Below are 89,770 nucleotides of genomic sequence, written 5' to 3'. Positions count from 1 at the left end.
GGAAACGAGAATCGAAAAGCCCGCCGTTCTCGAACGCAGCCCGACCAGGATGACCATCACCGTCGGAATAAACAGAAGGACCAGGGCGGTTCCCAAATCCGGCTGTTTCAGCACCAGAAGCAGGGGCACGCCCACCCACAGGACGGGCACGAGGAACTCAAAGAGGCTCAGGCCCCGGGAAGGGGTTCGATTGGAGAAATATCTCGCCAGGACGATAATGACGATCAGCTTGATCCACTCCGACGGTTGCACGTCAAAAAAGCCCAGCGATATCCAGCGGCGGGCGCCCATGCCGGTTCGTCCGACCAGGAGAACCAGGAATAGCAGAAGGACGCCGGCCGCATAGAGAAAGGTGCCGTAGCGCGCGATCTCGTGGTAGTCGATCCAGGCCGCGATGAAAAAGACGACCAGCCCGAGCAGGATCCAGATCACCTGTTTGGTATAGATCGCCCCGTGGGCCTTGGGGGCGACGGAGTAGGTCACGGTGTAGATCGACAGGACTCCCAGACTCAGGATCAGGAGCACCACGACGACAAACCACGCGTCAAAGCTGTTGATGATTCTCCGGCCGATCATTTTTCAGGTACTCCTCAATCACCCGCTTGGCGGGGGGCGCGGCGGTTTCGCCGCCGTGGCCTCCGTGCTCGACCAAAACCGCCACCGCGATCCGGGGGTCTTCGACCGGCGCGAAGGCGATAAACCAGGCATGGTCCTGCAGCTCCTTGGGCAGGGACTTGGTTTCGACGCCCGCTTTTTCCTCAACCACCTGGGCGGTCCCGGTCTTACCCGCGATGGTGACGAATTGCGACCGGGCGGAAGCGCCGGTGCCGTGCGGTTCCGAGACCACGCCGCTCAGGGCCTGGCGGAGGGCGGTGTAAGTTTTCTTGGCCAGATCCACCCGGCCAAGTTCCACCGGTGGAAATTCATAAAGCCGTCCGGTGGCCCGGTCCCGGATCGCTTTGATCAGGTGGGGCTGGAAGCGGGCGCCCGACATGGCCACGGTTCCGATGAGATCGGCCAGTTGAATCGGCGTCACGGTGACGAACCCTTGTCCGATGGCGGCCGACAGGGTTTCCCCCGGATACCAGGGTTCCCCCTTGGCGCGGAGCTTCCATTGAGAGGTGGGGATCACGCCCGATTTTTCGGAGGCCAGCTCGACCCCGGTCGGCTGGCCCAATCCGTAGCGAAAGGCATAATCGGCCAGGCGGTCGATGCCCAGCCGCCGACCCATTTCGTAAAAATAAACGTCGCAGGACTGGACGATGGCGGAATGCAGATCGATTATGCCGTGGCCGCCCCGTTTCCAATCCTTGTAGACCCGTCGGCCGAAGGGCATGCCCCCCGTACAGAGGATCGGCTCCTCCGGCGTGACCTCCTTGGTTTCCAGCGCGGCGGAGGAGACGACCAGTTTGAATGTGGAGCCCGGAGGATACTGGCCCTGGATGGCCCGATTGGTCAGGGGATGGCCCGGGTCGGAGGACAGCGCCTCCCAGTCGGCGGTCGACAGGCTCTGCGAAAGTTGATTCGGGTCAAAGGCGGGGTGACTGACCATGGCCAGGATCTCGCCGTTACGGGGATCGATCGCCACGATCGTTCCGGCGTTTTTTCCCAGGGCCTCCTCGGCCGCCTTTTGGACGTTCAGATCGATGGTTAAATAGACGTCGTCGCCCGAAGCGGGTTCCTGGACGCGGAGGACCTTCATTTCATGGCCCACGGCGTCCACCTCGATGATTTTCTCCCCGACCTCTCCGCGAATTTGTGTGTCGTAGGTCTTTTCAATGCCGCTCTGTCCCACGGAGGTTCCGGGGAGGGTATCCTCGTTTCCGGACTCCTGGAGCTGCGCCGGGGAAATCTCTCCCACATAGCCCAGCAGATGGGCCGCCAGGGGTCCGTACAAATAGTTGCGTTGGGGTTCGGGGACCAGGATCGTTCCGGCCAGATCCAGACGGTGGGATTCGATCAGCGCCACTTCTCTCAATGACAGCCCCTCTTTGACCTTCGTCGGCATGTAGGGAACGTTGTTCTTGCGCGAAGTGATCCGCCGTTCCAGCTCGCTGCGGTCCACCTGAATGAAGCGGGCCAACTGGTCCAGCACCCCTTTCTTGTCCGAAATGTCCTCGGACACCAGATAGAGATTAAAACTCGGCACGTTATTGGCGAGCAGCTCGCCGTGTCGGTCGAATATCAAACCGCGGGGAGGTTGAATGTAAACCACCCGGACGCGGTTGTTCTCGGACTGTTCCTTGTAATAACTCCCCTTGGTGATCTGCAGGTACCAGGCCCGCAGGAGCAGGGCCGCAAAGATCGCGACGATCCCGACCATCAAATAGACGAGTCGGTTCTGAATTTCCCGGGGATTATCGGAAGAGGTATCAAGATCCATGGCTTAAATTTCAATCGACATTGGGTAGGAACGGGGGACTTTCCGACCACGGCTGCCGGACCGGCAGCCGCCGGATGACCACCCAGAACACCGCGCCCCCTAAAACACCATTATACAACGCCTCGGGCAGCAACGTCCAACGAAAGGCCTCCATGAAATGGATCTCGCCCACCACGAGTTGATGAAACCAAAAGCCGATGATGCCGGTGATCAGGGACAACAAGACCACCAGTCCCATGGTCAACGCGCCCGTCGCGTTGAGAAAAAACCTTCCCAGCAGTCCGGACAACAAGCCCGCCGCCGCTTTCGAGGCGATTTGGAGACCGAAGGGCCCCCCCGAAAAGAAATCCATCAAGGCCCCCATGATCCATCCGATCATCAGACCCTTCATCTCTCCGGCATAGAAACCCGTGAAGTAGATCAAAAGCAATACCAGATCCGGCCGGATGGCATGCATGCCGACGGCCGTAAGCCAGGTGGTTTGGACCGGGATCAACACCAGGGCGATGAGCGTGTAAGTCCATCGGTTCATTTCTTGTTTTGCGAGCCCTCCGACGCAGGTGAACCCGGCCGGCCGGCGGGCGGGATACGGTCCTCCAGGGCGGTGACCACCAGGACCTCTTCCAATTTTGAGAAGTCCACGCTGGGAATCACCTCGGCTTGCTGGAAAAGGTCCAGTTCCTTCTTCGTGGCGCGGCCCAGGGTGCCGATCAGGAGCCCTTTCGGAAAATATCCCGTCAGGCCGGACGTCAGAACGAGGTCGCCTTCCTTGAGGTCCGCCAGCAGGGACAGGTATTTGATGCGGGCGAGGCCTCTTTCCGTGCCCTCCACCAACCCCTCGTCCCGTGTGCGTTGAATCAGAGCCGCGACGGCGCTGTTTCGATCGGTGACCAGGAGGACCTGCGACACGGTCGGGTCGGCTTTGATCACACGGCCCACGACCCCGACCGGGGTGATGACCCCCATGTCGATCGCGACGCCCTCGCGGGTCCCCTTATCGATCATCAGCGTCCGGTACCAGTTGGACGGATCGCGTCCGATCACGGCGGCCACCAGGGTATGGAAGGCATTCGTCCGTCTGAAATTTAGGAGTTGTTCCAATCGCTCGTTGGCCTGGGCGGCTTCTTGGAGTTGAAGGGTTTCGTTTTGCAGCCGGGCCAGGTCGCGTTTTAAAGTTTCGTTTTCCCGTTGCACCGAGATCAGGTTGATGTAGCCGTTCCAGAGGCCCCCGATGCCGTGGGCCGTCCACGTCAGGCCTTTCTGCAGACCGGAGATCAGGAACACCACGGGACGGCCCAAAAAATAAACGGGGCGTCTTTGCAACTCCGGAAATAGGAGCACGGCGACCAGAAGGACCGTCAGGAAAAGAATGATGAACCGTCTGTAATTTATAATTTGCCGAAGCATGACCTCATAAACGGCATCCTTGTTGGAGGAGTCGTCTCGACTGGGCGGGACCTTACAAATCCTTCCGTTTCATACCAACCCTTGATTTTTTCAGGCGGCTCGAAAAGCTCCAGATGCCCCCTCCGGGGACTTCCAGCATTTTCATGACTGGAAGGGGGTCGCCATGCCGCAGGGACCGTGGAGACCGGAGCGTACTTGAGCCGTACGTGAGGATCTCCGAGGGACCGAGAACAAAGCAGATGGACTTTTTCAGCAGCCTGTTACTGGGACATGATGGTTACTTTTTTCAGCAGGTCGAGTTCGTCCAGCACCTTGCCCGTCCCCAACACGACCGTCGTGAGGGGGTTTTCAACCGTGATGACCGGAAGGTTCGTCTCTTCGCGAAGACGGATGTCCATGCCCCGGAGCAGCGATCCCCCGCCGGTCAGCACGATTCCGCGGTCGATGATGTCCCCCGCCAATTCGGGCGGCGTGTTCTCCAGCGCCACCTTGATGGCGTTCACGATGGCGCTGATCGGCTCGGACAAGGCCTCGCGGATCTCGCTGTCGTCCATCACCAGCGTTTTTGGAATTCCCGAGATCAGATCCCGTCCCTTGATCGTGATCGTCTTTCGTTCCTCCAGCGGGAAGGCCGATCCGATCTCGAACTTGATCTGCTCCGCCATCGGCTCGCCGATGAGCAGGTTGTATTTCCGTTTGATGTAATTCATGATCGCCTCGTCCATCTTGTCCCCCGCGACCTTGACGGACTCGCTGTAGACGATCCCGGCCAGGGAGATGACGGCCACGTCGGTCGTTCCCCCGCCGATATCCACCACCATGTTTCCGGAAGGCTCGGCGATCGGCAGTCCGGCTCCGATGGCGGCCGCGACGGGCTGTTCGATCAAATAGACCTCCCGCGCGCCGGCCAGCTGCGCCGAGTCCCGAACGGCGCGCTTTTCAACTTGCGTGATCCTTGAGGGAACGCCGATCACGATTCGGGGACGGACAAAGGTGCTGCGGTTGTGGGTCTTGGTGATAAAATGACTGAGCATTTTTTCCGCAATCTCGAAATCGGCGATCACGCCGTCCTTCATCGGTCGGATCGCGACGATGTTACCGGGCGTTCGACCCAGCATCTTCTTGGCCTCGGCCCCGACGGCCAGGACCTTGCTGGTCTTCCGGTCGATGGCGACGACCGAAGGCTCGTTGATGACGATCCCCTTGCCTTTGAGATAAACCAGGGTGTTGGCCGTGCCCAGATCGATGGCCAGGTCGTTCGAAAACCAGCCCAGAATGTTGTCTACAGCACCCACACAAACCTCCTCTCAAAATAGAATGTTCTCTCCCGTCCCTCGGCGCGGGGATGCCCTACCCGCCAGGCTCGCGGGTCGCTCCTGGAAAATCCCCCGCGCGGACCGATCCGGGCTCGATCACCTGGGTTTTGGCGATCTCGTCTCCCAGGCGGTGTCCCAGCGGATTGCCGATGACCAGTAGCGCTTCGATCAGGACAACGCCACCCCCCAACAACCAGCCGATAAAAGGGATCAGCAGGCAGAGATAGGCCGCGGAAAAAGGAATATTGCGCAGAATGGACTCCCGGAAAGAAACCGCCGTCCCTCTCTCGAACCGAAGGGTCTGCAAACCGATCAACCGCTTTCCAATGCTCTGTCCCTGGAAAAGACCGTCCGCGATCAAAAGATAGGTCATCCCGGCCATAAAACCGACCGGCGGGATCAGGCGGGCGAAGGCCGCGACGATCAGGAAGTCTATGAACTTCGCGATAAAACGGTGAACCACGTCCGCTTTCGGGAGCCCTTCCGCCGAACCCGGAAGTTGGTCATCCACCTCGGCCACGACGATCCATCTCCTGGAATTCTATGCGATGCCCTATGATTTCCCGCAACAACTTATTATATCAGATCGGGGCTTTTTTTCAAGGCGACCCGTTGCAATTCTATTAAAAAAAGCTTATGATGAGTTCCAAGTTTTGGGGGTCGTATGCTGAAGTTTTTACGCAAAGGCGCGGTTGAAAACCCATGGATCTACCGCACCATCATGTTTCTGATCGCCGCGACCTTTGTGATCAGCATGGGGTGGTGGGGCTTCTCGGGCGCCTCCCGGGAGCCTTATGTGGCCCAGATCGGTCAGGTTCGGATTACGCAGGCTCAGTACAACCGCTACAAGGAGAATGCCTACCGGTACTACCGGGAGATTCTGAAAGAAAACTTCAAAGAGGATCTGGTCAAGCAACTCGTGATCAACAGCGTGGTCGAACGGGAGCTGTGGTTGAAAATGGCCCGGGAACTCGGGCTTTCGGTCGGGGTGGATGAATTGCGGCAGAGCATTACCCAAGACACCGCGTTTCACGACGAGCAGGGACGTTTTGATCCCGACCGGTACCAGTTTTTCCTGTCGCGCAGTCACACGGCGGCCGATGAATACGAGCAGTCCATCCGGCAGGACCTGCTGATCAACAAGGCCAAGCGCGTCCTTCAGGACGGCATCGTCCTGACGGCCCAGGAGACCGCGGAGGCGAAGGCGGCCGTTCCGAATCCGCCGGCGGACCCGAAGGCGACGCCCGAGAAACGCCTTGAGCAGGAGACCAAGGCGGTAGAGGACGCCCTCGTTCGAAAACAACAGCGGGTCCTGATGTCCGCCTTGAACCGTATGCGGGCTGCGACCAAAATCGAGATCAAGAGCCAGGCCCTCTGATTCAGGTCCCGAGGTCGGCGATGGATTGTTGATAGTCCTTGTCGACCTGGGTCAGACCGATTCCCATCCCGCTTTTCTTGGCCAAACGCAGCAGACTCGGAGAAACCTGCCGGGCCCACATTCCGTGTCCCGTCATCAAAAGAACACGATGATCCGGACGGGTCAGCTCGATCCGGAGATGGACTCCGGGCTGGAGCACCGTGTTCGATTTGATGAACATCCCGCCGGAAGATACATCCTCGGTAAATCCCAGCTTGTCCGGACGGTCCTTGCCGAACTTCACGAACCGGCGCTATCCGTTTCGGTTCCGGCCCCGTTTCTCCATTCCGTCCCCCCGGGGTGTATACCGAAATTCGCTGCGAATTATACACGGACGAAGCCTCGATCACAACCCTCGCGGCCTCCCGGGCCTTTGACAGGGGGGTTAAAATACGGTATCGTTACTTAAAGGCTCGGAGGTGGACAGACCATGCCGGGGATGCAACTGCGCGGAAAAAGCATTACCGCCGTGGCGCGGGACGTCGCGGAAGGATTTTTTACGATCAACCCGCTGGCGCTCAAGAAGTTCGACTCCGAAGGCGTCAAGGCGCTTTACCACCAACTCCGGAAACTCCAGAAGGAAGTCCGCGGAGAGAAATTCCCCCTTCACGATACCCTGGCGGTCCGGAATCGCAACACCCGTCTCCAGCGGCTCCACAGCGCCGTAACCATTCTTGAACACACGGCCAAGGAACGAAAAATCATTTTGTGATCCCGCCCTATTCTCGGACCACGTAAGCCGTCAGGTGCTCCCGTCCGGATAATCGAGCCGTCATTTCTTGAGCCGCCTGCCGTTGCGTAAAATGCCCGACCCGGACCCGGTACCAAGTCCCCCGCTTCGGGACGACGTGGGGGAGGATGAAAACCGAATAGCCCTTTCGCCGGAGACGGCCGGCCATGGACTCGGCGGTCGCCCGGTCCCGGGTGGCGGCGATTTGAACTGTATAGCCGGTCGACGCTTTCTTGGGAGGGGGGACGGCCGGGCCGCGTGAAGGGGTTTCGGAGGATGTCGTCGTCTTCGCGATGAAGCCCAGATGCGGCGTGCCGCGCTGCTCTAGGGTGTCGTAGAACGTGAAGGTCTCGGGGGCGGGCGCCGGCACCCCATTATCCGCTGGTGGAACCGGCGGCGCGGGTCGGACGCTCGATTTTCTTGGAGCGGCCCCGTCCGGCGGTTCGGAAGGAGCGCTTTGAACCGGCGAGCGTTGTTCCAGAAAAATGAGGACCGCCACAAGCAAAACGGCCGTGGCGACGCCGCCCGCCAGGAACAGAAACAGCCGGCCCCGCGAAACTGCCCGCGACTTAAATCTTCGATTGACGCGTCTCATGAAAGGATCAGCATTGCATCGCCGTAACTGAGGAAGCGGTAGCGTGACCGCAAGGCCTCGGCATAGGCCTGCCGGATGTACGGTAGCCCGGCAAAGGCCGAAACCAGCATCAATAAGGTGGACTTGGGAAGGTGAAAGTTCGTCACCAGGCCGTCCACGCACTTGAACGAATAACCGGGGGTGATGAACAGAGCGGTCCAGCCCGACCGGGCTTGAAATGATCCGGAGTCCCGGATCGCCGATTCCAGGACGCGCGTGGCCGTCGTGCCCACGGCCACGATCCTCCCCTTTCGGCGACGAACCTCCTCCAAGACCTCGACCGCCGAGGGGCCGATATCATACCACTCCGAGTCCATTTGATGCCTACGGATGTCCCCGCAACGGACCGGCCGGAACGTCCCCGGGCCGATGTGCAGCGTGACCGAAACCACGTTCACGCCGTGCGCGCGGATCCGGTCGAGAAGGGTCTCCGTAAAATGGAGGCCGGCCGTGGGGGCGGCCACCGATCCGGGGGCCGCGGCGTAGACCGTCTGGTATTGCTCCCGGTCCTCCGCCGCAGGACTCCGTCGAATATACGGAGGGAGGGGCGTATGGCCCAGCCGGGCGATGATCGACGCCACGGCTTCTTCGCCCATCCATTCCAAAATCTTTCGCCCGTATCCGAGGTCCCGGCGGACCACGGCCGTTTCTCCCGTGCCGAACCGGATCGCCTGTCCCGCGTGGACCGATCCGCGGAGGAGGACCTCCCATTGTTTCGGCCCGTCCGCCTCCCGGAGCATCAGCACCTCGATCTTCCCTCCGCCGGGCATCTTGCGGCCCGGCAACCGGGCGGGAATGACCCGCGTGTCGTTGACGACGAGCACGTCCGAGGGCCGCAGGTAATGCACCAGATCCTGGAACCGACGGTGTTCGATCCGTCCCGTCTTCCGGTCCAGGACCATCAGGCGGGCTTGATCCCGGTCGGCCGATGGAACCTGCGCGATGAGGGATTCGTCCAGCGGGTAATCGTAACTGGAGAGTCGGTATTCGCCAGGCGGGGCTTTTGGTATCATGGAGGCGGCTCGACCACGGTGACGGACGAATAGGGCGCCACGAGGACGCCCGGATAATAATATTTCAGGATCCGATCATACTTGTATCCCATCTCGGCCATCTCCTTGGCGCCCCACTGACAGAGCCCCACGCCGTGGCCGTACCCGTGGCCCCGGAGCTGGACTTCGCGACCGATCTTCTCGATCCGAAAATGGGCGCTGGGCAGCTCCTGGTATCCCAGGATGCGTCGGAGGTCCCCCGCCTTGAGGATCAGTTCTCCCCGGGAATGGATCAGTCGGATCTGGCTGATCCGCCCGGCCTCGGTCCAGCGGAAGGGGGTGATCGAAGCGATCGTTCCGATGGAGTAGCCGGCCGTCGAAAAGGCTTTTTGGACGGTGTCCATCGGAATGGACCGGTTCCATTGATAGTAAGGCGAGTTCTGGTCGAAAGGACAACTCACCCCTTTGAGATACGGGAGGTCCATTCCCCAGACTTCGGCGGCGTTTTCGGTCGGGCCGGCCGAGGTGGAATGATATGCGGACAGGATTAACTGTCCTTCATAGGTCAGGACCAGCCCCCGGGTTTCGGCAACGGCCTGATTCGTCACCGGGTCTTCCTTGTCCCGGCCTTCGTACACCTGATCGGCCGTCGTGGCCTGGACGTCGTAATCTTTTCCCAGGTTGAGTTGTCGCTGGTAGAGCGCATAGGTCCGTGAAATGATCGCCTGCACCTTCAGGACCTCCGGATGCCATTTGGATGAGATCTCGATCGGCACCACGCCCTTGAGATAGTCTTCGAGGTCCAGCTCGTTGATCAACCGAATCTTATCATGGTAAAGGGCGATGTGGAGGATCCCGCCGACGTCCCGATCGTCGATGCGGATCGCTCCGCTCCCGGAGGAAGCGACCAGCTCGCGCCGGTCGGTGGGCTCGTTCTGGATGATCAAGCCCTGCGGCCCTGCGGCGATCACGACGGAGCCTTTGAACCCCCCAGCGACCGGCCGTCCGTCCGGGTCCGTGAGCGTCAGGTCCGGACTACCGGCAATCGTTACCGATGGAGGATCGGGGGCGAGGAGGACCCGGATCGATTCGCCCGCGAGGACCGGGCATGGAGAGAACAGGCCGGTGATCATCAGGATGATCGCCGCGGTCTTCCTTCGGATTTTTCGTTCCGGTCGTGTCGTCCGAATGATAAGGAACACCGCTTCACCGACGGGTTAACAGCCACAGAATGAGGGAGAGGATCAGGCTGATCAGTAGGCCTGAGGTGAGGGGAAAGAAAAAGCTGAAATTCTTCCGCTCGATATAGATGTCCCCCGGCAGGCGGCCCAGCCAGCCCAGGCCCGGAGTTTTTCCGACCCAAACCAGCACGCCGCCGATCAAAACAATGACCGCCCCGATGAGGATCAGAAACCGTCCAAGAGCACCAAGATCAGACATTACGGCATTCGGTAAAATAAGCGGATGGCCGAAGGCGGAGCGCCCCACCTTGCACAGCCGGGGTCCCTACACCGGGCGGGGCTGCGAGCACGGCGGGGCTGTCGCAGGACAGGATCCGCTTTTGAAGTAACAGGTGATGTTCGATCACAAAGCGGCCTGGATCAGCTTCTCCGCAATCTGAACGGCATTGAGCGCCGCTCCCTTTCGCAGGTTGTCCGCCACGATCCAGAGATTCAGCCCCGATTCCACCGAGGCGTCCTCCCGGATCCGGCCCACATAAACTTCGTCGGTCCCGGAAACCTCCAGCGGCATCGGGTAGACCTTGCGCTGCGGGTCGTCGAACACCATCACCCCCGGCGCGGTCGCCAGCAGCGCGCGCGCTTCATTGGCCGAGAGCTTTCTTTCGGTCTCGATGTTCACCGATTCGGAATGGGCCCGAAAAACCGGAACGCGCACGGTCGTGGCCGAGATCCGGATCGTGTCGTCTTCCATGATCTTCCGGGTCTCGTTCACCAGTTTCATCTCCTCCGAAGAATTCCCCTGAGCGTCGAAGGAGCCGATCTGCGGGAGCAGATTGAAGGCGATCTGGAACGGATAGACGTGGCAGACGGCTTCTTGAAAGGAGAGAAGGGACCGCGACTGATCCATCAGCTCGTCCATCGCCTCTTTGCCGGTCCCGGAAACCGATTGGTAACTGGACACGACGATCCGTTTAATCCTTGCGGCGTCGTGCAGGGGTTTTAGGGCCACGACCATCTGAATGGTGGAGCAGTTGGGGTTGGCGATGATGCCGTGATGCCGAAACGCCGCGTCGGGATTCACCTCCGGGACGACCAGCGGCACGTCCGGCTTCATCCGCCACTCGGCGGAGTTGTCGATGACGACCGCGCCGGCGGAGGCCGCCATCGGGGCATATTCCCGGCTGACCTCCTCCCCGGCCGAGAACAGCGCGATGTCCACGCCGCTAAAGGCCTCCTTGGTCAGGAGCTTGACCGTCAGGCTCCGGTCCCGGAAGGTCAATGTCTCGCCCGCCGTACGCTCCGAGGCGAAGAGACGGAGCTCCTCCACCGGAAATTTCCGTTCCTCGAGGACCTCGACCATCTCCTGGCCGACGGCCCCCGTAGCCCCGACGACGGCGATGACATATTGATCTTTTTTCGTTAGCATGGATATCGATTCCTAAGCACTCTGACTCACAACGGCGGTGAGGTATTATAGAAAATAAACAGCGCGGAGCCTGTCTCCGCGCGGAGGTAGATTCCGCGCTGTGAAGTCAAGACCTACGCTTTCATGAGTTGCTTGACGACCAGTTCCCCCATCTCCTTGGTGCCGACCAGTTTAGTTCCGGGCGATGCGATGTCGCCGGTGCGGTAGCCCTGGTCCAGAACACCGAGCACGGCCGCCTCGATCTCGTCCGCCGCCTTTCCCTGATCGAAGGAATAGTTGAGCATCATCGCGGCCGAAAGGATGGTCGCGAGCGGGTTGGCCTTGTTCTGCCCGGCGATGTCCGGCGCGCTTCCGTGAATCGGCTCGTACATCGCGGTGCGGCCTCCGAGACTGGCCGATGGAAGCATCCCGATCGAGCCGGTCAGCATCGCGGCCTCGTCGCTCAGGATATCGCCGAACAGGTTGGTCGTCACGATGACGTCGAACTGCTTCGGGTTTCGAATCAACTGCATCGCACAGTTGTCCACGTACAGATGCGACAGCTCAACGTCCGGATAATCCTTGTGGACCTCGATTACGACCTTGCGCCAGAGCGCGGAAGACTCCAGGACATTGGCCTTGTCGACCGAGGCGACCTTCCGACGGCGCTTGCGCGCGGCCTCGAAGGCCACCCTGGCGATCCGCCCGATCTCCTTGGTCGTGTAAACCTCGGTGTTGATCCCCCGTTCTTCGTTTCGATACGGTTTGATACCGCGGGGCTCCCCGAAATAGATCCCGCCGGTCAGCTCGCGGACGACCAGAAGGTCGGTTCCCTCGATGACCTCGCGCCGGAGGGACGAAGCCTCGATCAACTGCGGAAACGGTTTGGCCGGGCGAAGATTCGCGTAAAGTCCGAGTTGCTCCCGCAAACCCAGCAGGGCCTTCTCCGGCCGGGTGGACGAATCCAGGCCGTCCCATTTCGGTCCTCCGACGGCGCCCAGCAGAACCGCATCCGCCTTTTTGGCGGCGGCCAGCGTCTCCTCCGGCAGGGGGCGGCCGTGGAGATCGATTGCGCCGCCCCCGACTACGGATTCGTGAAAGCTAAACGCGAGCCCGTGAAGACGGCCGATGGCCTCCAGGACCTTCACCGCCTCCGGGACGATCTCTTTACCGATCCCGTCGCCCGGCAACACCGCAATCGTAAAACTTCGCCTCATCGTTTCCTCGGTTGATTTGAGGACCCGTTCAGTATAGTGGAATACGGCATTTCAAATCAAGCCGACTTTGCCGCCGGTCTGGCCCTTTTTCGTTTTCCAGTAGGCGAGCTTGTTCAAGGCGTTGAGGTAGGCCTTGGCCGAGGCCACGATGATGTCGGTGTCCGCGCCGTAGCCCATCACGTTCTTGCCTTCCTCTTCGAGACGCACCGTAACCTCGCCCAGCGCGTCCGTGCCGCCGGTGATGGCCGCTACGACGTAAGACAGAAGACGGCTCTTCGTCTGGGTGATGGCCGCGATCGTCTTATAGGCGGCATCCACCGGGCCGTCCCCCTTGGAGACGTTCTGGATCGACTGGCCGTTCACCGCCAGCTCGACCGTGGCGGTGGGTGTCACCTCGCTCCCGCTTTCGACATGGATCCTCCGAAGGACATACGCCTCCGGGATCTTGGAGAGCTCCTCGCTCACGATCGTCTCGATGTCTTCATCGAAGATCTCCTTTTTCTGATCGGCGAGGCGCTTCATCCGCTCGAAGGCCGCGTTCAGTTCCTCTTCGGTCAACTGGTAGCCCAACTCCTCCAGGCGTTTCTTGAGCGCATGGCGGCCGGAATGCTTTCCCAGCACGAGGTGGCTCTGGCCGAGACCGACCGAGGCGGGCGTCATGATCTCGTAGGTCATCTTTTCCTTGAGCAGTCCGTCCTGATGGATGCCCGATTCGTGCGCGAAGGCGTTGGCCCCCACGACGGCCTTGTTCGGCTGGACCATCATGCCGGTGATCTTGCTCACGAGCCGGCTGGTCTTGGTGATCTCCTCGGTATGGACCCGTGTGTCGGCCCCGAAGAGATGGCGGCGCGTCCGCAGGGTCATCACGACCTCTTCCAGGGAAGCGTTTCCGGCCCGCTCCCCGATTCCGTTGATCGTGCATTCGACCTGACCGGCCCCTTCCGCGATCGCCGCGAGCGAATTGGCCGTGGACAGGCCCAGGTCGTTGTGGCAATGGACCGAGATGACGGCCTCGTTGATGTTGGGCACGCGCTCCCGAATCCTCCGGATCAGCGATCCGAACTCATGCGGGACGGCGTAGCCGACCGTGTCGGCGATGTTGACCGTCCGCGCGCCGGCCGCAATGACGGCTTCCAAGACCTCGCACAAATAGGTTTCATCCGATCGGGTCGCGTCCATCGGCGAGAATTCCACGTCTTCGACATAACCGCGCGCCCGCTCGACCAGCTCGACCGCCCGCTTGAGCGCCTGTTCGCGGGTGAGCCGGAATTGATGCTTGAGATGGATATCGGACGTCGAGATGAAGGTGTGGATCCTCACCTTGGGTGCCCCCTTGAGTGCATCCCACGCGCTGTCGACGTCTTCCGCCTTGGCGCGGGCCAGGCTGGCGATCACGGGCCCTTCCACTTCGTGGGCGATTCGTTTGACCGCTTCGAAATCGCCGGGGGAGCTGAAGGCGAAGCCGGCCTCGATGATGTCCACGTGGAGCCGGGCGAGTTGCTTTGCGATCATCACCTTTTCTTCCACGTTCATGCTCGCCCCGGGCGACTGCTCGCCGTCGCGCAGGGTCGTGTCGAAAATTTGGATCATCCGTGTCATCGTATTCTCCTGGTTCATTGGGCCTGACTCATACACGTGTTTCTTCGTCCGTTACCTCCGGCGGGTCCTGTCCTTCGGCAGCCCCATCCGTCCTCACTCAGCGTCCTTCTAAGGGTTGCAGGGGAACCACACGAAAAACACCTTGGCCTTTCCGTTGCGGTCGGATGGCGCGCCCCGCCCGCGGCCACCCGCCTCATGTTACGTCCTGTGGGTCCCGTCCTTCGGATTAATCACAGGCCGTTCGGCCCAGCGCCGGACGGCCATAAGATCAAATAAAAAAGCCCTCGTCTCTGCCGCACCGGATTCGTGCGACGCAGGGACGAAGGCCTGTTTGCCCCGTGGTACCACCCTGATTTAGGAAGGCAGCGATAAGTCCAACAGGACGAATGCGACCTGTGCTGCGTTCCCCTTGATTCGGCCCTTCACGCGGGCAAGGCGGCGCCGATTACTTTTCGTTCACCGACGCGGCTCCGAGGCGAGTTCGGTCCGTTATTTCGACCTACTACTCCTCTTCACAGCCGTTCAACATGAAATATTATGGCAGGAAGTTCTTCGATCTGTCAAGTCCCGTGTCCTGTCGGCGGGACCGAGGAGGGGGTGCGTGGAGGGGCCGGGTGCTTGAGCATTTTCCGGATCATCGCCGTGAGCGGCCGTTCGATCACCCCGGAGAGCGCAAACCCCGCGAACAGGACGAACAACATAATTTGCGGTTCGGCCGCGAGAATGATCAGGAGCAAGACGGCGGAGACCAGGACGTGAAAGGGTTTCCGGCCCCGCAGGTGAAAATCCTTGAAGCTCCGATACCGAACCGTGCTGACCATCAGAAAGGCCAGCGAGTAAATCAGTCCCAGGATCAGCAGGGGCTTTATCTCGGTCCCCATCCGAAGGATATGGTGGTCCAGCACGACCAGCGAGGCGATCACGCCCGCCGCGGCCGGGATCGGAAGACCGACGAAATGCTTGCTTTCGGTCGTTCCGACCTGGACGTTGAACCGCGCCAGCCTCAGCGCTCCGCAGGCCACGAAAAGAAAGGCCGCGACCCAGCCCACCCGTCCGTAGGTGCTCAAGGCCCAGGAATAGATCAACAGACCGGGGGCGAGTCCAAAGGAGACGAGGTCGGCCAGCGAATCGTATTCCACGCCGAACCGGCTGGTCGTCTTCGTCAGACGGGCCGATTTGCCGTCCAGGATGTCGAACGCCATCGCCACCAGGATGGCCATGGCGGCCAGCAGATAGTCGGCGTTGAAGACCGCGATGAGGGAGTAAAAACCGCTGAAGAGGTTTCCGGTCGTCAACAGGTTCGGAACCAAGTAGATGCCGCGTCGAAAATCTTTCATTTTAAGACTCCTATGATGCTTGAACCGCCTTTGACTTTCTGTCCGAGGCGGACTTTGATCTCCGTCCCAAGGGGGAGAAACAGGTCCGTTCGGGAACCGAACCGGATCATTCCGAAGCGGCTTCCCCGGGCGACCTCGTCGCCCTCTTTCACCCAGCAAACGATCCGTCGCGCGACCAGTCCCGCGACCTGAACAAACGCCAGCTTCACCCCCGAAGCGGTTTCCAATAGAACGGCGTTCTGCTCGTTCTGAGTCGAGGCCAGGTCCTTGTTCGCGGCCAGGAATGTTCCGGGCTGGTACTGAATCGCCCGAATCCGACCCGCGAAGGGAATCCGGTTTACGTGGACGTCGAACAGGTTTAAAAAGATGCTGACCTTGATCGCCCGATCCTTCAGAAACCGTTCCTCTTTGGCCTCGGACAACCCAATAATCTTACCATCCGCGGGAGAAACGATCAAGTTTTCGCCGGTGGGAATGCTTCTTTTGGGGTCTCTGAAGAACCAGAAAACCTGAAGGGCCAGGGCAACCATCGGGACGGTCAGCCAGACCACCTTCAGCAAGGCCACGGCCACGGTCAGGACCGTCACGCCGATTAGAAACGGCCGCCGTTCGCGAGCTACCGGTGACGGATCTTGGGCCACGATACGGTGTGGGATCCTCCGCCCTAATTTTTATCTTTGTCGACGAGCCGGTCTTTTTTCAGCCAGGGCATCATGGCCCGAAGCTTGCTCCCCACGTCCTCGATCGGGTGGGCGGCGCCTTTTTTCAGCAGGGCGTTGAAGACGGGACGCCCGGCCTTGTTTTCCAAAATCCATTCCTTGGCGAAGCCTCCGCTCTGAATTTCGTTCAGGATGCGCTTCATCTCCTGACGTGTTTCATCCGTGATGATGCGGGGACCCCGGGTGACGTCGCCGAACTTGGCCGTGTTGCTGATCGAGTAGCGCATGGTCGAAATCCCGCCCTCGTAAATGAGATCCACGATCAGTTTGACCTCGTGGAGGCATTCGAAGTAGGCCATTTCGGGAGAATACCCGGCCTCGATCAGCGTTTCGTACCCGGCCATGATGAGCGAGGTTAATCCGCCGCAGAGCACCACCTGCTCCCCGAAAAGATCGGTTTCACACTCCTCGCGAAAACTGGTCTCGATCACCCCGGCCCGCGTGCCGCCGATGGCCTTGGCGTAGGCCAGGCCCACTTTTTGAGTATCCTTGGAAGGATCCTGATGGATGGCTAGGAGCATTGGCACGCCGCTGCCCTTGCTGAACTCGGATCGCACGAGATGACCCGGGCCTTTGGGCGCGACCATGAATACATTCAGGTCCGGCCGGGGCACCACCTGACCGAAATGGATGTTAAAGCCGTGGGCAAACGCCAGGTAGCCCCCTTTTCGGAGGTTGGGTTCAATCTCGTCCCGGTACAGGTCGGCTTGGAGTTCGTCCGGCGTTAAGATCATGACGATGTCGGATAATTTCGCCGCCTGCCCGGGGGGGACTACTTTGAATCCGGCCCGCTCCGCCTTGTCCCAGGAACGTCCCTCCCGAAGACCCAGAATGACCGCAACGCCGTTGTCCTTCAGGTTATTGGCATGCGCATGGCCCTGGCTTCCGTAGCCGATAATGGAAACCGTCTTGCCTTTCAGTTGTTTCGGGTCGGCGTCCTTGTCATAATAGATCTTCATCGTGTTTTCCTTTGTTTTTTGCCGGAGATTCTTTGCTCAGGTTCCGTACCGTTTTTTTTCTTGAGTTTTGTCCTGGACCGCGGCCTTGATCTCTTCCCGGGCAATGGCGATTCGGCCGGTCCGGACCAGGTCTTTGATGCCCAGAGGCTTGAGCAAATTGATGATGGCCTCGATCTTGTTGGTGTCCCCCGAGATCTCGATCGTATACGTCGTCGGGGTGGAATCGATGACCCGGGCCCGGAAGATATCCGTAATGCGCAGGGCCTCGGCACGGTCTTCCCCTTTGGCGCTTATCTTGATCAAAACCGTTTCCCTGGCCACAAACGCGCCCTCGGTCAGGTCGACCACCTTGATCACATCAATCAGCTTGTTGAGCTGTTTGATGATCTGTTCCACAATCCGGTCATCGCCCCGGGTGACCAAGGTCATCATGGATACGGTGGGATCGATGGTGGGCCCCACGGATAGACTGTCGATGTTAAAGCCCCGCCCGCTGAATAAACCGGCCACGCGGGACAGGACCCCGAACTTGTTTTCGACCATGACGGAGATGATGTGTTCCATCTGTGCCTCGGTTCCGATTAAGGATTTAAGCCGTCAGGATTCCTTCCTTTTCACCGTTTCCGGCCTTCTTCGTCTCGGTCTTCTCTTTTTTCTGAAGTTCCGGCGGATCTTCCAGGATCATTTCGTTATTCGCCCCGCCGGCCGGGATCATCGGGTAACAATTTTCGAAAGGGTCCACCTGAAAATCGATGAGCACCGGCTTGTCGATCTTCAGCGCCTCCTTGATCACCCCGTCCACTTCCTCCGGTTTGGTGGCTCGGAGACCGACGGCGCCATAAGCATCCGCCAGTTTCACATAGTCCGGATGGTTTCCCAGGTAACTGGAGGAGTAGCGACTGTTGTAGAACAGATCCTGCCATTGACGAACCATGCCGTGGAAACCGTTGTTGACGATCGCCACCTTGACCGGGAGATTGTAATCCATGGCCGTGGCCAGCTCCTGTAGATTCATCTGGAAGCTCCCGTCGCCGACAATGCTCAGGACCAAGCGGCCGGGAAAAGCCCTTTGGGCTCCGAGAGCGGCCGGAAAACCGAAACCCATTGTGCCCAAACCACCCGAGGTAAGCCAGGTCCGCGGATGGTCCAGTTTAAAGAACTGCGCCGCCCACATTTGATGCTGGCCGACATCCGTGGACACAATGGGGTTTTGATCCTTGGTGAGCTCATACAAGCGGTCGATCAGGTAGGCCGGTTTGATCTTCGGGGCCCCGTCCTGTTTGTACGTCAAGGGGTGTTTTTTCTTCCATTCTTCGATCTGGTTCCACCACGGCTTGAGTTCCTCCTTGCGCCGGCCGTCGACAGAGGCCCGGAGATGCTGGCTGAGTTCCTTGAGGACGTTTTTCGCGTCGCCCACGATCGGAATATCGACGTTCATGATTTTTTGGATCGAGGTCGGATCGATATCAATATGGACGATCTTCGCGTGCGGCGCAAATTCAGACACCTTGCCCGTCACCCGGTCGTCAAATCGGGAGCCGACGGCAATGATGAGGTCCGAATGATGGATCGCCATGTTCGAGGTGTAGCTGCCGTGCATTCCGAGCATTCCCAAAGACAGGGGATGGGTTCCGGGGAAACTTCCGAGCGCCATCAGCGTCATGTCGACCGGGATCTGAGTCAGCTCGGCAAACTCCCGCAGTTCTTCAAAAGCGTTCGAGAAGACCGTCCCCCCGCCGACGTAAATGATGGGTCGCTTCGCTTTTAAGATCGCATCGGCCGCCTGTTTAATTTGCCATTTGTGCCCCTCGTAAGTGGGATTGTATCCTCGGATGTACACTTTTTCCGGGTAGTTGAATTCGGTTTGATTCATCGAGACGTCCTTGGGAATATCCACCAGAACCGGGCCGGGACGTCCCGTGGTTGCGATGTAGAAGGCCTCTTTAATGGTCTGGGCGAGATCGTTCACATCCTTGACCAAGTAGTTGTACTTGGTGCAGGGCCGGCTGATCCCGACGTTGTCGGCCTCTTGAAAGGCATCGTTGCCGATGAGGCTGGTCGAGACCTGTCCCGTAAAGACCACCAATGGAACGGAGTCCATATAGGCATCCGCGAGTCCGGTGACGGTGTTCGTCATGCCCGGCCCGGAGGTCACCAACACCACGCCGGCTTTTCCGGTGGCCTTTGCATAGCCTTCGGCCATGTGCATCGCGCCCTGTTCATGTCGAGTCAGAATGACCGCGGGGTCCTTGTAATCGTACAGGACATCAAAAATCTTTAAAACCACGCCGCCGGGCAGGCCAAAAATAACCTTCACCCCTTCTTTTTTCAATGACTCAACAAAAATCTGAGCGCCGTTCAGTTTCATACAAGTCTCTCCTCGGTGACCGTCTCTTACACGCCGGATCGTGTCGGATGGCCATTATCTATTCCATCGTAAACTATGGGAAAATGAGATTTTCAATTTACCACAAGGGTTTGGGGCTAGTCAACAGCAATGTTTTTAAGCCGGATTTTAAAGGAATTAAGGGGCGGGGGGCGTTTCAAAATGGTCACCCTTGTAGATGACCTCCGTGCTCTTAACGATTTGTGCGGTTGCGGTGGAATCCTGGACCGCGATGACCTGGAGCTCGCCGATAACGCGTCGAGGAAGTCGAACCCCCCCTCCGGGAGAGATAAAAGAGGTCTTTTCCCCCTCGCGGTCGATTCTGAAACGGTCCCCCGAGTGAACCCCTTGTTGCCGGCCTCTATCCAGATAAACTACGTCAAACTGGGCCTGCGAAGCCCGATTTTCTTTGGCCTCGACAATGAAGCCGTCGAGTTGGCCACCCGGGCTCGTATAAGTGTTATGTTCGGCCGTTTCCCCCTCGGTCGATGCCGGCATCACGAAATCGCCCGGTTGGATATAGTCGTACGAAGTGAGCACCTTGGAGGTCACGGTTTTCTCCTTCGGGTCTGCGCCGGTAATTTTGGTTTGGCCCAGGATCCGAATCAGTTCACCCATGTACGTCCCCGTCTTGGGATGGTAGACCTTTCGAACCGCACGGTAAATAGTATATTGATCGCCGATTCGAGGCGCAGAGCCTTCCTTTGGGAGTAAATAAGCCGTGTCGCCTTCCCCGATTAATTCGCGATTATTCATGGCGCCGACCACAGTGCCCGCAGACCCTTGACCGGACAAGATGTACCCGCTCGCCGCAAGGAATTTCATTTCGATTGGCTCGGCCGCGGGGACGGGTTGTTCATGAGGGGCGATCTCGACTGGCATTTCGGCCTGTTTGGCAGGTGCCGCCGCTTCCACCCCTTCCTTTTCTTCCTTCGGGGGAGGTGCAGTCGCGGGCTGCGGAGTAACAACCGGGGCCTCGACCTTGGCTTCTTCTCCGCCGGGCAGCACGATCACGTTTCCAGGATAGATCAGGTCGGGGTTGATAATGTACTGGTTATGATTCCAAACCTTCGGCCACAGGAAGGAGTCTTGTAAAAAAGTGTTGGTAATGTCCCAAAGGGTGTCCCCTGGCTTCACGGTATATTTTCCCGGACCGGCGGTGGTTTCAGGAACGGTCACGGTTCCGGGTTCGGAAGTAGGCGCTTTTTCTTGGGGCGCGGAGGTTTCTTGAGTGGTGGCCGGTGTTTCTTGAGTGGTGGCCGGTGTTTCTTGAGTGGTGGCCGGTATTTCCTGAGTAGTGGCCGGTGTTTCCTGAGTGGTGGCCGGTGTTTCCTGAGTGGTGGCCGGTGTCTCTTGGGTGGAGCCTTGATCATTGGAAGTAGCGGTGGAAGGGGTTTCTTGGCCCCATCCGGTCGAATCAACCGATGGTGCCGTCACCAGGATCACCCCGACAAAAGTAAAGAAGCTAAGCCACCGTCGACCAGAGTACATCATGCAGTAAGCTGCCCCTAATTCGGATAGGATACCGGCCTGATCTTTTGACAAACAGCCGTAAAATTTAGATTACCAGATTGTCCGCAAATGTCAAGGGGAAACGGCTGGGATGCCTTGACTCACCCTATTGAATCCACTATAGTGGCACACAATCTATGGTTGCGCACTGCCTTCAAGCCGTCCGGAATCTACTCCACGCCCTCGTCGTAATATCTCTCGCAGGGGTCCTGCTTATTGGATGTAGCGGGAAAAGTAAAATGGTCACGGCCATCGTCATCAATCCCGAGCAGCCGTCCATCTTATTCATCGCCACGAACGATTCGGTGTATAAAACCCGCGATGACGGCGCGACCTGGGTGCCGGTCACGGAGGGTTTGAGCAACGCCCGGATCCTTTCACTGGCCATCCATCCGATACATACCTCGACCATTTATGCGGGGACCCTCGGAGACGCCGTCTATCGAAGTGTGGATGGAGGAAATCGGTGGTCCATCATTAACGCCGGGCTCAAAGAGCATGTCACCGTGGTCAACTCTTTTGTTTTTTATCCTCGGGATCCCGAGACCATCCTGGCCGGCACAACGGTCGGTTTTTTTAAAACCATCAACGGGGGCATGATGTGGGACGAGATGTCCAACAAGGGAATGGACAGCGTTTACATTGTTTCGGCCGCCCTGGATCCTACCGACACGAATATTTTATATGCCGGTACGAGCGGCGGCGTTTACAAGAGCGTCAACGGTGGAATGACCTGGCGCGAATCGAACATCGGCCTCATGCGCATAGAACCCGGATCCGCGCTATCCTTGGGGGTCAATTCTCTGGCCATGGATCCTGTGAATTCGAAGACGCTCTACGCCGGAACGACTCGAGGGGCCTTCAAGACGATCGATGGCGCCGCAAACTGGATAAAGATTCAGGAAGGCATCGGTGAGCGATTTATTGCGGCGATCCTCATCCATCCCACCGTGAATACGACCTTGTATGCCGGGACCGAAGCCGGGGTTTACAAATCAACCGATGGAGGCGAGCATTGGGCAACCTTCAATAACGGGCTTTCCAATCTAAACATCCGTTCCCTGGCCTTGCATCCGAAGGATCCCAACATCCTGTATGCCGGGACCCAGGGCGGACTTTTTAAAACGATGGACGGTGGCGGACACTGGACCGAGTTGACGATTACACCGAAAAAGTGATCTAAGGGGTTTTGTGCCTTTCCCAATTTACGATTCGTAAATAGTTGCCAGGGGAAACTCCTTTGGCGGGAAATTTCTGGTGCCGAAGGGGGGATTTGAACCCCCACGGGGTCACCCCCACTACGCCCTGAACGTAGCGTGTCTACCGTTCCACCACTTCGGCATACAGAAAGGAGGCCGTCATGTATTCGGGTCCGCCCGGTTTGAGATCCCGTATCGTAACAGAGAACCCCGGGGGTGTCAATCATGGGTATCCTGTTGAATGAAAGGCCAAAAGGTGGATTTATTTGTGATATATTTAACACATAATGAGGCGTTTGATCATCAAAACCCCCCTGCTAAAAATATACTTGTTATCGATTCTTATCCTTTTCGCGGCAACCGGGACGTTTAAAACTTCAAAAGCATCCACCGATTCGGGTGTAACGACCTCCTCTTCAATTCAAAACCCGACCCAAAAGCCCCAGGGCAATTCCATCGATGCTCCAGCCGATCTCGGCTCCTTAACCCCCTCGGCGGGAGGGACATCGACGCCGGGGTCTCCGACCACGGAACTGAACGATCTGGACTCGGAGCCCTTTGTAGGGTCCTGGGAAGATTATGGTCTGTCGCTGCTGTTGATCGCGCTGGCCGTTCTTCTAACCAAGAAGCGGTTTCGCCTGTTTCAGGCCAAATGGGCCCTCGCCGCCCTTTGTATCTTTCTGGGAATACGCTACCTCTACTGGCGGGCCTTCTACACTTTAAACACGGAGGATTCCTGGGCGACGAGCATCAGTCTGATCGTCTACATGGCCGAGGTTTACGGTATCCTCGCTGTCCTCTTGTTTTTTATTCAGGCGGTCAAGCCGACCGACCGATCCGCGAGCCCGCCGACTGAATCCCAACGGCCGACGGTGGACATCTTTGTCACGATTTACAATGAGTCGTTGGATATCCTGTATCAGACGCTTATCGGATGCCTGGCCATCGACTACCCGGCCGGTTTTAAAAAAGTCTATGTCCTGGATGATGGACATCGGGACGAGGTCAAACGTCTTGCGGAGCGTTTGGGTTGCCAGTACCTCCGTCGCGCGACCCACGACCATGCGAAGGCCGGGAACCTCAATCATGCCCTGACCCAGTCCTCCGGAGAGTTGGTGATGGTTCTGGATTGTGATCACGTCCCGGTCCGAACTTTTCTTAATGAGACGGTCGGTTTCTTCACGGATCCGAAGGTTGCCTTCGTGCAGACCCCTCATTACTTCTATAACCCGGACACGTTTCAACGGAATCTCCGACTGGAACGGGAAATTGTCAATGAACAGGACCTTTTTTTCTATGTCATACAACCCGGGCGTGACGGTTATAATTCCAGCTTCTTCGCTGGGAGCGGCGGGATATTCCGCCGGTCCGCCCTCCAAACGATCGGCGGGTTTCAGGTGGTGACCCTCACCGAAGACCTCCATACGAGCATGGTCCTGCACGCGAAGGGATACCGGTCCGTCTATCTGAACAAAATTCTGGCGGCGGGATTGGCTCCCGAGAGCTATCAGAGCTATCTGAAACAGAGACAGCGATGGACACGAGGCGGTATTCAGGTCTTTCTTTTGGACAACCCGCTCTGGAAAGCCGGGCTGTCCGTTATGCAGCGGATTAATTATTTCAGTTCGCTCTTTTATTTCTTTCACGGGTGGCCCCGTCTGGTTTATCTGACGGCCCCGCTTTCATTTCTTCTTTTAAATTATCCTCCTTTAGTAGCGCCTATTCCTGTCCTTCTCAATTATTATTTGCCTTACTATCTAACATCGTTCATGGCATTCAACGTCGTCAGCAAGAAATTTCGCAACCCTTTTTGGTCGGATGTGTATGAAACCGTGATGTGCTTTTTTATCAGCTGGACGTCGCTGGAAACGGTTTTTACGCCGACCAAGAGCAAGTTCCATGTGACGCCGAAGGGGATGCGGTTTGATAAGGCTCAGTTGGCTTGGTCCTATGTGATGCCCCACATCCTGCTTTTCGCCGTTTTGTTGGTCGGGCTCGCTGTGGGGGGATATCGCTTATGGAATCGCGATTACAATTTTGATGCCACCCTGTTAAGTGTCGTCTGGACCGTGTATAATCTGGTCATCCTGATGGCTGCGGTCATCGTGGCCCGCGAGCGTCCCCAGAAACGGTCGTCGCCTCGCTTGTCCCGAAAAATCGAGTGCGAACTGAAGTTCGGGGGTCGAACCCTTCTCGGAAAAACAACCGACCTGAGCGAGAGTGGTCTGTCGATGGTCCTCGATCGACCCGTGCTTCTCCCGCCGGTGATTGAGGTTCGCCTGGTCAGCGATTTCGGGGAGATCACCGAGATTAAGGGCGAGGTGATTCGGAACGATTCGCCGCCCTCGGGCGGTACCGGAATCGGAATCCGTTTTTTAAACGTCGGCGATGCACAGCGCCAGGGTCTTATCCGGCAGATGTACAGTTCACCGACGAGCTGGGCCGAGGCCCATCCGGGCACCTCCGCCACGTGGGCCTCGCTGGCCTACCTGGCAACCTCCGCCGGCCGGGCCTTGATCAGGGAAAGGATTCTCCGGCGGTTATCCTCCCGGATCAGGAGGCATCTGTCCTGCGAGGTGGTGGTTGGAGAACGTGTTTTCCATGGGACCACGGAAGACATCAGCAACACCGGTCTCCGGGTGTTCCTGAAGACCGACGAGGACCTTATGAAAGAGGTGACGGTCCGGTTATATCACGAGGACCGGGTGGTCTTCCGCATCCGGGGAGAAATTGTCCGGCGCATCAAATCGAAAGGGCCTGGGGCGATTTACGGAATCCGGTTTCTGGAACGTCAGGATCTCGAGCTGTCCTCCCTCGTCTGAAATCAAGGAGGTTTTCGTCGTCGTATGGGAGCGTGGAGTTTTTATTTCCTGGCCAAACTGTACTTGTATTTTCGGGGGTATCTTCGCCTCGATTTCCTATTGAACCTTCTTTTCATCGTCTTTCTGGTCATTCCCGTTCCGTCGCAACTGAAGTCTTTCCGGTTCCTCCACCTCGTCAAACATGTCTTCGGCGGAGTTTTGGGGGCCATGCTTCTATGGCATGAATCCTGGCTTCCGCCGATCGGGTTCGCGCTGAGTTTTGTCGAGCAGGGCGGGATGCCGTCGAAGGAATACGTCTTTCGATTCCTTTTGGAGTTCGTCAATCTCCGGGAGATCGCCGCGCTGGTCATCGTTCTGACCCTGGGATTTTTAATCCGCAATCGGGTTCGATTGACGCCGGTCGTTCTGCTTTTGTTCCTGATCGTTCCCCTCCGGAATTTTGGACAGCACCCGGCCGGGGTGGAAGGCGAGGTCCAGGCCTTTTATCGAGCGGAATCATCCCGGGTCGTCCATTTTCAGAAACCGATGACAACCCCCCCGGATTTCGACATCATTATTGTACACGTCTGTTCATTGGCCTGGGATGATTTGAAAGGCGTCGGCATGGAAACCGACCCCTTTTTCAAAACCTTTGATTATCTTCTCACCGACTTTAATTCCGTCACGGCGTACAGTAACCCCGCCGCCATCCGGCTTTTAAGGGCCAACTGCGGTCAGACCGCCCACGACGCACTCTACCGTGAGGCGCCGCGGGACTGCTACCTGGTTGAATCGCTTCGGGACCTGGGATTTAAAACCTATTTTACCTTGAATCATGACGGTGTCTATGGTCATTTTGCAGACCAGGTGAAGGCCTTGGGACATCTGGATGAGCCGTTGATTCCGACCGGGCTCCCGATCCAGGCCTACGATTTCGATGGATCGGCTATTTATAACGACTATGACGTCCTTGCAAAATGGTGGGCCCTTCGGCTGAAATCCCCCTCCCCGATCGCGGCGGTTTACTACAACACGATCAGTCTCCATGATGGCACGCATTGGGTGGGAGAGAAGGAATGGTGGAAGCGGGGCCGCACGACTCACTATCGAGAAACGGTGCAAAAACTCTTCGGGGATGTCGGGCGATTTTTCGATCTTGTGGCGTCTTCCGGCCGGAAGGCCGTGATCGTTTTCGTCCCAGAACACGGCATGGCGCTGCGGGGCAATGCGCTCCAGGTGGCCGGCCTGCGAGATATGCCGTTCAAACAAATCACCCAGGTGCCGGTCGGAATCAAATTCATCGGGGGAAATTCCGGTCGCGGAGACGGAGCTCAAAATGTCATTTCCAAACCGACAAGCTACCTGGCGCTTTCCTATCTGCTGGCCTCCTTCGTGGAACGAAGCCCGTTCGAGACCGGGGGGGCGGATTTAGATGTCCGCATCGCGAATCTTCCCGAAACCGATTTTTTGGCCGAAAACCAGGGAATCCGGATATTCAAAAAAGGCGCGGACTACTTTCTTTACGACAAAGAAAAGAAATGGATTGCACTTCCATCAAGCGTTGTCCCACAGACAGGAGGAACGTAACCCATGACCCGGTGGTTATTCCTCGGAGGCATCTTCTTTTCCGTCAACCTGTTTTTCAGCCCGGCCGCGCTTGCGTTGGAATATCTGGGCCTGCCCGGTTCGACCTGGGGTTCGGTGAGCCACGACGTGGACAGCCTGGTGGGCACCGGCGCGATGGGCTACGTAAACCAGGGGATCGACTGGGTCAAGCTGCCGGGGGCGATCACCTTCAACACCTTTGCCGAGTTTCGGTACCGGTTTCGGAGCGAGAACAAGGATTTTTATAACGCCTACAGCGCCGCGACGGGGATTGAATTCAAACGATCGCCTTTCCGACTGGGGATAGACTATGTCTGGGAGCGCTTTCCGGTTGAGGGCGACCAGTCGAATAATCTGCAGTACTATCTCGGGTGGTACTATGATTGGAACCTCAACCGTGGGTCGCGGAAGGTGTTGGGTTTTCCGGGATCGACGTGGGGCTGGTTAAGTCACGATGTGAACAGTCTGGTGGGCACCGGCGCGATGGGCTACGTCAACCAGGGGATCGACTGGGTCAAGCTGCCGGGGGCGATCACCTTCAACACCTTTGCCGAGTTTCGGTACCGGTTTCGGAGCGAGAACAAGGATTTTTATAACGCCTACAGCGGCGCGACGGGCCTGGAGTTCCAACGGTCCCCCTTTCATCTGGGCATGGACTACGTCTGGGAGCGTTTTCCGGCCGCGGGCGAGCAGTCGAATAAAGTCCAATACTACCTCACCTGGTATTACGACTGGGATTTGAAAGGCAAATAGGTCCCAAAGAAAGGGATCCGCCCAGTTGACAGCCGGGGCCGTTTTGACTATACTGACCTCCCCTATCGGTTAAAGAGGATACGGATATTATAAGGAGTGGACGATGAAAGTAATATTGCGGGAGGATGTCGAAACGTTGGGCCGCATGGGCGATCTGGTCAATGTCTCGGACGGCTACGCCCGGAATTTTTTGATTCCCAAAAAGAAGGCGGTCGAGGCCACGACAAAGAACGTCAAGGTTTTGGAACACGAAAAGCGGTTGATCGCGGACAAGGCCAAAAAGATGAAAAAGGAATTCGAGGTCCTGGCCGAGAAAATCAACAACATGCCTGTCACGATCCCGGTCCAGGTGGGCGAAGAAGGGAAATTGTTCGGGTCCGTGACGAATAAAGACATTGCGGAGGCCTTGTCGAAAGAAGGCATCGAGATCGACAAGCGAAAAATCCAGCTCGAGAACCCGTTGAAGGAAGTCGGCAGTTTTAGCGTCCCGATTCAAGTTTATCATGATGTCAAGGCACACCTGAAACTCACCCTGATCAAGGCCTGACCTCCAAGAACCCTTCGATTTCCTCCCCGACGGCCAATTGCTATTTCTCGACGGTTTGGGCTATAATCTCCCCACTTTTTCACGGAGAAAGGATGACATGGCCCACCTGCGAACTCGGCCGGACGGACGGCGATGGGACGAATTGCGCCCCCTCAAGATCACGCGGTCCTATCTGAAAAATGTTGAAGGTTCGGTATTGATCGAGATGGGCGATACCAAGGTGATCTGCTCGGTCACCGTCGAGGAATCCGTGCCCCCGTTCCTCCGGGGCAAAAACAAGGGCTGGATTTCGGCCGAGTACGGTATGCTGCCCCGTTCTTCGCGGGAGCGCATTCCGCGCGAGTCGGTGCGGGGTCGCGTCGGCGGTCGGACGCACGAGATTCAGCGATTGATCGGCCGATCTCTCCGTGCCGTGACGGATCTTGAGCGCCTGGGCGAGCGCACTCTCTGGATCGATTGCGACGTGATTCAGGCCGACGGCGGGACCCGGACCGCCTCGATCACCGGCGCCTTCATCGCGCTGGCCGATGCCCTTCTCCACGCTCGAAAACAGGGACGCATCGATCGCATTCCGATCAAGGATTATCTGGCGGCCGTCAGCGTGGGCCGGGTGCACGGTCAGGCCGCGCTGGACCTGTGTTATGCGGAAGACTCCAACGCCGAAGTCGACATGAACGTGGTCATGACCGGAAGCGAAAAATTCGTCGAGGTTCAAGGAACGGCCGAACAGCAGCCTTTCACCCGATCCGAAATGGATGCGTTGATGGATCTGGCCAAGAAAGGAGTCCGGCAACTCGTCACCCGGCAAAAGAAGTTGCTGAAAGGACTCCCGTTGTGGGAACCGTGACCGAGATCGTCGTCGCAACGAACAACCGGCACAAGTTTGAAGAGATCTCGGCCATTTTAAAGGGGGTGCCGGTTCGCCTGATCACGCTTTCCGATTATCCCGACGCCCCGGAGCTGAAGGAAGAGGGCGAGACCTATGCCGATAACGCCGTCCACAAAGCGCGGACGATCGCCCGATTTACGGGGAAATGGGCCCTCGGAGATGATACGGGGTTGGAGGTGGACGCTTTGAACGGCCAGCCGGGTCTCTTTTCCGCACGATTTGCCGGGGAGGGCGTCACGTTTGCGGATAACCGTCGCAAACTTCTCCGGCTGATGGAATCGGTGCCCACCGAAAAGCGAACGGCCACATTTCGGACCGTCCTGGCATTGGTCAGTCCTTCGGGCGTGACCCATGTGGCGGAAGGCGTTCTTCGAGGCCGCATCGCCGACCGGGAGCGAGGAACCGCCGGTTTCGGGTACGATGCCGTGTTTGATCTCCCGGAGTTGGGTAAGACCTATGCGGAGCTGTCGAGCGAAGAGAAAAACCGCATCAGCCACCGGGCCCGTGCGGTGCAAAAAATCCGGGAGCATTTGGAAAAGATAGTCGGGGTGTAGCGCAGCCTGGTAGCGCACCTGCCTTGGGCGCAGGGGGTCCCCGGTTCAAATCCGGGCACCCCGATAAAATTTTCCCCATTCACCATTTACGATTTACGCCCTGCGGCGAAAACTTTTTGTAAATAGGAATTTGAAAATCGTAATGGATTTGTTTTTGCGCCCGTAGCTCAGGTGGATAGAGCATCTGCCTTCTAAGCAGAGGGTCGCAGGTTCGAATCCTGCCGGGCGCGCGGCTTTATCCGTTGAGAATGAATTCGCCGTGCTCTATTGTTAAAGTCCGCAGGTGGATCCGACAGGGCATGGGTTTTAAGGCGGGGTTGAACTTGGCCGTTAAAATTTGGGGAATAAAGGAAGGCAGCCGGAGACCTCCCGCGTGAAATTCCAAGAATTTATAACCGATATTCTCTTCGTTCACGATGATCGGTTCGAGGACTACATCCAGGCGCGGGATCCAGCCCTCGGAGTTGGCATGAATCCGCAACGTCCCTTCCATAAATTCCACCGTTGGATGAATCGCCCCTTTCAAGGAGGACAGGTACGCATTCAAATCGGTTTCTGTGACCCTGAAATGGGGGGTCGCATCCAGCAGGCTGATGATTTCAAACTGTCCATCCCGTAATAGTTTAAAGGGGTTTACCGTGAGATCCGTAAGCTCCATACCGAGGTCCCGGACCGCCAGGGAATCCCGACCGGTGGGCTTCGATTGGATGAGGGCCGATTCCAGGTTGAAACTCACCCGTCGGAAACGTCCCGAAAGTGTATCCTGATCCGAAAATGGCTCCACGTGGATCGCCCATCCGCGGGGTTCCTTCGCGTATTGTCCGAGATAACCCATCAGGGCCGCCTCAAACCGCTGGATAAACGCCTCCGGCGTGATTCCGGAAACTGGCGTGACATCCCGAACGTAGATTTGAGCGGTGCTTCCGTCCGGAAGGGGCTGTTCCCATTTTTTCTTGAAAACCGCTTCGAATCCCTCCGGGTCCCGTTGGATCGTTTCCATGACCCCGATCGGGTCATGGGCGAACCCTTGGTCGCCGGTTTTTGTGACGACGAAATCGGTAAACATAGGAAACCTCACCCACGTCGTGACCTCTAGGGGATACCGTGTCAATTCGGAGTAATACTCAAAACCGTGTCTCTCGAACTCCGCCGTATCCGGTATGACACGAACCCGGGGGCGGGGATGATAGAATTTTTGTGTTTGGATGAACTCAAACGCCTCTTTCAACGGCCAGGCCTCCCGGTGGGGCGGGGAGGCCAGAAATGTGTTTATTACCGAATAAAGAGCGAGCCCGACCAACCCCGCTCTCGTAATCCAGGGATTCCAACGAAGATTTTTAAGCCAACCGATCGCAATCAGGCCGACGGCCGGCAAAAACGGCATGCTGTATCGGAAATCTTTGTTTCGAATCAGCGTGAGCACGGCATAACCCCCAACGATCCAAAATAACAGGATCGGGGTCCTTTTGAAATCGTCTCGAAAATAAAAAAAGATTCCAACCAAAAACAATGACAGCCAAAGATAGTTGAGGTCTTCTGGAAGCACCTGAGCATAATAAAAAAAGGATTGGGCTGTAAATACGGGCGGACTCCCTTTCTTAACCGCCACGTCATATCCGAATTTCGACGACATGACGAGCAAGTTCGAAAAATGCTCCATGAACCACGGAAGGATGATCAGGCCCCACGCCGCCCCGGCGGCCAGTATATTCTTTCCCCGTTTGATCCGGTCTTCTGAACGGAGGGCCTGCAAGACCAGATAGATCAAAGGAAGAAAAATAAAAAAAAGCGAGGTCCATTTGGTGAGGGTCGCAAGCCCGGCGGCCACTCCGAACAGGATTGAGGCTCCGAGACGTTGAAAGTCTTCCGTCCGCAACAGTCCATACATGGCCACCGCGGTCATGGCCATGGTCGGAATATCCAGCATGAACATCCGGGACTGGGTGGTGATGATCGGAAAGGATGTCACCGCCACGGCGGCCAGCAGACCGATTTCAGGTGAGTACAGGAGGGTGGCGAGCCGATACACCGCGACGAGCAGGAGGCCGAGAAAAAGTTGATTTAATATCCATGTGGCCGGGTCCGGTTCGGGAGACAAAAGGAAATAAAACACCGAAGCGGCCAGCGGAGCCAACGGCGGGTAATAATTATCCACGTTGAGGAGGGCCTCCAGGCCGCTGTTCGAATGATCCCGTCCCTGGAGAACATGGTAATAGCGGAGGCTGGATTTGAGATGATTCAGCGGATCATGGGACGGAGGAACGGTGTCCTGTCCCAGCCAGTGGAAATTGGTAAGGCCTAAGAACAGCCACCAGCCGAATAGAAGGACGGGTATACTGAGAAACTTATGGTATCCCGACATTCGCGAGAGTCTCCAGCGGACCCGAACATCTTGCGGCCGGGTTCTCACTTCTATAACATATTAGCGGCGTCTTCGCAACTTCCCGAAGGGAGTCGAGACAGGGGCCGTACGGCCTATCTGTTGACCGGGCAGGGTTGACAAGTCGTCCGTTTCTTGATAAAAACAAGACTTTGTTCACAAACGAATGCCGTCGGCCTTGAAAAAATATCGAAGATGGTGGTGACGAGACAGACGCAGGCCCGGTGGGTTAAACTCGCCCTTGCTTTTGTTTTGATGTCGGCCTGCCAATCCGGGTGGGGATGCAGCCATTCGACGGTCGAAACGATTCGCATCGCCGTGACCGGACCGATGACGGGCGATCAGAGCAAACAAGGGAACGATCTGAAAAACGGCGTCGAACTCGCCGTGACGGAATGGAATGAAAGAGGCGGGGTGCTGGGGAAAAAGATCGAGCTCTTGGTGGGCGACGACCAGCACGACCCCAAGCAGGCCGTGGCCATCGCGAACAAATTTGGGGATTCCGGCGTGGTGGGTGTGGTGGGCCATTGGAATTCCAGCGCCACCATCCCGGCTTCGGAGGTCTATCATCAGGCGAACATTCCGATGATCACGCCGGCCTCGACCAACCCGCAGGTCACCGATCGGGGGTATTCAAATGTGTTCCGAGTCTGCGGGCGGGATGATCAACAGGGTAAGGTGGCGGCCGAATTCGTCGTCACACAACTCAAGGCCAAACGGGTGGCCGTATTGCATGATAAGACCACCTATGGGCAGGGCCTGGCCGATGAGTTCAAAAAATCGTTGGACACCTTGGGGGGCGGACGCGTCGAAGTCGTTTACTACAGTGGAATTACCCAAGGAGATAAAGACTTCCGCGGTGTTCTGACGACGGTGGCCTCAAAAAAACCGGATGTTTATTTCTTCGGCGGAATCTATCCCGAGGGAGGGCTGCTGGTCAAGCAAGCCGAGGAGGTGGGCCTGAAGGCGCCGATGATCAGCGGTGACGGCGTCATCGATCCCGTCTTTGTCCAGATCGCGGGCGAAGCGGCCGATGGGACCTACCTGACCTTCAGTCCGGACACGACGAAAATGCCGGCCGCGCAGGGGGTGTTGAAACAGTATCGGGCCCGGTACGGCGAACCCGGGCCGTATTCCTTTTATGCTTATGACGCGGCCCAGGTCTTGTTGCGGGCCATCCAGTCGGCGGGAACCACGGACGGATCGAAAGTCAGCCAGGAGATTCATAAAAGCCGGTATGACGGAATCACGGGCCGACTTGAGTTCGATTCGAAAGGGGATTTGCTCACGACTCAATACGTGGTATGGGTCACAAAGAACGGAACATTCAAGGAGTTCTGGAATCCGGCCGGACAATAACGTGAGTCCGGCCAAGCGGGACGTTGGGACGATTTATGGACCGAAAGGTTGAGGCCGCCCTCGGGAAGGGGGTCATGCTGGTCGCGATGCCCACGCTGTTGGACCCGAACTTCCGGCAGACGGTGGTCTTGCTTTGCGAATACGGACCTCAGGGGGCGATGGGTCTTGTCCTCAATCGTCCGACGACGGTTCCGCTTTCCACCATTTATCCGGAGGCCGCGGAGAGGTATGGACGGGAAGAACCGGTGTTTGTCGGAGGTCCGGTTCAGACCGACGCGCTGATGATCCTGTACCAGGGCCAGTCGATTCCGACGGCGCATCGGGTATCGGGGGACGTCCATATCACCGGCGACCTGCATCGGCTGCAGACACTCCAAGGCCCCGTGGGATCCGATCGGGAGATTCGATTTTATCTTGGATACGCCGGCTGGGCTCCCGGCCAGCTTGAGATGGAACTTCGCGCCGGGGCGTGGAGATTGCTGCCTTGGGATCCAAAAATCGTATTTCAGGAGGACCCTCTCCGCATCTGGCCCCATTTGATGCAGACCTTAGGACAGGAATGGGCGGTTTATGCGGAGATGCCCCCCGATCCGCGACTGAATTGATCCGATCGAAAATCGGTCAAATCGTCCGGGCGCGGACCCGGAAATCCACGTTGTCTTTCACCCACTGCCAGAGACGCACTTGTCCGGCGGGATCCGCGTCCGCCTGAACCTGCGCGCTCCAACCCTTCATGACCTCGGCCTCGACCGTCCAGAGCCGCACCCGCTGGCGCGGAATGTATTTACGCCAATCATCCCCGACTTTGGGACTGGCGTAAGCGAGCCGGAGGGTGAGGTTTTTGGAGAGAAACTCGACAGGGGTCAAGTCGATCGTTTTATACAGATCGCGAGTGTCAACCTTGGCCGCTGTGGGTCCAATGTCCGGAATCCCGTCGCTGACGATCATGACGGTGATCGGGGCCAGAATCAGATTCCGTTCCTTCGATATCCGCGCCACCTGCTGTATGAAGGCGTTGAAGTCGGTCAGGGTGTCGGTCGCCGGAAACCATCCCCGGAGGTCGGCCTCGATCTGGGCGATGTCCTTGCCCTGAAAATCATGGATCGGATGAAACGCCTTGGGTTCGTCCATGCTTCTTCCGCCGATGGATCCGACGAACAACTCCCGGGGCATTTCCAAACCGTCCAGGCCGTTCATATGGCCGTAAATGTAATGGGCCAGAAACGAAAGGGAGTCGTCGTAATATCCCGAGGTTCGAAACGAACCGCTGGTGTCGACCCCGATGAAAAGTGTCATATGGGTCTTCCCCTCGGCCGGCTTCAGGTTGCAGGCCGATAGGGTCAAGGAAATCATCACGGCGCCGATCCACCCGATTAACCTCATCCGATTTAGACGCTTCATGGATTCACCTTCTTCGATTGGAGTTGCAGTTGGGCCAGGATTCCCTGCGGCTCCATGATCGCTTTTAAGTTCTTGAACGGGATACTGAAGACGGGGTACGATGCCACGAGAATCATCGCGAAGTTCAAGGCCGCGGCCAGGACTTGAAGAGCCGGCAGCGAAAGATATTCCAACATCTCTTGGCTTTTGTCGTGCAGCCAGCCGATTTCGCGTTTGAAATCTTCCAGCGGTGCGCGCCACCAGACCGGGCTCTCGGCGGTGGGCAGGACCGCCTCGACCCCCTCCGGCACGGTCATGGGTTTTCGGGAGATGAAGGCCAGAAGCGGCGGGGTGCCGAACTGCCCAAACAGAAACCAGGTCATGCCGCGGACGCCGACCCAGGCAAAGGCGGCCAGCGCCAGAGTTGAAACGATGCCCATGCGGAGTTCCTCGCTGGTCTGCTGCGCGATCCAGGGCGTGATCGCGTCTACCAGCTCACGATAGAGAAACATCACTTCAAAAAACATCACGAAGAGCTCGACCACAAGCATCTGGACCAGAAATTTGTACTCTTTGTTCTTGAAGGTGTCGAACAGGACCTGGAGACAGGCGAAGCTTCCCATGATCAGCAGGAAGAGAAACATGAACAGAACGGGTCCGGTAAACTCGGGCGCATCCGTTCCCACGAGATCGGCCAGGACCTCCGAAACGGTCGGGTACAGGGTATAGGTGAAAATCAAGGCCTCCAGCAAGCACCAGGCGATTAACAAAATGAAGGCGATCCACGGAACGCCGGGCTGGAAATAGCTCTTGGTCATCTTCCCGGTCATCGCAAAAGGAAGGAAGAGGATCTGCTTGAAGGCGTCCGTAATCAATCGCAACGCAAGACGGGTCAGCGTGAAGGCCCATCCGATGGCGACGGTGACGACGCGGAACAGTCCTACCCAATACAGCCAGATCGCCCGCGCCGCGTCCCACCAGGCCAAGAGGATCATCGTAATAAATTTGACGCGCCCCGAGCGGAAGGGGAGTGTGTAGATCGATAGCTGGGTGCACCAGACGGCGCTAACAATAAGCAGAGCCGGGAAGATCATCAGAATAAACTTTCCGGCCGCGATCCAACCGGAAGGTGAATCAAAAAAGAAATCCAGGATGGCCTGCTGCATGACCGGTATCCACGAGACCGGCGCCGCCAGGGTTTCGATGATTTCCTTCCATTGCTCGGGAAGTTGATCAAACATGGGGTTCCCTCCTTCGATGCGCTATATATAGGTAAAAATCAAAATAAGGAGCGGCGCTCCTCGATAACCCAACAACCAATCTCAAGATAACAGAAGACCGGGGCTTGTCAAGCGGAAGAGAAGGCTGTAATGACTTGATAAGCATCTTTTTTTTCCGAAGAAAAAAATTGGTCCGTGGAACGAAAATGTACGACGATGGACAGAACTGAACATCGGAGGAACCGATGCATTGACATCCGCACCCCTTCATGTTAGATATACCCCCAATTTTGCCGAGGGATGGACGCGAATGCTCTTCCAGCAAATCGTCAACGGTCTGGCGTTGGGCGCGGTGTATGCCCTGATCGCGCTCGGCTACACCATGGTCTACGGAATCTTGGAGTTGATCAATTTCGCCCACGGCGAGATCTACATGATAGGCGCCTACATGGGCATCATCCTTCTGAGCTTTTTTACCGTTGTTGGTTTGACTCAAAATCATCTCGTGCTCTCCCTGGTCCTTGTCTTCGTCGGCTCGGCGCTCTACTGCGCCGCTTACGGCCTGACACTGGAAAGGCTGGCTTACCGGCCGCTTCGTCATGCCCATCGTCTTTCCCCTCTGATCTCGGCCATCGGCATTTCGATCTTTTTGCAAAACTATGTGATGCTCGCCCAAGGATCGGCCGACAAGGTCTTTCCCCACATCCTGAGCCCGGAACCGGTCACCCTCTTGGGCGTGCCGGTAGGCCCCCTCCAGATTTTCATCATCCTGACCGCCATCGTGTTGATGATCGGGCTGCACCTCTTTGTGAAAAAAACCCGACTGGGGAAAGCGATGCGCGCCACGGCCCAGGATAAACAAATGGCCGGCCTGGTCGGCATTGACATCAACCGGGTGATCGCCGTGACCTTCGTGATCGGATCCATATTGGCCTCCGCCGCCGGCGTGATGGTGGCGATGTATTACGGCCTGGTGAATTTTTTCATCGGGTACGTGGCCGGAATCAAGGCCTTCACGGCGGCCGTATTGGGGGGGATCGGAAATATCCCGGGCGCGATGCTGGGCGGATTTATTTTAGGCCTGGTGGAAAGCCTCGGGGCCAGCTACATCTCAAGCGAGTATAAAGATGTCTTCGCTTTCTTGATCTTGATCGGGGTCCTGATCCTTCGACCCAGGGGGTTGCTGGGAGAAAAGACCTCGGAAAAGGTGTGATGGGGGAGTCAAAGTCCGCAGCGGCACGGAATTTGAAAACTTTATCTTACATCGGAATCCCGGTCTGGATCGGACTTCTGGTGCTCCCTTTTGTAGGGAGCGAACGGGCCCTCACCCTGGCCGGAGTGACATTCTTGGGCGGGCTGTTCTGGCGCACGGCGATCCGGGTTTCAAGATCGGCGCAGCGTCTACCGCAGATCGGGATTCTGCTTGAAGAGATCGGCCGGCTTCTTCGGGTGTTAAGCGGGTGGAGGCCTGGGGATCGGCCACGTCGAGCCCTGACCCTGATCGTCATGGGCGCCGTTTTGCTCCTTCCCTTGGGACTGAATAACTATCTGACCGATGTCCTGACACTGGCCGGGATTTATGTCGTCCTGGCCTTGGGGTTGAACATCGTCGTGGGCATGGCCGGTCTCTTGGACCTGGGGTATATATCGTTCTATGCGATCGGCGCCTACAGTTATGCGTTGTTGTCCACTCGCTGGGGGGTTTCCTTCTGGTGGGCTCTCCCCGTCGGCGGCCTGGCCGCGGCCGCGTTCGGTGTCGTGCTGGGCGTCATCACACTTCGGCTGCGAGGAGATTACCTCGCGATCATGACGTTGGGGTTCGTTCAGATCGTTCATCTCGTCTTGAACAACTGGGACCGCGTGACGAACGGCCCCAACGGCATTCTCAATATCGGTCGTCCGGCTCTCGGGGCGTTTGTCTTCAGCCGGCCGATCCATTTCTATTACCTGATCCTGGCCATTGTGTTGCTCACCATTTTGGCCGTCGACCGACTCAATCGCTCGCGCATCGGTCGGGCATGGATCGCGATCCGGGAGGATGAGATCGCCGCCCAGGCGATGGGCGTGGACACGACACGGTTGAAGATTCTCGCCTTTGCACTGGGGGCCATCTGGGCCGGGGTCGCCGGGGTTTTCTTCGCGGCGAAGTATGCGTTTGTATCGCCGGAGAGTTTCACCTTCTTCGAGTCGGTGATCGTCCTGTCCATGGTCGTGCTAGGTGGAATGGGAAGTGTCCCGGGCGTGATCCTGGGGGCCTTGATCGTGGTCATCCTGCCGGAGGTTCTTCGAGAATTCGCAAGCTACCGGATGCTGGTTTTCGGCGCGGCGCTGGTGCTGATGATGGTCTTCCGTCCGCAGGGAATGATTGGCAATCCCCGCCGGAGGGTCGAACTTCGATCCCGGAATGAAGGCCGGCCGCTCCGCCCGCATGCGGACGGCTGACGGATGTGAGCGCGAGGAAAGAGGGCGAGGCGGTTACGAAGCCCCGCCGGACGGTGAGCGGGTTGAATGTTGGCGCTTGAGGTCGATCGTTCCGGTGCGGCTGTAAGGAAATTCCAGGCGGCCCAGGAAGGAGCGCACCGCGAGCGATCCCTCGATGCGGTAATCCGCCGTATCGGAGCCGATCAGTGATTTGAGGCCTCTTTCCAGGTCTTGAAAGGTGGTCTTCAGCGGGAGCGGAATGGAGGCGACACCTCGGCTCGGTATCGAAATGGGTTCGGTCAATTCCCCTTGCGCGACCGGGCGGGCATTCAGAGAAACCGAGTAGGTGAAGGCCGTCACCGTGAGGCCGAAACCGTTCGGATTTTCCAGAGCGACCAAAAAGGTCAGGGTTGCGCCGGTCAGGCTCAGGCCGGTGACATGAACCTCTTGGAGCGCTACGGTCGGTCGGGTGATCATCCAACTGAAACAGCCGGACAGGAAGAGGCTCGACGTCAACAGGACGATAAAAAATATTCGATACGGTGGAAGGGTCATTGGTGCACCAAGATACCGCAGATAAACCGAAACTTCAAGGGGGGATCTTTGTTGGGGGTCGACCATGCCGCTGCTTGAGACCCGGAACCTGAGCAAGGCGTTTGGGGGACTGGCCGCGCTGGAGCGCGTCGAGATCGCCGTGGAAGAGGGCAAGATCGTCGGCCTGATCGGACCGAACGGGGCCGGAAAGACGACCTTCTTCAATTGCATCACCGGAGTCTATCCGCCGACTGATGGAATGGTCGTGTTTAAAGGCCAATCCATGGTTGGACGGGCTCCGCATGACATCACGCGCCATGGAATGGCCCGGACGTTCCAGAGCATCCGGTTGTTTGCCGAGATGACGGCGCTTGAAAATGTCATGGTGGGCGCCCACACCCGCAGCCGCGCCGGCGTCGTCGGCGCGTTGCTTCGAAGACGGTGGGTTCTCGACGAGGAAAGAGCGCTTGCATCCAGAGCCTTCAGACTGTTAGAATTTGTTGGGCTGGCGGAGCGAGCGGAGGCCTGGGCTCGAAACCTGTCGTACGGTGAACAGCGGCGGCTCGAGATTGCACGGGCCTTGGCCAGCCAACCGGTTCTTCTTCTCCTGGATGAGCCGGCGGCCGGGATGAACCCCCGTGAAACCGGGGATCTGACGCGGTTGATCGGCCAGATTCGTGAGCAGGGGATTACGATCCTGCTGATCGAGCATGACATGAAGGTGGTGATGGAGATTTCGGACCGCGTCGTTGTTCTGGACCATGGAGAGAAGATTGCGGAAGGGTCTCCGGCTGAAATTCAGCAAAACCCCAAAGTGATCGAGGCCTATTTGGGGACGACGTGACCCCCTCCGTGTTGAAACTGGAGGACGTCCACACCTGGTACGGTCCCATTGAGGCGATCAAAGGGATTTCGCTGGAAGTGAAGGAAAGCGAGATCGTGGCCCTGATCGGAGCGAACGGGGCCGGCAAGTCCACCACCCTGATGACGATATCCGGGGCGTTGGCGCCTCGTCAGGGTCGGATCAAATTTCTGGATCAAAATATCGCCGGGCTTCCGACCCATGAGATTGTCGGCCGGGGGATTTCTCAGGTTCCGGAAGGCCGGAGGATTTTTCCCCGGCTCACGGTTCTGGAAAATCTTGAGATGGGCGCTTTTCTCCAACCGGACCCTCGGGAGCGCGAGGCCGATCTGTCCGCCGTCTTCGAGCAATTTCCGATTCTCAAGGAACGACAGAGCCAGCGGGGCGGAACCTTGAGCGGCGGCGAGCAGCAGATGCTGGCGATCGGCAGGGCCTTGATGGCGCGGCCACGCCTTTTGCTCTTGGATGAACCCTCCCTGGGATTGGCCCCGGTCGTGGTGGGCCGAATCTTTGATATCATCCGGAAGATCAACCGGCAGGGAAAGACCATCCTTCTGGTGGAGCAGAACGCGCGTGCGGCGTTGAACCTGGCGCACCGGGGCTACGTGATGGAGACCGGCCGGATCGTGATGGCCGACGAGGCTCGCGCGCTGCTCTCAAACCCTCGCGTACGGGAGGCCTATTTAGGAGAAGGATGAACCGCACGCCGTTGTACGAAGAGCACAAATGGCTCGGGGCGAAGATCATCCCCTTCGCGGGATGGGAGATGCCTCTTTCCTACACCGGCGTCCTCGAAGAACATCGCGCCGTACGGTCGGCGGTGGGTCTGTTTGATGTAAGCCACATGGGGCGGATCGAGCTGAGGGGCCCCGACGCCGTGGTGTTGTTGGACCGCGTGGCGACCAGCCCGGTCGGGAAACTGGGGGTCGGGGGAATGCAGTATGCCCTGGTCTGCAACGATCAGGGCGGCGTCCTGGACGACGTCATGATCTATCGTTTCGAGGAGCGACGGTATTTCGTCTGCGCGAACGCCTCGAATGCCGAAAAAATCGATCAGTGGCTTCGAAAACATGCCGCCGGATTTTCAAGCGTCGACGTAACCAACCGAAGCGCCGAGGTGGCCCAAGTAGCCATCCAGGGGCCGCGGTCGCGGGATCTGATGAGGCCGCTGACCGCGGCCGACCTCGACCGGCTCAAGCTCCGTCACTGCGTCGAAACTAAGGTGGCCGGGGTTCCGATGCTCCTCTCGCGCAGCGGCTATACTGGGGAGCTTGGATACGAGCTGTACCTTCCGGCAGGCCGCGTCCGCGAGGTATGGGAGACATTGCGCCATGAAGGCGCCCGGTACGGGCTGAAGCCGTGCGGCCTGGGTTGCCGGGATACCCTCCGGCTCGAGATGGGCTACCCGTTGTACGGCAACGACATGGACGAGACGACCACGCCGTTCGAGGCCTCCTTGGATTTTGCGGTGGATTTGGCCAAGGACGATTTTATCGGTCGCCGGGCGATGATGCGACAGCAGGACGACGGGCTGTCCCGAAAGTTGATCGGGTTTGAGTTGTTGCAGCGGGGCGTGCCGAGGCATGGCCATGCGATCGTCCGCGACGGCAAGGAGATCGGCGTCGTAACCAGCGGCAACCATTCGCCCTCCTTAAATAAGGGCATCGGTATGGGCTATGTCCAGACCCGGTTTGCCGGGGCGGGGGGCCGGATTCTGATCGATATTCGCGGCAACGCCGTTCCGGCCGTCATCGTGGAACGGCCATTTTATAAAAAAAAGTAGGGGCGATTCGCGAATCGCCCCTCCGGAGGCCGGAGGGCAATTTTTAATGGAATACATTCCGAACACCAAGGAAGAACAACACCAGATGCTCAGGACGATCGGCGTCGAGACGATCGAAGACCTTTTGGGCGATATTCCGTCCGAGATCCGGCTCACCCGCGGGCTCCAACTTCCGCCGCCGCTGTCCGAACCGGAATTAAAAACGGAGTTGTTGCGGTTGAGCGAACGAAATGCCGATCTTCTCCATCACATCTCGTTTTTGGGCGCCGGGGCCTATGATCATCATATCCCATCGGTGGTCAACCATCTGGCCTTTCGATCCGAGTTTTACACCGCCTATACGCCGTATCAGGCCGAGATGAGTCAGGGGCTGCTCCAGACGATCTACGAATTTCAGACCATGATTTGCGAGTTGACAGGAATGGAAGTGGCGAACGCCTCGCTTTATGACGGTGGGTCCGCACTGGCGGAGGCCGGGATGATGGCGCTGCGGGTGACCCGGCGAAACAAAATTCTGGTCTCCTCCACGATCCACCCGTTTCATCGGGCTGCGTTGAAGACTTATCTATCCGGGTTAAAAACGAGCCTCATCGAACTTCCGTTTGAGAACGGGGCGACCGACCTGGTCGCTGTGGGAAACCAGCTGGGGGAGGACGTCGCCTGCGTCCTGATCCAGACGCCCAATTTTCTGGGATGTCTTGAACCGCTGGAAGGGCTGGCGCAGGAAGTCCATCGACATGGCGCGCTGTTGGGGGTATCGGTCGACCCGATCAGCCTGGCTCTGTTGAAATCGCCCGGCGAGGCCGGGGCCGATATCGTCGTGGGAGAAGGCCAGGGGATGGGTTGCGGTCTCAACTTCGGCGGGCCCAACCTTGGGTTCTTTTCGACGAAAAAGGAGTATGTCCGCCAGATGCCCGGACGCGTGGTGGGGGCCACGGTGGACTCCAAGGGCCGACGGGGCTACTGCCTGACACTGCAGACCCGCGAGCAGCATATCAAACGGGAGCGGGCCACTTCCAACATCTGCACCAACGAGGCCCTGGCCGCGTTGGCCGCGACCGTTTATCTATCCGTCATGGGGCGCCAAGGACTTCGCGAGGTCGGGCGGCTTTGTCTTCAAAAGGCCCATTACTTGAAGCACCGTCTCTGCGAAATCAAGGGATTTGAAACGGCCTTTCAACGGCCCTTCTTTAAGGAGTTTGTCGTGAAGACCCCCGCGCCGCCGGCCCGTCTGAACAAGCGGTTATTCCGGCACAAAATCATCGGGGGACTGGATTTGGGCGGGGTGAGTCGCAAATGGAAAAATCACTGGCTCGTGTGCGTGACCGAGAAACGCACAAAGGATGAAATGGATCAGTTCGTGAACATCCTCAAGCAGACGGTTTCATGATGATCCGCCCAGCAGCGAGCAAGGCGAGCGCAAGGATGGGGAGGCTCCATCAAGCTCAGCTTGTGGAGGGCGATGGTCGCTTCCCTGAGGTAGATGAAACGGATCAGGTGGTGGCGGTCCTGAAGGAGATGATCCCTTGAAAACGGTCTACAAAGGACGCGTGGGCGAATTCAATCTGGAAGAGGCCCGTCTGCCGAACGGACGGACCGTGCAGTTGGAGGTCCTTCGCCATCCCGGCGCATCGGCCATCGTGCCCCTGCAGGAAGACGGACAAGTCGTGATGATCCGCCAGTATCGCCATGCGGCCGGCGGGATGATCGATGAAATCCCCGCCGGTCGCCTGGATCCGGGCGAGGCGCCGCTCGATTGCGCCCGGCGGGAGCTGGCCGAGGAGGTCGGCCGGGAGGCGTCGCAATGGGAGCGCTTGGGCGCCATCTGGACCACGCCGGGATTTACGGACGAGAAGATCCACCTGTTTCTGGCCCGAAACCTGAATCCGGTGAGCCAAGCGTTGGAGCACGACGAGGTGATCGAGGTGGTCCACCGGCCGCTGGAGGAGGCCCTCACGATGATCCGTCGGGGGCAAATCATGGACGGCAAAACGATCTGCGCACTGATGTTGGCTAATTTCCATATCCAAGGAGAGGGGTCATGGGCGAACCGTTAGTTTTCGAGAAGAGCGCGCCGGGACGCAAGGGATATTCGCTCCCGGACCTCGATGTCCCGGAAGTCCCGATCGCCGAGCTGATGCCGGCAGAGTATCTTCGGAAAGACCCCCCGCTTCTGCCGGAGCTGAGCGAGGTCGATGTGGTGAGACACTTCACCAATCTTTCACGCGACAATTACGGCATTGACCAGGGGTTCTATCCGCTTGGATCCTGCACGATGAAGTACAATCCGAAAGTCAATGAGGACGTGGCGCGCTTTGCCGGTTTTGCCGCGCTGCATCCGTTGCAACCGGTCGCTCAAACTCAGGGCGCCCTGCAGTTGTTGTATCAATTGGAAGCGGCCCTGCGCGAGATCACCGGAATGGACCGAGTGACCCTGCAGCCGGCGGCGGGAGCGCAGGGGGAATTGGTCGGGGTTCTGATGATCCGGGCCTACCACCGTTCGAACGGCAACCCCCGAAGGAAAGTGATCGTGCCGGACGCGGCTCACGGGACCAATCCGGCCACCGCAACCCTGGCGGGTTATCAAGTCCAGGTGGTGCATTCCAACGCGGAAGGCTTGGTGGATCTGGACGATCTCAAGCGGCTGGTGGATCAGGATACCGCGGCCCTGATGCTGACCAATCCGAACACGCTCGGATTGTTCGAGCGAAACATTCTCAAGATCTCCGAGTTGCTGCACGGGGTCGGGGCCTTGCTGTACCTGGACGGCGCCAATCTGAACGCACTGCTCGGACTTTGCCGGCCCGGCGATATGGGATTCGACGTCGTCCATTCCAATCTTCACAAAACGTTCACCACGCCGCACGGCGGGGGCGGTCCCGGGGCCGGCGCGCTGGGCGTCAAATCCTTTCTGGCCCCCTTCCTGCCCGTGCCGGTCGTGGAGAAGACCGAAAATGGTTTCGTGTTGGATGACCGCCGACCCCAATCCATCGGAAAGGTTCAGGCCTTCTATGGAAATTTCGGGAATCTGGTCCGCGCGTATACCTACATCCGGCGGATGGGCGCGATCGGTTTCCGGAAGGTCAGCACGAATGCGATCCTCAACGCCAATTATATCCGCAAGCGGCTGGAGCCGGTCTATCCCGTTCCGTTCAATCGGTTCTGCATGCATGAGTTCGTGGCCTCGGCGAAAAAATTTCGCAACCGGGATGTGCATGCCTGGGACATCGCCAAACGGCTGATCGACTACGGCATGTACCCGCCGACCGTCAACTTCCCGATGATCGTCGACGAGGCCCTGATGATCGAGCCGACTGAGACCGAGCCCAAGGAAAATCTCGACCGGTTTTGCGAGGCGATGCTTCGGATCGCCAAGGAGATCGAGGAGAATCCGGGACTGGTACAGAAGGCGCCGCACACCCGGTCGGTCACGCGGCTGGATGAGATCCGGGCGGTCAAGGAACTGAATCTTCGTTGGAGACCCGCATGATCGAGGAACGGATCGTCAAAACCCGTGAAAGCACCGAGCTGATCGACGTGACGGCGGAGATCCAGGCGGCCGTCGACAAAAGCGGCGTGAAACACGGAATCTGCGTTGTTTACGTGCCTCACACCACGGTCGGACTTCTGATCAATGAAGCCGAGACGGGATTCCATTCGGATCTCCTTCGAACCCTCAACCGGCTCGTCCCCGAAAAAGGAGACTACCGCCATCCGGACGGAAACGCCCATGCCCATATCAAGGCCAGCCTGATCGGGACCGAAAAATATTTCATCATCCGCGACGGCCGCATCGCCCTCGGAACCTGGCAGGCGGTCTTCCTCTGCGAATTCGACGGGCCGCGAAGCCGGAAGATCGCCGTAAAAGTGTTGGAAGGGTGATCGGATGCGCACGCACGACATCCTGATTATCGGCGCCGGCTTGGCCGGGATGCGCGCGGCGGTGGCGGCCGCCCCCGGACTGGACGTGGCGATCATCTCCAAGGTCCATCCGGTCCGGAGCCACTCGGTCGCGGCCCAGGGCGGGATCAACGCGGCGATCAGTCCCAACGATTCCTGGGAGGCGCACGCCTTCGATACCGCGAAGGGAAGCGGCTATCTCGGCGATCAGGACGCCATCGAGGTGATGTGTCAGGAAGGGCCGGCGGACATCCTGGAGCTGGAACGGCTGGGCGCGATCTTCAGTCGGAATGAACAGGGGCAGATCGCGCAACGCCCTTTCGGCGGGGCGGGTTATCCCCGCACCTGTTATGCGGCCGACCGCACCGGCCACGCGTTGTTGCATGTGATGTACGAGCAGTTGTTGAAGAAGGGCGTGTTCGTTTATGAAGAATGGTACGTCCTGTCGCTGATCGTCGAAGACAAGGTTTGCAAGGGCGTGATCGCGATCGACGTCCAGCGCGGCGAGTTGCAGGCCGTCGGGGCGAAGGCCGTGATCTTCGCCACCGGCGGCTACGGTCGGGTTTATTCCACCAGCACCAATGCCATCATCAATACGGGGGACGGGATGAGCATGGCCTACCGCGCGGGGACCCCCTTGATGGATATGGAGTTCGTCCAGTTCCATCCGACCACCTTGCGGGAAACCGGGATTTTGATTACGGAAGGCGCTCGAGGAGAAGGGGGGTACCTCCTGAACACGCTGGGCGAGCGATTTATGGGTCGCTACGATCCGCAAAAAATGGAACTGGCCACGCGGGACTTCGTCAGCCGCTGCGAGCAGCAGGAAATCGAGGAAGGACGCGGGGTGAACGGATGCGTTCTGCTGGACCTCCGCCATCTTGGACGGAAAAAAATTATGGAGCGGTTACCGCAGATCCGGGAGCTGGCGATCAGCTTTGTGGGCGTGGATCCGATCGAGTCTCCCATTCCCGTAAGACCGGGAGCCCATTATTCGATGGGCGGGATTCGAACGAATGCCTGGTGCGAGACCGAGCTCGCCGGATTTTATGCCGCGGGGGAATGCGCCTGCGTCAGCGTCCACGGGGCCAACCGATTGGGCGGGAATTCCTTGTTGGAAACGATCGTCTTCGGCCGCCGAGCCGGCCTGCGCGCCTCCGAATATGCTCGTACGGTGGCGTCAACAACATTTTCTTCGCGGCCCCTTCAGACGGAACGCAACAGAATCGAGCAGCTTTTAAAACGCAAAAGCGGGGAACGCATCGGCCCCCTTCGCGAGGAGTTGGGGGTTGCGATGACGGATCATCTTGGGATTTTTCGCAGCCGGGATCGCATGGAAAAGGCCTTGGAAAAAATCCGTGAACTTCGGAAGCGGTATGAGCAGATCTATCTGGAAGACCGCGGAAAAATCTTCAATACGGAATTGACCAATGCGTTGGAAATCGGCTCGTTGATCGATTTGGCCGAAGCGATCGTGGTCGGCGCGATTGCCCGGGAGGAAAGCCGCGGTTCCCATTTCCGGAAGGAGTTTCCTCAACGGAACGATGCCGGTTGGTTAAAACATACCCTGGCCTATTATACGGATTCGGGACCGCGACTTGAATATGCGCCGGTGACGATCACACGCTTTGCTCCAGCGGGCTGAGCTTACCCACGCCCCGGATCCCCTTTTATGTGACTAAAACACAACACGCATGCCCGGCTTTGTTGTCTTTATACAACAAGGAATAATAATTGTTTGTTTGCCTGGAAAACATCATTTTCGATGCGTTTATTTTTGTTTTTGTATTACAATCAGTTATACAATAATAAAAAATATATTTACGATTTCTGTTTCATGGTACACCTCTTGCACAGATACAGTGGCGTTCGGAGTTATCATGTATCTTCAGAAAACAATCCAAAAAATCGTTCAGTGCTCAGGAGTTGGTCTCCATTCCGGCGGGCCCGTCACCATGAGGCTGGTCCCGGCCCCGATCAATTCCGGTATCACCTTCTTAAGGAAGACGGCGCACGGACCGGTTCCGGTGAGGGTGGATGGGACGAAGGTCGTTGGGACCTTGCTCTGCACCACGATTGGCGAGAACGGAACAAAAGTCCAGACCGTCGAACATCTGCTGGCCGCGCTCTCGGGTCTTCAGATTACCAACTTGATTATCGAATTGGACTCGGCCGAGTTGCCGATCATGGACGGGAGCGCCAAACCGTTTGTCGATCTAATCCTTAATGCCGGAATTCTTGAACAGGGTGTTCCCCAACCGTATGTGAAAATCACCCGGCCGGTTGAGGTACGCGACGGAGGCAAGTGGATCCGGATCCGGCCTTCGTGGAAGTTTCGCATAAACTGCACGATCCGGTTTGATCATCCCCTCTTAGCCCATCAGAGCTGCTGCTTCGAACCCATTTCGGAGGATTTTGTGGAATGGATTGCCCCCGCCCGAACCTTCGGTTTCCTGGAGGAAGTGGAGGCGCTTCGCAACCATGGCTTGGCCCGGGGCGGATCGCTCGAGAATGCCGTCGTGGTAGGCCCCGACGGTGTCTTGAATAAAGAAGGACTTCGCTACGCCGACGAGTTCGTCCGCCACAAGATCCTCGACATTCTCGGGGATCTCTCGTTGCTGGGCATGCCCATTTTAGGTGAGGTGGAAGCGTTCTGCTCGGGTCATCAGTTGAACACGAAGCTGGTCACCGAGATCATGTCCTCAACCGATTGCTGGACGATGGTCAAGGACCGTCCATCGGCTTTGGCTTCGCCGATCGATTCCAAAATTCCCGCCCAGGTATAATATAAGATGAAGCGTTTTCGAACACGAGTAAAAGCAGCCGTTCTTCCCCGCCTAATCGAGGTCGGACGGTTTATTTTCATGTCTTTGGTCTTCCTGATTTTCGTCTTTCTTTTCTGGGCCGTTTCCCTGATCAGCCATCATTCTAATTAAAATAGGGGCTCTCGGCGCCCCCCTCCCTCCAAGGGCCAGGCCGGACGGAGCGGCTCGACGGTGTTTGCCGAAGTCCTTCCCCTCTCGCTCGCTTTGCTCGCTGGACATTCGATATTCTAATCGCCCTGAATCCGATAGGCCTGTTGACCCTCTTTGTCCAAACCTGTAGAATTCGATAAAATGAAAAAACAGGATTCAAGCAAGGGCGATTCTTGGGTGCTCCCCGCGTCCGATGTCGGACTCGCCCTTTCAGACCCCTTCGGTTTGTGGCAGGACTATCACGGGGATCCAAGGCTCAAAGACCCTGAAGATGAGTATGCCCTCTTTCTAAAAGAGCAGGGACTGCGGATTGAGAAAGATCTATTGAGGAAACGGCATGAACAATTCACCGATCTGACGGACCGTGCCTTCGGCTCGGCCGTGATTCAGACGGGGCAATTGCTGAAATACGGTCATGTCGTCATCTACGGTGGGGCCATCGAGTCCGTTGTGTTGGGCCTCCGCGCCCGTCCGGATGTCATCCAGGTCGAAAAAGGGCGGTCCGTCGTTGAGGAATATAAACTGGCCGGGACACCGGATGAGACACATGAAATCCAGGCGCTGGTATACGCCTATCTCCTGAAGAAGGGCTACGGGATTGAGAATGAAAGCCGGGTGATATCCCGATTGAACGAGGAGTTCGTGATTCCGTATGATGAGCCCCGGGTGGAGGAGGCCATTCGGCGCGCCCGGGAGATCCTTGCCAGTGAAAAAGCGCCCTACCCAGTTTACAATCGCATATCCCGCTGGAGACGACTTCAGAACAAGACGGCGCGCGATCTTCACGACGTCACGTTGGCCTGGAACGTCGGGGCCGTTCATGCCGAGAAGTTTCACCGAATGGGCATCCATACGCTCGGGGATCTCGCCCAACTGGATCCCAACACATTGAAAACGATCAAGGGACTGGGTCCGAAGAAGATTCCGCAAATCCTGAACTCGGCCAAAGCCCAACTTACAAGACGGGCGATTCGAGTCGGGCCCTACCCGACGGTGAAAGATCCTCCGGAACGTGAACTGTTTTTAGATCTTGAGGGAACGGGGGAACTGTTTCAAGATGATCCGGTGTGGAACTGCATCTATTTGATCGGGCTTATCGCACGGTCCGGCGACCGGGAGGAGCCGTACGTGGCCTATCTGGCCAAGAAACCGGGCGACGAAGCCACGATTCTCATGGAATTTTATGAATCCCTTCGGAAAGAATCCCGGCGCTATCGTCTCTACCACTGGGACCATTATGAAAAAACTCAGCTCAGAAAGGCCAGCGAACGACACGGTCTCCTGGATGACTACAACGCGCTGGTTCTACCCTGTCTGGAAGATCTTTGCAAGGCGGCTCAGGTGTCCTATATCCTGCCGACGCCCGGATACAGCATCAAGGTCGTTGCGCCGTACTTTGGGTTTCATTGGTCCCAAGACGCCACAGAAGTGGACGCCATGAAGAGCGCGATGATCTGGTACAAGCAGGCGACCGAGGGCGGGACCGGTCATGCCCTGGAAAAGGTTCTGCGTTACAATGAGGACGATTGTAAAGCGATGATGGTCGTCAAGGACGGGTTCGAAAAAATGGAGCGAACACCGTAGGGGCTCACGTCGCACCCATTATCAGCGGGGGCCCGTGTGGCAATACATGAAGCCGGTCCTCCGATGCCCCCACGCCCCGGGCTCGGATGGACCAAACCCGATCCTCCCTTAGCGCCCCCTCTCGCACGCGGTGCTCGCGGGGCAAAGAAAATCCCGCGTGGATTTACCGGTAATTTGTGAACTGCAACGGCAAACCGAAATCCTGCCCTTTAAGAAAAGCGATTACGGCCTGGAGCTCGTCTTTGTCCTTACTCAGCACCCGGACTTGATCTCCCTGAATCTGGGTCTGGGCCTTGAACTTCGCATCCCGGATCGCCTTAGTGATTTCTTTGGCCTGCTCCGAAGATACCCCCTGCTGCAACGAGGCTTTCTGTCGGACCGTCCCGCCCAAGGCTTCCTCCACGGCGCCGTAACTTAACGCCTTAAGGGAAACACCGCGCTTCACCAGTTTGGACTGAAGAATATCCAGAACGCTCTTTAATTTGAATTCGTCATCCGACACCACAATCAGATCGTTGCCCTCCAGCGTAATGCGGCTCTGGCTTCCTTTGAAGTCGAACCGCTGGGCCAGTTCTTTGGAGGCCTGGTCCACCGCGTTCTTGACCTCCTGCAGATCGGTTTTGGAAACGATATCGAATGAACTGAGATTGGCCATGACAGTCTCCTTTATCAATTGTGGGGGCTCACGTCGCCGGCCCCCTCATTGGGTGCCCGTCCGGCGATCCATAAGGCGGGTCCTTCGATGCCCCCTACACCCCGCGCTCGGACAGGCGGAGACGGGTCCCCGCTGTCTCCTCCCTGCTTATGGAGCCTTCCTCTCTTGCTTGCCGGGCTCGCTGGATATCGACGAAGAACGCGCGAGAATCTCCATGACCAGTTCCGCCAACTTCTGCGGACTAAAGGGTTTGCTCATATAGTCCATCGCGCCAAGGGAGATCCCCTTTTCATGATTCGCCTGTTCCCCTCGGGCCGTCAACATGACAATCGGGATCCGGGCGGTCATCGGGTTTGCCTTCAGCTTTTCGCAGGCCTCGAACCCGTTCATTTTGGGCATCATCACGTCCAACAGGATCATATCCGGTCTTTGGGTCCGGGCCATCTCGATGGCTTCGAGGCCGTTGCTGGCCTCAAGAACCGCGAGGCCGCACCGACCGAGTTTGATCTTGATCAATTCGCGTACAAATTTTTCATCATCCACCACCAGGACTTTCTTCCCGGCGACCTCGGCGCCTTCGGGGGTCGTCATCGAATCCCTCCGGAGGGTTCGGCCGTCGCCGACGGGTGGGTATATTTCACGACGCAATTCCCGCCCCGCGATCGGGCCTCGTCCAGGGCTTGATTGGCACGGACCATCAGTTGCTCCGGCGTCTCTCCGTCTTCAAAGAAGGTGGCCAGACCGATGCTGATGGTGAAATGTCGGGCCGGGGTCGGGCCGGCGTCGGGCGCTTTGCTCGACGCAAACAGATGCTGTTCGATGATTCCGCGTATCTTCTCTCCCACCAGCACGGCCGAAGGCTTTGTGGTTTCGGTCAGGATAATGGCGAAGGTGCTTCCGCCGCATCGGCAAAGGGGGTTTCCCGCCCGCATGTTTTTCCGCAACAGATTGGCAGTCTCCTGAATCACCCGGTTGCCCGCCTCAACTCCGTGGTCCTCATTGAAGGACTGGAATCGATCCAGGTTAACCAAAAGCAATGAAAAAGTCAGCTGGATTCGAAGCGCCCGGCTTGACTCATCGGCGAGACGGTTCTGCAGGTAGCGTTCGTTGTAAAGACCGGTCAGGCCGTCCACCATGCGGGCCTTGTCGGGATACAACTTCTCGAACTTCCGTATCTCGGTCAACAACGCCTCTCGTAACGATTTACCCTTCTGGATCACCCCTCGGATCTTGGCATTCAGCCGGGCCCGATCTTCCTCGGTCAGGGAGCGGGCCGTGAAGATGATCACCGGAATATTTTTAGCCGTCGGGTGGAGTTTGAGTCGTTCCAGCGCTTCAAACCCGCTGATATCCGGCAACAGGAGGTCCAGGAGGATCAAGTCCGGCTGGATCTCGATCGCCAAATCAATCCCTTCCATGGCCTGCCGGGCCCGGAGCACTCCGTAGCCCTCGGATTCAAGGATGGCGGACATCATTTCAAGGATCTTGGGATCGTCATCGATCACCAGGATATTCACCGGTTTGCGTTTGATTGTGCTGGACAGGTCAAACTTCTTCAGGCTTTCCAGAATCGCCTTGCGGTCGATGGGTTTGGTAAAATAATCGGCGGCTCCCAGGCTGAAACCCAGCTCCCGGTTTTCGATGATCGAAACGATGATGACGGGGATGTCTTTTGTCTCAGGAAGCTGTTTCAATTTTTGGAGGACGCTCCAGCCGTCCTCGCGCGGCAGCATGATGTCCAGGGTAATCGCAAACGGCTTGAGCAGCACCGCCTTCTCCACGGCCTCCTCTCCGTCAGTGGCATGGTCGACATGGTACCCTTCCTGATTGAAGCACAATGTCAGGAGCCGCTCAACGGTGGGGTCGTCTTCGACCACCAGAATGCGTGGCAGCGTGGAAGAGCCGGCCGGGTTGATCTCGGCCGGCCTCCAAGCCGGCAATCGATCGGGTATCGGCAAAGCCGAAGGCTTGGAATCCTCGGTCGCCGGAGCGGGAGGGATTTCCCGGGGAATGGCCGGCGACGCCATGGACGCCCCTTGCATCGGGAGCGTGATGGTGAAGGTGCTGCCGCGCCCGTACTCGCTTTCCACATCGATGCGTCCGCCGATCAGCTCCAGAAACTGCTTGGAGATGGACAAACCTAACCCTGTTCCGGGATAGTCTCGGGAGTAAGAGCCGTCCAGCTGTTGGAAGGCTTCAAAAATTTTCACCTTGTCTTCCGGCCGGATGCCGATCCCGGTGTCCGAAACCGCGATCGCCACGGCCGGCCGGTCGTGCAGCGTCGTAAGCCTTGACCGAACGCGGATCTCGCCACCGGTCGGGGTGAATTTGATCGCGTTGCTTAACAAGTTGAGCAGAATCTGTTTGATTTTTCCCTCATCCGTATAAAGCGAGGCCGCCTCCGGATCCACCCGGGTTTCCAGGCTCACCCCTTTCTTGGCCACCAGGGGGGCGGTGGTCCGTTTGATCCCGTCGATCAAGGAAGCCAGATCGAACGGATGAAAATGGATCTCCATCTTTCCGGATCGTAATTTGGACAGATTGAGCAGATTATTGATGATTTCCAGAAGATGCTGCCCGCTCTCCTGGATGTTCCGGACGTAATCGTCCTGGTCCGGGGTCAGATCTCCCGGGATACGATCCAGCAGGAGTTCCGAAAAACCGAGGATCGAAGTCAGCGGCAATCGGAGCTCATGACTGACGTTGGACAGGAACTCGGACTTCAACCGGTCGATTTCCCGGAGCCGCTCGACCGTCGTGCGCTCGCGCGCGTATAGCGTGGCATTGTCGATGGCGGTGCCCATCTGGTTGCCGATGGAGGACAGCAGTTGGAGATCGGAGGGGATAAACCGCCGCGGGGTCGTGCTGGCAATCGTGAGGGTGGCGACCGTCTGATTTTTGCTGTTCACCGGAATGCAGAGGATCGAACGGCAGCCCCCTTGAACGAGCGGACTGTCCGTATAATCCTGAAGGTCGGCTTCTTCGATCACAACCGCATTCCCGAGCCGGGCCGCTTTCCGAGAAATCGGATCTCCGGGCTCCACCTTGGCGGCGGATCGGACCTGTTCATGGGTGAGTCCCCGATGGGCGATCAGGATCGTCCGGCCTTGCGCGGCGTCCCAGGTGTGGATGATCCCGGTTTCGACATACATCACGTCGAGAATTTTTTCCAATGTCGAGTCCAAGATTTCCTGAAGGTCGAGAGACCGGTTGACGGTCAGGGCGATGGTATTGAGCGCCGACAACTCCTTCGTCCGGTCCGCCACGCGCTGTTCAAGGGTGGTATGGGACTCCTCAAGATGGACGGCCATCCGGTTGAATTCTTCCGCGAGTTGCTCGATTTCGTCGTTCGTCTCGATTTTCAAGCGGTGCCGGAGATTGCCTTTGCCGATCAGTTCGGCGCCGACATGCAGGATGTGCACCGGCTGGAACAGCCGCTTGGACACCGCCAGGGCCAGCAGAACCATCAGACCGATGAGAAGCACGCTCCAAACCGCGACATGGATCAAAAGGGAATGGATGGGCGCGTACAATTCGTTGGGATCCTGACGGGTAAAACTGAACCAGGGCGCCGAACCGGAGCGGGTCAAAATCTGATTTGAACGGTCCAACGGGGCGGTCCCGACGATCGAATTGGTTCCGCCGTGCGCGTCGTTACGGACCAAGGTCCAGTGGGGTTGCTCTGTCTCCGTGATGACCTTCAAAAGTTGGGGATCGGTGACATGCATGCCGGTCGGCAGTATCGGGCAGATCAGGACGCGGCCGTTGCCGTCGATCAGCATGGCATGGCCCGTTTTGCCGAAACGAACCTCTTCGATTCGTGTCTTGAAAAGCTCCTTGATATCGCTGACCAAGATCAAGGCGCCGACAACGCCGTCGGTGGGAGGATCAAGGACAGGGACGCCCATGGTGATCAAAAACCGGTCGGTTTTGGGGTCAGGATTAAGATTTCCGATGTAGGGCTGACCGTTTCCATCCGAGAGGATCTTGTTCCATTCCGTTGTTTCCGACGACAGAAAGGGGGCCCGATCGTTGATGCTGGCCACAAGAGCCCCACGTCGGTCGGTGACGTATAATGCGACACGAGAGGCCTGTCCCTCCTGAAGCGTCAAGGCCTTGGCCAGATAGGCCGATGCCGGGTTGGACAGGATGCGCTCTGAAATTTCCCGGGCGCGGGGGATTTCTTCCCAGTCCTGCCTCGACCGGTTTAACCGTTGCTGAACGGCGGGTTCCGTCAATCCCCGATAGGCCTGATTGGCCCGCGAAACCGCGTTGACGATGTCCGCCCCGGCGGCGGCGTTCGTCAATTCATTGATTTTTCGATCGATCAACAGGTCGGTTTTATTGGCGGCCTCGCGCGCCAGCCCCGCAAAGTTTTCACCCAGGGATTTGCGAAGTTCCACCGTTCCTTTGAGATAGGTTAAGGTCAAGCCCAGGATCACGGGCAGGATTCCGACCAGGACGGTGGCCCCGATCAGCTTTTTGCGTAATCCCGTCTTCCGTTCCGTCCCGCTCATACCCGATACTCCGTCCGATCGCCGGCCCCTGGTAGCGTCCGGGGCAGAGGTCAGGGCCTCCGGAGAGGCGATTCGACCACCACGACGTCCGCAGGCGGCGTGAAAACAAAAAACCGGTCCTTCAGTCCGGTATCGTTTCGGATCCGTGTAAACTGAAACCGCGATTGATTTCCGTTGGCTTCAAATAACGTGAGCCGTGTGATGAAATAGGTCACCGGGTCCACATTCATCAGTAGCTTTGTCAGGCCCGTGTTGGGGTCTTTGGGGATCAGGGTCAGCGCGGGCGGGCCCTGGGGAGGCGGCCGGGTCGGATCGCTCCACTGCACGGTGAAGTCCCGGTCCAGGCGGCCGACACCGCTTAGGAGATGGAGGGGCAATTGGGAATCGGAGATTTCGGCAAAAGGGCTCACGATCACCTGTTTTTGCTCCGGGGTGTAGATCCAGATCTTTTCCTCATTGACGAGGATTTGGTGCCGATTCGGCTCCAGATAATCCCAGCGCAGTTTACCCGGTTTCTTGATGTACACCGTTCCGCGCGAGTTGATCGGTGAATCAAATCCCTCGATCTGAGTGACCTGCTGAAATTCGGCTCTCCAATCGGTGGTTTGTTCGTACGCGGTTTGGATATTCTGGATCAGCCCGGCCAAGAAAGTGTCGCCGACGGGGAGAGGCGCGGCCAAAGCGCGACCGCAGAGTTCAAAAAGTCCGGCCAGCCCCACGAGAAGCATCCCGCGGGATTTTGAATGAAAGAGACTCATCCGAATCATCCGACCGGCTCATCCCGTCGGCTGAGGACTTCCCGAGGCTTGCCACCCACGGCCGGCCCCACGATCCCGTCCTCCTCCATCATCTCGATCATTCGGGCCGCCCGGGGATACCCGACGCGGAGCCGTCGCTGAATCAGGGAGGCCGAAGCCGCGCCGGAGGTGACGACCAGCTCGACCGCTTTTTCATAAAGCTCGTCCCGCTCGTTTGCGTCCGTATCCCCGCCCTCGCTTCCTCCGGCATGGGCCGAGGGTGAGAGGTCGATGTACTGGGGTTTGCCTTGGGATTTGACGTGATCCACAGTCGCGCGGATCTCGTTCTCGGAGACATAGGCCCCGTGAATGCGCGTAATCCGGCCCGTTCCCGGGGCCAAAAAAAGCATGTCGCCTTTTCCCAGCAGCTGCTCCGCGCCGTTGGCGTCCAGAATCGTTCTGGAGTCGGTCTTGGAAGAGACCTGGAAGGAAATCCGGGCGGGAAAATTGGCCTTGATCAGGCCGGTCAAAACATCCACGGAGGGGCGTTGGGTGGCCAGGATCAGATGGATGCCGGCCGCGCGGGCCATCTGGGCCAGGCGCGTTATGGCGTCCTCGATCTCCCGGGACGCGACCAGCATCAGGTCGGCCAGTTCATCCACGATGACGACCAGGTAGGGGAGCGGGGTGTTGGGCGGGGGCGATGGAGCATCGGGGCCTTCTTCGGATCCGATCTCGGTGGTTTTCGTCGCGGGCCCCGCCGGACCGAGGGCCCCCTGATCCCGGAGCTTCTGGTTGTAGCTCTCGATGTTTCGAGCGCCGGCTTCGGCCAAGAGGCGGTAGCGCTGCTGCATCTCGGCCACCAACCGTTGAAATACCTTTGGTGTATCCTTGGCCCGGACGAGAACCGGCGTTTGAAGGTGCGGGATTCCATCGTAGGCCGACAGCTCGAGGAGCTTGGGATCGATCATGATGAACTTGACTTCTTCGGGCGTGGCCGAGTACAGGAGGCTCAAGATCATCGTGTTGAGGGCGACACTTTTACCGGAACCGGTCGCGCCGGCCACCAGGAGATGGGGCATGCCGGCCAGGTCCGCCACGATCGGCGTACCAAAGATGTCCTTGCCTAGGGCGAGGGTGAGTTTGGATTTCGTCGCGGTAAAGGGCTCGGCGGTCAGGATTTCCTTAAGGTAGACATCCTCACGACTGGTGTTGGGAATCTCGATCCCCACCACGGATTTACCGGGCAAGGGGGCCACAATCCGCACGCTCATGGCCCGCATCGCCAGGGCCAGGTCATCCGAGAGGTTGACGATGCGGTTTACCTTGACCCCGGGTGCGGGCTCAAATTCATACATCGTGACGACCGGTCCCGGATGGACTTGCGTCACGCGCCCTTCAATCCCGTAGTCCATCAGTTTCTTTTCCAGGATCTGGGAATTGGCCAGCAGCTCTTCCTTTGAAATCTTGCCGGCCGAAGCGGGCGGATCCTGAAGAAGGGTGAGCGGGGGCAATTCATAATCGCCCGATTCTTTCATGAAGGGCAAATCCGCTTGCTTGGGTGGCGTCTTCGGCGCTTTGGGAGGCGAGGGGGCGTCCACGATTTTAGGTTTTTGGGGCGGCCACTTCTGCCGGATCTTGGTCTCGGTTTTCCATCGGCGGGATTGTTCATGGTAAATGGTCAGTGCGGTCCGTGCCGATTCGAGGGATTGCCTGGATCTCGAGACGATCTTTTTGACGGCGACCCCGGTCCGGTCCATCAGGGTCAGGAGAGAGAGCGAGGTGGTCATGATCAGCGACAAAAGAACCGCGGCCGTCACCAGGATATACGCGCCGAGCGGGGCAAAGTATCCCGATAGCCAATCCGCCGTCAGTTTTCCGACCAAGCCGCCCGCGTGGCCGGCCAGGATCGGCCCGCCCGCCAGCGAGGGCAGGCCGGTCCATAAGAGGTGCAACAGCGCCGTCGACGATGTCAAAAGCAAGACGAAACCGGCGATCCTCCAGCGATGGAACGCGATTGGTCGAGACAGGAGCTTTCGCCAGCCGATCAGGCAGCCGCCAATGGCGAGTAGATAGGCGCTCCCCCCGATGAGCTGAAAAAGCTCGTCGGAAAGGTAGGCGCCCGCTTTGCCGGCGAGGTTGTGGACGAAGGGATTGGAGGAAACGGAGTTTAAAGAAGGGTCGAGCGGATCATACGAAATCAGGCTGACCAACAACAGTAGGCCGAGGGCCAGAAAGAGGACCCCCAGAATCTCGTGACGACGGTTTTCCGATCGGGATGCATGAGCCATTTCACTACAGAACGTATCATAGTTGAGAGGGAATTTCAAACAGTTTATGGACGACGCGGGGTCGGTCTTCGACGGAAGGAGCCCGGTCCGCTTTTATTTTTCTTCCGGAAACGGACGGATGATCCCCGCCGCCATGAGATGGCGGGCGGCGTCGCGCGCTTGCAGGATTCGGCCGGCGGCGGCTTCGAGCAGCTCCCCCGGCGTTCTCGTCAATCGGGCCACACCCTCCTCCTGCGCCTTGAGGGCCGTCGCCACGGCCACGCGCGGAACCGCATTCCACTCTTCCATCCGGGGGAGAATATTCTCCTCGTGAATTCCCCTTTCCTCCGCGAACCGGGCCAGCTCGTGTGCGGCCGCCAGGGCCATCCCTTCCGTGATCGTGCGTGCTCGGACGTCCAAGACCCCCCGGAAGACGGCCGGGAAAACCAGGGAGTTATTGACCTGATTGGGAAAGTCGCTCCTTCCGGTGGCGACGATTTTTGCCCCGGCCTCTTTGGCTTCCCACGGCCAGATTTCCGGGATCGGGTTGGCGCAGGCGAAGACGACGGCTTCGCGGGCCATCGTCCGGATCCATTCGGGGCGCACGACTCCCGGGGCGGAAAAGGCGATCAGGACGTCCGCGCCGCGCATCGCCTCGAAGACGCCGCCCCGGGTGCCCGCCCCGTTCGTTTCCCGGCAGACCCGCCACTTGTCGGAAAAAGTTTCTTGCTTGGCCTCGATGTCTCGACGGCCCTTGTGAAGGACGCTCTGGCTGTCGCAGGCCGTGATATTTCCCGGATCGACGCCGCTGGCCGCGAGCAGCCGATAGACCGACACGTTGGCCGCCCCCATACCGATCATCGCGATCCGAACCTTCCGAATCTCCTTGCCCACGACCTTGAGCGCGTTGAGCAATCCGGCCAGGAGCACCGTGCCGGAGCCCTGCTGATCGTCGTGCCAGACCGGAATGGTCAGCTTTTCCCGAAGCACGTCCAGGATCCGGAAGCATTTCGGCTGGGCGATGTCTTCAAGATTGACGCCGCCGAAGGAGGGCTCCAGCAGTTTCACCGCGCGCACGATCTCGTCCGGATCCTTGGTCCCCAGGCAGATCGGCACGGCGTCGATCCCGCCGAGATACTTAAAGAGCAGGGCCTTGCCTTCCATGACCGGCATGCCGGCCTCCGGACCGATGTCCCCCAGTCCGAGCACCCGCGTCCCGTCCGAGACGACGGCGATGCAATTGGCCCGGTTGGTCAGATCGTAAGCAAGCGGCGGGTCTGCTTGAATCGCCCGGCAGGGGGCGGCAACGCCCGGTGTGTACCAGATTGCGAAATCCTCCGGATTTCGAATCGGGCATTTCGGAAGGATTTGCACCTTCCCCTTGTAAAAGGCATGAAGCCGCAGCGCCTCCCGCGACGGCTGCTCGGCCTTGGCGAGCCACTCTTCTCTGGTTGGCATGCGCAGCCCCCTTTTACCCTGTGTGTGGCAACGGTTCCCGGGATGGACGAAATTGGATCGGCCTGGGAATCACAATGGCGCCCTCGTCGATGTTTCCAAGCACCTCGGCCCGACCGGTCAAATAGAATCGCCCCACGAGGGCTCCGGTCACGGCGTCGAGTTCGTCGCCGTTCATGCTTTTGGCCAGTCCTTTGAGTCCCAGCGTTTCCAGTCCCTTTCGCAGTTTCGGGAGTCCCCCTTGTTTCCGTACGATCGTCCAGACATCCTGGGCCGCGCCGGGATAAATCTCGATGACCGCGTAGCCTTGTTGCAGAAGCCCCTCCTTCAATCGGATGCCGCGCCGGGTGAGGGCCCGCATGGGCCCGAGGGTGATCGGAAAGAAACGGATGCCGCGCTTGAGGAGTTCACGGTCGCAGGGCCGGAAGTGTTTTCCGTTGCGATCCTCAAGGGATGTTCGGCCGGGCGGTAGGTTCAGCGGAGCGTCGATCGCAACGAGGTCCGGCCGGGCGGTTTCGATAAAGCCGAGAATCTCGCTATCGGAGTGCACCGTCGCAAAGGACGCCACGGTCATCCCATGGAGCAAGCATATCCCGGTGTTTCGCCTGGAACGGCCGGCGAGGTCCACCCCCACGACTCGCGTTGTTTTTCTTTTTTTCCCTTGAGATCGAAACCGTTCCACGCCGCTTTCCGCATCCATCTCGATCCGGGTTAGTCGAGAAACTCGATTTTTGTAACAAAGGATCGCACAACGAAGATCTTTTCATTATTGCTCTGCTGTTCGGCTGGAAAAAGAAAGAATCCGGGACGATCGGCGGAATAACCCTGGGTAAATCCATAGAGTTTCTCCTTGTCCTTGAACTGGACGACGACCTTCTTTCCGTAAGGAGACTTTTCACCGCTTGCAAACCCCTTGAGTTTCTGACGGTCCTTCTGCCCCCAGAAATCCTTCACAAAAAAGATCGCTTTGAGCTGGGAAACTGAAATCTCGATCGGTACTGCGCTAACGGGCTGATCCAACAGGTTTAGATGGAAGATATTTTTGTTCGGAAAAATATCGTGAGAGTTGCCTTTGATGATTTGGCCGTCCTGAAAATGGACCACGATTCTTTGATTCATGCGCGTTTCGCCGCTGAAGGGATCCAATGACTGGTGTATTTTTACAAGATCAACTCCGGAGAGTCAATATAATTCGTCCCGCGAGGCTCGGTAGGGCGAGCGAAGGAATCCGGGCCGGTATGAGCGCCTAGCCGCCTTCATGAGCCTTGTCTCTGCCGCGGTCTAATTCAAGCAGGCGATCGGCGAGGCGGGCGAACGCCTCGATCGAGAGCGTCTCGGCCCGGCGCTGGGGATTTTCGGTCGTGATCGCGGCGGCCGAAAGCGCATTTTCAACGGCCTCGGGCGGGAAGCCGGCGTCTTTGAGCGCGTTTCGAAGGGACTTTCGACGATGGGCAAAGCCGGCCCGGACGACCCGAAAGAAAAACGCTTCGTCCTTGACCGCCACGCTCGGCGACCGACGCACCTCGAGACTCAAAACGGCCGAGTCCACACGAGGCTTGGGCCGAAAGCATCCGCGGGGAACGATGAATTCCAGGCGGGGTTGGGAATAATACTGAACCCCGATGGACAACGGGCTGTATTCCCTGCGTCCCTCCCGGGCGACAATCCGGCGGGCCACTTCCAGTTGAACCATGAGGATCATGCGGCTGACATGCGTCCGCAGTTCGAGAAGGCGGAACAACAGCGGCGTGGAAATGGAATACGGAAGGTTGGCCACGACGGCGAACGGGGAAGGCAGATCTTCGAAAGGATAGGTCAATGCATCGGCCTGGATGATCCGGACTTGCGGGGAGCCCCCAAACTGTTTTAATAGATTTCCATGCAGCCGACGATCCAGTTCAATCGCGTAAACCGTTGATCCCGGCTCGCTCAGGGCGCGTGTCAGCGCCCCATGCCCGGGTCCAATTTCGACCACCGTCTCGTCGGGTCGAATGTCCGCGAGCGAGAGAATCTTCCGGACGATATTTTGATCGTGGAGAAAATGCTGGCCGAGCGCTTTGCGCTTTGATCGCATCATGGCGAAGTTTACGGCGGCTTCTGTTCGGGCGGCCGTCCACCCAGCGCCGAGGGGGTGTTCTTCGAAAAGGCGACCGCGAGGCGGATGGCCTCGATCAGGCTGCCCGGATCGGCGATGCCTTTGCCGGCGATGTCGTAGGCCGTTCCGTGATCCGGGGAGGTCCGGACGAACGGAAGGCCCACGGTGACATTCACGGCCCGTCCGAAGCCAAGCAGCTTGATTGGGATCAGCGCCTGGTCGTGATACATCGCGACCAAAATATCGTATTTTCCATCGAAAGCCTGGCGGATCAAGCTGTCGGCCGGAAAGGGGCCGCTGACCGGGATTCCCTGTCGTCGGGCCTGCTCGACAACCGGCCGGATGATCTCCGCTTCCTCATGGCCGAAAAGTCCCCCTTCTCCGGCATGCGGGTTCAGCGCGGCTACGGCCATGCGGGGCCGGCGCAAACCGAAGTACCTCCGGGCGGCCTCGTGGGCCAGCCGGATGGCCGTTCGCACGCATTCCCGCGTCAATCGGTCGGGAAGATTGCGCAGGGCCACATGCGTGGTGGCCAGCAGGATCCGGAGGCCGGGATCTTTTTTGAATCGCGGTGGAGAAACCATCAGCATGCCGACCTCTTTGGCCCCGCACAGCTCCGCCAACAACTCCGTGTGGCCGGGAAAAGGATACCCCGCCGCCTGAAGCCCCTCCTTGCTGATCGGGGCCGTGACGATCCCCGCCACTCGTCGGGCCAGGGCCAATTGAACCGCTTGACGTATCGCCTCGACGGCCGCCTGTCCGCCCGCCGCGGTGGGTCGCCCGGCGGCGAAAGCCGAGAGATCCATCTTGTTCAGGTCGATCACCGAGAGGACTTTTCTTGGAAGGGGGATCGATTCGAGATCGAGAAGCGTTCGGATTTTGCAGGATGATTTTAGGCGTCTCGCGACCCGCTCGAGAACCCCCCGATCTCCAACGACCACCGGCCGGGCGATGCGCTCGATCCGGTTTACGAGGGGCTTCGAGAGGGTCTTGACGATAATCTCCGGACCGATGCCGGCTGGGTCGCCCATCGTGATGGCGATGACAGGCTTCATCACCCCACCGAACTTGCATCGATTTGAAGGAGCCCCCGCTTAAGGAAGCGAGGATCGGGCTTCGCCCGTCCGAGCGCGGGGCGCGGGGGCATCGGAGCACCCGTTTTTGTGTTTAGGCGCACGGGCCCCCGCTTAAGAATGAATCGCGTGTTCGGCATCGGGCTCGACGTGGATGACGACGTCCACCACCTCCGTCATCTCTTTTTTAATCCGGTCCTCGATCTCGTGCACAAGGACGTGGGCCCGCTGGGCGGTCATGTCGGGTTGGACCTGGATGTGACAGTCCACGAAGACATGGTTCTCCAGACCCCGGGTGCGGATGCTGTGACAGGATTTCACTCCCGGAAGCTGCATCGCGATCTCCCGCACCTGGCGGGGATCGACGCAAGAGGCATCGCTTAATACCCGGGAGCTCTCGAACAGGATTTGAAAACCCGTTCTTCCGATAAATCCCGCGATCACGAGGGCCATGATCGGGTCCAGCAGGGGAAGCCCCATCGGCACGGCGGCGAGGCCGATTAAAACGGAAAGGGAGGAATAGACGTCGCTTAAAGTGTGCATCGAGTCGGCGTGAAGAATCTCGCTCTTCAACTCAGCGGATTTTCTTTGCTCATACCGCGTCACCAGCAGGTTGACCCCGATGGTGGTCAGCATTACCGCGAAGCTGATCCACGTCACGTGCGGGACGCTCGGATGGGTTAAGCGGTCGTAACCGCCCTCCAGGATCCTGAAGCAGGCCAGAAACAGAAAGACCGAGATCGCGAAGGCCGCGAAGGTCTCGAATTTTCGATGGCCGTAGGGATGCGCCTCGTCGGGCGGGTGCGCCGCGGCCCACATGCCGATCAGCCCGATCACATTCGAGGCTCCGTCGAACATCGAGTGGAGGCCGTCGGCCCACATGCTGAGGGTCCCGGTCCATTGGCCGTAGATCAGTTTGATTGCGGCGACCAGAATGTTCAAAACCAGGATGGACCACAGGACGTTTTGAATTTCGCGATCTCGGGAAGCTTGCATCGAACCCTTTGCGCATCCTATAGAATGTTAAAGACGGCCATTACTTGAAACGTCCCTTTCGATGAGCGGGCAAGAACGCGCGAACCGTCTCCGGGTGGAACGCCATGCCCGAGCCCTCATGCAGTATATCGACCGCGACATCCTCCGGGCGGTCGTTTCGGTGGTACCGATCCGAGGCGGTGGCGTCCCGGCCGATTCCAGCGGTTCAACATTTTCCACAATCTGCGGCCCAGGGATGGCGTTTCGAAGCGGACAGATTACCCAAACACATACAGGATGTACGTAATGTAAAAGACCACGCAACCGATCAGGTGAATGGGACGCCAGCGGTTCCAAAGTTGGATGATACCGTATAGCACAAAGGCGGACAGGATCGCAAGTCCGGCGCTGGCCAGACCGTGGCGGTCCAACTGCCAGGATGTCCCGGTGAGTCCTACCGATACGGGAAAGGTGCTTTGAAAAACCATCGCCCCGGTGATGTTGGCCACCGCCAGCGTGTCTTTTCGCCGCGCGATCCAGATCAGGCTGTTGAAGCACTCGGGAAGCTCTGTCGCGATCGGGGTAATGATCAGCGACAGGATGAGGGGAGAAACCCCGATGATCTGGGCTAAGCGTTGCATGCCTTCGACAAAGAAGTACGCGCCGCTGATGACGAGGCCGAACCCCAGCGCCACCTGGGCCAGGATCAAGACCGTCGGGGGGTGCTCCCGGATTCGGATCAGGCCTCGGGAAAGGATCAAGGGCTCCAGGTCTTCCCCGGTGCTCCCCTCTTTGGCGAGCAGCCGTCTCAGGTAAACAAGGTACAGTACGACCAGGGTCGCCGCCCCGGCGGAGTGAATCCATCGGCCCGATGCCCCGAGGGGAAGGAGCGCCATCAGCACGGCGAGTCCATAAGCGGTCAGAAAAAACTCCAGGTCGATCCGGACCAAGGAAACGTTGAGGGGGATTGCGGTCGTCCGTTTTCCCATGGAGGAGAAAAGGAGGACGCCGAGTCCCAAGAGAGGGAGGGCCAGGCAGGCGAGCATAAAGGGGGCGCCGAGAATCGCTCCGATGCCGATCGCTTCGCGCGATTTGCCGTCGCCGAAGAAAATCGCCATGACGGGGACCATGGTTTCCGGCATGGCCGTGCCCACACCGGCTAAAACGCTTCCCACCACCCCTTCCGAGAGGCGAAGGCGTTTTCCAACCCATTCCACGCCGTTCGTAAACAGATACGCTCCACCCAGGATGACCAGCAGGCCCAGAAACAATTGGGCGATCACGAGGAGGCTCCGGCCGAACCGGGTAGAGGATTGCGGGAAGTGGGGTTCAGCGTTTCTTCCAATTCATCCATGATCTGCCGGAGCGGCAGACCGGTTTCCTGGGCGATCCGTTTGCAGTCTTGGTATTCCGGGAGTCGTTTTTGTTGGCCGCCGGAACGTGTGACGACCTTGACCTGAACGGGTCCGAAACGGGTCTCGACCTTCTGGGAACCGCGGGGTAGTTTGCGACGCTGGACATCGATCTGCCGGATCCCCAATGTGGTTGTTTCCTGGAACACGATCTCCGATAGGGTTGTGGCTTGGTGCTGTTCCGCCAGGACGCTCAATAGAATGCCGGGACGTCCCTTTTTCATCGTGATGGCCGTCAGGTAAACATCGAGCGCACCGGCCGTAAAAAGTCGTTCCATCAGGTGTTCGTATACTTGGGGATTCAGATCGTCGATGTTGGTTTCCAGAAGAATCATCCGCTCGGCGTGGGTGACTTGGCGGGATTCGCCCACCAGCATCCGAAGCATGTTCGGCCAGTTAGTGAATTCGCGGCTGCCCGCGCCGTAGCCGACTTTCTGGAGACGCATTTCGGGAAAAGGCCCTCCGGCCGTTACCAGCGTCGTGATTATCGCGGCCCCGGTCGGGGTGGTCAACTCATGCGGAGGCCCGCTGGAATAGACCGTGAATCCGCGGACCAATTCCGCCGTGGTGGGGGCCGGGACTTGAACTTTTTGGCCATGCACGTCGACCAGTCCGCTGCCCAGATTCAACGACGAGGCCATGACCTCGTCGATCCCCATCAGGCTCAAGCCGAGGACGCAGCCGACGATGTCGATCAGCAGATCGATGGCCTGGTTGGCTTGAAAGCGCAGGCCCTTGGCCGAACCGTGGGCCTTAATCTCGGCCTTGATCCACCGTTCCAAAATCGCCGCGACCGTTTTTTTGGTCGAATCATCGAGCCGGCTGTGCCGGATGACATTCTCCAGCTCGCGAATTTCATAGGATTTTTGCTTCTGGGGTTGGACATTCACGTCCACTTTGGTTCCGATAAAAGGTCCCCGCTGGGCCGAACGGGTTTTAAGTTCGAAGCCTTTAATGGGAAGGGGGTTCAGCCGCTCCTTGAGACGGGAAAGCTCCAGTCCCGCATCCACCATCGCGCCCAGAATCATATCGCCGCTAACCCCTGAGAAACAGTCGAAATAGGCAATCTTCATATGACCTCGCCTGGCTATGTATGCCCGCGGCCACGGCTCCTAGCGGAGCGCCCGGCCGACCTTCATCATTCGGTGGGCCACAACCGCCGCTCCGAATCCGTTGTCGATGTTCACCACCGCCACCCCGGCGGCGCAGGTGTTGAGCATGGTCAAGAGCGCGGCCACGCCCCCGAAGCTGGCCCCGTATCCGACGCTGGTCGGCACGGCCACGATCGGTTTATCCATCCAGCCGCCGATCACGCTGGGCAATGCCCCGTCCATTCCGGCCACGACGATCAGGACGCCGGCCGCCTCGATGCGGGAACGGTGATTCAAAAGACGGTGGAGCCCGGCCACGCCCACGTCGTAGATCGTGTCGGCGCGGTGGCCGAGAAACTCGGCGGTGACCTTCGCTTCTTCGGCCACGGGGATATCCGCCGTTCCGGCCGTGAGGATCAGTATCCCTCCGGTTGCGGCCGGGCGGCGTGACCGGATTGATCGGCTTCGTTTTTGGATGGTAATCGTGCGGGCCGCATCATGGTAAACCGCTCTCGAATCGATCCGCTTGACGGCTTGAAATAATTGCGGAGTCGCCCGGGTGGCCAGGACCGGACTATCGATCGCGACCATTCGTCGAATGATCGCCAGGACCTGCTCCGGGCGCTTGCCCTCGCAGAAGATCACCTCGGGATGTCCTTGTCGGAGCGTGCGGTGGTGATCGATGGCCGCAAACCCCAGCGCTTCATAGGGCAGGTGCCGAAGCCGCTTGATGGCCGCATCCACCGAAAGAGTTCCCTTCTTTACTTGGACCAGCATTTTCCGTGTGTCTTCCGAATTCATGGATTATTTTTCTTCGACGATGGGATACGCGATACTGGTGACATGGTGATTGATCCGGACCAGGTTGGTTAAGACGTCGAGATGGATCGCGCTGGTCTCGATCGATTCCGCGAGGCCTGCACGCAAGCGCTGGATATGTGCGGCCCGAAGCTCGCGTTCAAGATGTTTAATTTCGTCCTTGGTCTGGATCACCCGCTGGGCCAGTTCCGGGTCGTGGCTTGCAAAAGCCGAGATCACCCGTTCCAGGTTTTGGCCCACCCGGGTGTGAAGTTCGACGATTTCCTTCAGTCCTTGATCGGAGAAACGCAGACCCTTGTAGATTTTCTTCTTGGCCAGTTCCATTAAATTGCGATCGATGATGTCTCCGATCGTTTCCAGATCACTGGTCAGGGTCAAAAGGTCCACTTCGCGCGCCGATTGGTCCTCCGTCAGCGATTTCGCGGACACCTTGGTGATGTAGAGTTTAATCTCCCGGTTTAACGCGTCCACCCAGTCGTCTTTCCGTTCGATCTGTTCCAGGGCCTCCTGATTATCCTCGGTGAAGACCAGAATCGTATCTCGATACATGTCCCGGACGATATCCGACATCCGAAGGGCTTCCCGCGTGGCCTGACCCAGAGCCAGGGCCGGGGTATCCACAACATGCGGGTCCAGGTATTTCGGCCGTGAACTTTCTTCCAACGAAGGTCTTTCGGGAACCAGCCAGGCTACGAGCCGGGCGAACGGAACGGTGAACGGCAGAAAAAGGAGGGCGATTCCGAGATTGAACAAGGTATGGGCGTTCGCAATCTGACGCACGATGTCATCGGAGGACTGGGCAATGAAGCTCTCGAACGGCTGTAGAAACGGGAAAATCAGGACGACGCCCAGCAGTTTGAATAGGATATGCGCCAGGGCGACGCGTCGGGCCTCCGCGGTGGTGCCCAGGCTGGCCACCCAGGCGGTGGCGCAGGTCCCCACATTGGCTCCCAGGATGAGGGGGATGGCCGAGGCCAGCGGCATCAGTCCCTGAGTGGCAAAAGCGATCGCAATACCGATGGTGGCGGCGCTGCTGGAGAGCAATGCGGTTATCGCGGCCGAGATCAAAATCCCCCATACCGGAACCGTCGCGACGCCGGACAGCACTTGACGCATCAAATCATTATCCCTGAGCGGGGCCATGCCCTCCGACAGGAGCTTCAAGGCAAAGAAGATCAGACCGAAACCGAAAAGGACCGTGCCAACCAATTTGATTCGATGTTGTTTGCTGAAAAAGTAAAGGGCAAAGCCGATCGCGAGAACGCCCAGGGCGTAATCGCTGATCTGGAAGGCGATCAATTGGACGGTGAAGGTGGTGCCGATGTCGGCGCCCAGGATCAATGAAACCGTCTGAGAGAGCGTCATCAGTCCGGCGCTGGTAAAGCCGACCAGCATCACTGTGGTCGCGCTGCTGCTTTGGATCACGGCCGTAATGAAGGCGCCCGTCGCCAGTCCGAGAAACCGGTTCTGGGTGAAGGTGGCCAGGATCGATCGGAGGCGGGCCCCGGCCAGTCCTTGCAATCCGTCACCCGCCCATTGAAGGCCATGGAGCAAAATGGCGACCCCGCCCAGCAGGCTGAACAGCATCAGGGTGGTCAAACGCGAGCTCCTTTCCTATTAATATAGTATATAGGAACCCCGGGAATGAGAACGCAAGCCCATGGAGCCCGGATTAACGGATTTCATCGCCCACGGCGCTTTCCATCAAATCCGTTACGGCCCAATGTGGATTTTTGCCCTCGAACAGGACGGAGTAAATTTGTTGGACGATGGGCATCCGGACACCGTGCTTTTGAGCCAGGTCATGAGCGGCCCGCGTGGTTTGGAGGCCTTCGGCGACCATCTTCATGTCTTTTAGAATATCGGGGAGTTTCATTCCCCGACCGATTTGATATCCCACGGTTCGGTTCCGGCTCAGGGCTCCCGTCGACGTCAGGATCAAATCCCCCAGTCCGGACAGGCCGGAAAACGTCTTCGGGTCGGCACCCAGAGCCTGTCCTAGCCGAATGATCTCGGCCAGCCCTCTTGAAATAAGCGCGGCCCGGGTATTGTAGCCGAAGCCCAGGCCGTCGGCGCCGCCGGCGGCCAATGCGATCACATTCTTGAGAGCCCCGCCGAGTTGCACGCCGAGGATGTCCGTCGTCGTGAAGGCCTTAAAGTAGGGCGTGGTAAAGAAAGGTTGCAACCGAACGGCCAAGTCGTGGTTCTTGGCCGCAAGCGAGACGGCGGTCGGCTGGCGCAGACAGACCTCCTTGGCAAAACTGGGACCGGAAAGGGCGGCGATGTTGGAAGGAGAAGTCGGAAGCACCTCCTCCATGATCTGGGACGTTAACAAAAGCGTGTCGTTCTCGATGCCCTTTGTTCCGCTGATGACGGGTGTCTCTTCGGGAAGAACCGGTCCAAGCTTCACCAGAACCGAACGGGCCAGATGGGAAGGGACCGCAAAAAGCACCACCCGTGCACCCTTGACCGCCTCCTCCAGGGATGAAGTCGCTACAATCCGCTGCGAGAGCGCCACCCCGGGAAGAAATAAGAGATTCTCGTGCTGTTCATTAATATTTGCAACGAGTTCCTTTTCATAAACCCAGATCGTTACCTCGTACCCTCGATCGGCCATGAGAAAGGCCAGGCCCGTGCCCCAGCTTCCGCCGCCGATCACGGCAATCTTTGTGGACATGTGGACGGCCTTTAAATGAAGTTTGTTCGCGTCAGAATTTTTTTTAATTATAACGTGTTATGAAAAAGACTGTCAAGCCGATGACCCGCGGATCGGCTTGATGGCCTCCATGATCTGTGGTATAGTGAGACCGGATTAGGGAGCATTATGGGGGAAAGCCTCGCTTATAACCTCTCGACGGCTTTGGTTCTGGGTCTGATCATCGGGAGTTTTTTAAATGTCTGTATTCATCGCCTACCACGAAATGAATCACTGATTACCCCCTCTTCACGCTGTCCTTCCTGCCAGCATCCGGTTCGCTGGTGGGACAACATCCCCGTCGTCAGTTTTTTGATTCTGGGAGGCCGATGCCGGGACTGTGGTCGATCGATTTCTTGGCGATATCCGGTCATCGAGTTTGTGAACGGGATCGCCTACGTTCTGCTGGTTTGGCGATTCGGCATCGGAGGGCCGGCGTTTGTTTACGGGGTCCTGTTTTCGGCGCTGTTGGTGATCACGTTTATTGATCTCGATCACCAGATCATTCCGGATCGGATCACTCTGCCCGGGATGGTCGTGGGTTTGGTCGCCTCCGCGGTTATCCTCCCCATCGGGATTTGGGATGCCGTGATCGGTTTGCTGTTGGGCGGCGCGCTGTTTTATGGGGTCGCCGTGGCCAGCGGGGGAGGAATGGGAGGCGGAGACATCAAACTCATTGCGATGATCGGGGCCTTTCTCGGTTGGAAGGAGGCGTTATTGACCATTTTCATCGGCGCGCTGGCGGGTTCCGCGATCGGACTGTTCCTCATGGCCTTCAAAGGGAAGTCCAGAAAATATCCCGTTCCTTTCGGTCCATTTTTAAGTTTGGGTGCCGTGATCTCTCTTTTTGCCGGCCAGGCGATCTGGAACTGGTACCAACATCTGGGCGCGTTTTAATGCGACCGGAGGGATGGCCGCGGTTTTTTCGGTTCTCAGATGAACGTCTGAAGGGTCGGGGGTGCGGGTGTTAACTCAACTCGTTCGATTGTCCGCGGTGTTGCTGCTTCTGTTTGCCGGGCTGTGGGGGATTCACGCCGCCGTTCTGCTTCAGACCGCAAATCGGTATCGGATGGAAGAGGCCACCCGCTACCTCATCGCGGTCACCCAGACCCTGGCAACCGAAATCCGGAACGCCGAGCGGACCGCACGGACCGATTCCGCTTTTCTCCAAAAACTGGCCAAACGGTATGGGGCCTACCGTCTCTCGATCATGGATCGTGAGGGACGATTATTGCTGGACACCTCCGGTCCGGACCGCATCGGATCCTCGAGCCCTTTCCAGGGAATAACCCCTCGCCAATTTGAGGAGATCTTGGGGGGTGAAAATTTTTTGAGAATTCCGGTTTCGGATTCGTCCGGAACACCGATCCTGTCGTATTTCATTCCGCTTCAAGATCCGGACCCGAGCCGTGTCGGCGTGCTCCGAGTGGATTTGGGACTGCGGCCGTTGGACGCCGGGGGCGCGGCGGCGACGACCACCTTGCTTCTGAAAGTGGGCGGTGTGACCATCATCGGTGTGATGGTTTTTTACTCGATCCGGATCGTGATTCGGAATCGTCGGTCCGGCGCCGAAGCTTCGGGCCCATCGGGGGAAACGGCCTCGATGATCGGGACATTTCACGGATTGGTTCGTCAACTCAAGGAGAAAGAACAGGAGTTAAACCATTTGAGAACTCGGGCCGAGGAGCGGGCGGAGGAGATTGAAGGTTACAATGAGAACATCCTTCAAAGCGTGGCCAGCGGTGTCATCACGTTTAATCCCGAGCGTGTCATCACCACCTTCAACCATGCGGCCGAGCGGATTTTAGGGCAGTCGGGTTCGGCGGCGGTGGGTAAAACCTGTGAGGAGGTGTTCGGTGTACAGAGCAGCGTCGTTCATCTGCTGGATCAAGCGCTGGACCATCAGGCCACGATCACGCGTCAGGAACTCGAATTGACCCGTCCAAATTCCGGCGGCTCGAGTCCGCAACGGATCTGGGTCGGAATCAGCACGTCGTTGCTGCGGGATCGTCAAAATGAAGTGATCGGTACCACCTTTGTCTTCACGGATCTCACCGAGATCAAGAGTTTGCAAGAGCAGGTGGAACTCAAGCGGCGCCTGTCCGTTTTGGGGGAAATGTCCGCCGGAATCGCGCACGAGTTCCGGAATTATATGGGGAGCGTGATGGGGTTCACGAAATTGCTTTCGAAGAAACTTCCATCATCCGAGGCCGGTCCCGATGCCGGGCAGGAGATGGTCGCTTCCATCATGCGGGAGTTGACCGCGATGAATCAGCTGATCGAACAGTTGTTGAGTTTCGGCCGACACGACGAACTGCACCTTGAGCCTGTGGCGCTCGAGCCGCTGATCCGTCGGCTTCTGGACCACCTGTTTGTCCAGACCAAGACGATCAAACCCTCCCTGGAAATCGCGATCCCGAACGATCTTCCGGAGGTGCGGATGGACGAGGTATTGATGCGTCAGGCCATCGGAAATCTTCTCCAGAACGCCATGGACGCCATGCCGCAAGGCGGGACATTGGAGATTCGGGCCATGATGCTCGACCATCATTCTGATTTCCGTTTGGGATACCGGCGCCATCGAAAGGAACTGTCGCTTGATATCCGAGATACCGGGATCGGCATTCCCAAGGATAAACTCGAAAGGATCTTCCTCCCTTTTTTCACCACCAAAGTGAAGGGGACCGGGATGGGGCTGGCCCTGGTCCACAAGATTGTCCTGTCGCATGGGGGCCGGATTGAAGTCAACAGTGAAGAGGGCCGCGGAACAACCTTTCGCATTCTCCTCCCGCTGATGGAGGTGGGGTGATGGCGGTCATTTTGGTGGTCGAAGACAAGGAAAGCATGGCCCAGATGCTGAGCCAAGCGCTGCAGGCCGAGGGGCATCAGGTGATCGTGGGGCGCGATGGACGGGAGGGTCTCGAAAAATTCAAGGAGTCCAAGGTGGATCTGGTCGTGTCCGATCTCAAGCTTCCGCACAAGTCTGGGCTGGAAGTGCTGGAAGTGGTCAAGGAACATAATCCATTGATTCCGGTAATCCTGATGACGGCCTACGGGACGATTGAGACGGCCGTCAAGGCTGTGAAAGAAGGAGCGTACGATTTCATCACAAAACCTTTCGATCCGGACCATCTGATTCATTTGATCAATAAGGCGTTGGAGAAGCAACGACTTGTCACGGAGAATCTCATTCTGCGTGAAGAGTTCTCCAAGCATCTAAAATTGCCCAAGATCATCGGCAAGAGCCCGAAAATGCTGGAGGTGGTCGGCAAGGTTCAAAAGGTGGCCGCCAGTCACACGACGGTGCTGCTGCTCGGGGAGTCCGGAACCGGTAAAGAGTTGTTCGCACGGGCCGTTCATTATTTAAGCCCCCGAAAGGAGGGGCCCTTTGTGGCGATCAACTGCGCCGCCATCCCGCGCGACTTGTTGGAAAGCGAACTGTTCGGACATGAGCGGGGCGCTTTTACCGGTGCCGTGGTCCGAAAGATGGGGAAGTTTGAATTGGCGAATCAGGGAACCATCTTTCTGGACGAGATCGGAGACATGGACCTCGCCCTCCAGGCGAAACTGCTTCGGGTTCTGGAGGGCGAGGAATTTATGCGGGTGGGCGGTACGGTCAAGATCAAGGTGGATGTCCGGGTGATTGCAGCGACCAACAAAGATCTCCAGGCCGCGATCAGCCAGAAGCTGTTCCGTGAAGATCTCTATTACCGTTTGGCCGTTTTTCCCGTCACGATTCCTCCCCTGAGAGCGCGCGCGGAAGACATTCCGGCTTTGGTGGAGCATTTCGTGGGTTTCTATTGCCAGGAGCTGAAGAAGGAACCCAAGGAAGTGGCTCCGGCTTCGATGGAATTATTAATCAAGCATCCATGGACGGGCAATGTCCGTGAACTCCAGAACTGCATCGAACGGGCCGTGATTTTAAGCGATGGCCGAGTCCTCCTGCCGGAACATTTGGGGCTCCGCGTCAAGGCGACGGATGAAACCGGCTTGGCGGATCTTCAGACGGAGGGATCGCTTCAGGAAGTCAGCCACGCCGCCACCCAATTTGCCGAGTCAAGGATGATCCGGAAGGTTTTAAAAGAAACCGGCGGGAATAAGTCCCGCGCGGCCGAGATTTTGAAGGTCAGTTATAAAACCCTTCTGACCAAGATCAAGGATTACGGGATCGAGGGTTAGCGTTTTTGAGAGTCGGCATCGCGGGAAAAAAGGATGTCCGTTTAAATCTGGAGCCCAGATAAAAGCGGGGTACCCATGAAGGTCGTCTTCGCGGTATTGGCGGATGGCGCGAACATCACTCGGGATGGCAAACTCAACATCCTGGGGGTCTTTGATTCCATCCAGGCTCAGCAGTTCCCGATTACCCATCCCCAGATGCAGCTGGTGATGCGGTTTGAGGCCGATCGGGCCGAAGGGGGCCGGACAAAGAAAGTCGAGGTGCAGCTCATGGATGAAGACGGCCAAAAATTGCTCGTCCTGGGCGGTGACTTTACTCTCGGACCAGGCCGGCCGGGAGTGACGATCGGATCCAACCATATTCTGACGATCAACATGATGAAGTTTGAACATCCCGGCGATTATGAATTCAAGATTTTGATCAATGACGAGCTCAAAGCGGAAATTCCGTTGAAACTGCTTCAGCCCACTCCCCCGCGAAATGAAGTCTCTGGATAGTCCGGTAGCCTGGCCTCGGGCCGATTAAATTTCTTGAAAAAACGAAATCCTTGAAGTATAGTAAGGCCGCGTTACAGGGAAATTCCGCAGCAGTCCCTTACCAGTCTCAAACATATCAACCCGGAGAATTTCTCCCGTTCGAGAATCTCTCCGGAAGGAGGCGATATGCAGACACAGACGGCCTGGGCCACCGGTTTTCTGACACAACTTCTCCTCACTCATCTCCAGATCTATTATCCATCACAAATGAACAAGGTGAATCCGCGAGCCTTATTTTCAGGGGTGGAGGGGTACGACGCCCTTAAAGATCCTCAGGATCTTCTCATGGACCATCATGCCTGGCTTCCCGAGGAAGTGCTGCGGGAGGTGCTCCGCACGGCCGAACGCCTGTCGGGTCGAAAGGAAATCGCCCGCGAAGCCGCGATCGACTATTTTATTCGATCCGCGCGACAGGGCGAGAGACATATCCCATCGATCTTTGAGATCATTGCCCGGACCTTCGATGATGTCCGAACGGTCGCTCTCTACTCCGGCCTCTGGGCCGGTGCCTACACGACGTTCCTTCGCCTGCAGGCGGTCGCCAGGAATCCCGCCGACCCCGAGATGATTGTGCTCTCGCAATGGGATCCGGGATTCCATCCGCTTCTGGCCACCCACTTCATGCTGAAGGGGAATTACGAGGGATTCGTCCGCCTGTATGATTTCGTCGAGGAAGCCCATCTGGACGAGGAGTTCCTGCAGTATCGGGTCGGGGATATCGTCCGGGAGTTTGAAGGCTATGACCTTGAAGAATCCGGCTCGCAGCTCAAGATCGTGAAGAATGACCGCGGGGGGACCGTTGCCGTTTTTCAAGCCGTGCAACTCGCCGATGAGGAAATCCCCCTGGCCCCGCCCTCCTTCGATATTTTGGGAACGGGCACCGATCATTCCGCGGGCCCGCAGGAGGCACTCCTCGGAGGGATGATCATCAAACCCGAAACGAGATCGGGCGGAGCGACCCTTCTGCGGACCCTGATCCCGCGGGCGGCCGACCCGACGGAACGTATCGATCCCGCCTGTAAGGCCTATCGAGTCACTCAGGGCGGGACCTTGAGGTCGGGTTCTCTGGAATATGTCTTTCGAGAGGGTTCTTTCTACGAGGCTCCCTACTCCCGATACCGATTTTACTGGCGGGAACATAGTCGACCGGTTCATTCCGCGGCGGGACTTGAAAAACGGGTCCAGAAAATGACCTGTCTCCTGTTTGCGTATCTTCAGGAACTGAAGGCGACCCAGCAGCGGCTACTGGCCTATGCGGCCGAAAACAAGACATTGACGACCGAAAATGTGTATCTGCGCCGAGAAGTCCAGGAAGTCAACGACGGATGGACGTCATCCAAGCCGATGGGTGAAAGTCCCGGCATGAAGGCCGTCTTGGGTCTGGTGCGGCAGGTCGGGCCCACCGACTCCACCGTACTGATTACGGGGGAGACCGGGACGGGAAAGGAACTGATCGCGAGGTTGATCCATCGCTCCGGAAACCGTAGTGACCGACGATTTGTGGCGGTCAATTGCGCCGCCGTGCCGATCGAATTGTTGGAAAGCGAGCTGTTCGGTCACGAGCGAGGGGCCTTTACGGGGGCCTTGTCCCGCAAAATCGGGAAGTTTGAATGGGCGGATGGGGGCACGCTTTTTCTGGACGAGATCGGAGAGATTCCGACGACCGTCCAGGTAAAATTCCTGAGGGTTTTACAAGAGCGGGAGCTAGTGCGAGTCGGTGGCAACGACCCGATCAAGCTGGATGTTCGGATTATTGGGGCAACGAACCAGGATCTCAAGGCGCTCATCGAAAAAGGATTGTTTAGGAAAGACCTCTACTACCGTCTCCATGTCATCCCGATCCATCTGCCCCCGTTAAGAGAACGCCTGGAAGATCTCCAAGCTCTCGCCGAATATTTCCTGATCCAATTCAGCCGTCGACTTCGGAAAAACGTGCAAACCCTTTCGCCGGAAGCCTTGCATCGAATGGTGACCTACTCCTGGCCCGGTAATATCCGTGAACTGGAAAATGTCCTTGAACGGGCCGTGACCTTGATACCGGCCTCACAAACCATGCTAATTCCGGAGTTCCTCCCGCCCGAGATCCGTGACGGGATTCACTCCCCCCTGATGGCCGTGCGGGTCCATGATCCGCGGGAGAATAAAATGGACGGCAGGAATGTTAAGGACGTGATCGACCGAATCGAGTGGCAGACCCTTGTCGAGGCCATGAAGATCGAAGGCTCGATGGATTCCTTCCTTAGAAAGATCGAGTGGGCCATGGCCCAACGGGCGATCCTGGAATACGGCAGTAAAACCGAGGCCGCTCGAGTATTGAAACGCACCTACCGATGGATTCGGAAACTGGAAAAAGAAATGGAAGATAAACCATCGGCCTGAATCCGCATTCAGGCACCCTGAACGGCCGTGCTGGATGAATGACAGACACGGAGACGAACTCCGGGCCTCTCCGGGTTCTTAAATCGCCGCCGATTGATCTTGTTTCTTTAAAAATTCTCTTCAGTTAAACGCGCGTCTTCCATTTTCATTCTGAACGATCCTTTCTTATTTCCCTTTTTAAACCCCGCTCGGCACGGATCTTGTAATCTGGCAGGAGCATGCGCACCACACCGGTCATACAGCAAGGTTCCACCCTGACGGAGCTGTTGATTGTAATGGCCGTTGCGGGAATCCTTTGCGGGCTGGCCTCCGTCAGTTTTATATCCCAGCTCCCTCACCATCGGCTCACCAGTGCGGCCCGCGACGTTGTTTCGGACCTGCGTTGGGCCAGGCAGCTGGCCCTGGCGGAGCGCCAGCCTGTTTCGGTTGTTCTGGACCTTGAAAGGGAGCGGTATCAGATTGAACGAGGTTCCCAACCCGGGGTTCCAATCGGTTGGGTTAGAGATCTTCAGGACGGGGGACAGGGGTTTGGAGGGATTGACCTGGTCAGCTCCTCGGGCGGCCCCATTCTCACTTTTTATCCTCAAGGGACGACCAACACATGGACCGCGATCGTTTTAAGGAATCGTTCCGGAGAGCAACGGCAGATCACCGTTGTGGCCACCGGGAGAGTGAAATTGACATGAGACCCGATCTCGTTCTCCGGCAATGCGGCCTATCCCTTATCGAAGTCGTGGTAAGCCTGTTTATCCTCGCCGTTGGAATGATTTCGGGCTTGAGCATGACGCATGCGAGCCAGATCGGATTGGATGCCGGCCGTCGCATTTCCACGGCCGCCGCCTTGGCGCAGGCCAAGATGGAAGAGGAAATTTCGTTCCCGTATGACGAATTGATTCATGGGCGTCCTGAGGATGACGATCATCCCGAAGGTTTTAACCGAACCCGGACCCTTCGGATCGACGCTCCTTACCCTCATTTCACGACGATTCATGTTGCGGTCGAGTGGACGGACAAAACAAATCGAACCCACACGCTGGCCCTGACGACCATCCGATCGAATGGGGTGGTTCCATGAAGATCCTTGGGCCGATTCGGGACAGGCACGGGACCTCCTTGGTCGAGTTGATGGTGGCCGCACTGGTCTTTTCGCTGGTCTCCGCCTTTGGGATGAAGTTTTTAATCCTTCAGAACCAACGGAGCGTTATTCAGGAGGATACGGCCGAAGCCCAACAACAGGTAAGAACCGCGATGGATTTCATGGTTCGAGAGTTTGGGCTTATTGGTTTCGGTCTTCCGGATGGGGATGCAAGGATACTCAAAGCCGAAGAACAGGAGATCCAATTTCTGGCCAACCTGGATGCGGCGACTGCTCGCTTGACGGAGACGGCTCAAACGGAGCAGTTGCAGTTGCCCATTCGTTACGATGGCGCTCCCGAAAAATTTGTAGGGGGAAAAGTCGTTTCGATCTGCCGGCTGGATTACTGTGAGCGACATACCCTGGCCAGGGATGGAAGCAATAACGGCCTGGAATTCGCAGAGGGGTTAAGGAGCACCTTCCCTCCCGCCAGCACGATTCAGATCATCAACCAAGTACGGTATGCGCTCAAGCCGGTGGATTCAACACACGTTAAGCTCCTTCGAACCGTGGACGGGGGTACCAATCCCGTGGCCGAGGGGCTGGCTTCCATGGATTTGATCTATCTGGATCGTGAAGGTCGGTCGGGCGCGGTTTTGCCGGACGTATATCGGGTCCGGATTCATTTGACCGCCCGACTGTCCAGGACACCCGAAAGGATAAGGTCGATGACGACAGAAGTTTATTTAAGAAATCGGTGATCGGGATTATGCGGCGCTTGGATTCAGAGCAGGGAATGGCCCTGGTTGTGACGGTCGGTCTGTTGTTTCTCATCACACTGCTGGGGCTTTCGGCTTATCGTTTGTCCATGGACGAGATCGGCATCTCGGCCAACCAAAAAGATACGGTCCAGGCGCAGTATCTCGCCGAATCGGGACCCGCGATGGTGCTCCAATGGTTTCAGGAGCCGGAGACGTTTCCGGACATCGGGACCTTTCCTCTGGGAGAACCGGTCGGTGGACGAAGGAGTTTCCTGGCACGACGGATGACCGACGCCAGCGGGTCGGCTTCATTTTATGATAACAAAGGGCAGGCTCAGTTTACGGGAACCGCCGAGCAACCGGATTTTTGGTATCAGTCCGAACCGGATCATCCGGGCTTTCTCGCCGAGGCGTTGGGCGGTGCGGGAGATCTTACGAGCCTGAAGATCTTTGCCCCCAAAAGCGCGGGCGCCATCTGCACCGTGGAGGCGACGGGTATGACCGGATCCGGGACCCTCCGGACCGTGAGCGTCGAAATCACCCCAAGCCCCGTTCCTCCGACCACAGCCCCGCTCCAGATCGGGCCGGGATCCAACGGATCGGTTCCCGTTCTGGTGCATTGGGGAGAGGTTCGGATGATGGGCCAGGCCGATTTCGGAAGCTCGTTGGCCGCCGTTCCGAAAAAAAATTCAAATGCGGGGGTCAGTGGGGAACCTTATGCCGATTCCGGCCGACAGGACCCCTGGGTCGAATTTTACGTAGGGGGGGCGATTATTAATCCCAAACCAGAATGTACGAACTGCACGGAACCTTTTTTGTCGGAGGGATACGGCCACCTTCACCAATTTCAAATCGAAAGTCGTCCGGGCTTCGGTTTGGCTCCTTGGGATTATCAAAGTCTAAAAACCTTTGCGAAGACCTGGGGGGTTTACTTCGCCACGGATCGAGAGGGATTTCTATATCAGGATGGGATTTTGGATCCCGGGCACCGGCAGACGCCATCCCAAGCATTGGGGGATCAAGCCGTTGAAAATGACCGAGGGCTTGTTTTTGTCGACACGGTTGATCAGAAACCGCCGGATGGAACCAATCTGGCCACTTTGGATCTGCCGGTGGGTTATATGGAGGGCATTTATTCCATCCAGGCTCATTTGACTCTTCGAGAATCGGGTTCCGGGCGATCCGTTCAAGTCCAGGCACCTCCGTCGGACGATATAAATTTGGATTCCCGGGAGACGGTCGTTCTTCCGAGCGTCCATTTCAAGGGTGTCCTGTCGACCGCCGGGCAACTGGTCGTGGAAGGTCATCCGAAGGTGTTTGGGGCCCTGATCGCACAACAGGGCGTTACCGGCGCCGGTCAGCCGGAGGTTTGGTATGACGCAGGGCTGCGGACGGGTTACTATCCCGGTCTTCCGACCGTGATCCCGCTCAAAGGAAGCTGGTATATCCGGTAAATCCTTTTCGCTGATATCGCGAGCTCTTTAGAAAGCGCCGAGGGCTTGGGCCGCCTTCGCCACGTCCTTCGGCTTCACCCAGAGAATCGCCCCATAACGGCCCCCTCCCGCTGAAAGGGCGTCGATGGCCGTGACATTGATCTTGGCATCGGCGAGATTTCCCATGACCTCCGCGACGGCCCCCGTCCGATCCTCCCCTTGAATCAGAAAGGCGCTCTTTTTTGCGCTCAGCTTCAAGCCGGCCCGTTTTGCGGCTGCCTCAAACGCAAGAGGGTCCTCCGGCACGAAATCGATTTGGGCCTTCTGACCTTCCGGAAACCCGGAAAACGCCAGGAGGTTGATCCCCTCATCCCGAAGGGCCCTCAAAATTTTTGCACCTTCTCCAGGTTTATTGGCGGATTTTATGTAAAAATAATCGACCTTACGAATAACGTCGCCCATGGCGCCCTCCTTATTTAAGGATTGGAAATGATTATTAAACCATCAATGTCTGTCGTCCTCAGGATAACCATGTTGCGTTTCCATTGTCAATCCTTTATGTCGAAGAGAAGGTCCGATTTTGCCTGATCGAAAGAAGCCCTATATAATAGGTGGCGCACATATCCAACAAGAAGAAACGGCGTATGGCTGACGGTTTCAACCATATCCATGTCGAAGTGGTTGCTTGCACCCGATGTCCCCGTCTGCGGCAGTACTGCGGGCGGATCGCCCGGGTCAGACGGCGGGCCTACCGCGACCAGTCTTACTGGGGCAAGCCTGTTCCGGGATTCGGGGATCCGCAGGCCCGGCTGCTGATCATCGGTCTAGCCCCGGCCGCGCACGGCGGCAACCGGACCGGCCGCATCTTTACCGGGGATCGTTCGGGCGATTTTCTTTTCAGCGCGCTATACCGGGCCGGATTCGCCAATCAGCCGGAATCTCGGCGTCGAGACGACGGGCTCGAATTGAAGGACGCCTATATCACGGCCGTGCTTCATTGCGCCCCCCCGGGGAATAAACCCGCGCCCATAGAACTGGATCGCTGCCGTGACTTTCTGGTCCAAGAACTCCGCCTGCTTTCCCGGGTTCAAGCGGTGTTGACGCTCGGAAAGATTGCCTTTGATCAATATCTCAAGACATTGATCCAAATCGGGCGGATCACGCAGCGGCGCGGTATTCGGTTTCGCCACGGCGTGCAGTATCGTCTGTGCGAGTCCGAATTCGGCCCAGGGCCCGATCTGTTTGCCTCATACCATCCCAGCCAGCAAAATACCCAGACGGGACGACTGACGGCGCCTATGCTGGATCAAGTCTTGTTCGAGATTCGGAAGGGACTTTCATCCACGAATCCTTGACCTTCCGTTGATTCACCCCTGTATCTCCTGCAGAACTTTTCGCCCTTCTAGTCCGGTACGAAAGGGTCACGCCAACCCCCGGATCGCACGGATGGGCGACAAAGCCAAACCTTGGAACCGGCGTGACGATGTGTAATCCATTACATACTTCTATTACCCAAAGTAAAACGGGGCCGGCTAGACCACATCGCTGTTTCATGTGACTGAATTCTAACAGCTTGAATATTCTTCATTTTATAAAGCCGCCGTGGATGTTGAAAATGGCATGTCGGTTGCATTTCATGCCGGCAGAAGAGTTGGCAGTAGAGTTCTCAGGAGAGTTTCCAGGAGAATTCCCAGGAGAATTTCAATGATAAATCGAACGGTGAATTTAGAAAATACAAAGGGCATGACATTGACCGAGGTGATGATAGTTGTCGCCATTATTGCGATTGTCGCAAGCGTTGGCGTTCCGATGTTTAAGAACAGCCGGTATCATTTAAATTTGCGTGAAAAGACACAGACGCTGATCCGGGATCTAAGAACAGCCCAGTCGTTTGCGGAAAAAGAGAATTTGACATACAAAGTCGTGTTTGACACCGCCGCGGACTCCTATCGCGTGTGCAAGGATGATCCCACCGTTGCCAACAACCCTGGCGATGAATGCGACCCGCCTCCCGTCGTGGCAACGCGCCTGTTGGGGACGGAAGGCATGGGAGGGCTCGTTTCGCTCACGTCCGTCACCGACGGGGGAGGCAATGAAACGTCGATCAGCTTCGGCGGAAGCGGTTATATCTCGGCCCCGGCGGCCCCGCCGGTGACCATGACGCTTTTGTCCTGCGATGCCGCCGAAACGATGCAGGTTCAAATTCAGCGCATCGGGGGAATCCAGACCCTGGACGCTAAAACACCGTGCTAAGGAGAATCCATGCGGCGCTTCGTTGACAAACATCTCATCCCTCTTCGGAAAGGCCGACTTGCGGGCGAAGGGGGGATGACCTTGTTGGAAGTGGCGGTTTCTTTGGTCATCCTGGCCGTCGGGCTCCTGGCGGTTTCCGGAATGCAGATCATGTCGATTAGGGCCAACAGCTCCGGGTTCAAATTCACCACGGCGGCGGCTTATGCCGATAAGGGCATCGTGAATTACGCGAACTTGCCCTATGCGGATCCTCAATTGAATGCCGTCGTCGACGCCGTCGACCCGACCTGTGTCCCGGTCCAAAACGTGGTCTACAACTGCCAGTACACCGTTGTCGACAACACCCCCATTACAGGGGTGAAAACAATTACCTATACGGTATCGTGGTTTGATGGCGGAAACCACAGCGTTAGTCTGGTGGAGAGGGTCGGTAACAGTTCGCTCTAAGGGAGAAGATCCATGAATCGACAGTTATCCAGACCACCTTACGTGATGACGGATCGGCGCGGAATGACCATGGTCGAGTTGATGGTCGCCATGACCATTCTCAGCTTTGCCATGGTGTTTGTCCTTTCGATCTTCATGACCCAGCATAAATCTTATGTGGTGCAGGAGGATGTCGCCGACACACAAAGCGACGCCCGGTCGAGTCTTGATCTGTTGACCCGGGATTTACGGTCGGCCGGTTTCGGGATTCAGGCGGGTCAGACGGGAATCACGGCGACAAATGATACGAACCCCGATTCGATCACGTTTCAGGCGGCGCAAGGGCCGTCAACCTTTCTGATAAACCCTCCCGTCGGGGCGACGATCACGGTTGCGAATACCCCCGGAAATACATTCACTCCGGGCAGCGGCGTCACCCTTTTAGCCATTAATTCGAAAACGCCCATGGGCGACTATACCATCAATTCCATGACCCCCAACGCCATTGCCGGGACCGACATCACATTGGATGCCGCACCCGTTGGATTGTCCTACGGCGATGTGGTTTTAAGCCGTCCGGTCGACTCGATCACCTATAGCACTCAAGCGGATCCCAGTGTCCCCAATTCCTTTATTCTTCAGCGGACCCTCAATGCCGGGGCACCCGAACAGTTGGCGGATCATATACAGAGCATGGATTTCAAATATACGCTGAGCACCGGCGGGGCCGAGGTGGATACCGTGGCCCCGGCCGATCTGGATAAAATAGTGATGGTGCGGGTTACGATTACGTCCCAGACCATAATCAAAGATGCGGAGACCGGCGTCGGTATGCCGCGAACCCGGACCGTGGAAACACTGGTCCGGTTGAAGAACGCCGCATCCTGAGCCGGGAGGGGGAGGGGAAAATGAAGCGACTTAAATCATATCTGAATCGCGGCCGTACCGAGTGGACGGATGAGCGCGGGGTCGCCCTCGTCATGACGATGCTGATTCTGCTGATGCTGACCTTTATCGGCATGGCGACCATTTCAACGTCCTCTACCGAATTGTCCCTCTCCGCGAATTACCGTCGGTCTCGAGAGGCCTTCCATGCCGCCAGTGCGGCGATCGAATATGCCCTCCTGGATAACCGCAACTTCGTCGTGCCGGCCACCGGGCCGGGGACACTGACGGTTGCGGGTGGATTTCCGGGGGACGTCGATTTAATGGAAGGCGATACGACGGCTACGGGGTCCGTGACCTTTCTGGGCAGCGGGCCGCCTCCGGCCGGATCCAAAATGGGAATGGATTGGGAGGCGAACTATTTCGCGATCGATACAACCGGAAAGGGAAGCCTGGGTTCCACCGACCAGCAAGAGTTGGCGATGGACAAAATCGTTCCAGCACCAACAGGAGGATAAGACCATGTATACCCGATGGATCATAGCGTTGAGCGTCTTCACCCTGCTGGCATGGCCGGCCCGCTCCTTTGCCGACGATACCGATATCTACGGTTCCACCAACACGACGATTCAGCCGAACGTGCTGATCATTTTCGACAACTCGGGGAGCATGAATGACGACGTCGCCGTGACGCCCGATCCCTACGACCCGGCGACCGATTACAGCAGTTACGATTCGTATTCAAAGAACAAGGTTTATCGAAAGCAAAGCGGGAACTGGAATTCCTACATTACAAACATATCCTCGGTCACCTGTACGGCGGCCTATAACTCGCTCACGAGCGCGGGGAGCTATACGGGAAAATTGAAGTCCAACGGAACCTGCGGCACTTCGAGCGTTACGACGGCCCTTGGAAATTATTTGAACTACCTGAGCGGACCCGGGGCGACGTCGAAGCCCAAGCTGGAGATCGCCAAAGATGTGATCACGAATATCATTCAAAACACCGACGGCGTTCGGTTCGGTCTCATGAACTTCGGTTCCTGGAAGCCGGCGACCACATATAAAAACGACCAAGGTGGGCATATCGTCAAAGGAATTAAAGATATGGGGATCGGTACCAACAAACAGGATCTGGTGAATGCGGTTAACGGCGTTGTGGCGGATACCTGGACCCCTTTGGCCGAGACGATGTACGAGGCCGGCTTGTACTTCAAGGGGGCCGCGAGCTACTTTAACGCCGGCGTGACCTATACAACGCCTATGCAATATTCCTGTCAGAAAAATTACATCATCCTCATGACGGACGGTCTCTCGACCCATGACGTGGACCCCATTCTCGCCTCAGCGGTGGGCGATACCGACAATAACGGGAAGGATCCGGGAAATTATCCCGACAGCGGATCCCACTATCTGGACGATGTAGCCAAAAAATGGTACGACGAGGACCTGCTTCCCAGCTCCAACGTCTCCGGGTCCGGAAAGCAGAACATCATCACCTACACCATCGGATTCTCAACCGGCGATCCCGTCGCCAACCAGCTATTGGCCGATACGGCCGCGAACGGAAAAGGAAAGTCTTTCACCGCGGACACCGCCCAGGAGTTGACCCAGGCCTTTCTGAGCGCGTTGGGGGAGATCGTGGAGGAAAATACGTCGTTCGTCGCCCCGGTGGTGCCCGTGAGCCCGGAAAACCGCACCTACAGCGGGGATTTCGTCTATGTCGGATTTTTCCGGCCGAATATCGATTCGTTCTGGTCCGGAAATATCAAGAAATACGGCATTAACTCATCGGGTCAAATCGTGGACAAGGACGGCAACGTGGCCACAAACCCCGATGGAAGTTTCATCGAAACGAGCGTATCGTATTGGAGCACCGTGGCGGATGGAGGCCTGGTCGAGAAGGGCGGCGTCGGCGACATGATGCGAACCCAGGCCTTGAACCCGACGGACTTCGATCCGAACGCCACGGGGGTTCGAAAAATCTATACCTACTTCGGGACGAATGCGCAGTTGCAAAATGCGTCCAATCAGTTTGAGATTGCCAACGCCAACATTACGCCGACCGTGCTCGGATTAAGCGCGGGCGATACCGCCGGCAAGGACCAGCTGATCAAATTTGTCTTTGGCCAGGATTCCTACAACAACAGCACGACGACCCGGGATTGGATCCTCGGAGATGTGCTGCACTCCGGGCCGACGGTCGTTTCGTACTCCACCAGCCGATCCGTTATCTATGTCGGCGCCAATGACGGGATGATACACGCGTTTGACGACGCGACCGGCCAGGAACTTTGGGCCTACATTCCGAAGGACCAACTCCCGTATCTGAAAAACCTGAACGGCACGATCCATCCCTATTCGGTCGACGGTTCGCCCAAGGTGTATATTTACGACCACAACAACAACGGGATCATCGGGGACGAAGGAAGCGATCGGGCCATCCTGATTTTTGGAGAGCGCCGCGGCGGAACATCCTATCATGCGCTGGACGTGACGAATCCGGACGACCCGCGCTTCCTCTGGGATATCAATCGGGGGGATACGGGCCTGACCGAACTGGGCCAGACCTGGTCCACGCCTGCGATTAAAAAGGTCAATCTCAGCTCCGGCGTGAAGAATGTGTTCTTCGTGGGCGGGGGCTACGATCCCGTCCATGAGGATGCCCAGCCGGCCACGGCGGATACGGAGGGTCGATCCATCTACGCCATCGAGGTGGAAACCGGAAACCGGATCTGGAGCTATTCCATCAGCAACAACACGTCGATGACCTACGCGATTCCCAGCGACGTGACGGTGCTCGACACCGACCGGAACGGTTACGCCGATCGGCTTTACGTCGGCGATGTGGGCGGGCAAATGTGGAGCTTCGACGTCAGCGACGCGGATCCCAGCAACTGGGCCGGGCGGATCCTCTTTAAATCGAACGACGCGACCAGCCATCGGAAGATCCTCTACCGCCCGGAGGTGACGCGTGAGCTCGGCTATTACATTCTCTTCTTCGGAACGGGAGATCGGGAACATCCTCTCGATACCACGGCGGTTTGCAGCGCGGACGGCACCGGCCCCTGCGATCGAATCTATGGGGTAAAGGATGTGGATGGATCGTCGACGACACTGACCGAGGGCGATTTGTTTAACACCACGCTTGATAACATGCAGGAAACAACGGATGAGGCAACCGTCACCAATGAAAAGGCCGCTCTGGCGGCCAAGAGCGGCTGGTTTATCGCGCTCAATGAATTCGAAAACGGCGAAAAGGTCGTTTCCGCGGCCGTCCTCTTCAATGGGGTGGTCAATATTTCAACCTTTGCGCCGTCGACGGGAATGACCGATCCCTGCCTGGCGGATACCGGGGTCGGGCGGATCTATCAAGTCGACTATCTGACGGGCAATTCGGTTTTCGATACCTATCAGCCCAATAACGATACCGCGCATCAGACCTCCACGAACGGCGGCGGTGTCCTCAAACGAAGAGATCGTGTGTCGGACATGGTGGGTGCGGGAATGCCGTCGCAGGTCGTGATAGACATTCCCCCTGTCCCGCTGGGGAACTGTGATGTGATGGCCATGGTCGGGATGAGCGGCGGTTTGCCGCCTCTTGGGGCGGCGTGCGGGGGCACAACCCACCGTCTTTTCTGGAGAGAATTGTTTCAGTAGAATTGCCGACTGATTTTAAGATGTGATAAGGAGAAAAAACATGTCCAATAAAAATCGTGGCTGTCGATTGGCGATCTGGATGATCCTCGCGGTCTCCGCCTTGGGGCTGGCCCATGGTGGCATCCGTGGAGCGGTTGCCGGAGAGAGCGGGGCTCTCCGCTTTCAAGGGGTGATCATGGAACACCAGGGTTCGACGCTCATCGTGAACGAGCACACCTTGTTGTTGACCGCCACCACCAAGGTTATGGCTCCGGATAAAACAGCCTTACGAGCGGATCGTCTGGCTCAAGGGCAGTGGATCGCCGTCGAGGCGGAGCAAACGGCCATTGGTCTGCGGGCCAGGGCGATTGTCCTGCTCCCTAAACCGGTCCGGGGGGCGGAAGAATCACTTTTCACAGTGGAATCCGAGTAGTCGCCCGGCGGCCGCCGCCTGTATGGTGGTAGGGTCGCGTGGCCGTGTCAATCCAAGGGAGGGTAAAGAAAGTGAATCTGTCAATTAAGATCGTCGTCCGTCCCGTTTTAATTGTGGCCGGTATCCTGGCCATCACCGCGTGCAGCAACCCAACAACCCCACCCCAGGGCCCCGGTGCCCAAATCAGCCAACCCGGGATTAGCCCAGGTTCATCGCCGGAGATCGGCTCCCTCGAATTATCCCCGCAGCCCTTTTATGCCAATAACGCGCTGACCGTTATTGTCAAGGGCAGGAATGCCGGCGGGGTGAAACCTCAGTACGCCTTTCAATGGCAAAAGAACGGGGAACCGATCGAGTCGGCCACGGAGGCGACTTTACCGAGCGGACTTTTTAAAAAGGGCGACACCATTACCGTGACCGTGACACGGGAAGACGGGCAAAATCAGGAAGGGTCCGTTACGTCCGATCCGGTTACCGTTCAAAACAGCGAACCCGTAATCAAAGCCATCATGGTAACGCCGATCCCGCTCTATAAACAGGGAACCTTACAGGCCGGCGTGGAAGGATACGACGCGGATGACGATGCGATAGACTACACGTATCAATGGTTCAAAAACGGGGCGGAGATAGAAAACCAGACCGGTGCGACGTTGGACAGTGGGTTGATCGCGAAAGGCGATGTGATTGAAGTTCAGGCCACCCCCTCCGATAATGAAAGCAAGGGGGGTTCACGTCGGTCCATTCCGGTGACGGTTCTGAACAGCCCGCCGCGGATTACCTCACAGCCGCCCCCGTCGATCGACGAGCAGGGAGCCTATCTCTATCAGGTGGCTGCGGAAGACGTCGATGGCGACCCGGTCACCTACTCCTTAACATCGGCGCCCGATACCATGACGATCGATCCCTCAAGCGGAATGCTCCATTGGGCCGTAACAAAGGAAGATGTCGGTGTGCATCCGATTGAAATCGTGGTTGCGGATTCGGCCGGCGCAAAAACCGTTCAACGGTACGACCTTCAGATTTTTAATCTCACGGCGAAGTCGACTTCTCCGTCTCCCTAGGTCCTTCGGTAGGTATCCGCCATCGATCCGAAGACCTTGGGAGGGAGTTCAAAGGGGCCGAATTGAGAACGCCGAACGGTTCACGCAAGAGTTGACTTTTTCATCTCGGAATGTTATGACGATACGGCTTTGCAGGGAGGGCGTCCTTGGCCGAACGGTTGGGTGAGTATCTGATCAAAGCCGGAAAGATTACGGAGCCCCAGCTCTCGTCGGCTCTCGAACGGCAGGTCACCATGGGCGGGCGTCTGGGGACCAACCTCATCGAACTCGGCTTCCTATCCGAGGAAGAACTCACCCAGTTTCTCAGTAAAAAATTGAAGATCCCCAGTGCTCAGGCCTCCGACTTGGAAGGGGTCGAGCCCTCTTTGATCCAACTCATCCCGCGCGAGCTCGCTCAAAAATACAATGTGGTCCCGATCAAACGCGAGCGGACCACCCTGAGCGTGGCCTTCCTGGACCCCACCGATCTGGAAGTCATCGATGAACTCCGGTTTATCACGGGCTGTATCATCAAACCCTATATCGCACCCGAAGCCCGAATCCGATCTCTGCTGGAGCAATACTACCAGATCAATCCCCACCTTCGCTACATTTCCGTGTTGGACGATGAACGGAAACGCCGCCGCCCGAGATCGGAAAGGGAGGACGACCAGGCATCAAAGAAGGAGGCGTCCCCGGAAGAAATGGAAGCGGCTCTGCAACGGGCCCAAGAGGACTGGGTGGAAGTTCGGGATCGGGATGAGGCGATCGGGACATTTCTGAAGGCGTTGAATACGGTCCTGGATCGAGGTATTCTTTTCCTGGTCAAGGCCGGCAAAGTGATCGGCTGGAGGGCCTTCCCGGTGTTCCACGAAGCCGAGATCGGCCGCCTTGAATTCCCGTTGGATCAGCCGTCCTTGTTTAAAGATGTCGTGACGGCCAAGACCTTTTATCAGGGGCCAGCCCCGTATGATCCGACCTACCGGGACCTGTTTCAGT

The 89,770-nt window shown here is 57.8% G+C and carries 81 protein-coding genes, 3 tRNA genes and 1 pseudogene; 43 read left to right on the top strand and 42 right to left on the bottom strand.

All coding sequences use genetic code 11. The features are described 5' to 3' along the window. The 6 genes from VMN77_02450 to VMN77_02425 all read right to left on the bottom strand — a co-directional run. A partial coding sequence (locus tag VMN77_02450) for an FtsW/RodA/SpoVE family cell cycle protein (GenBank protein ID HTN42636.1) occupies nt 1-576 on the bottom strand: 576 nt, incomplete at its 3' end. Further along, nucleotides 545-2,383, bottom strand: coding sequence for a penicillin-binding protein 2 (gene mrdA, locus VMN77_02445; protein HTN42635.1), 1,839 nt, complete (start codon nt 2,381-2,383; stop codon nt 545-547). The genes VMN77_02450 and mrdA, both read right to left, overlap by 32 nt. A gap of 10 nt (nt 2,384-2,393) precedes the next feature. After that, complete coding sequence (gene mreD, locus VMN77_02440) at nt 2,394-2,915, bottom strand: rod shape-determining protein MreD (protein ID HTN42634.1); 522 nt, start codon at nt 2,913-2,915, stop codon at nt 2,394-2,396. Continuing rightward, complete coding sequence (gene mreC, locus VMN77_02435; GenBank protein HTN42633.1) at nt 2,912-3,790, bottom strand: rod shape-determining protein MreC; 879 nt, start codon at nt 3,788-3,790, stop codon at nt 2,912-2,914. The genes mreD and mreC overlap by 4 nt, the downstream gene beginning before the upstream one ends. A 260-nt stretch (nt 3,791-4,050) precedes the next feature. Then, the gene (locus VMN77_02430; protein ID HTN42632.1) at nt 4,051-5,085 is read right to left on the bottom strand and encodes a rod shape-determining protein; all 1,035 of its coding nucleotides are present in this window, start codon (nt 5,083-5,085) and stop codon (nt 4,051-4,053) included. A 55-nt stretch (nt 5,086-5,140) separates the two neighbouring features. Next, entirely contained in the window at nt 5,141-5,626 is a 486-nt protein-coding gene (locus VMN77_02425) for an RDD family protein (protein ID HTN42631.1), read from the bottom strand. A 144-nt stretch (nt 5,627-5,770) separates the two neighbouring features. Between VMN77_02425 and VMN77_02420 the strand changes: the two genes are divergently transcribed. Further along, nucleotides 5,771-6,484 (top strand): SurA N-terminal domain-containing protein, encoded by a 714-nt coding sequence (locus VMN77_02420; protein HTN42630.1) that lies wholly within the window; start codon nt 5,771-5,773, stop codon nt 6,482-6,484. A 1-nt stretch (nt 6,485) separates the two neighbouring features. Here VMN77_02420 and VMN77_02415 read toward each other — a convergent pair whose 3' ends face one another. Continuing rightward, nucleotides 6,486-6,767, bottom strand: coding sequence for a PilZ domain-containing protein (locus VMN77_02415; GenBank protein HTN42629.1), 282 nt, complete (start codon nt 6,765-6,767; stop codon nt 6,486-6,488). A 186-nt stretch (nt 6,768-6,953) separates the two neighbouring features. Between VMN77_02415 and VMN77_02410 the strand changes: the two genes are divergently transcribed. Further along, the gene (locus tag VMN77_02410) at nt 6,954-7,235 is read left to right on the top strand and encodes a hypothetical protein (protein HTN42628.1); all 282 of its coding nucleotides are present in this window, start codon (nt 6,954-6,956) and stop codon (nt 7,233-7,235) included. A 7-nt stretch (nt 7,236-7,242) separates the two neighbouring features. Here the strand turns inward: VMN77_02410 and VMN77_02405 are convergent, their stop codons facing one another. From VMN77_02405 to VMN77_02345, 13 genes and pseudogenes are all read right to left on the bottom strand, one after another. Then, nucleotides 7,243-7,848, bottom strand: a complete 606-nt coding sequence (locus VMN77_02405; protein ID HTN42627.1) for an SPOR domain-containing protein — start codon at nt 7,846-7,848, stop codon at nt 7,243-7,245. Next, entirely contained in the window at nt 7,845-8,900 is a 1,056-nt protein-coding gene (gene queA, locus VMN77_02400; GenBank protein HTN42626.1) for a tRNA preQ1(34) S-adenosylmethionine ribosyltransferase-isomerase QueA, read from the bottom strand. The genes VMN77_02405 and queA overlap by 4 nt, the downstream gene beginning before the upstream one ends. Continuing rightward, entirely contained in the window at nt 8,897-10,081 is a 1,185-nt protein-coding gene (locus VMN77_02395; GenBank protein HTN42625.1) for a SpoIID/LytB domain-containing protein, read from the bottom strand. The genes queA and VMN77_02395 overlap by 4 nt, the downstream gene beginning before the upstream one ends. A gap of 4 nt (nt 10,082-10,085) precedes the next feature. Next, nucleotides 10,086-10,319, bottom strand: coding sequence for a DUF2905 domain-containing protein (locus tag VMN77_02390; protein HTN42624.1), 234 nt, complete (start codon nt 10,317-10,319; stop codon nt 10,086-10,088). A gap of 144 nt (nt 10,320-10,463) precedes the next feature. Continuing rightward, nucleotides 10,464-11,486: an aspartate-semialdehyde dehydrogenase gene (locus VMN77_02385; protein ID HTN42623.1), complete on the bottom strand. Its 1,023-nt coding sequence runs from the start codon at nt 11,484-11,486 to the stop codon at nt 10,464-10,466. Between the two features lie 113 nt (nt 11,487-11,599). After that, nucleotides 11,600-12,682: a 3-isopropylmalate dehydrogenase gene (leuB, locus tag VMN77_02380; GenBank protein HTN42622.1), complete on the bottom strand. Its 1,083-nt coding sequence runs from the start codon at nt 12,680-12,682 to the stop codon at nt 11,600-11,602. Between the two features lie 51 nt (nt 12,683-12,733). Next, the gene (locus VMN77_02375) at nt 12,734-14,281 is read right to left on the bottom strand and encodes a 2-isopropylmalate synthase (protein ID HTN42621.1); all 1,548 of its coding nucleotides are present in this window, start codon (nt 14,279-14,281) and stop codon (nt 12,734-12,736) included. Between the two features lie 560 nt (nt 14,282-14,841). Continuing rightward, on the bottom strand, nt 14,842-15,618 hold the full coding sequence (pssA, locus tag VMN77_02370) for a CDP-diacylglycerol--serine O-phosphatidyltransferase (GenBank protein HTN42620.1): 777 nt from the start codon (nt 15,616-15,618) through the stop codon (nt 14,842-14,844). Further along, entirely contained in the window at nt 15,615-16,259 is a 645-nt protein-coding gene (locus tag VMN77_02365; protein ID HTN42619.1) for a phosphatidylserine decarboxylase family protein, read from the bottom strand. Before VMN77_02365 ends, pssA begins: the two co-directional genes overlap by 4 nt. A 23-nt stretch (nt 16,260-16,282) precedes the next feature. Beyond that, a pseudogene (gene ilvC, locus VMN77_02360) lies at nt 16,283-17,308 on the bottom strand (ketol-acid reductoisomerase). A 24-nt stretch (nt 17,309-17,332) separates the two neighbouring features. After that, nucleotides 17,333-17,860 carry an acetolactate synthase small subunit gene (gene ilvN, locus VMN77_02355; GenBank protein ID HTN42618.1) on the bottom strand — a complete coding sequence of 176 codons (528 nt, stop codon included), beginning with the start codon at nt 17,858-17,860 and terminating at the stop codon, nt 17,333-17,335. 25 nt (nt 17,861-17,885) lie between these two features. After that, entirely contained in the window at nt 17,886-19,664 is a 1,779-nt protein-coding gene (gene ilvB / locus VMN77_02350) for a biosynthetic-type acetolactate synthase large subunit (protein HTN42617.1), read from the bottom strand. A gap of 156 nt (nt 19,665-19,820) precedes the next feature. Further along, complete coding sequence (locus VMN77_02345) at nt 19,821-21,176, bottom strand: LysM peptidoglycan-binding domain-containing protein (GenBank protein HTN42616.1); 1,356 nt, start codon at nt 21,174-21,176, stop codon at nt 19,821-19,823. 257 nt (nt 21,177-21,433) lie between these two features. On the opposite strand from VMN77_02345, the gene VMN77_02340 reads away from it, so the two are divergent. Further along, nucleotides 21,434-22,372, top strand: coding sequence for a hypothetical protein (locus VMN77_02340; GenBank protein ID HTN42615.1), 939 nt, complete (start codon nt 21,434-21,436; stop codon nt 22,370-22,372). A gap of 77 nt (nt 22,373-22,449) precedes the next feature. Here VMN77_02340 and VMN77_02335 read toward each other — a convergent pair. After that, nucleotides 22,450-22,535, bottom strand: a tRNA-Leu gene (locus VMN77_02335). Nucleotides 22,536-22,689: 154 nt separating this feature from the next. Here VMN77_02335 and VMN77_02330 point away from each other — a divergent pair. The 8 genes from VMN77_02330 to VMN77_02295 all read left to right on the top strand — a co-directional run bounded on the left by VMN77_02330 (nt 22,690) and on the right by VMN77_02295 (nt 29,772). Beyond that, the gene (locus VMN77_02330; GenBank protein HTN42614.1) at nt 22,690-25,215 is read left to right on the top strand and encodes a PilZ domain-containing protein; all 2,526 of its coding nucleotides are present in this window, start codon (nt 22,690-22,692) and stop codon (nt 25,213-25,215) included. Nucleotides 25,216-25,239: 24 nt separating this feature from the next. Then, nucleotides 25,240-26,781 carry a cellulose biosynthesis protein BcsG gene (gene bcsG, locus VMN77_02325; GenBank protein ID HTN42613.1) on the top strand — a complete coding sequence of 514 codons (1,542 nt, stop codon included), beginning with the start codon at nt 25,240-25,242 and terminating at the stop codon, nt 26,779-26,781. Nucleotides 26,782-26,784: 3 nt separating this feature from the next. Continuing rightward, nucleotides 26,785-27,552, top strand: coding sequence for a hypothetical protein (locus tag VMN77_02320; protein ID HTN42612.1), 768 nt, complete (start codon nt 26,785-26,787; stop codon nt 27,550-27,552). A gap of 103 nt (nt 27,553-27,655) precedes the next feature. Then, complete coding sequence (rplI, locus tag VMN77_02315; GenBank protein HTN42611.1) at nt 27,656-28,099, top strand: 50S ribosomal protein L9; 444 nt, start codon at nt 27,656-27,658, stop codon at nt 28,097-28,099. A 97-nt stretch (nt 28,100-28,196) separates the two neighbouring features. Beyond that, nucleotides 28,197-28,946: a ribonuclease PH gene (gene rph / locus VMN77_02310; protein ID HTN42610.1), complete on the top strand. Its 750-nt coding sequence runs from the start codon at nt 28,197-28,199 to the stop codon at nt 28,944-28,946. Then, nucleotides 28,943-29,542, top strand: a complete 600-nt coding sequence (locus VMN77_02305) for an XTP/dITP diphosphatase (GenBank protein HTN42609.1) — start codon at nt 28,943-28,945, stop codon at nt 29,540-29,542. Before rph ends, VMN77_02305 begins: the two co-directional genes overlap by 4 nt. Continuing rightward, nucleotides 29,533-29,606, top strand: a tRNA-Pro gene (locus VMN77_02300). Before VMN77_02305 ends, VMN77_02300 begins: the two co-directional genes overlap by 10 nt. Nucleotides 29,607-29,698: 92 nt before the next feature. After that, nucleotides 29,699-29,772, top strand: a tRNA-Arg gene (locus tag VMN77_02295). 5 nt (nt 29,773-29,777) lie between these two features. Here the strand turns inward: VMN77_02295 and VMN77_02290 are convergent. Then, nucleotides 29,778-31,904: an LmeA family phospholipid-binding protein gene (locus VMN77_02290; protein HTN42608.1), complete on the bottom strand. Its 2,127-nt coding sequence runs from the start codon at nt 31,902-31,904 to the stop codon at nt 29,778-29,780. A 219-nt stretch (nt 31,905-32,123) separates the two neighbouring features. On the opposite strand from VMN77_02290, the gene VMN77_02285 reads away from it, so the two are divergent. After that, nucleotides 32,124-33,281, top strand: coding sequence for a branched-chain amino acid ABC transporter substrate-binding protein (locus VMN77_02285; protein HTN42607.1), 1,158 nt, complete (start codon nt 32,124-32,126; stop codon nt 33,279-33,281). Between the two features lie 35 nt (nt 33,282-33,316). Then, nucleotides 33,317-33,886 (top strand): YqgE/AlgH family protein, encoded by a 570-nt coding sequence (locus VMN77_02280; GenBank protein ID HTN42606.1) that lies wholly within the window; start codon nt 33,317-33,319, stop codon nt 33,884-33,886. A gap of 16 nt (nt 33,887-33,902) precedes the next feature. Here VMN77_02280 and VMN77_02275 read toward each other — a convergent pair whose 3' ends face one another. After that, on the bottom strand, nt 33,903-34,682 hold the full coding sequence (locus VMN77_02275; protein ID HTN42605.1) for a hypothetical protein: 780 nt from the start codon (nt 34,680-34,682) through the stop codon (nt 33,903-33,905). Then, entirely contained in the window at nt 34,679-35,902 is a 1,224-nt protein-coding gene (locus tag VMN77_02270; protein HTN42604.1) for a hypothetical protein, read from the bottom strand. The genes VMN77_02275 and VMN77_02270 overlap by 4 nt, the downstream gene beginning before the upstream one ends. Nucleotides 35,903-36,191: 289 nt before the next feature. Between VMN77_02270 and VMN77_02265 the strand changes: the two genes are divergently transcribed. Continuing rightward, nucleotides 36,192-37,094 carry a branched-chain amino acid ABC transporter permease gene (locus tag VMN77_02265; protein ID HTN42603.1) on the top strand — a complete coding sequence of 301 codons (903 nt, stop codon included), beginning with the start codon at nt 36,192-36,194 and terminating at the stop codon, nt 37,092-37,094. After that, nucleotides 37,094-38,323, top strand: coding sequence for a branched-chain amino acid ABC transporter permease (locus VMN77_02260; GenBank protein HTN42602.1), 1,230 nt, complete (start codon nt 37,094-37,096; stop codon nt 38,321-38,323). The genes VMN77_02265 and VMN77_02260 overlap by 1 nt, the downstream gene beginning before the upstream one ends. Nucleotides 38,324-38,356: 33 nt before the next feature. Here the strand turns inward: VMN77_02260 and VMN77_02255 are convergent, their stop codons facing one another. After that, nucleotides 38,357-38,857, bottom strand: a complete 501-nt coding sequence (locus VMN77_02255) for an LEA type 2 family protein (protein HTN42601.1) — start codon at nt 38,855-38,857, stop codon at nt 38,357-38,359. A 64-nt stretch (nt 38,858-38,921) separates the two neighbouring features. Between VMN77_02255 and VMN77_02250 the strand changes: the two genes are divergently transcribed. From VMN77_02250 to VMN77_02205, 10 genes are all read left to right on the top strand, one after another. Beyond that, nucleotides 38,922-39,680 (top strand): ABC transporter ATP-binding protein, encoded by a 759-nt coding sequence (locus VMN77_02250; GenBank protein HTN42600.1) that lies wholly within the window; start codon nt 38,922-38,924, stop codon nt 39,678-39,680. Beyond that, nucleotides 39,677-40,396 carry an ABC transporter ATP-binding protein gene (locus tag VMN77_02245; protein HTN42599.1) on the top strand — a complete coding sequence of 240 codons (720 nt, stop codon included), beginning with the start codon at nt 39,677-39,679 and terminating at the stop codon, nt 40,394-40,396. The genes VMN77_02250 and VMN77_02245 overlap by 4 nt, the downstream gene beginning before the upstream one ends. Beyond that, on the top strand, nt 40,393-41,481 hold the full coding sequence (gcvT, locus tag VMN77_02240; GenBank protein ID HTN42598.1) for a glycine cleavage system aminomethyltransferase GcvT: 1,089 nt from the start codon (nt 40,393-40,395) through the stop codon (nt 41,479-41,481). Before VMN77_02245 ends, gcvT begins: the two co-directional genes overlap by 4 nt. Before the next feature lie 46 nt (nt 41,482-41,527). Continuing rightward, nucleotides 41,528-42,871: an aminomethyl-transferring glycine dehydrogenase subunit GcvPA gene (gcvPA, locus tag VMN77_02235; protein HTN42597.1), complete on the top strand. Its 1,344-nt coding sequence runs from the start codon at nt 41,528-41,530 to the stop codon at nt 42,869-42,871. A gap of 136 nt (nt 42,872-43,007) precedes the next feature. After that, entirely contained in the window at nt 43,008-43,538 is a 531-nt protein-coding gene (locus tag VMN77_02230) for an NUDIX hydrolase (protein HTN42596.1), read from the top strand. Beyond that, nucleotides 43,523-44,971, top strand: a complete 1,449-nt coding sequence (gene gcvPB, locus VMN77_02225; GenBank protein HTN42595.1) for an aminomethyl-transferring glycine dehydrogenase subunit GcvPB — start codon at nt 43,523-43,525, stop codon at nt 44,969-44,971. Before VMN77_02230 ends, gcvPB begins: the two co-directional genes overlap by 16 nt. Continuing rightward, nucleotides 44,968-45,363 carry a secondary thiamine-phosphate synthase enzyme YjbQ gene (locus VMN77_02220; GenBank protein ID HTN42594.1) on the top strand — a complete coding sequence of 132 codons (396 nt, stop codon included), beginning with the start codon at nt 44,968-44,970 and terminating at the stop codon, nt 45,361-45,363. The genes gcvPB and VMN77_02220 overlap by 4 nt, the downstream gene beginning before the upstream one ends. A 4-nt stretch (nt 45,364-45,367) precedes the next feature. Further along, the gene (locus VMN77_02215) at nt 45,368-47,026 is read left to right on the top strand and encodes an FAD-binding protein (protein HTN42593.1); all 1,659 of its coding nucleotides are present in this window, start codon (nt 45,368-45,370) and stop codon (nt 47,024-47,026) included. Nucleotides 47,027-47,075: 49 nt separating this feature from the next. Then, nucleotides 47,076-48,167, top strand: a complete 1,092-nt coding sequence (lpxC, locus tag VMN77_02210; GenBank protein ID HTN42592.1) for a UDP-3-O-acyl-N-acetylglucosamine deacetylase — start codon at nt 47,076-47,078, stop codon at nt 48,165-48,167. Nucleotides 48,168-48,497: 330 nt separating this feature from the next. Continuing rightward, nucleotides 48,498-49,940, top strand: a complete 1,443-nt coding sequence (locus VMN77_02205) for a TM0106 family RecB-like putative nuclease (protein ID HTN42591.1) — start codon at nt 48,498-48,500, stop codon at nt 49,938-49,940. 163 nt (nt 49,941-50,103) lie between these two features. On the opposite strand, the gene VMN77_02200 is transcribed toward VMN77_02205, so the two are convergent. The 16 genes from VMN77_02200 to VMN77_02125 form a co-directional block, all read right to left on the bottom strand. Then, complete coding sequence (locus VMN77_02200; GenBank protein HTN42590.1) at nt 50,104-50,595, bottom strand: YajQ family cyclic di-GMP-binding protein; 492 nt, start codon at nt 50,593-50,595, stop codon at nt 50,104-50,106. A gap of 147 nt (nt 50,596-50,742) precedes the next feature. After that, on the bottom strand, nt 50,743-51,186 hold the full coding sequence (locus VMN77_02195) for a response regulator (GenBank protein HTN42589.1): 444 nt from the start codon (nt 51,184-51,186) through the stop codon (nt 50,743-50,745). After that, nucleotides 51,183-55,112, bottom strand: a complete 3,930-nt coding sequence (locus VMN77_02190; protein HTN42588.1) for a response regulator — start codon at nt 55,110-55,112, stop codon at nt 51,183-51,185. The genes VMN77_02195 and VMN77_02190 overlap by 4 nt, the downstream gene beginning before the upstream one ends. A 50-nt stretch (nt 55,113-55,162) precedes the next feature. Continuing rightward, nucleotides 55,163-55,870: an outer membrane lipoprotein carrier protein LolA gene (locus VMN77_02185; GenBank protein HTN42587.1), complete on the bottom strand. Its 708-nt coding sequence runs from the start codon at nt 55,868-55,870 to the stop codon at nt 55,163-55,165. Between the two features lie 5 nt (nt 55,871-55,875). Next, nucleotides 55,876-58,140, bottom strand: a complete 2,265-nt coding sequence (locus tag VMN77_02180) for a DNA translocase FtsK (protein HTN42586.1) — start codon at nt 58,138-58,140, stop codon at nt 55,876-55,878. Nucleotides 58,141-58,233: 93 nt separating this feature from the next. Beyond that, entirely contained in the window at nt 58,234-59,577 is a 1,344-nt protein-coding gene (locus VMN77_02175) for an NADP-dependent malic enzyme (GenBank protein HTN42585.1), read from the bottom strand. Between the two features lie 13 nt (nt 59,578-59,590). Further along, complete coding sequence (locus VMN77_02170; protein HTN42584.1) at nt 59,591-60,274, bottom strand: DUF429 domain-containing protein; 684 nt, start codon at nt 60,272-60,274, stop codon at nt 59,591-59,593. A gap of 11 nt (nt 60,275-60,285) precedes the next feature. Beyond that, on the bottom strand, nt 60,286-60,693 hold the full coding sequence (locus VMN77_02165; GenBank protein ID HTN42583.1) for a hypothetical protein: 408 nt from the start codon (nt 60,691-60,693) through the stop codon (nt 60,286-60,288). A gap of 127 nt (nt 60,694-60,820) precedes the next feature. Next, nucleotides 60,821-61,651, bottom strand: coding sequence for a 16S rRNA (adenine(1518)-N(6)/adenine(1519)-N(6))-dimethyltransferase RsmA (rsmA, locus tag VMN77_02160; protein ID HTN42582.1), 831 nt, complete (start codon nt 61,649-61,651; stop codon nt 60,821-60,823). Nucleotides 61,652-61,659: 8 nt separating this feature from the next. Continuing rightward, the gene (gene pdxA / locus VMN77_02155) at nt 61,660-62,724 is read right to left on the bottom strand and encodes a 4-hydroxythreonine-4-phosphate dehydrogenase PdxA (GenBank protein ID HTN42581.1); all 1,065 of its coding nucleotides are present in this window, start codon (nt 62,722-62,724) and stop codon (nt 61,660-61,662) included. 132 nt (nt 62,725-62,856) lie between these two features. After that, entirely contained in the window at nt 62,857-63,738 is an 882-nt protein-coding gene (locus VMN77_02150) for a cation diffusion facilitator family transporter (GenBank protein HTN42580.1), read from the bottom strand. Between the two features lie 257 nt (nt 63,739-63,995). After that, on the bottom strand, nt 63,996-65,000 hold the full coding sequence (locus VMN77_02145) for a sodium:calcium antiporter (protein HTN42579.1): 1,005 nt from the start codon (nt 64,998-65,000) through the stop codon (nt 63,996-63,998). Next, nucleotides 64,997-66,202, bottom strand: coding sequence for a nickel pincer cofactor biosynthesis protein LarC (gene larC, locus VMN77_02140; GenBank protein HTN42578.1), 1,206 nt, complete (start codon nt 66,200-66,202; stop codon nt 64,997-64,999). Before larC ends, VMN77_02145 begins: the two co-directional genes overlap by 4 nt. Nucleotides 66,203-66,241: 39 nt before the next feature. Then, nucleotides 66,242-67,021 carry a nickel pincer cofactor biosynthesis protein LarB gene (larB, locus tag VMN77_02135; GenBank protein HTN42577.1) on the bottom strand — a complete coding sequence of 260 codons (780 nt, stop codon included), beginning with the start codon at nt 67,019-67,021 and terminating at the stop codon, nt 66,242-66,244. Nucleotides 67,022-67,024: 3 nt separating this feature from the next. After that, the gene (locus VMN77_02130; GenBank protein HTN42576.1) at nt 67,025-68,638 is read right to left on the bottom strand and encodes a Na/Pi cotransporter family protein; all 1,614 of its coding nucleotides are present in this window, start codon (nt 68,636-68,638) and stop codon (nt 67,025-67,027) included. A 73-nt stretch (nt 68,639-68,711) separates the two neighbouring features. After that, nucleotides 68,712-69,716, bottom strand: a complete 1,005-nt coding sequence (locus VMN77_02125; protein ID HTN42575.1) for an NAD(P)H-dependent glycerol-3-phosphate dehydrogenase — start codon at nt 69,714-69,716, stop codon at nt 68,712-68,714. Nucleotides 69,717-69,863: 147 nt separating this feature from the next. On the opposite strand from VMN77_02125, the gene VMN77_02120 reads away from it, so the two are divergent. From VMN77_02120 to VMN77_02080, 9 genes are all read left to right on the top strand, one after another. Further along, complete coding sequence (locus VMN77_02120) at nt 69,864-70,631, top strand: prepilin peptidase (GenBank protein HTN42574.1); 768 nt, start codon at nt 69,864-69,866, stop codon at nt 70,629-70,631. Between the two features lie 61 nt (nt 70,632-70,692). Further along, the gene (locus tag VMN77_02115; protein HTN42573.1) at nt 70,693-72,543 is read left to right on the top strand and encodes an ATP-binding protein; all 1,851 of its coding nucleotides are present in this window, start codon (nt 70,693-70,695) and stop codon (nt 72,541-72,543) included. Continuing rightward, nucleotides 72,543-73,913 carry a sigma-54 dependent transcriptional regulator gene (locus VMN77_02110; protein HTN42572.1) on the top strand — a complete coding sequence of 457 codons (1,371 nt, stop codon included), beginning with the start codon at nt 72,543-72,545 and terminating at the stop codon, nt 73,911-73,913. Before VMN77_02115 ends, VMN77_02110 begins: the two co-directional genes overlap by 1 nt. Before the next feature lie 75 nt (nt 73,914-73,988). Beyond that, nucleotides 73,989-74,408, top strand: coding sequence for a hypothetical protein (locus VMN77_02105; protein ID HTN42571.1), 420 nt, complete (start codon nt 73,989-73,991; stop codon nt 74,406-74,408). Between the two features lie 165 nt (nt 74,409-74,573). Beyond that, nucleotides 74,574-76,826, top strand: coding sequence for a sigma-54 dependent transcriptional regulator (locus tag VMN77_02100; GenBank protein ID HTN42570.1), 2,253 nt, complete (start codon nt 74,574-74,576; stop codon nt 76,824-76,826). Between the two features lie 218 nt (nt 76,827-77,044). Next, nucleotides 77,045-77,512, top strand: a complete 468-nt coding sequence (locus VMN77_02095; GenBank protein ID HTN42569.1) for a GspH/FimT family pseudopilin — start codon at nt 77,045-77,047, stop codon at nt 77,510-77,512. Continuing rightward, a complete protein-coding gene (locus VMN77_02090; protein ID HTN42568.1) occupies nt 77,509-77,901 on the top strand; it encodes a prepilin-type N-terminal cleavage/methylation domain-containing protein in 393 nt (130 codons plus the stop codon). The genes VMN77_02095 and VMN77_02090 overlap by 4 nt, the downstream gene beginning before the upstream one ends. Beyond that, nucleotides 77,898-78,662 carry a hypothetical protein gene (locus tag VMN77_02085; GenBank protein ID HTN42567.1) on the top strand — a complete coding sequence of 255 codons (765 nt, stop codon included), beginning with the start codon at nt 77,898-77,900 and terminating at the stop codon, nt 78,660-78,662. The genes VMN77_02090 and VMN77_02085 overlap by 4 nt, the downstream gene beginning before the upstream one ends. Next, complete coding sequence (locus VMN77_02080) at nt 78,659-80,116, top strand: PilX N-terminal domain-containing pilus assembly protein (GenBank protein ID HTN42566.1); 1,458 nt, start codon at nt 78,659-78,661, stop codon at nt 80,114-80,116. The genes VMN77_02085 and VMN77_02080 overlap by 4 nt, the downstream gene beginning before the upstream one ends. A gap of 27 nt (nt 80,117-80,143) precedes the next feature. On the opposite strand, the gene VMN77_02075 is transcribed toward VMN77_02080, so the two are convergent. Then, nucleotides 80,144-80,557: a hypothetical protein gene (locus tag VMN77_02075; GenBank protein ID HTN42565.1), complete on the bottom strand. Its 414-nt coding sequence runs from the start codon at nt 80,555-80,557 to the stop codon at nt 80,144-80,146. Between the two features lie 182 nt (nt 80,558-80,739). On the opposite strand from VMN77_02075, the gene VMN77_02070 reads away from it, so the two are divergent. The 9 genes from VMN77_02070 to VMN77_02030 form a co-directional block, all read left to right on the top strand. Next, nucleotides 80,740-81,450: a uracil-DNA glycosylase gene (locus VMN77_02070; protein ID HTN42564.1), complete on the top strand. Its 711-nt coding sequence runs from the start codon at nt 80,740-80,742 to the stop codon at nt 81,448-81,450. 349 nt (nt 81,451-81,799) lie between these two features. Then, the gene (locus tag VMN77_02065) at nt 81,800-82,348 is read left to right on the top strand and encodes a GspH/FimT family protein (protein HTN42563.1); all 549 of its coding nucleotides are present in this window, start codon (nt 81,800-81,802) and stop codon (nt 82,346-82,348) included. 9 nt (nt 82,349-82,357) lie between these two features. After that, on the top strand, nt 82,358-82,795 hold the full coding sequence (locus tag VMN77_02060) for a prepilin-type N-terminal cleavage/methylation domain-containing protein (GenBank protein HTN42562.1): 438 nt from the start codon (nt 82,358-82,360) through the stop codon (nt 82,793-82,795). 12 nt (nt 82,796-82,807) lie between these two features. Next, the gene (locus tag VMN77_02055) at nt 82,808-83,662 is read left to right on the top strand and encodes a prepilin-type N-terminal cleavage/methylation domain-containing protein (protein HTN42561.1); all 855 of its coding nucleotides are present in this window, start codon (nt 82,808-82,810) and stop codon (nt 83,660-83,662) included. Nucleotides 83,663-83,682: 20 nt separating this feature from the next. Continuing rightward, nucleotides 83,683-84,177 carry a PilX N-terminal domain-containing pilus assembly protein gene (locus tag VMN77_02050; GenBank protein ID HTN42560.1) on the top strand — a complete coding sequence of 165 codons (495 nt, stop codon included), beginning with the start codon at nt 83,683-83,685 and terminating at the stop codon, nt 84,175-84,177. A gap of 4 nt (nt 84,178-84,181) precedes the next feature. Beyond that, complete coding sequence (locus tag VMN77_02045) at nt 84,182-87,319, top strand: PilC/PilY family type IV pilus protein (protein ID HTN42559.1); 3,138 nt, start codon at nt 84,182-84,184, stop codon at nt 87,317-87,319. A 40-nt stretch (nt 87,320-87,359) separates the two neighbouring features. Beyond that, nucleotides 87,360-87,731, top strand: a complete 372-nt coding sequence (locus VMN77_02040) for a hypothetical protein (protein ID HTN42558.1) — start codon at nt 87,360-87,362, stop codon at nt 87,729-87,731. A 71-nt stretch (nt 87,732-87,802) separates the two neighbouring features. Beyond that, a complete protein-coding gene (locus VMN77_02035) occupies nt 87,803-88,792 on the top strand; it encodes a putative Ig domain-containing protein (protein ID HTN42557.1) in 990 nt (329 codons plus the stop codon). A 146-nt stretch (nt 88,793-88,938) separates the two neighbouring features. Next, on the top strand, nt 88,939-89,770 hold an 832-nt coding region (locus VMN77_02030), incomplete at its 3' end, for a hypothetical protein (GenBank protein ID HTN42556.1).

It is taken from the genome of Nitrospiria bacterium, from assembly GCA_035498035.1.
Lineage (GTDB): Bacteria > Nitrospirota > Nitrospiria > JACQBZ01 > JACQBZ01 > JACQBZ01.
Note: the sequence above shows the minus strand (reverse complement) of the source record. Positions and strands in the feature narration are given on the sequence as shown.

Bases quoted from the DNA above. Each gene is read 5' to 3' on its own strand.
- VMN77_02090 (HTN42568.1), top strand. From the start codon at position 77,509: ATGAGACCCGATCTCGTTCTCCGGCAATGCGGCCTATCCCTTATCGAA.
- rsmA (HTN42582.1), bottom strand. From the start codon at position 61,651: ATGATGCGATCAAAGCGCAAAGCGCTCGGCCAGCATTTTCTCCACGAT.
- VMN77_02150 (HTN42580.1), bottom strand. From the start codon at position 63,738: ATGCAAGCTTCCCGAGATCGCGAAATTCAAAACGTCCTGTGGTCCATC.
- VMN77_02165 (HTN42583.1), bottom strand. From the start codon at position 60,693: ATGAATCAAAGAATCGTGGTCCATTTTCAGGACGGCCAAATCATCAAA.
- VMN77_02120 (HTN42574.1), top strand. From the start codon at position 69,864: ATGGGGGAAAGCCTCGCTTATAACCTCTCGACGGCTTTGGTTCTGGGT.
- pssA (HTN42620.1), bottom strand. From the start codon at position 15,618: ATGAAAGATTTTCGACGCGGCATCTACTTGGTTCCGAACCTGTTGACG.
- VMN77_02215 (HTN42593.1), top strand. From the start codon at position 45,368: ATGCGCACGCACGACATCCTGATTATCGGCGCCGGCTTGGCCGGGATG.
- VMN77_02040 (HTN42558.1), top strand. From the start codon at position 87,360: ATGTCCAATAAAAATCGTGGCTGTCGATTGGCGATCTGGATGATCCTC.
- rph (HTN42610.1), top strand. From the start codon at position 28,197: ATGGCCCACCTGCGAACTCGGCCGGACGGACGGCGATGGGACGAATTG.
- VMN77_02100 (HTN42570.1), top strand. From the start codon at position 74,574: ATGCAGACACAGACGGCCTGGGCCACCGGTTTTCTGACACAACTTCTC.
- VMN77_02205 (HTN42591.1), top strand. From the start codon at position 48,498: ATGAAAAAACAGGATTCAAGCAAGGGCGATTCTTGGGTGCTCCCCGCG.
- gcvPB (HTN42595.1), top strand. From the start codon at position 43,523: ATGGGCGAACCGTTAGTTTTCGAGAAGAGCGCGCCGGGACGCAAGGGA.
- VMN77_02190 (HTN42588.1), bottom strand. From the start codon at position 55,112: ATGAGCGGGACGGAACGGAAGACGGGATTACGCAAAAAGCTGATCGGG.
- mreC (HTN42633.1), bottom strand. From the start codon at position 3,790: ATGCTTCGGCAAATTATAAATTACAGACGGTTCATCATTCTTTTCCTG.
- gcvPA (HTN42597.1), top strand. From the start codon at position 41,528: ATGGAATACATTCCGAACACCAAGGAAGAACAACACCAGATGCTCAGG.
- VMN77_02105 (HTN42571.1), top strand. From the start codon at position 73,989: ATGAAGGTCGTCTTCGCGGTATTGGCGGATGGCGCGAACATCACTCGG.
- VMN77_02265 (HTN42603.1), top strand. From the start codon at position 36,192: ATGCTCTTCCAGCAAATCGTCAACGGTCTGGCGTTGGGCGCGGTGTAT.
- leuB (HTN42622.1), bottom strand. From the start codon at position 12,682: ATGAGGCGAAGTTTTACGATTGCGGTGTTGCCGGGCGACGGGATCGGT.
- VMN77_02070 (HTN42564.1), top strand. From the start codon at position 80,740: ATGGCTGACGGTTTCAACCATATCCATGTCGAAGTGGTTGCTTGCACC.
- VMN77_02420 (HTN42630.1), top strand. From the start codon at position 5,771: ATGCTGAAGTTTTTACGCAAAGGCGCGGTTGAAAACCCATGGATCTAC.
- VMN77_02260 (HTN42602.1), top strand. From the start codon at position 37,094: ATGGGGGAGTCAAAGTCCGCAGCGGCACGGAATTTGAAAACTTTATCT.
- VMN77_02275 (HTN42605.1), bottom strand. From the start codon at position 34,682: ATGAAGCGTCTAAATCGGATGAGGTTAATCGGGTGGATCGGCGCCGTG.
- queA (HTN42626.1), bottom strand. From the start codon at position 8,900: ATGATACCAAAAGCCCCGCCTGGCGAATACCGACTCTCCAGTTACGAT.
- VMN77_02195 (HTN42589.1), bottom strand. From the start codon at position 51,186: ATGACGACCCCCGAAGGCGCCGAGGTCGCCGGGAAGAAAGTCCTGGTG.
- VMN77_02075 (HTN42565.1), bottom strand. From the start codon at position 80,557: ATGGGCGACGTTATTCGTAAGGTCGATTATTTTTACATAAAATCCGCC.
- VMN77_02175 (HTN42585.1), bottom strand. From the start codon at position 59,577: ATGCCAACCAGAGAAGAGTGGCTCGCCAAGGCCGAGCAGCCGTCGCGG.
- VMN77_02320 (HTN42612.1), top strand. From the start codon at position 26,785: ATGACCCGGTGGTTATTCCTCGGAGGCATCTTCTTTTCCGTCAACCTG.
- VMN77_02065 (HTN42563.1), top strand. From the start codon at position 81,800: ATGATAAATCGAACGGTGAATTTAGAAAATACAAAGGGCATGACATTG.
- VMN77_02340 (HTN42615.1), top strand. From the start codon at position 21,434: ATGGTCACGGCCATCGTCATCAATCCCGAGCAGCCGTCCATCTTATTC.
- lpxC (HTN42592.1), top strand. From the start codon at position 47,076: ATGCCCGGCTTTGTTGTCTTTATACAACAAGGAATAATAATTGTTTGT.
- larB (HTN42577.1), bottom strand. From the start codon at position 67,021: ATGAATTCGGAAGACACACGGAAAATGCTGGTCCAAGTAAAGAAGGGA.
- ilvN (HTN42618.1), bottom strand. From the start codon at position 17,860: ATGGAACACATCATCTCCGTCATGGTCGAAAACAAGTTCGGGGTCCTG.
- VMN77_02390 (HTN42624.1), bottom strand. From the start codon at position 10,319: ATGTCTGATCTTGGTGCTCTTGGACGGTTTCTGATCCTCATCGGGGCG.
- VMN77_02045 (HTN42559.1), top strand. From the start codon at position 84,182: ATGTATACCCGATGGATCATAGCGTTGAGCGTCTTCACCCTGCTGGCA.
- mreD (HTN42634.1), bottom strand. From the start codon at position 2,915: ATGAACCGATGGACTTACACGCTCATCGCCCTGGTGTTGATCCCGGTC.
- VMN77_02280 (HTN42606.1), top strand. From the start codon at position 33,317: ATGGACCGAAAGGTTGAGGCCGCCCTCGGGAAGGGGGTCATGCTGGTC.
- VMN77_02185 (HTN42587.1), bottom strand. From the start codon at position 55,870: ATGAGTCTCTTTCATTCAAAATCCCGCGGGATGCTTCTCGTGGGGCTG.
- larC (HTN42578.1), bottom strand. From the start codon at position 66,202: ATGAAGATTGCCTATTTCGACTGTTTCTCAGGGGTTAGCGGCGATATG.
- VMN77_02095 (HTN42569.1), top strand. From the start codon at position 77,045: ATGCGCACCACACCGGTCATACAGCAAGGTTCCACCCTGACGGAGCTG.
- VMN77_02110 (HTN42572.1), top strand. From the start codon at position 72,543: ATGGCGGTCATTTTGGTGGTCGAAGACAAGGAAAGCATGGCCCAGATG.
- VMN77_02375 (HTN42621.1), bottom strand. From the start codon at position 14,281: ATGACACGGATGATCCAAATTTTCGACACGACCCTGCGCGACGGCGAG.
- rplI (HTN42611.1), top strand. From the start codon at position 27,656: ATGAAAGTAATATTGCGGGAGGATGTCGAAACGTTGGGCCGCATGGGC.
- VMN77_02255 (HTN42601.1), bottom strand. From the start codon at position 38,857: ATGACCCTTCCACCGTATCGAATATTTTTTATCGTCCTGTTGACGTCG.
- VMN77_02270 (HTN42604.1), bottom strand. From the start codon at position 35,902: ATGTTTGATCAACTTCCCGAGCAATGGAAGGAAATCATCGAAACCCTG.
- VMN77_02180 (HTN42586.1), bottom strand. From the start codon at position 58,140: ATGGCTCATGCATCCCGATCGGAAAACCGTCGTCACGAGATTCTGGGG.
- mrdA (HTN42635.1), bottom strand. From the start codon at position 2,383: ATGGATCTTGATACCTCTTCCGATAATCCCCGGGAAATTCAGAACCGA.
- VMN77_02170 (HTN42584.1), bottom strand. From the start codon at position 60,274: ATGGATGCGGAAAGCGGCGTGGAACGGTTTCGATCTCAAGGGAAAAAA.
- ilvB (HTN42617.1), bottom strand. From the start codon at position 19,664: ATGAAACTGAACGGCGCTCAGATTTTTGTTGAGTCATTGAAAAAAGAA.
- VMN77_02055 (HTN42561.1), top strand. From the start codon at position 82,808: ATGAATCGACAGTTATCCAGACCACCTTACGTGATGACGGATCGGCGC.
- VMN77_02345 (HTN42616.1), bottom strand. From the start codon at position 21,176: ATGATGTACTCTGGTCGACGGTGGCTTAGCTTCTTTACTTTTGTCGGG.
- VMN77_02050 (HTN42560.1), top strand. From the start codon at position 83,683: ATGAAGCGACTTAAATCATATCTGAATCGCGGCCGTACCGAGTGGACG.
- VMN77_02410 (HTN42628.1), top strand. From the start codon at position 6,954: ATGCCGGGGATGCAACTGCGCGGAAAAAGCATTACCGCCGTGGCGCGG.
- VMN77_02200 (HTN42590.1), bottom strand. From the start codon at position 50,595: ATGGCCAATCTCAGTTCATTCGATATCGTTTCCAAAACCGATCTGCAG.
- VMN77_02385 (HTN42623.1), bottom strand. From the start codon at position 11,486: ATGCTAACGAAAAAAGATCAATATGTCATCGCCGTCGTCGGGGCTACG.
- VMN77_02060 (HTN42562.1), top strand. From the start codon at position 82,358: ATGCGGCGCTTCGTTGACAAACATCTCATCCCTCTTCGGAAAGGCCGA.
- VMN77_02085 (HTN42567.1), top strand. From the start codon at position 77,898: ATGAAGATCCTTGGGCCGATTCGGGACAGGCACGGGACCTCCTTGGTC.
- pdxA (HTN42581.1), bottom strand. From the start codon at position 62,724: ATGAAGCCTGTCATCGCCATCACGATGGGCGACCCAGCCGGCATCGGT.
- VMN77_02125 (HTN42575.1), bottom strand. From the start codon at position 69,716: ATGTCCACAAAGATTGCCGTGATCGGCGGCGGAAGCTGGGGCACGGGC.
- VMN77_02405 (HTN42627.1), bottom strand. From the start codon at position 7,848: ATGAGACGCGTCAATCGAAGATTTAAGTCGCGGGCAGTTTCGCGGGGC.
- VMN77_02220 (HTN42594.1), top strand. From the start codon at position 44,968: ATGATCGAGGAACGGATCGTCAAAACCCGTGAAAGCACCGAGCTGATC.
- VMN77_02290 (HTN42608.1), bottom strand. From the start codon at position 31,904: ATGTCGGGATACCATAAGTTTCTCAGTATACCCGTCCTTCTATTCGGC.
- VMN77_02250 (HTN42600.1), top strand. From the start codon at position 38,922: ATGCCGCTGCTTGAGACCCGGAACCTGAGCAAGGCGTTTGGGGGACTG.
- gcvT (HTN42598.1), top strand. From the start codon at position 40,393: ATGAACCGCACGCCGTTGTACGAAGAGCACAAATGGCTCGGGGCGAAG.
- bcsG (HTN42613.1), top strand. From the start codon at position 25,240: ATGGGAGCGTGGAGTTTTTATTTCCTGGCCAAACTGTACTTGTATTTT.